Here is a 115,343-nt window from a genome sequence, read left to right as displayed (position 1 = left end):
GGGAAAAAGGCTACGGCAGTTACCTATCTTGAAAAAGCCTTAAAAGAATACCCAAAATCACCATGGATTTCGAATGCAGTTAATTTAATGAAGGAAATCAGGAAGGCTTCCATTACCTTAAATTACAAGAAAACGGCACCGACTGAAGAATATGTACCAGTCCAAATCTACCACACAAATGTAGATAGCATTTATATCCGGGTGTATAATACAAGCCTGATGCCGAAGCGTTCAAAGGACTATACGGTAAAATATGATTCTGTAAGTTATCGGACTACAGTAGATGCGGCGCTGATCTATGAGGAACAAGTGGCATTGAAAACGTTTGGTGATTATACAACGCACAATACAATTTATAAAATTAACCCGCTTAAAGCAGGTACTTATACCATTTTGGTCGGGAATAATATGTTTTTTCAAGATAATGGGCAGGAGCAGGATGTCGCTGTATCTCAGCTTATCATTTCAGATGCATTTGTACCCGGAAATATAGCTGTAAAATCTACCGATGAGTTTATATATTCGGGTTTGTTATTGAACAGAAAAACCGGAGCACCCTATACCAATCAAAGCGCAACATTGTACCATCTTGTAGATAATGCTCTTCCTAAATTGATTGCGCAATTGAAGACCAATGCTGTCGGCGAATTCAGCTTTAAGTCGACCTACCCACCCAAAAATGAGGGCTATCTACGCAATCATGCATTGTTGCTACCTGGGGAAAAGACATTAATTCCTTTGGATAACGAAAATCAAGTCTATTATCAAAACAACCTGAGCCAATCAGCCGAAAGCAATAATAAGCGAAATATGCGTGCCCTCAGCTTATTGGATAGAGCAATCTACCGACCAGGACAAATCGTTTATTTTAAGACAATTCTTTACGATGATCATGTACAGCAGGGCAAGGTCTTAGAAAAACAAACTATTAAAATCTATCTGCAGGATGCCAATCGTCAGAAGATCGACTCGATCAACTTGACTACGAATCTGTTTGGGTCTGCCAACGCGAGTTTCCAGCTGCCGTCAAAGGCATTGAATGGAAATTATAATCTCTTGGTATTTTACAACTCAAAACAGCTTGATCAACACTATTTCCGGGTCGAAGAATATAAGCGACCGACATTTGAAGTAATTTTGGAGCCGAATAAATTGACCTATACGGCCAAAGATACTGCGGTATTTGTTGGCAAAGCAGAGAGTCTGGCTGGCGTATCGCTGGTCGGTTCCACAGTCAAGTATAAAGTATCATTCTATCATGCGAGGGAGGGAAAGAATATTGTTTATAGCGATTCGACAACAACCGTTAATGAAAAAGGAAATTTTACCATTCGGGTACCCTTGATGGACCGTCAGTTTGCCGGACTGAAAGACTATGTATTGACGTATCAAGCTGAGGTGGTAAATCAGACAGGGGAGATGCAGGCGGCTTCTGGTGCTTATGTTTATTCGTCTCGTCCATGGCAGCTGCAGATTCAGGTTCCAGCTCTTATGGAAGAAAAGAAATGGCGCGATGTTACGATCTTAAAGCAAAATCAAAACGGGTTTCCGATGAAGTTCGACGGAAAGGTTACGATTTATAAGTTGGAAGATGCCAGCATTCCTTTGACAGCGGAATACCAAGGGAGTTTTGGACGGGTAGAATATCACCTGCTTTCAAAAGAGCTTTATAGTAAGTATTTCCCACTTTATTTTGATCCTGTTTCCCTCCAAAAAGAAGAGAAAAAGACCAAAATAGCCAGTTATGATTTTGATAACGCCGATACGAGTAAGATCATCCTGGATTCATTAAAATTCAACTGGGGGAGATACCAGATCGAAGCCATCAGTATACAGGAAGGCGATACCGTACGCACGGTTAGCTATACGAGTTTATATCGGTCAAAAGATAAGAAACTAAATGAGCAGGAGTTTTTCTCTTACCGGTTGGATAAAGATAAATACAAGATCGGTGATCGGGTCACCATCATGCTGCAGACTGATGTGAAAAATGCAAGTAAACTGTTGTTATTGCGCGAGAGAAACGCGCAGAAATTAGATACAAAAATCCTAAATTGGAAAAATGGGCGTATTGACTATCAATTTGTCTTGGATGAAAAAGATGTCATGGGACAACTACAGCTGAATGCACTTTTTGTGGTTAATAATCAGCTGGCGCTAGCACCAATTGTGATTCCTATTTATCAATCAAATAAGGAGTTAACGATCCAAACCAAGACATTTCGGGATAAAATAACGCCCGGTCAAAAAGAAAAATGGAGCTTTATGGTCAAGCAGGAGGATAAAACAATAGCTACAGAAGTGTTGGCTACGATGTATGATGCATCCTTGGACGCATTTGCTAGCAATGCTTTCGGTTCTTTTCAATTGCGTTATCCTTATTATCCAAGGACCAATTATTACTACATCAACAATGCTTTTAGACAGCAGATCAGTTCGAGAGATATGTTTGTCTCGTATTACTACGGCGCTAATGCCGATAACCAACGGAATCAGATTTATGACTATGGTTTGTTATCAAACCTAATGGATAACCAAGCCTACATGTCAACAGTGACCATGTATGACGAGTTGCGGGACCCGGGACTGCGTGCTGAAGTTGGCGCGATACGCATCCGCGGTGCAGCCCGTGTAACAAAGCAGTCGCGACCTTTAGCCGCTTCAGCAGTGCTCTATGAACCGGCAGTCGTAGGAAGTACGGTCAATGAGGAGCTTGCCGAATTTGGAATGGGTGCTATTGAAATGGATGCCCCTGCAGACAATCAGTTCAAGCGGATTAAGGCCCGGACCAATCTTCAGGAAACCGCTTTCTTCTATCCCAATTTATATACCGATGAAGCGGGTAATATCAACTTTGAATTTGACAGCCCCGAAGCATTGACAAAATGGAAGTTATTACTTTTTGCGCATACTCAGGAACTGGCGTCAGTTGGAGGCACCTATTTTACGCAAACACTAAAACAGCTGATGGTGCGCCCGAATATTCCACGCTATTTTAGAACCAGTGACCAGATCACGATCAAGGCGCAAATTCAAAATATGACGAAGGAGCGCATTCAGGGAAATTCGAAAATAGAACTTATTGATCCACGAAATAATCAGGTCGTTTCGGCGGCTTTCCAGATTGATTCCGTCCTAAAAAACTTTAGTGTAGCAGCATCCAATAACACAACCGTCGAATGGACTTTGCAAATCCCCGCTGAATATCCAACAATACAAATTCGCATCCTTGCGGCTGGCAATGAGTTTTCTGACGGTGAAATTATTGAAATTCCGGTATTACCAAATAAAATTCTGGTTGCTGATTCGGAGAAAATTATTCTAGAAGCAGGAGAATCCAAAAGATATCCGTTAAAAGGAAATACTAAGGATAACCTCATGGGAAGGATACAAGTGCAAAGCAATCCTATATTGGAAATACTCTCTGCACTGGACTATTTGAAAAACTATCCCTACGAATGTAATGAACAATTGAGCAGCAAATGGTTTGGTCTCAAGATGGCGCAATACATACAGCTACATTATCCTGCTGTGACAGACTATTTCAAGAAATTGGATGTCGGATCAAAAAAAGGACGATTAGAGGAGAATAGCAGTTTAGATGAGTTCAAAATGGAAGAAATGCCCTGGCTACGGGAAATGCAGGGAGATAAGGAACGGTTGAAAGCAATTGCAGCATTTTTTAACGCTGATATACAATCGGAAATCAGTACCGTTGAACAGAAGATAAAAAACAATCAATCCAAAGATGGTTCGTTTGCCTGGTTTGACGGTGGGCAAGCCAACACCGAAATTAGCATCCGTATGTTGGAAATCTTCGGGAAGGTACTCTATTTGGACAGAACCTTAATCAACAGTGATATGCGTGACCTTGCTTTGAGGCTTACACAATACCTTGATCGCGATCCGGTCATATTTTCGTCCAAAGCCAGTGTGGATGTTGGAATAGACTATTTGTTTGCGCGCCGGTACTGGACTGAATTCAATCTTTTACCGCAAGATTCACTCCGATCCCTTCAGCGCAAATTGCATAATTCCTCCTTAAGCAGTGCCGGTCGAAATGCGGGACTGGCGGCTAAAGCATGGATTGTTAACCAGCTTTTTGGGCAAGGTAAACAAAGTCTGGAAATTAAAAATAGACTTGATCAAGAGGCGATTGTAGATGTACAAAAGGGAATGTACTGGAAAAGTAATTTGAATCAATACAATAAGATTAGTTTACAATCTTATCTCGTCGAAGCGTACAAACTAAATAACCCGGCGAAGCTGAATCAAGTCACCCAATGGATCTATTATAACAAACAGGTCAATCATTGGTCTAGCACCTGGATGACAGTTGATGCCGTATATGCGCTATTATTAGCGGACAATCCGAAGGATTTTGTTACCGGAAACACCGTGCGTGTTTTGATCAATAGGGAAGAGGCTGAACTAAGTAACAATGTTTTGGGGGAAGTCAGTAAGCAATTTGATCAAGTAGAACTGCAAACTGATAAGGCTATTCAAATACAAAACAATAATAATAGAATTATTTCTGGAAGTATTGTCCATCAGTATTTTGCTGATCTTGATCTGGTGAAATCCAGTACAAATGGGCTTTCAGTTCAGAAAGTATATCTGGTCGAGCGAAAAGGCGAGTGGGTAGAATCTAAGGAGGCCAAATTGGGAGAACGGATCAAAGTTAGAATTACAGTAATCAATGATGACCCCATTCAATATGTTCATCTGAAAGATAGTCGCCCAGCTGGTGTTGAGCCTGTGTATAGCCCTTCTGGATACCAATGGCGTAAGGGGTATTATTTTAGTTCAAAAGATGCTTCGACAAATTACTTTATGGATCGCCTGCCAAAGGGGAGATCAATCTATGAGTATGAGGTTAAAGCCAATAATCCGGGCACATTTAATTCGGGAATTACTACGGTAGGATGTATGTATGATCCCGCCATTAATGCACGTAGTGCAAATGCCATATTGACAATTATTCCTTAGTTGCAATTGAACTAAAAGATCTACTTCCGAATCATTCGGAAGTAGATCTTTTTATGTGATCATTGCTCTACTGATTTAAAAAGAAATTCCCATACCTGAAACGCTACCACCGTAGTTGGATCAAAACCGACAACTACCTTTTTTTCTCCAATCGTTCCAATACGCTAATTACTGATGTTGAAATTGAAAAAGGGCATGTTTTACTTTATTTGCGTTAATAGTATTTAAATATATTGAATATAATAAAGTTTTTTACATTGTTTTTTTAGTGTTTTAAGAAATTATAAGATTATATGTGTATTTGTTTGATTGCATATTTTTTTTTAGTAAATATTGTGATCGAATGGAGAAATATATCAGATTGCGTCATTTTATAAGCTTGTTTTGAAATTTAAAAATATAGCCTACTTTTGCTTAGAATTTGTCTAAATAAAAGATTTAATAAAGTTTAAAAACCATCACAATTTTTATGAAAAGATCGATACTTTTTATCGTTTCAATCTTGCTGTTCTTCACAGCATTTGGCCAGAAGGCCGACCGTATATCCGGTAAGATCATGGTAGATCAATCCGTTGTTGCCAAAGATGCTATTGTACGACTGTTAAATACCTCTTATCAGGGGCGGACGAATGCTATGGGAGAATTCTATCTTGACCATGTTCCTCCAGGCGCCTATATTATGCAAGTCAGTCTAAATGATATTGAAATATTACGGGAGAATATTCATATCGATAACGGGACAACTGTACTCCCAACAATTTATGGGACTAAAAATAATTATTACTTAGATGGCGTTACTGTATACGGTTATCGACGAAATAAATTCTTGGAACGTGATAGCTCAAAAGTTGCAAAGGTACGGCTGGGCTATATGGAAAATCCACAATCCTATTCCAATGTCAATAAGGAATTGATGAAGGAGCAATTGACAACCGATCTGTCGGAGGCAGTTAAAAATGTCGTAGGTATGGTGAAAGTGCAGGGAAGTCCGGGCCGTGCGTCAGATGGTGCTATTTATTACAATCTGCGCGGATTCCCAACAAAAATAGGTTTGGTGGATGGTCTTCCCGCAAATACGAATGGTGAAATAGATCCTGCAGATGTAGAACGTATCGAGGTTATAAAAGGGCCTTCCGGTACTTTATATGGTGGAGCGGCAACTTCATTCGGTGGATTGGTCAATCTTGTGACCAAAAAGCCTAAGGATTATTACGGTGGCCAAGTATCTTACTTATTTGGTAGCTACAACTTAAATCGCCTTACAGCCGATGTATTTGGGCCCATCACCAACAATCGTAAGACCTTGTTCCGACTAAATACTGCTTATCAGTACCAAAATGGCTTTCGCGATTCGGAATTTAGAAAATCATTTTTCGTTGCGCCAACGTTTAGCTATGAGGTCAATGATCGCTTAACGTTTAATCTCGGTGCACAGATATACAACTACGAAGGTACCAACACCCCCATTATATTTCTAACAAGGACGCGTCCATTTATTGCGACAAGACCCGAAGATCTCGGATTTGACTGGAATAGATCCTATTCAAACAATGATATCACACTGAAAGCCCCATCCATTAATATCAAAGGTGAGGTTAACTACAAAATTTCGGATAATTGGACTTCGCAGACGTTGATTTCCAGAAATTTCAGAAAAACAGAAGGCATGTACCAATACCAATTTATTCGGGGGGATAAAAGTGATGCTTTGCTTGAACGAAATGTTCAATGGCAGAATACAGAGGGAAGTTCGACGAGTATCTAGCAGAATTTCAATGGAAGTTTCCAGATCGGAAATGTTAAAAATAAAATTTTGGTAGGCCTAGATTATCTTAATCAAACCTTACGGAATAATAACTCACCCATTGTTGTGTTTGATACGATCAATGGGCTGGATTTAGAAAAAGGTTATTTGTCTATTTCAAATCAGCTGGCTTCGCAAAAGATCCAGCTATCTACGAGACCGCTAATTCGAAATTACTCTTCCAGCAACATCTATGGCGCTTATCTATCTGACGTACTGTCGCTGACGGATCGCCTAACAACTATTTTGAGCTTGCGATTGGATCATTATAACAGCCGTGGCCAATTGAACTTAAGTACAAATATACGAGCAGGTAACTTTAAGCAAACGGCGCTTTCACCCAAATTTGGCGTGGTGTACCAAGTTCTTAAAGATAAATTGTCCGCTTATGGTAACTATATGAATAGCTTTAGCTATGTTGCTCCTGCAAGTAATGAGTTAAGTCAATATACCAATGAGATGAAACCGCAATTGGCCAACCAATGGGAAGCGGGGATCAAAACCAATTTCTGGAATAACCGTTTCAACTTTACCGCTTCCTATTACGATATTGTTGTCAATAATATGACCCGTATGGAAAGTGTTAAATTTGAGGGTAAAAACTACAACATAACAATTCAGGACGGCGAACAACGCAGCAAAGGTATTGAGCTCGAATTGATCACCAATCCGATCAAAGGGCTAAATATTCTTACGGGTTATACCTATAATGATAGCCGGTATCAACGGGCTGATTCTACGGTTGAGGGGCGTCGTCCGGCTTCTGCAGGTCCTTCACAGGTTTTTAACTCCTGGATCAGCTATGTGTTACAGGCTCCAAAATTACAGGGATTGGGTTTTGGTTTTGGTGTAAATCACGTAGGAAAACAGGTTTCTGCTGATAATTCTACAACAGGGAAATTTGTATTTCCCTCCTATACCTTGCTTAATGCTTCGATCTCTCTTGAACGTGATTTCTATCGTTTTGGTGTAAAGATGAACAACATCAGTAATGCACATTACTTTTCTGGACAGGGGGTCGTTGTCGCCCAAATGCCAAGGAATTTTGCAGCCGAGCTGAGTCTCAAATTCTAGCAAAAATGCAGTTAAAAAAATACTGAAAATAGCATGCTCCCAAGGCGATATACAGGCTTTGGGGGCATTTTATTGATAGCTGGGGTCGAAGGCATGATACAGTGTGTTCGCTATTTTATTTCAAATTCAGTATATAACGTCCTTTTAAATTCAAGCACCTCTGGAGCGATCTTAAAACCCTCGCCGCCATAAGCTTTATTAAATGTTTCCAAAGCCATTCCTGTTCTATATCCTGTAGATTCATTCGAGGCGCTGCCATCATTTGATAAAAATAGCAGCTTTCCAATCTTTACATCCGCTCTTGAGGCCAACTTTTGGGCTGATTTTAGTGCATCATCATATGCAATGAGGTCGGCTTCCCGAAGAATACTATCGGCTTTTGAATGGTCAAATGCAATTGAACCAATGCCGCTGATTTTTGTTTCGAGTAACCTACCCGTTAGTTCCGTGAATTTGGATAGATCGTGTAAAACAAAATCGATGGTCTGTTGCGCTTGATAACCGACAAATTTATTTGTATTTCCGATAAACTGATAGTCCTTGTTTGCCGAAACACTACTTGTTTTGATATCCTCCTTTTTATTCCCATATTTTCCAAGTATGGCGATGACACTGTCAACGGTATTTTGTGTTTCCCTTACAGCATCCACCATCCGTGGTTTTGTAAATGCCGTATTTATCGTAAGTGTAACCTGGTCAGGCATTATTCTAATTTTTCCCTCGCCGCTGACCCGTATCCGGTCTTTGTTGTCACTGGAAACAGATTGGCAGGATATCATCAATAACAAACCGCTGCTGACAATTAGCGATAATAACTTTATTTTATGTTTCATAGCATAACGATTATTAGGCTGAATTTTATGAGTAACTAACCTAATATACTAAATATTTGGAAAGCATCTGTGGCACCTCGCATTATAAAAGCGAAAAAAATGTACAAAAAAAGCAGACACAATAATTGCGTCTGCTTTTGTATAAAAGGTTGCTGTTTTTAATAAATACTTTTAGCATACGTTTTAAGTTGCTTCTGTAAAGACTTTCGAGCCATATGGATACGTGTTTTTACCGTCCCTTCCGGGATTTGCAAATGCTCGGCGATTTCATAATATTTAAAACCTTCCAAAAATAATGCAAACGCATTATAATAATCTTTTGGTAATTTATTGAGCGCATGCTGTATATCCGATGCAACAAAGTTATTTTCGCCACGATTAGTTGTGATCTCATTCACATAACCTGTACTTATGTACTCGTTGCGGTAATTTTCCAACCGTTTATTGCGAGTATACTGGTTAATATACGTATTCTTCATAATAATATATAACCAGGACATGAGCTTTGGATGTTTTAAAAACTTTTCTATGGAAGATAGTGATCTAACCATAGTTTCCTGCACTAAATCTTCTCTTTCATCTGGATCGCTTGTAAATTGCGCAGCCAAATATTTTAATGTAGGTCTCTTTTCCTTAAACAGTTGATCGATTGTTGTATTTTCCATATTATCAATTTTAAGTGTTTATTAGTGCCTAGACTACTACAATTAGGGTGCTAGAAAAAATGGGTAAAAGTGATGCTTTTAAAATTAAAATTCGGTTTACGTAATTTTGTTTCTGATACAATTGTCTGTTTTTCAGTGTATTTGTTTCGTTTTGCTACTGATAATCAGCTTTAGCGTTAAAGGGAAATTAAGGTGTTTTTTACTTTAACAACAAGTGTTTTCCTTGTGGAATTCCACCCTTTATCCCGTGGTACTACGTATTTATACGTAGTACTATAAACTATACAGGAATATTTAACGGAGTTATCAGATTTTAAAAACTGTTCAAGCTTGAAAATGGTTATTAGTCATATTACGAAAAGCGGCATACTATGGGGAACGATGACAAAAATATATATGTAGATCAATCACAGGAAAATGACGGGGGGCAGGATCTGAATCAGATGTGGGGAGGAAGTCAGGAAGATTTTTACAAATCCATAATCCGGAACCAACAGGAAGACTTGGGGCGTATAGGGCGTTACTTTAGGGATGACCTCGCTCAAGAATTATATGGAATGCGTATATCATTACAGAATTTTACAAATCGGCATGGTGACTTTGAAGAACTACGTTGCCTACGTGATTCTTTAACCTCGTTGGTGATTGAATTGCGAAACAAAGCCATTGTGCTTTACAATCCAATTTTAAATGATTTAGGAATTTTTCATGCAATTGATGAGGTCGTGGCCTCATATAAACAAAAGTTAGGTTTTAATATAGATATTATCCTTGATCCGGATTTAAAGGAGCTTCATCATCATATTCAGGTGCATCTTTTTAAATTGCTTACAGCACTATTTGAATATCTAAAAGACGAAATGCCTATTCAGTCAATTTCAATATCTGTACAGCTCATTGATTTCGCCGTATTTATAAAAGTTTTGCCTTATTTTAAAGCGGATAATATACTGCAAAAAACCAGAAGCGCAGATAGCCCAATGCGGTTAAAAAAAGTAATGGAGCTATACAGTGCTAAAATTATTAACGATACCACTGAAAAGGGTATGACACTTAAATTAAACATTTAAAAAGACGATATGACAAAAATCCTATTGGTAGAAGACCATATGGTGGTACGTAATGGTATAAAATTACTGCTGGAATCCCAGGATAGTTTTGAAGTTGTTGGAGAAGCGTCCAATGGTAAAGAAGCTTTGGATTATCTAGATTCGAATCCAGATTCCTTACCCGATATTGTATTAACGGATATTAGCATGGAGGAAATGGATGGGATTGCGCTTTTGCAGGTGTTACATCAACGCCATAAAAATATAAAAGTGGTTATTCTCTCAATGTTGAACCAGATTAATTATGTCATTGAAGCATTTGAATATGGTCTTAGAGGGTATTTGCTGAAAAACGTCGGTTATAATGAATTACTATTTGCGCTTAACCATATCGCCAATGGCGGTAGATATATGAGTGAAGAGATATCAATGCTACTGCTTGAACAGATACGATCTGGTCAACGCTACGCGCAGCATCCGATGGGGATACGTACTGATTTTGAGATTTCCGAAAGGGAACTTGAGGTTTTGGGGCTTATCGCCGAGGGCTATACCAATATTGAAATTGCAGATAAGATTTTTTTAAGTAAACGTACCGTGGAGGGGCACCGCCAAAATCTTATAGATAAAGCTGGCGTGAAAAATACCGCTCATTTGGTCAAGTTTGCCTTCGAGAATGGAATATTAAATTAGTATTCCATCCCAGATAGGACTGTGATTGGACAGTTGGTTTTATGTCGTGATACCTAGTCATAAAGGCGGATCTACCGCGCGTAATAAATAATTCGCTAAAAGTGAAAAACCGAAAAAAGATACAAATTGATCTTTTATTGATACGAAATCGCCTGTGATATAGCAATTAATTCTTCAATTTTAGGTTACACTCAATTTGTATCCGGTGAAACAGGTAAAATTTATTACATTGCTTTTTATGCTTTGCGCCATACTACCCCTAGACTACGTGATGGGAAGGGATAGTATTGTCTCATCTGTGCGTGGTTCTGACGAACAGGCACGGTCACACGAAAACGGAATTTTTCAGGCCGATCCCACGATATTCTTTCATGGTGGTTACTACTATTTATATGGTACTAATGGGGATGGTGACAAGCAACAGGGTTTTAAGGTGTACAAGTCCGAAGATTTGCAGCATTGGCAGGGACCGATAGGTGCAAATGCAGGGTTCGCTTTAATCGAAGATGACGTATTTGGAAGTAAGGGGTTCTGGGCCCCGCAGGTGTGGTCTGAGCAGGGGAAATTTTACATGGCATATACAGCTGATGAGAAAATTGCGATCGCTGTCAGCGATTCTCCTATAGGCCCTTTTAAACAAAGCCTACCTAAAACTCTTATGCAGGGCGGAAAGCAGATCGATCCCTATGTATTTAGGGATAATGATGGCAAAAAATATGTGTTTCATGTTAGGTTAATGGAAGGAAACCGCATCTTCGTCGCTGAATTGAAGGATGATTACTCGGGGATTAAGGAAGAAACATTAACAGAATGTCTACATGCATCGCTCCCTTGGGAGAATACCGCTGGATCCGCATGGCCAGTCAGTGAGGGACCTACTGTTTTGCGACAGGGTAAGTATTATTACATGTTCTATTCGGCCAATGATTTTAGAAATAAGGATTATGCGGTAGGTGTAGCTGTTGCTGACAATGTATTCGGCCCTTGGAAGAAAATAGAAACAAATCCACTATTAAGCCAAACCAACAGTAGGTTTGCGGGCACTGGCCATGGCGACCTATTCCAAAAAGGAAAACAGTGGTACTATGTTTGTCATACACATTTTTCTGAACAGCAAGTTGCTCCAAGACGTACAGCTATAGTACCTGTCGATCTTGTCTCCAAGGAAGGGAGTGGGAGGATAACACCTAAGTTTGATGCTACTAAATTTCAGTTACTTGAGATTGCGGACAACTCTGGTCCGTTCATTGATGTCAGTTTCGGCGATCCGTTCATTCTCTATGATAAACCCAGTGATCAATATTACCTGTATGGAACCGGGGGTACAGAAAATGGGTTTATAGCATACAGTTCCAAAGATCTCATCCATTGGAAGGAAGCCGGAAAGGTGTATGATGGAAAGCAGTCTAAAGGCTGGGGAATCAAAGACTTTTGGGCGCCAGAAGTGTATGTCGTCAATGATAAATACTATATGTATTACAGTGCGCACTGGAAAGAAAATCCTGAGAATAAGTTGGAGAACTATCGCATTGGTGTAGCGGTTGCAGATAATCCGGTGGGACCATTTATAGACCTGACGGGTAAGCCCCTATTTGACCCCGGCTATCCCATTATTGATGCCAATGTTTTTCGTGATACCGACGGCAAAAATTATTTGTTTTACTCCCGTTGTTGCTATGAACATCCCGTTGCTTCAGAAATTGCCGATTGGGCTAAATCTAAATGGGGGTATAAAGATATTGAGGAAAGCTGGGTCTATGGTGTTGAATTGGACAGCAGTATGCTACAGGTTATTGGGCAACCTGCGCTGTTAATACGTCCACCATTACAGATGAACGATCGGCAGTCGGAATGGGAAAGTCGTTCGGTATCCTCAGGCGAAATCAACAGAAGATGGACGGAAGGGTCATTTTTAGTAAAGGCAAAAGGCCAATATTATATCATGTACTCCGCTAATTATTTTGCTGGCGCAAATTACGCCGTCGGTTATGCTACTTCTAAGTCTCCTTTGGGAAATTACAGTAAATCGGAAACTAATCCAATTATACAAAAGAATACCGATCACGGCGGAATTATTTCAGGCACGGGGCACAATAGTATTTTTAAAGATCGCAATGGTAAACTACGTTGTGTTTATCATGGGCGGACAACAAAAACAGGAGATAAGCGGATGGTGTTTATCCGGGATATTAGCTTCAATAAAAATAATCAATTACAAATCCAGTCAGATTGATCTTGGAAGCTACGCTGTATCTTTGGATATTGCTGGATTTTTCACAGGCTCATTCCAGTTGGATTTTTCTTTACTTGATTGCTTTATCTCTTCGGTGCTGTTGTTCTCCTGTGTATGAACGCAAGTTGAATCTGCTTTCTTTTGTGGTCGAGTATGACCTAAATCTGGTTGGGTTACTTCCTCGGGATCGCTATTCGTTGAAACAGGAATGCTGCTCTCATTAAACAAGCACTTGCGATACCATCTGTTACTAAAATAGTAGGCAATAATCAAACCTTGTTTTACTATCGAATGCTGCAATATCTTTTCCATTGTTTTTAATGATTGAATGAGTAGGTATAGGTATACCTTTTATACCTATGCTTTAATGAGAGAACAATCCAATTACTCAATTGGTTTAAACTAATTTGATTCAAACCACATCCCGATGAAAATGGTTCTTTAAACGTGGAACCCAAGGATAAAATTGTTATGATGATATTAAACACTTTAAATATCGCATTTATTGCTCTGATAGTGCAACCGCAGGAACGGACAGAGGCATTAAATACCGGAAATTCGAATGAGTGGTACACAGAACCGGGTATTTGGCTCTTTATCCTTATTTTTATTTTTGTTATGGCACTCGTTATTTACCGAAAATTAGTGAAGAAAAATTAATCTATTTCCTATAATTTTATTTCCTTTGTCTTATCCGTCAAGATCGTATTGCATCAGTCATTTAGCATATGATCCGGAAAAGGCGCTATAATAGGGAAATAAAGGTGAACTGTTGTCCCGACACCAACCTTGGATTCGACTCTAATGCTTCCCCCAAGACGTTCCATGACACGCTTGACAAGTGATAAGCCAATCCCCGTTCCCGGAATCCCGCCGACATTATCTGCCCGGGTAAACATTTCATAGATATGTGGTAAATTTTCTTCAGGTATTCCTATACCGTTATCTTTGATGCAATAATAGGTCATATCATCCCGGCTGCTGCTCTCAATGTTGATTGTAGGTTTATTGGATTGAGAAGAATATTTAATAGCGTTTACAATGAGGTTTGTAAATATTTGATAAACAGCACTTTTTTCGCCCCATATCGGTAGTAATTTCCCAAAACGGGGTTCACAGTCAGCTGCATTATACAACGTTTTATTTTCCTGAAAGATACGTTGTAGGGTGTAAGCCATCGGAAGCGGTTCTTTATCCAGAACACTCGCCCGATGTTGGCTTAATTGTACCATATTGTTGATAATATCCTCAATATTGGTGACGCTTCTGCTGAAATTTTGATACCATTTGTTGGTTTTAGAAAGGTCAATGTTGTCGGAATGTTGTTGCAGAAATTGAATACCCATTTTCAGGATGGATAAGGGGTTTTTCAGGTCATGGGATAGCGTATAGGTAAACATTTCCAGTTCATTGTTCAGACTCAGAAGTTCCTCATTGAGCAATTGCCTTTCTTTAAGTTTTCTAAATATGGATTCTTTAATAATCTGATTGAGACGCAAGACAAAATTGATTTCGGCATCGTTCCAAGGTTTGGCGACATCATAACGGACATCCTCCCAAAATTCCAGTTTCGCGGATTTCTTAGAAGCTTTTACGCCCGGTCCAATTTGCATTACACGACTTTGGCTCGCTTTTCTAAACCATACAAGATAATAATCATTTTCCAAACCAACTTTGAGATACATTAGTCCTGCAAAATTTAATTTTTCCTTGAAATAATGCTGATGATTTAATCTGAAGTTGTAATCCTTAAACAGCGCTTTATCACTATGTTTTTGGAGAAATTGAATGATTTCATAAAACAGTGATTTATGTGGTGTATGGCCGTGATTGAAGACGTCGCCCTGATTAAAAATAGAAAGGCCGTCTGCATTGACCAGTTGGGTGAGCGTATCTATGTGCTGGACCAATGCGCAATTAACCATTTTATTCTCGGACAAACTTTTTTTAAGCTCTTCTTCTGCCGAATTAAGAAGCTCTGTTCTTTCGAGCAGGTTTTGCTTTACGTGGCTTTCATACTTATTGGTTGCCGCTTGGATAGCAAAAGTACAAAGTTTCCGTTGTTGTAGATCCACCTCTTTTTCGTGAGCATGTTGTGCAACGACAAGTCCCCAAAACCCATCATCTATACAAATACGGAAGAACAATGCGCTCTGGACGTCGATCTTTTCGAGAAAAAGCTGATGAAGTTGAGGAAGCGGACGCAAAAGACTGGAAAGTGTGTCTATGCTATCTTCCATATATACAAAACGCTGCTTATCTTTTTTGATATTGGGGATATAGCGATAGGAATAGCTGCTGTAATATTCCATTGCTTCTTGGGGCATGAAATCTCTGGAAAACTCTTTCCCCCTAAAATAAGGTTTGCCGTCAGCAGTATGTTCGGCGATCACCTCACTGTATCCGGTTTCCTGAATCTGCAGGACAAAAACACGATCATAATTTAGTAATCTATTGATTGCTAAACAAACCCTATCCCAATTGTTGGGTTGGATTGTGTCGAGTAAAAAGTTAAATTCATTTATTTTTTTTGCAGAAATATATTTTTTATGCTGTCGTTCCCATTCAATATAAAAATGACCTTGATATAGTTTGATCTTGAAATAGATACGATCCTGAAACACTTTTATGGGCAGGATATGACGTGACTGTCCGTTTTCACGTAATTCACTCAGGACATTTGCGATCTTTTGGATAGCATCACCAAAAGCTTTACCAAAACTTTCGAAAAAATTTGCGCGTAATAGAAGGGCAGTAGGCAGATTGGCCTTATCAGCCGCGAATTCGCTCAGAGCTACAATAGTATATTGTTCATCCAAAACAACAAGACTACCAAAATGCTGAAGTTTGATTGCATTTTGATTGTTAGATTGAAAATCAGTGTTCATAGTAACCCAAAAACTCCTTAAGATATAGGCTTAAATATACGAAAAAAATTAACACAAATGGATGACCTATCGTTGGTTAACAGGATATTTTTATTGATTAGGTTGCTTTATTTGATTTTATTTTCTTAAAAAACAATTATATTATACATGATACGCTTATTGCTGATTCAATTTATGATCTATTCAGGTCGTATTCGGTCGGCGAGGCCTTTAACGAGGAGTTTCCATTGCGGATAAGAGGCGCCAATTTTTGCAGCCAAGCCAATAATTAAGTTCCTGAGATTATCGGCCAGACGATGATTTTCTACGTTAATGATTTCGTTCCGTCCTGCATATTGAATTAGTATGCTGTTCCGTCGTTGTTCTACAAGAAAGGTAGAAGAGGAGACACCCTCAAAAAAATGAGCAGTATCTTTATTCTCGGGGTGTTTTGGATCAGGACATGGTTTTAGGGTCAACGAATAAAGTTTATATTCATTTGTTTCATCCTGGGTAATATTGACGACATTTACCCAGTCATAACCCGCACTGCTCGGCAGCCCCGGACCGGGAATATTTAGTCTGATGTAGTCATGTAACGCTAGCTGACGGTCAATCGGAAGACCGTTGCTGTCGGTCAACTGGAAAGTTGTGGCGGGGATTTTTGCAAGTTCATACCAGTAATTGACATCCAAAAGATAGGTGCATACAGTCTCAAAAGCCAAGTCGGCCATTGCAGCGCTCTCGAAATCGACTGACTCAAAGCAATCAAGCTTCTTTCCTTCTTTCTGTTCAGGAATAATATTTTTCATGCCTTTTTTGATTAAGAACAGTGCTCAGTCCAATATGGTTTGACAGAAAATAGCGAATCATTGGCGGGTAGCCTAAGGATAAGGAAAAAATAAACGAACAATGGTGCCTGTCTTTAACTGGCTTGAAAGATTGATGGAACCACCCAACCTTTCGATCAATTGTTTTACCAAGGATAAGCCAATGCCAGAGCCAGCCATATGACTACTGTTACTCGCACGTTCGTGGGCAAGAAATACCCGAGTTAGTTCATCTTCTGGGATACCAATGCCATTGTCCTCCAGAAAGTAGACATTCCCCTTTTCCGTCTGTTCACTATAGATATGTAAGGAATCAGATTTGGTTTTTTTAGCATATTTTACAGCGTTCGCAATTAAGTTCATAAAGATTTGATAGACTATTGTGCGATTGGCATGTAATGGATAGAGATGCCCTATGCGAAATGACACGGTCAATTGTGGATAAAGCAGTTTTACTTCAGCTAAGCAGTGATGTATCTTTCGATCCATGGCAATACACTCGGTTTGATGTGTATTCGTACGTGCTTTACTGACCTGTAGCGTTTGATTTATAATGGCCTCGATATTTTGAATTGAATTTGCAATATTGTGGTTCCATTTTTTGCTCACATTGGGATCTAGTTCTGGATTTCGCATTAAGAAATCATTGCCCATCTTAAGGACGGCTAAGGGATTTTTTAGATCATGTGATAAGGTATTGGCCAGTAAATCTAATTGATGGCTAAACGAGATTTCTTCTTCCTGCTTTTTTATCTGGTTATAGACCAGCTTACGTGCAGTGACATCATGCGCCGTATGTAAAATAGCATAGGTGCTACCGGTCCCATCCACAAGTGCTTTATATTCAAAATCGAAGTAACGGGTCGTTTTTGTACTACCATCGATAATATCCGCAGGCGTATCCGTTGCCTGATAGGTAAGCCCCGTATTCCATACTTTTTTGAGAATAGAAGAAAATCCCTCTGCTTTAAACCCTGGGAAGCAAGAGCAAAACGTTTCACCTAGAATTGTACGGTCTGTACACCACATATCCAACATTGCCTGATTTGCGTAGGCAATATGAAGGTGAGGGCTATTGTAAACCGCGGTAGCGAGAGGCGAGTGATCAAGAACAGCTAATAGGGAAACTTGTTCGTTAACTATCATATGAATGTGTGTAGCAATTGATTGGTGGAAATAACTCCGGTATGCTAAATTAAGATAATTTTATTTATCCAACAGCTAAGTTTTTTACTGATTGTATATTTTCTAGCTCCTTTTGTTGCAAACAAAACTGAACAAAAATATTATTTAGTATGCTTGAAATACTGTATTTCACGTTCATGTTTCTTAGCGGCCTCCAGACTATCAAAAGTGCCCAGGTTTTTACGCTTATTGGTTTCTTTATCTGGATGCTTGGAATAAATTCGGTATTTCCCCGATTTGAGTTTGCGTATCATGGAACAGCTTTTTTAAGTCTAACCCAAACTTGCTCGTAGTTTGGCGAGCAAGTCATCGGCTTTTGTATTTTCAACCTTTATCTTCCTTATCGTAGGCCGCTTACCTTTATCTTTTTGTTTGATGATCTTCAGCAGCTCGTCACTATATTCATTTTTATAGCTACTTAGATCGAAAGCCTGACTATGCTGTTTAATAAGTTGCGTGGCCATGTCCATTTCTGCTTTTTGTATTTTTACTTCAGCAGGCAGCTTTAATTCATCGAAGCTTCTTATTTCCTGTTGATACCGGATTTTGTTCAAAACCAAAACGTTATGATAGGGTTTTATGATTGCCAGGTGTTCTACATTACGCATCACAAAAGCGCCAAGTCCGGCTGTTTTAGTTTTATCCAGGGCTTTCAATAACAGCTGATAAGCTTTTTCACCACCTTTTTGGGGCTCAAGATAGTAGGGTGTCTCAAAATATATACTGTCGATATCGGCCAATTTGACAAATGCGTGTAAATTGACGAGTTTTGATTTCTCTGGACTGGCATCTTCAAAATCAGCATCTTCCAATACAACATAATGATCTTTTATAAAATATCCCTTGACAATATTATCCCATTTCACCTCTTTGCCCGTCTGTTCATTGACGCGTTTGAATTTAATGTTGGCTAAATCTTTTCGATCGAGCATGTCTAAATCAAGACTACTGCTTTCTGTTGCGCTATATAGTTTTATCGGGATGTTTACCAAACCAAATCCGATTGCTCCTGTCCAAATGGCTCGCATAATAAGTTCTTTTTATCGCTATCTGATAGCTAGATTGCTTTTATTAACGATTGTTCTCAAGTGATAACCGCTACAAAGTCGAAATAGTTTGGACTCTTCAAAAAAATGGAGCGTTTGTTCTTTCTACACCTGGCGAAGTAATCCAAACTTTTCTTTCTCGAATTGGTTATAAGGGCATGGCTTATCTCACAATATGGATTTAAAATCAAACGAACCTTTCTGGTTAATAAAAAATGGACTTCTGGCAACTTATCCCTCTCTGCGCGAGGACAAAGTCTGCGACGTTTTAATCGTTGGTGGCGGAATCACCGGCGCACTGATTGCCCACCAGTGTATATCAATGGGGAAAAAGTGTGTGCTGATAGATAAACGGGAAATCGTCAATGGGAGTTCGGCGGCGACGACATCCATGTTGCAATACGAGATCGACACGCCGCTTTATCAGTTGAAGGAATTGATAGGCGAGGAAGGTGCGATTGCCAGTTATGAAGCTTGTAGCAAAGCAATAGACAATATCGGAATACTTTCACGCAAGATCGGATCCAAAGCTGGTTTTCGGACAAAAGATTCATTATATTATGCTTCGCGCAAAAAGGATATTGCTTGGTTAAAACAAGAATTTAACGCCCGAAAAGCTGCCGGGTTTAAAGTAAAATGGCTTGGTGAAAATGAAATCAAAACCAGATACCATCTGGAGAAAGCCTACGGCGGAATACTTTCCGAACAAGGAGGGAGTATAGATGCCTTTTGCTTTGCGCATGAACTGTTGACTCACAATGTCAGGCATGGATTAGAAATTTTTGACAAGACGGAGCTTATTACTGTGAAAAGCAATCTACGGGGCCATGCGGCAAAAGTATCTACAGGTGCAATGATCCGCGCAAAAAAGATAATTTATTGCACTGGATATGAGACAGTAGGGGTAATCCCAGAAAAATTTGTAGACTTATTAAGTACTTTTGCCGTTGTATCCGAGGTAGACCCCGTTCTTTATCAACGGTATAAAAACGTATTGATCTGGAATACTTCCGATCCTTACCTTTACATGCGAGCGACTGATGATGGCCGATTTTTGATCGGTGGCGAAGATGAAGAATTTCGTAACCCGCAAAAACGTGATGCATTGATCGCTAAAAAAGCCGATAAGTTGGGGAGCTCTTTTCACAAGATTTTCAATAGACCTTTTTTTACAGATTTTAGCTGGGCTGGAACCTTTGGTGTCACCAAAGATGGTCTACCCTATATCGGTGAACATAACCAGTTTAAAAATACCTATTTTGTTTGTGGTTTTGGGGGGAATGGAATCACATTTTCGGTAACTGGAATGGAAATGGTTGCCTATTGGCTAGCACATAAAAAACATCCCCTCACCGAATGGTTTAGGTTTGGACGCTAGGGTTTAGCTATATTTTAACAGAAAGCGAAATAGTTTATATTCCAGCATACTACCAGTCAATTTTTCTTTGATGACAGGGAATTTATCCTCCAAATATACCTGTTGTATAACCGGATGGATATAATAATTTTGTGACACTGTTTTGGTATTGCCCAATTGCTTGGCGACTGTCTTTATCACCTCATTTAGTTGTTTTTTTCGCGCGTTTAAATTGTCGCTCTGTTTTGACTGGGAGAGTAGGTCGAACGCCGCTCTGCTGGCACCCCAAATACGGATATCTTTACAGCTGATTTGGCCCGGACAATGATGACGCAGGTAAGCGTTGAATGTACGTCCACAAAAACTGCCCTCACAGATTTTTTTATCAAGCTGAAATAGGTTTTTTCCTTTCAGTTGGAGCAGTTCGCCAAGTAGTTTTGCCAGTTGTTTGTTTCGCCAGGTCTTTTCCTGGAAAACCCCTTTTTTTCCTTTATAAGCAAATGTGATGGTATGATCCTTTATGTTGATATGCCGTTTTTCAAGAGTACTGAGACCATACGACTTGTTTTCCAGTGTATAACGCTTATTGCCAATTCGCATAAGCGTACTGTCCATTATTTTAAAAGCAATTGCGCATAATTTTTCCATATCCCAGTCCTTATTTCTCAAATGTCGAGAGCTTATTTTTCTAAGATCCTGCAGATACTGCCCCATGTAAAGGACATGTTTAAATTTCTCCGTTTGTTTTTGATGGACAAATTTTGGATGGTAGATATATTGTTTGCGGTTCTTCTGGTCGAAACCATAAGCCTGGAGATCATTTCTTGCGCTCTTTGCAATCCAGACATCTTTCCAGTTCGGTGGAATGACCAAATGATGTATCCGGTCCAATATCTTTGGATCGGTGATTTCTTTGCCTGAGTTATCAAAATATTTAAAGGTTTTTCCAATTTTCCGCCTCCTGTAGCCTTGTTTATTTTTGATCTTCATATAGCCGTTTTATTTAGTAACAACTGTTGAGATTATGCTGTTGAATAATAAAGAGATCCTCATTATCGATAAATAAGGATCTTCTATGGTGAAGTTGGATGGTACTTAATTATAATGCACTATCCCGTAATGTTTTGATGTATTCGTGTGCTTCCAATTGTATGGCCAGCTGTTTTTCGATCAGTAGGAGTAGGTCATGTGTGATTTCCCAATCTTGATTGTCAACAACATCTTTATAGGTCTTTGTAAAGGCATCTTCGCCCTGTTCACAACTTGAGAGCAGCGTCTTTTTGTCGTTGCCGGAGACGGCAGATTTAATTTCCATCCATATTCTGAAAAGCTTACCGCTGATCATTGTACCATCAGTAGCTGCCCTGGCCTGCTGCTCCAGATAAGGCTTTAGCTCTTCAATAAATAGTTCGGATTGATTCATATAATCAACGAAAATATCGTTTAAGGTATCAATATGAAGGCGACCTGCAATCTCGATTGCTTTCTTATACCCGGCAACGCGATCGTTGTTAATCTGTATAAGATCATTGATCAATGTGCTATCATTTATTGTTATCGTTTCCATTTATTTTAGCGTTTAAAATAGCTGATTGAATTTCACTGTTAGAACGAATGCTGGAGCTGTTCCGTTGGAAAAAATAGTAGTATGCGTATTTCTACCCTTTTGTAACTTTTTGATTGTCTTTAAAAAAATGAAACACGCTATTCTGGCGCTTGAAGGTAAATCGTCTGGCAAAAATAGAAGAGATATACGCCTCTTTTAACAGGCGTACATCTTATTTTGTTTTAGCTGGGTAGGAAGGTTTCTTTTCCTCTTCCACATTAGGCTTAGTTTGTTTTTTGTTTATTGAGCTGGCCGCGTCCGGTTGAACCATCGTTTTGTTATTTCCTTTACCAATAGGACCGCCACAAATGATCAGCAAAACCGGCAAATACCGCTGATCGAATGCTGTGATTTTAGATTTCATATAGCTATTTTTTTAATGTATTGTCAAATTAATGTGAGGAACTCTGCTATGTTAACATTCAAAAGAACATTTGGTTTTATTGTATTCGATATACTTTTAGCTGTTTTTGCAGCTTCTTGCGGGTCATATGTATTCTCGTCTTTATCGTCCCTTCCGGCATCCCAAAATAGGAGGCAATTTCATGATATTTGTAACCCTCCAGAAATAATTGAAAGATCTGATAGTTGTCTTCTGAGAGACTGCACATGGCCTTCTCAATATCATCCGACACAAATTTATTTTCACCTTTATTCGCTTCTGTCGTATTGTACGCCTCCAAACCAATATAGGTCTCGTGGATATCCGTGGTTCTTTTGGCTTTGCGGTATTGGTTAATATAAACATTCTTCATAATAACATACAGCCATGACATTAATTTGGGATGCTTAATAAAGTCATCGATCGACTTTAATGCACGAATAAGCGTTTCTTGAATCAAATCCTCCTTTTCATCAGGATCGGTGGTGAACTTTCCTGCGAAATGTTTTAATAGACTTCTTTTTTCTTCGACGAGTAAGTTTAAATTGGAATTGTTCATGATATCTATCGTTTATTTAAATTGATTGATTTTCTGAACATATTGGTGCAATTAGAGTGCTAATTTTTGCCAAAATTCGGATGTAAACCTTTGTTTAAACAGTTAAATGCGGAAAATACGTGTAGCGGAAGTTTTATACATTGTAGCTTATTAGCTACATAAAAAGACGGTTTATTCAAAAAAAAAAGTATATGAATAAATTGTTTCAGGCTCTTTTTATGGCTCTTCAATCGGGTATTTATTCCCCTAAGAAATGTTTTAATTACGGGTGTAGGTTACTGGTATTCCATACCCCGCAATGTCCAACTTTTGAGGCAGCACGGACAGTTTTTCAATTTTATTGAACTAAAGTTTCCTGAACAGGGTTCCTTTATTAAGAATGAGCACACAAAAATAAATTACATATGAAAGAGATAAAGAAATTAATAGCTATCATTGGAATCGCGCTACTCTGTAGCACAACATTGTTTTCCTGTAAAAACTCTTCGAAAAATGCGGAGGGAAACGGACAATCAGATAATATAGCCCCAAGTGATGCCGACGAAACAAGGTATAACTTAAGTGAGCAGCAGAAGATGAGTATGCAGAAAGATACAACCTTACTGGACACTGCTCAAAAAGATAGTTCAACGGGTGTCAAACGTTAAGATTGCTAACAGCAAACTGATAGAAAAGAATAATCAAAAAACTCCCGTCACATAGGGAGTTTTTTGATTAGGTGCGAATTACTTGGATCAGGCGCTCCTTAGTCATCTTATGACGGCCTTTTATTCCGATTTTCTTTGCTTCCGCAAGTAATTCTGTTTTACTTCTTTCCTCCAAATCTGTGCTATTTCCGCCTTTTTTTCCTGAGTCCGGTGTATTGGCGATGCGGGCAGATTTTTCTTTGCTATAACCCTCACGGCGCAAGGCCTCATATTTCGCGTCATCTTTGATCTGTTTACCATGATTTTTAGTCATAACGTCTTGTTTAGTTGTTGATTATAAGCCTTTCTCCTCAACGTCTTCCTCCTGATCTGAATCGGGAGGATAGATATCCTCTTCTTTATGATCCGGTTTCTCCGGATGTTTTTCGTGGTCCGGATCTATATGGTCCAGGTCATCTCTGTCGCGTTGTTCTTCCTCTGTCGGATCGGGGCCTTCGGCGTTTTCCGGATAGTATTTGTCAGGGGTTACTTCTTCCAAGTCAGGAACTCTAGGAGGCCTGCGGACTGGTGTACCTTCATCTGTACCCGGATTAGTGCCAATAGGATCTATTTCGTTCAAAAGCAAGAAAGCATCTTCGAACTTTAATGGCATACCACTACGAAATTGAATTGTTGTTCTCATATTTCTATTCTTTTTTTGAAAAGAACAATTCCCGGATTCGAATCGTTGTGATTATGTGAAATAGCTTCGCTATTGTCTGGACAAGATTGTTTCTACATCAAAAATGAAATTAATAATAAATACAAAACTTTTCAATCGTGTAGCTTGTTATTAAATTAAAGTAATTTATTAAAAAAGATACTATGAGAAAATTTGCACTACTTTTATTGGTTACAGGCGGCATTTGTCTACAGGCAAATGCACAGAAGATTGAAACCACACCACAGATGTCGTCGGATGTCGGTATTGAACCTATTCGCCAAGGTAATTGGATGGTAGGTGGATCAATCGGTAGTCTGGGCTATAGTTTCGAAGGAAAATCATTTAACGCTGCACTTCAGCCACGTGCTGGTTATTTTGTGTCTGACGGGCTTGCGATAGGTGCTCAGGCAAACCTTGGATTACACACTAAAAAGGACGAAGATAACGAATGGACCTACGGTATAGCGCCGTTTGTTCGTTATTATTTCCCGAACGCAGGATCGTCTACCGGCCGTTTTTTCGGACAAGGTGATATTGGTATCTCCGGGAGTTCCATTGGCAAAAGTGCATCCTTGGCCGTGGGAGCAAATGTTGGTTATGCCCATTTTATCACGCGGACAGTGGCTTTGGAAGCAACTTTTGGTTATAACTATAGCAAAGCAAGTATCAATACCGGCAGTGGAGCCAGTGGCCTTGGTGTAGGCGTGGGCTTCCAGATCTATTTGCCGGGAAAAAGATAACATCAGTATAACTGGCAACCTTAACAGTACGTTTCCACCCCAGCTGGGGTGGAAACTTTTTTTTGTGGGTCATACGAATATATAAGACGTATAAATACTTGTCCCTGGCATAAAACACTTGTTTTGATAGTAAACGTTGAAATTGTGAAACATTTAATCGCTGACTACTGTTCTATAATCAGATCAGAAAGGTTGACAACAATGGCTAGAACAAAAGATATCGGATTGATCCTTAAGGATCGAATGGGGAAATGGTCTTCGTATACTATTCCTCTGCTAAAAGAGTGTCATCTGAAAGATAAGATTGTCAGGAGCAATGAACTTGAAGGTATATTCGTTATCGGGAGTATTGCCACAGGTTTGTATATATTTTCCCTCTATAAGAATCGTTTTATTGATTTAATGGGAAAGAGTATTGGGATGGATGAAATTTGTGAACATTTCAATGAATATAAAGAAAACTTAATATAAAATATATCAATTCATTTTTAAACTAAAAAGTAAGTATTATGAGTAATTTAACATGGAAAGGTCGTTGGAACGAATTAAAAGGTAAAGTAAAGCAACAATATGCTGATTTGACGGATGACGATTTGTTATATGCGGAGGGCAAGGAAGATGAGTTGTTAGGTAAGTTGCAACAGAAAACAGGAAAGACAAAAGAAGAAGTGGAAGATTGGTTAGATAAAATGTAAGTGTTCGATTTGAGTTTTAAACTTACATATGAGAAAAAATGCGGTCAATTAATTATTGACCGCATTTTTGTGTTTTATAAGGAGAAGATTGGTTTGTCTAACTTAATGGCGAGTCGATACACTGCATTCATTAAGCCCACATGACTATAGGCCTGTGGGAAATTTCCCCATTGGCTGCCGTTATCTTCGGTGGCATCCTCGCTAAATAGTCCCAGATGATTACTATAAGTAAGCAATTTTTCCAATATTTCTTTTGCTTCTTCAACTCTTCCTACGCAAGCCAGCGCTTCTACATACCAGAATGCGCAAACCAAAAATGTAGACTTGGGTTTACCAAAATCATCTTGATGTTTGTAACGGTAAAAGAGTCCATTTTCGCCTTTAAGTTCTTTCTCCAGCGCTTCAAGATGTTGCCGTGCGCGTTCAGATTTAGGGTTTAAGTAATCCATTACAATTAACTGCAGGGTGCTGGCATCTAAATTTTGGCTATCCAAGGCATTTTGGTAGACCTTTCTTTCTTCGTCGTAACAAGCTTCGATATATGCGGACGCTTTTTCGAGGAGTACTGCGGCGCGTTGTTCCATATCCTGATAGCCGTTTTGACGGGCGATAAGTAGCGCCGCCTTACAGCCTACCCATTGGAAGAGGTTGGAATAGCAGTGATGGTTGGCAAAATTTCTGAACTCCCATATTCCGGCATCTTTCTCATCTATGGTCGCCTCAATTTTTTCTAGAATAAAATTTACCCAACCCAAGACATTTTTGTTCTCGTGGATTTTAAAGCGTTGATCTGTAAAGAGGGGGAGCAGGGCAATCATAGCCTGACCATAAACATCATTTTGGATATGCTCAAATGCTTGATTTCCAATGCGGACAGGGCCGCTGTCACGGTATCCCTTTAAATAGGGAAGAATATGCTCGGTAAGTTCCGAATTTCCGAGTATGCCATATAACGGTTGCAGCCTTCCTGGATTATGATGTGTAATACCAGCGATATAATTAGCAAAACTTTCCATCTCCTCAAATTGACCAATATGTGTCAATGCGGTCAAGACATAGTAGCTGTCGCGTACCCAGCAGTAACGGTAATCCCAATTTCTCCCGGAGCCTGGAAATTCAGGTAAACTTGTGGTTGAGGCGGCAATAATTGCACCTGTATCTTCATATTGATGCAATTTGAGCACCAGGGCCGAACGGATCACTTCCTTTTGGTAAATATTTGGAATACTGCAGTGCTTTATCCAGCGCTGCCAATAGCCCAATGTTTTTTGAAGGAAATCCTCACAAGTACTTGCAATAGCAGATTCGAAAGCTGCATCATAAGTCAAAACAAGATATTTATTTTCGCTGATAATTGTCAAGTTGTCATCCTGAAAAAAATGGGAGATGGGAACATCAGTCGTTAAACGGATGCGCTCACCAATTTCAGCGCTACTATATAAAATATGGTTGCTTCCCCGTGTAGCCTTTAACATATTACGACCATAGTTTCCCGTTGGCTGGCATTGGATATTAACACTTGGGGCACCTCTTAGCGGTTCTATTTTACGGATTAACATCAGGGGTTTAAAATAGCGGCCAAATTGTTCAAATCGTGGCGCAAAATCGGTGATGCGGTACGCGAAAGATTCAGTATGGATTTCTGTGCAAAGAATATTGGAGTTTTTGATATAATATTGTTTTGTCTCTAAAATTTCTTCCTCCGGGGTTATGGCAAAACGTCCGCCCTGGTTTTTATCTATTAGACCGCCAAATACAAAACTATCTTCGAAGGAAGGCCAACATAACCAAGAAATGTTACTGTCAATGCCTACATGGGCAATATAGGAGCAATTGCCGATGATACCGGTTTCATAAATGTGTCTGTCTGCTGTTGTGTTTTCCTTCATTATTTTATAATAAGTTGATTTAAAAATTGAAGTACATCTTCCTGTTGATCCAAATAATATTTTGCTGCTGATTTATTACTGCCCACTTTGATACTTATGGTTGACTGGGGTAAGTATTTGAAAAGATCTTCGTCCGTAATGTCATCTCCAATCGCCAAGAGGAAATCCGCTTTAATATGCCCGGCAATTTCTAAAGCCGCTTTTCCCTTGTTGACCTCGGTATTTTTCACTTCAATAACAGCGTTGCCATCAAGAAGCTGCAGTCCATAGTCATTTAACATCGGATTTAAAATTTCTTTCAATTCTGCAGCTTTAAGTTCACCAAGTCCAAGTTCCACTTTACGGTAATGCCAGGCTAAGGAGTAGGGTTTGGCTTCTATATAGGCACCGGGAGTCTGATCGGCCAGTTTTTCCATGAGTTTTTTGACTTCAGGCATCCAATGGAGCGCCAGGCCTTTTTTGTAAGCCCAGTTGAAGTTAGGAAAATTGGACCAGATACCATGTTCCGCAACCAGATAATAGGAACGCCCATCAAACCAGGTGGATAGACTTTCTTGTGCACGGCCACTAATGATGACCAGTGTATTGAGCGGGTCTGCAATAATACTGTCCAGGAGATTGTACAGCAGGACCGTTGGACTGGCCTTCTGGGCATGATTTTGAAATTTGACTAGCGTACCGTCGTAATCTAAAAAAAACAGTCTGTTGCGGCTTTTTCGGTAACGTTCGGCAATACTGCTAAACACCTTGTCGGAAATTCGTCGTGCCCATTCATCACGTTGTATCGCTTTTGTTTCCGCCAGGCGGCTGATAAACAAACGAACCCAATGCTGCACGTTAAATTTCTGTATAATCTGACGGTTGGCTTCTGAGCGCTCGCGAACCTCCTCAGGGGACATTTTAAGAGCCTGATAGATGCTTTCCGCAGTTTCTGTCCGATTATAAGGATTGACGATGAGCGCATCGACCAACTCCTTTGAAGCGCCTGCAAATTCGCTGAGGATCAATACACCGTCACTGTTGGTGTTGCTGGCAATATATTCCTTACTCACGAGATTCATGCCATCCCGCGTGGAGGTAACCATACAGATGTCTGATGCCAAATACAGCCCTATAAGTTCTTCAAATGGGAGAGATTTATAAAAATAGAGTACCGGAGTCCAGCTTAGATTACCATAGATGGAATTTATCTCACTTACTTTTCGATTGATTTCATCTTTTAGTTTTTTATACTGTGATACTTTATCCCTTGATGGAACAATAAGCATATACAACACAACTTTAGAATGCCATTCCGGATACCTTTCCAAGAAAGTGAGAAAAGCCCGTAATCGTTCTAATATTCCCTTACTATAATCCAGCCGATCGACCGAAATAATTATTTTCTGATCGGGAAAATGACTGCGAAATTGCGTCGCAATGGCATTTACCTCCGGAAGTGAGCTGGCATGGACAAATTTATCATAGTCGATCCCCATCGGAAAAGACTCGATGAATATATGTCTGTCTTTGTGTTTGAGCTGATTGTGACTACAGGGAACGTTTAATATTTTCTTGCAGGAGTTAAGAAAGTTTTGACTATCTGCGAATGTATGGAAACCAACAAGATCAGCTCCCAAGAGGCCCTCAATCAGTTCCCTCCGTTGTGGAATATTCATAAAAAGCTCTTCCGAGGGGAAGGGGATATGATGGAAATAGCCAATATTAAGTTCTTTGTTTTCCTGACGTAAAAGTTGTGGGAGCAGCATGAGTTGGTAATCCTGTACCCAAATACAATCCGGAGATTGTTGTATAGATAGAGCAGTCTCGCAAAATTTTTTATTGACCGCTACATAAGTAGACCAGTATTCCCGATCAAAGTGTATATAACTCGGTTGGTAGTGGCAGATCGGCCAGAGGACCTCATTGGAGTAACCCTCATAAAAATTTCGAATTTCTTCTTTTGAAAGGAAAACTGGCAGCAGGTTCATCGGTTTGAGCAATTCGGTGATTTTTTCCTTTTCAGCATCATCTTTGGGAACTATCCCCGGCCAGCCTACCCAGAGGATTTCGCTGGAATCAAATGCTGAATTCAAGCCGGTGGCCAAACCTCCAGTACTTGGTTTGATGATAAGTTTGTCTTTTTTTCGTTCTATTTGTATCGGCAGCCTATTTGAAATTATTATTTTCTTTTTATTCTTCATAAAAGTATTAGATCGATTTATTTGCAGTGTAGAAGAGTTATAATAAATATAACGATGGGTACGTAATCTATGTATGTAAACAAGTCGCGGCTGGAAATAGTTTAGAATAAATCAAATAATCGCGATTTTAATTTTTTAGGTTGACGCCGAGTTTGTGTAGCGAAGATAGTTTACCTATTTTGATCTTTCGATAGGGCGCGGAGGAAAAAAAAGAAAGACCTAAAGTGAACACTTTAGGTCTTTTTTCGACATATTCAGTATTATGATATACTGGCTATGCTTATTTTTTCTTTGTGGAGTCGATCATTCACAAATTCATCCAATATTTGTCCCAATCGACCGGAAATTTCACCAAGAATGCTTTCCCAATCTTTTACAGTGCCATCGCAGTTGTCAGAAACAATTTTGACACTATGAAAAGACAGATTTTTGAGAAAACAAAAACTTGCAAGTGCATAAGCTTCCATATCAAAAGCCAAAGGATTCAGGTGCTTAATATCTTGATAAAATGCTGAATTTACATTGATGAAACGATCTGATGTCAATAGGGCGTTTTCATAATCAAATTCTTTCAGGGAAACAGATTCGATTGAACCTTGGCCTTTTAGGAAAAACGTGTTCTCCATAAAGAATCCGTCGGTATAAGCGTCGCCTTGGGCATAGTAATTTGGGTACAGTACGTGACCGATTGGGTATCGTGTACATCCAACCGTGCCTACATTGACTAGAACCGGGCTGATGCCCAGTGCCTTGATCTCCTCATATAGCGTTGCCACAGATAAGAGTGCGTTCACTTTCCCAACACCTATTTCATAGATGATGGTCGATTTATTGTCGGTAGTAAAAGATAATTCATTTTTATTTGCTACCAGAATGATTGTTTCAATCTCTTTGTTAAGGATCATTTAGTTTTCTTCAATATAAGGGTATTCGAAAGCGAGTTCTCCAGCATTAATCAAATGTAAGAAATTGACACAGGCCTGTTTTGAGGAATCGAAATCCATAAACGTGTAGTTTCCGCAACTGATTGGATTTTGAAAAGGTACCTCATAACCCTCGGTCAAAATCGTTTCGAGTACTTCTTTCATTAATTCGGCAACAGCTTGCGGGCTTCTGTCTGTGCCAGCTAAGACGACATAAAATCCCGTACAACAGCCCATTGGCCCAACGTAGATCACTTCGTCGCCTAAGATTGTTCTAATTTCTGTAGCAAAACAGTGCTCCAAGGTGTGCATCACCTCTGGAGATAACATGCGCTCCGGAGAATTCGGTCTGATCATGCGGATATCGTATGTCGTATAGCTTTCAATGGTGCTGTTATTGGTATTGGAAGCTTTGGCATATATCCCTTGTTTCAATTTGGTGTGGTCTACCGTGAAACTATTTACTTTTGCTTTTTCTTTTGTATACATCTTATTCTGTGTATTACTGTAAAGCTTTGGGCTTCACAGGGGTTAAAAGTTGAATTTAGAATTTCTACAAAGGTAGTAGATATTATTGAAAAAGGTGGATAAAAAAGCTATTTTAACACTTCATAATGTTCTACGGTTGGGAAAGGATCATAATAGTGATGTAATAGTTTTTCCCATTCCTTAAATAAGTCAGATTCTCTGAAGCCAACAGTGTGGTCTTCTAATGTCTCCCATTCAACCAATAAAATGTATTGATTATCCTTTTCGATGCATTTGCGTAGCGAATGTGTGATATACCCTTTGCTTGCGCTGATATACTGGCAGGCAGTTTTGTAATCACGTTCGAAATTAGACTGTTGTCCCTCGATAATTTGCAGTACGGCTACTTCTAAAATCATAATTTGTTTTTTTAAATATATAGTCAAGTAAATATATCAAATATTTCCGCGATAAAAAAAGGCTAAGTTTCAGCAATAATGCCTTTCCGGCTTTCGGAAGCAAGAATATCCAAAACGAAAGGTATTCCAGGGTTACGGTTTTCGGCATTCCAGACCAAGGAAAGCGTCGTTCGTTGGGGCAAGCTGTCCAGTTCAAGGAAGCAGACATCAACCCGATAGCCATTCTTTAATGAAGCGGGGACAATGGCGACACCCAACCCCTGGGCTACCATATTAAATATTGTTAACGCGTTTACGGTACGCAAGGTGACTTTCGGTGTAAACTGATGGTCCCGGAAAATACTCATGACCAGATCGTAATAGGAATGACTGTAATTTTTAGAAAATAAGATAAACGATTCATTCTTTAATTCGTACAGATTTGGTTTTTTCTGCTTTAATAATGGATGGTTTTTAGGCAGCACCAGGCTAAAATGTTCCGTATAAATAGGAAGACTACGTAGTCCTATGGGCGTATCGGAAAGACGGACAAAGCCAAAATCAAGTTCCTTCTTTTGAATCAGGTCCAATTGGGTTTCATTGGCAAGTTCATGTAGCGATAGCTCAATATCCGGTTGTTTTTGTTTGAGGTTAATCAATAATTGAGGTAATATTGTCTGTACTGCCGAGCCGATGAACCCTAGTTTTAGTGTACTGATCTTGCCATTGGCCAAGCTCTGGAGCTGGGTTTCAATCTGATCTAGATGCCTAAACAGATCTTTAACCTCATCAAAAAGATAATTGCCTGCCTCGGTGAGAGATACCTGTCGTTTATTCCGCTCCAATAGCTTCACGCGGTAGTTCTCTTCCAGCTGCTTGATCTGCCGGCTCAGCCCGGGCTGGGCGATAAATAACCTTTCAGCAGCTTTTCTGAAATGCAGCTCCTCGGCTAACACTTTGAAGTAAAGAAGGTGTCTGAGTTCTATCTGATAATTCATGGTTATCAATTGATGATAAAAATGGTATTTCTAATTATTAAATATAGCGGCTAAATTTGATAAAAGCTTTATAACGATGGAAAAATTTTTATACGGCAGTGGACATTTGACTTGCTCCATTGCCTTAGCAATAGCAAAAGGAAATATTAAAGGGGAAATTTCGGCACAAGTAAAAGCAAATATCGATAAGAGTGCGGCCTATGTGCGCAAGATTGTCGAACGTGGACAGGTTGTGTATGGTATCAATACCGGCTTTGGTCCACTCTGCACGACTTTAATTGATGCGGATCAAACGCAGTTATTGCAAGAAAATATTCTGAAAAGTCATGCTGTGGGAATGGGGGAGCCGATCGCTAATGATCTGGCTAAAGTAATGCTTATATTGAAGGTGCACGCATTGGCGAAGGGCTTTTCAGGGGTTCAGTACAGTACCATAGAACGCATTATCTGGCATATCGAACAGGATGTCATTCCTGTTGTTCCCAAGCAGGGTTCAGTTGGTGCCTCGGGTGATCTGGCACCGTTGTCCCATCTTTTTTTGCCTTTGATTGGTCTGGGGAAAGTCAATGTCAATGGGGAGATTTATGCAACGGAGACAATTTTGGCGAAGCATGACCTTAAGCCGGTTCATTTGAGCGCTAAAGAAGGGCTAGCATTGATTAATGGAACACAATTTATGGCCGCTCATGGTGTAAAAGCTGTCAGTGAGTTCAATCGGGTGCTTCAGAACGCGGATATTATCGCAGCATTGATGATTGAAGGGCTGAATGGCTCTATTAAACCATTCTTTTCCGAACTACATGAACTGCGGCCACATGCAGGTAACCGTTATGTTGCTTCAAATATCCATGCTTTACTTTATGGGTCGGCTATTTTAGAAAGTCATAAAGATTGTTCGCGCGTTCAGGATCCGTATTCTTTACGTTGTATTCCACAAGTGCATGGCGCTTCGCGTAATGCTTGGCTTCATTTAAAGGAGACGATCGAATTAGAAATCAATTCGGTAACGGACAATCCAGTTATTATAAACGATGAATTAACGATAAGTGGCGGTAGTTTTCATGGGCAGTCCATTGCCTTACCTTTGGATTACGCCACGCTCGCAGTTTCTGAAATTGGCAATATATCGGATCGCCGGGTTTATTTATCCTTAGAGGGGCAAACCAATGGGGTTCCAAAATTGTTGATGAAATCGACAGGACTCAATTCTGGTTTTATGATTCTTCAGTACAGTACAGCTGCTATTGCAAGTGAAAATAAAGGCTTGTGTTTTCCTGCTAGCGCAGACAGTATTCCGACATCGCTGGGACAGGAAGATCATGTGAGTATGGGCTCTATCTCCGGTAGAAAGCTGCTTCAAGTCATAGATAACGTGGATAAAATTCTGAGCATCGAACTATTGTGCGCGGCGCAGGCGAAGGATTATCATCACCCGCTGCGGTCTACTCCGGCATTGGAAGCGGTTCATGAACGCATACGAAAGTTTATTCCACATATTGAATCTGATCAGCCAATGGAAGCTTTGTTGAGCAGTGCATTGGCATTGGTCAAATCGGGCGAGCTAATTAGCTTACGTCGTCAAAGCAATCCACAGCAAGCTGTAACGATGGAACTGATAGAACGTTTTGATACATTTTAAAGCTACGTGACAATGGAAAAAGATTTAAAACTGATAGGTCCGTTCAGGCAAATATTGACAATGGACGGTATTCCATTAAAAGGCGCTGTAAAGGATGCGAAACTGCAGGTGATTGAGCAGGCGGGAATTTTAATCGAAGGTGAGCTTGTCCAAGAGATAGGTGATTTTGATTTTCTGTACCAAAAATGGCATGATAAGGCAATTCTTGTTCGTCTTGAAGGTGATCAGGTTGCATTACCCGGTTTTGTTGATTGTCATACCCATATCTGTTATGCGGGACAGCGGGCAAATGATTTCGCACTTCGAAATGCAGGTTCTTCGTATCTTGAAATTGCAAAAGCTGGTGGCGGAATTTGGAGCACTGTTGCCCATACAAGGGGTTGCACGGAGGAGGATCTGGTACAGCTTACTATCGACCGGGGCGCATTTTTATTGGCTCAGGGAGTTACAACTATTGAAGTTAAAAGTGGTTATGGGCTTCAGGTTGAAGAAGAGCTTAAGGTACTACGTGCGATAAAAAGAGCAAATGAACTCGCTGTGGCGGATCTGGTACCCACTTGTCTGGCTGCCCATATGCTGCCCCGAGACTACAATGGATCTGCAAAAGATTATCTTGATCTGATGGAAACAAACCTTTTTCCTAAATTGAAAGCACAGCAATTGTCCAATCGCGTGGATGCTTTTATTGAAAAAACAGCATTTGATGCGGAAACGATCAGGCCATATTTGCAACGGGCCAAAGAAATGGGCTTTGATCTGACGGTCCATGCGGATCAGTTCAGTACTTCAGGAAGTCAGATCGCCGTGGAATTAGGGGCGCGATCCGCCGATCACCTGGAGGCGTCCACAGCGATTGAAATTGAGCTTTTGGCGCAGTCTGATACAGTTGCCGTGGCTTTACCTGCGGCATCAATTGGTATCGGTTGTGCCTTCGCCCCAGCACGAAAACTGCTGGATGCAGGCGCATGCCTGGCCATCGCCAGCGACTGGAATCCAGGCTCTGCACCAATGGGCCAATTGCTGACCAGCGCCTGCATATTGGCTACGATGGAAAAACTAAGCAATGCGGAAGTTTTATCAGCGTTGACTTTTCGTGCTGCACAAGCCCTGAATCTACATGATCGTGGCAAGCTGCTGAAGGGAATGCGTGCGGATTTTATTTTATTTCAGACCGATAATTATCAAAATATTACGTATTACCAGGGAAGTATGGGGCCTTCTGCCGTGTGGAAAAATGGTAAGGAAGTATTTTCAATTGAACGATGATGGACAATACATTTAGTCGTGTAGTTGCGGAGGGCATTCCTTCGCAGCTGCCACCTGCAACAGAACGTGACTCGACAGTAAGTCATGCGCCACGACGTAAGGATATTCTTTCGAAAAAAGAAGAAAAACTGGCCTTGAGAAATGCGCTCCGTTATTTTCCGAAATCATGGCATGCTGAACTGGCATCGGAGTTTTTGGCAGAATTAAAGGAGTATGGCCGGATCTACATGTATCGTTTTAGACCTGAATATGCGATGTATGCGCGGCCAATAGACGTGTATCCTGCAAAAAGTAAACAGGCGGCTGCCATTATGCTGATGATTCAGAACAATTTGGATCCAGCTGTTGCCCAACATCCCCATGAGCTGATTACCTATGGCGGCAATGGTGCTGTTTTTCAGAACTGGGCACAATATAGGCTTACGATGCAATATTTGTCCCAAATGACGGATGAACAGACTTTACACATGTACAGTGGGCATCCTATGGGCTTATTCCCATCATCCGAACATGCTCCCCGTGTGGTGGTGAGTAATGGGATGATGATCCCGAATTACTCCAAGCCGGATGACTGGGAGCGCTATAATGCGCTTGGCGTTACGCAATATGGACAGATGACGGCTGGTTCTTACATGTATATTGGGCCGCAGGGGATTGTTCACGGGACCACAATTACTGTCATGAATGCTTTCCGTCGGCAGTTGCCTGCAGGAGAGTCCATTCAAGGAAAGGTATTTTTAACCTCGGGGCTGGGCGGGATGAGTGGTGCCCAACCTAAGGCAGGTAATATTGCGGGCTGTATAACTGTATGCGCGGAGGTTAACCCTGCGGCTGCAATAAAACGGCATCAGCAGGGATGGGTAGATGTGCTGGTTGAAAATATTACCCAATTGGTGGAGCAAGTTCGGACAGCAATGATTCAAAAACAGACAATATCCTTTGCTTACATTGGCAATGTCGTAGAAGTCTGGGAGGCGTTTGACCGGGAGCATATTTTTGTGACTGTCGGATCGGATCAGACATCGCTCCACAACCCTTGGTCAGGCGGGTATTATCCGATGGGATTATCTTTTGCCGAATCCAATACCCTGATGACTACTGATCCTGATAAATTCAAACAATTTGTACAGGCAACATTGGTTCGCCATGTAGATGCGATCAATAAGCATGTCGCTAAAGGAACATATTTCTTTGACTATGGCAATGCATTCCTGCTGGAAAGTAGCCGTGCCGGAGCTGCCATATTGGACACTGAAGGGGATGGGTTCCGCTATCCTTCTTATGTTCAGGATATTTTGGGGCCGATGTGCTTTGATTATGGATTTGGACCATTTCGTTGGGTCTGTACCTCTGGCGGGGCCAATGATCTGGAAAAGACAGATCAGCTCGCAATGGACGTATTGACATCCCTTCAGGCCATTGCTCCGAAGGAGATTCAGCAGCAAATGTTGGATAATATCCAATGGATCAAGGAGGCAGGTAAAAATAAATTGGTTGTCGGATCGCAGGCACGTATTCTGTATGCCGATTCCAACGGACGTATCGCGATTGCCAAAGCATTTAACGAAGCCGTCAGAAAAGGCGACCTGGCAGGCCCAGTCGTTTTGGGGCGTGACCACCACGACGTCAGCGGGACGGATTCCCCTTATCGGGAGACAAGCAATATCTATGATGGTAGCCAGTTTACAGCTGATATGGCTATCCATAATGTAATAGGTGATAGTTTTCGAGGTGCAACTTGGGTGTCTATCCATAATGGCGGCGGTGTCGGATGGGGCGAAGTCATTAATGGTGGCTTTGGCATGCTGCTTGATGGTTCCACTGCTGCTGAGGTTAAACTGGAGAAAATGTTGTATTTTGATGTAAATAATGGTATTGCAAGGCGTGCATGGGCGCGGAACAGGGAGGCAAATCAAGCCTTGGACAATGCAATGGCGAGCAATAGCGCGCTGTTGGTTACCCGTGCGCAGCTGGTGGACGATGCTATTATCGATGAATTGTTTAATGAAGATTGATGAATCCTTTACTTAATCACAAAGAATTATATACCCGTGGAGACCGGGCCGTATGGAAAGGACGGGTTGACGGCCAGGAAAGAGATTGGATGCGTTGGCACCAGTTGATGGAGTGTATAGACTTGTCCGCTGACTTCAGTTTGAGTCATTCGTTGGTTTTTTTGGGATTTTGTAGTGATGAGGGGGTTGGTAGGAACCAGGGGCGGGTAGGTGCGAAGGATGGGCCAAGCGCAATAAGGAATGTACTTACTAACTTACCGGCTCATTTTTCAGCTGAACTTAAACTTAAAGATGCTGGTGATATTGTGCTAAAAGATAATGATTTGGAATCTTCGCAATCTGCTCTTGGAAAGGCGATATCCTCCATTCTTAAAGGCGGGGGATTTCCCATTGTTTTGGGCGGGGGACATGAGGTAACCTATGGCCATTATCTTGGGATCAAACACTTTTTGAACGATCCGAAATGCCAGATCGGCATTATTAACATCGATGCGCATCTGGATATGCGTGAAATTTCTGCAGAGCAGGGGAATTCAGGTACAGGATTTTTTCAGATTGAAAAAGACCTTAGCAACATAGGTCAATCATTTCACTATTTGGCCATAGGTGTACAGGAAATCAGCAATACGAAAGGTCTTATGGCTTACGCAAAATCTAAACATACCCAGATTATTGAACGGAAGGATTTGGTCGCGGACAGACTCACTGCGCTTCGGAGACAGATACAGGATTTTGCCAGTCAGGTGGACTATGTATATCTGACTATTGACCTGGATGCATTTGCAGCGCCTTATGCACCGGGAGTAAGTGCACTAGCATTCAATGGTATAGTTCCTGATGAATTATTTTTCGATTTGTATAGTGCTATCATCGAACTTCCCAATTTGAGGTCGATGGACATTGCTGAGTTAAACCCTTATTTTGATATTGATTCCCGTACAGCCAAATTAGCAGCAGATCTTGTTTTTAAGTTTTTAGATAGGTTTTAATCTATTGTATCCCCAGATAGCTGCCAGTGAAATGGAGCTTGTCTTAAATAATAAAAGCAGGTTAGCTCTTTTAATCCTAGATTTAACCTGCTTTTTATGTGCTCTCTTTGGATTAAAAAAGTACATCCGCCAATTCCGGTTCTTTGTCAAAGACAGATTTTGCATAAGGACATAAGGGAAGGATTTTGAGATGTTCTTTTCGGGCAAAAGCAACTGCAGCCATTAACATTTGCTTGCCTAATCCCTTACCTGTGTAGTTTTCGCTGACCTCGGTATGGTCAATGATAAACTTTGTTGGACCAGCCCAGGTGTATGTCATTTGCGCGACTGATTTTTCCTGATCTACTACCTCAAAACTGCCATGTTTTTCGTCGTTTTTATGTATTACTTCCATTGATTATAATTTAATGTGTTATCTAAAAGTAGCCACAAAATAAGCAAAATCAAATCAACAGCCTTCCTGTACTGTTGATTCTGTTGAATATTGCGTAAAATTGACCAAACGATCATAAATGGTGGTTGAACCAACAATTTTTGGAACCCCAATTACTCCTTTTGTTAATAAACTTTAGAAAAAATACACTTATACTAAAAATGTTAGTATATTTGTTTTAGGAATGACTATGAATCGAAGCAAAAGACAAGAGTTTGCCATTGTGGATATCGAGACCACTGGCGGTAATGCAAAATCCAGTCGGATTACTGAAATTGCGATCGTTATACACGACGGTAATCGAGTGTTGCATCGTTGGGAAACTTTGGTAAATCCAGGGGTGGAAATTCCGAATTCTATTTTTGCGTTGACCGGCATCGACAATGACATGGTTAAAGATGCACCGATGTTTGAGGATGTGGCCTCAGATCTTCACGCTTTATTGAAAGATCGGGTGTTCGTTGCGCACAATGTCAATTTTGATTATTCTTTTATTCGCTTTCAGCTTCAGGAAGTAGGAATAGAGTGGTCTTCAATTAAATTATGTACGGTGCGTTATGCCCGTAAGATCAAGCCTGGACTGTTATCTTATAGTTTGGGCCGTTTGTGTGATTATCTGGATATACCGATTGAAAATCGGCATCGTGCAGGCGGTGACGCGGATGCCACGGCGATCCTTTTTGCGTACCTTCGCGCATTGGATACAACGCAGGTCTTTCAGGAAATGATCAAACATAAGGCTATTGATCAGCGTTTTCCACCTCATTTAAATCTTAGTGAGTTTGAGCAGCTCCCAGACACCCCCGGTGTGTATTATTTTCACGATAGAAATGGAAAAGTAATCTATGTGGGAAAAGCAGTCAACATCAAGAAGCGGGTATCATCACATTTTACAGGTAACAATATTCAGGCACAACGGCAAAATTTTTTAAAAGAGATCTATCACATCAGTTATGAATGTTGTGGAACGGAACTGATGTCCCTATTGCTGGAATGCGCTGAAATTAAACGGCTATGGCCTAAATACAATCGGGCACTCAAACGTTACGAGCCGAAATTTGCCTTATTTTGTTATGAGGACCAAAATGGTTATCTCCATTTGGCCATTGGTAAAATGAATCGCATTCAGGATTGTATTCAGTTATTTCAGCGGGAATATGACGCTATTCAATTGCTGCAATCCTTTATGAAAGAAGGCGAAATTAATGTCCAGTTTTGTCATTTTGGCACTGCCAGTTTGGCAATTAAATCCACAAGCCGGGGTGATTTGCCCGATCGTGAGCTACATAATACGCGGGTTGAACGCTGTATAGATGAATGGTTAAAGCGGAGGCCTTCTTATGTATTTATAGATCAGGGACGAAATGTGGAAGAAAAGAGCTGTATCGTTATTGAAAATGGCCGATTTTATGGCATGGGCTATATTGACCAATATAGCCAGTATGCCAGTCTTGATGATATCAGAGCAGCAGTTAAGGTTTATCCTAGCAATCATTATATGCTGGAGCTGGTACGACAGATGGCCGAGCGATATCCAAATAAGGTACATTTCATGAATAATAATCCTATGATGGGGCTTGTCGCTGCGGAACCTGTCAGCAACTATGACAAAATTACTTCTGACAGGCTCTTCCATTAGTCGGATCAGACGTTATAATTTGCAAAACTGAATTGTGGCAGCGGGTTTCGTCATATTAATCTCAGTTATTAGTTAAAAAAATGTGAAATAAGAGCCAGCGTTTTCTTTTGGTCTAATAGTTGAAATATTCCTTGTGTAGAATAATAAAAAAGACTTTTCATAATTTAGGTTAATAATTGGTTAGTTAAGACCTGGGGCTCCCAACCTCAGGTCTTCTTTTTTGCATTTAAAAAGCTAATTTTCTGTAGTGTTCTTACAGAAATACAGTACCCGTGACGCTAGTCCAGATCCAATGATAAGTCGAAAGACACTTTTTTAACATGTTTTCGGATGATATTAATTGCTTGTTTTTCAGTTTTTTGTGATTTGTCCCCCCTTTTGTCCCCCCTTGTTTTTTTCTCTATAGAGTTAATTTGTTCTATTTTAGCCTGAGCATACTGTAATGGCGGAATTAGTAAACAAAGATGGGGCGTTTTCTAAAAGTAGCTGCGGTATATCTTATCCATATCTTTATATATAAAAGGGCCTCGGCCCTTTTTTCACCTTATTATTGCGATGAGTTATTTTTCAAAGACAATCAAAAGAATCCCATTTTCTATTAAATAGCGTGTTATAGCTAAATTTTTACATAGATGTTATTCTTCCTTAGCAAGAACGCGATCAACCAATTAAGAAAGACAAATAATAGCGCGAATAGTGCCGATCCCAGTGCCTGATTTGTCCAATTTCCGAATGCTGCCTGATAAGTAAAATCCCAAAGATTTTGTCTTGTATCTGGTATCAAAATAAAATTGCATATCGTTGGGATAATCCCACTTAAGCAATAGATGAAAAGCGTGTTCTTCCCAAAGCCGTCAAATAAGCTGTAGAGTGGTCCCTTTATCTTTAGAAACTCAATAAGATAAATCAATAAGGTTAAGAAAGATAAAGCTATTCCTGTTGTAAATATGCAATAGCTGCTGGTCCAGATTTTCTTATTGATCGGAAATACAAAGGACCATAGGTATCCGGCGACAATTAGAGCTACTCCCCAGACGAGCAAGTAGATCAGTTCTTTTTTTCCGGCTAATTTTTGGATGATATATTTTCCGGTAATATAACCAAAAATAGTTTGGCTGATTGCGGCGGAAGCACTCCAAAGATCTTCCGGATCAAATGCTGTTCCTTCACCATGATAGAGATGGGATGCACCAAAAAACTTAATATCCAGTGATGTTCCGAACCATCCTTCCAGACTATAGGGATCATTAGGGTTGCCTATATAGCAAAATAACCAGTAGAGCAATAACAGAAGGATGCTTACCATGACAGCTCCCTTATCTCTGAGGTAATAGATGAGCAGCGCGCTACAAAAATAACACAAAGCGATACGTTGTAATACACCAAAATAACGGTGTTTTTCCACTGGAAGCCACTCCAATTGATGCTGACTGTTCCATTCAACAAATGGGAAGATATTTAAAATAAAACCAATCAGGAACAACAATAGGAACCTTTTGGTGACTTTCTTGAGAAATACCGGCGATGGAGTTTCATCTATTTTTTTCAGGGAGAACGCCATGGAATTTCCTACGGCAAATAGAAAAAATGGGAAAATAAGATCTGTAAAAGTACAGCCATGCCAGGAAGAATGTTCCAGTTGCGTATATACATGGTGATAATTCCCCGGATTATTGACTAGTATCATAGCTGCTACTGTAAACCCACGGAATATGTCTAGCGATTTAAAGCGATTCATAGATTGAGTTTAAAAAAGGCCGCTTTAAGTAGTTTTCAACTTAACTAAAGCGGCCTTGGGGTTGGTCATTAATAGCCAGGGTTTTGAACCAGACTAGGATTTGCCTGCATTTCCAATAATGGTATTGGTAATAACAGGCTATTTTGGTTAAAATTATATTTTATTGAAGTAGGGGGGCTTACTGTTCCGTCGTTACAGGTATACTTAAGCTCGTTCAGGTTGTTCATGACGTCCACGGTAACACCATAACGATTTAAATCATCCCAGCGTTGTCCCTCAAAAGCGAGTTCCAAACGGCGTTCATTGAGTATAATTGACTTCAGCTGATTTGCATTGCTTGTTGTGATATTGGGTAATCCTGCACGATGGCGGATTAAGTTAATGGTGTTAATCGCATCATTGCTGTTGCCCAGTGCATTTAGGGCTTCTGCCTTTAGCAAAACGATGTCTCCGAGGCGGAGTAGATAGAAGTGGTCTCCACTCTGAAAACTATTCGCATGCTTTTGTTTGACATTGAATGGAATCTTGGTACTGGCATCACCACATGGATTCCAGAATTCGTCGGCCCAGGGGACGGAAAAGAACCAAATATTGGCATTTTTTCGTTTTGTATCACCAGCCTTATCATAAGCATCTACGAGATCCTTGGAGGGCGTTCCATATCGGCGCCATTCGTTTTCATTGATCAGGCCATTATCGTCCAGATCAGGAAAGAAGAAGGCTCCGCCCCAACAGCTTAAGTTGGGACTCCCCGCTACATAAGGGATTTCTATGATTGACTCATTGTTATAGTTGTGCGCTCCGTCAAAGAGGTCAGCATAATTTTGAAGCAATTGGTAACCGCCTTTACCGTTGATGACAGCATTTGCGTATTGAAGTACTTTGTTGTAGTCGCGGTCGGGCCGCTGTGCCCATATCTTAGTTAAAAGGGCATTTGCAGCACCTTTTGTCGCACGTACTTTGTTTATGGATGGCTGTCCAAATCCATCAGGCAGATTATTTACTGCAACCTGGAGGTCCGAGTCTATAAAGTCGTAGACCTCTTCTGTGGTCGATCTTTTGATACGGAGGACTTCCGGGTCTGTGCTGTTTGAGTGCTTCTCAATAGGAACTCCACCATATATTTTGACCAATTGGTAATAATGGAATGCTCTCAAAAAAGAAGCCTCGCCCAGGATTTGCTTACGTCGCTCTTCAGAGAAAGTAGGGTCAGTGACTTTTCCTACATTGTCAATGACAATATTACATTTTGAAATGGCCCCATATAATTCTTCCCAGTCTCTTCGTACCATGTCATTCGTATTAGTGATGGTATTGAAATCAATTTGCGCAAAATCAATCTCACCACCACCTGCGGCATGTGCATTATCAGAGCGGATATCCGTCTGTAAAATCATTTCCCATTGGTAGTAATTTGCGTTACTACCCGGTCGGGTACCATTTCCAATGAAAGAATTGTATGCACCATTTAATGCTTTTTCAATATTGTCACCCGTGAGATAAGCATTTTCACTGGTTACGGTGGATGTCGGTTGTACGTCCAGAAATTTCTTACAGGAAGTAAAGAATAAGGATGCCATTAAGGCTATTGTGAGGGATGTATATAAATTTGATCTCATGTTATTCAGATTAAATGGTTAAAAGGTTAAGTTTAAACCAACGATAAAGGTGCGTGCCTGGGGTGAGGTGCCGAAATCGATACCCGGAGACATATTGGAACTTACCGTATATTGATTGGTCGCACTGTACATACTGACCTCGGGATCTAATCCAGAGTACTTCGTAAAGGTCAATAAGTTCTCACCGGTCACATAAAAACGCAACTTGTTCATTTTCCATTTTTCCAGGACTTGTTTGGGTATTGTATAGCCAAGTGTCAGGGATTTTAATCGTAGATAGGATCCTTTCTCAACAAATCGGGACGAGATCTTGGTATTGTAATTATCCTCCGTGTTGTTAAGATCAGGACGTGGCATCGTACTGTTTTTGTTTGTTGGACTCCAACGATCGAGGACGGTTGCACTTTGATTTCGGGGCTCCCACATACCCTCGGTATAAATACGTGTCGCATTGAGGATATCATTCCCCTGTACACCCTGTAAGAAAAAAGATAAATTAAAGTTCCTGTAACTGAAATCGTTTGTCATACCGTAGGAAAACTTAGGTGTGGCATTACCAATGACATTCATATCACTCGTCTGAAGACCGGCATCAGGATCAGCCATCTGATAAATCATGTCGCCAGTTTCCGGGTTGACACCTTTGGCTACGTAACCCCAAAACGAACCTAAAGCAAGCCCCTCTTTAGCAATGGTACTGTTTCCACGGCCGTCAATGTTACCATCATAATATGTTCCGCCATCAATATTCAGGACTTTGTTGCGATTGAGGCCAAAGGTTAGCGTTGTATTCCATTTAAAGTCATGGACAAAATTCCGGCTACTTAATTCCAATTCAAATCCTTTGTTCTGTAGATCGCCAAGGTTCCTAAGGACTTTGGCATATCCTGAGCTATAAGGGACCCGCGAATCAAGTAAAAGCCCTATCGTTTTTTTTGCATAATAGTCGGCGGCGACAGTCAATCTCGAATTTAAAAAGCTAGCATCAATACCAATATCCGTCTGGTTGGTCGTTTCCCATTTTAGGTTGGGATTATCCAATGTGATTGGGGTGTAGCCGGGCACAACTTGATCACCAATGACATAGGATCCCGTGACATCTATTAAGCCTAGGTAAGCGAATGCCGGTATCTGGCTATTTCCGACTTTACCCCAGCTTGCTCTTAGCTTCAAGTCGTTGACCGTGTTTTTCCAGGCTTCAAAGAAGCCTTCATTTGATATGCGCCAGCCTGCCGAGAAGGAGGGGAAACAACCCCAGCGGTTATTGGGGCCAAATACCGAAGATGCATCTGCCCTTAAATTGGCCGTTAATAAATACGTGCCATTATAATCATAACCTATCTTTGCTATTCCGGAAACAGTTGTCACTGCTGCATCCTTTGCGCTTGGCATTTCGGTAATCATAGATCCGCCGTTAACGGTACGGATCGCTGGATTGGCGAAATTCTGCGTGCTAATACTTGAACCTGTGGTTTGTGTTTTGGTCGTAATATACCCTAATAAACCGGTGAAGTGATGTTTTTCACTAAACGTCTTGTCGTAGTTTAATGTGTTTTCAGACATCCAATACTGATTGTCCTGTTGATCAAGCTGTGCTCTCCCTTTGTATTTCCGGCCTTCGGTGGTGCGAAACGGGTCCACAAAACTGCGGTATTGGTTGTTGTATTTCTCGTAGCCAAATAAGCTTTTGAACTTGAGTTCAGGAAAGATATTCGCCTCCACAAAAAAGTTTCCGGTGAATCTATTATTGACATAATAATGTTCATTCCCCGTTGCCAGTGCAACAGGGTTATCAAGATCGGTATAGAAAGGGTCCACCGTGAATGCTCCTTTGTCTCCGTATATTCCAATTACGGGCGAACCTAGGTAGGCATTCATAATGACCCCGTTTCTGGCGTTTTCAGGAATATCCACATCATACCATCTGTTATAGGACAAACTTGTTCCTACCTTAAATATCTTATTGATCTGGTGATCGAGGTTGACTTTAAAATTGACTTTGTTGACGGTATTTGTAATAACTGTACCATTATCCTTTTGATAGGATCCCGAGATATAAAATCCAGTTTTTTCATCTCCGCCACGTACTGAAGCCTGATATTTTTGGCTATGTCCGGTACGGAACAGTTGGTCGGGCCAATTGGTGTCTGCTGAATATTTCGACCAATCGGCTGCTTCTCCAACTTCGGTCATCAACTCTTTGTATTGTGCCGCATTCAGTACCTTTGGTCTTTTCCAGATAGTAGAAAAGCCCTGATAGGTTTCGAAGTTTACCAGCGTTTTGCCGTTATTTCCACGTTTGGTCGTAATTAAAACAACGCCGTTGGCTCCGGATGAACCGTAGACTGCCGCGGATGCCGCATCTTTCAAGACCGAGATACTCTGTATATCGGATGGATTGAGTTCCGAGATGTTCTCTGTAGGGACCCCGTCCAGAATATATAAGGGGTTGCTGCCTGCAGTGATTGTTGAGGTTCCACGGACACGGATAGAGAAACCTGCTTGTGGTTGACCAGAGGACTTGACGATTTCTACCCCGGCCATTTTTCCCTCCATAGCGCTGGCTAGTTGAGTTACAGGTCTGTCTTCAATATCCTTTGTGCTCATGGTGGCAATAGCGCCAGTAATATCCTTTTTCTTCTGTGTCCCAAAGCCTACGACAACTATCTGTTCCAATTGGTTATTGGCTGTTTTCAGCTGGACTGTTAGAAAAGCATTGCCGCTGATGGAATTGTTCACCGTTTCATAACCCACCGAGCTAAAGCTTAGTTGTTGTGCCGGTGCCGCCTCGATAGTAAATTCCCCCTGACTGTTGGTTTCCGCCTGACGGCCATTGTTCGTATTTCGGACGGTGACTCCGCTCAGGGGGGTTCCATCCATATCCACCACTTTTCCTTTGATATACTGTTGGACAGTTTGTTGATTTGCCTGCGGCCTATCTATTTTTCTTTTTAATACGATGGTGTTGTTGACAATCTTGTAAGAATAAGACAGTTCTTTTAGGTTATCATCCAAAATTTCTTCAATGGATCCATCCTTATGATGGATCAGAATCTTCTGGTTGTCATTGATCTGTGAGTTGTCGTAAAGAAATACATAGGAACTCTGGCGTTCGATTTCCCGCGCAAACTTCGCAAGCGTATATTCTTTATCATGTAACTTAATTTTGGATTGGCTCACAAAGGCGATAGCCGTGTTATTTACAGTTGCCATGCACTGGATAGCCAGTAAGGCACCAAAGAGTTTTGCCCGTTTATGTGCAAAATGATCAGATGGAAGTTTATACATAATTTAGTAAGGTAAATGTGTGCTATATTTAGATACTTTAAAGTTCTACTTCGATTTTGTTATTTTTCAATTGGCATTTTATATCCAGAAAATTGAGCGTTTCGATTAATTGTTGTGCTGTGGAGTTGCGCTTTATTTTTCCGGTCAATTCACGTTTTTCATTGGTTCCTTTGTAAATTATATCTACATTATACCAACGTTTAATGGCAGAAAGTGCCTGTTTTACTGGTGTGGATTCAAAATAGAAGAACCCATTTTTCCAGGCGATAGCTTCTTCTGTGTTTACATCAGCAATAACTAAGTTATTATTGGTACTGAATGCGGCCTGACCGGGTCTAAGCATTTTAGATCTCCCAGCTTGGGTGACCTGGACTGAACCTTCGATTAAGGTCGTCCGGTTGTCCTCATTTGGATAAGACTTTACATTAAAATGCGTCCCAAATACTCGAATGACCTGTTGATCAGCTTTGACATAGAAGGGTCTTTTCTTATCTGCTGTCACTTCAAAATAAGCTTCGCCAGACAGTTTTACCTCACGGTTATCAGCTGTGAAAGATTCAGGAAAGGTTAGCGTAGACCCCGCATTTAACCAAACCTTGCTGCCATCTGCGAGGATGATGTTGTATTCCGTGCCAATGGGTGTTTCTATCGTATTGGTTTTATTGCTAAGCTTACTTTTGTCAGGAGTAAATTGATATTGAACGGTACCTTCGGCTGTCGTTGTGATTTTTATCTTTCCATCTTGATGCAGCACATGTTGTCTATTATTGGAAAGGTCAATTTTTGTACCGTCAGCAAGTGTTAATATGGCAGTTTTTGTGCCCGGATGGACTTCTTTTTGGACCCGTGTGATTTGCCCTGTTTGCTCATAGTTTGTTAGCCTTACAAGATATAAAGGCAGCCCAAACAGGAGTACTAATGCAGCGGCAATTCCAGCCAATTTGTACCATCTTGGGATCCGTTTGATTTTGGAGTTTTCTATTTCCCGTTTGATATTGGACAATAACAGTTCCCTGAGTTGTTGCTCACTCGTTGCTATATCTGCCGGGATGGGTAAAGGGTTTTCGTTATTTTCCTGATACCACTGTTGTAAATATGCTTCTTCTTCTTTGGTACATGTACCCTGAAGCCATTTGTATGCTAATTGCTCAATTCGAAAACGATTGTTGTCAACCATATTTAGGGGTTATTTCTATATAGTTCCCGAAATAGGAAAATACCCTGACAGAAAGGTGAAAAAAATTACAATGTGATCAGAAAACGTTGAATACCAGTACGTATTTTTTTTAGCGCACGACCTAATTGGGTTTCCACAGTCTTCACGGAGATGTCTAATTCATCCGCAATCTGTTTGTAGGTCATTCCTTGTTCACGGGACAATTTGAATATCAGTTGACATTTCTCTGGGAGCGCAGCGACGAGCTGGTCCAGCCGCGTCCGTAATTCTTCAAATTGAATCCAGTCTTCGGTAGAATTATCGAAATCTACCCAATCGTTGCCATGATTAAAGGCCTCCCGTTTATAACGTTGGGCCATATATTTAAAAATCTTGTATTTAACGGCTACAGCGAGATAAGATGAAACATTACTTTCTATATGTAAATGCTGTCTTCGTAGCCAAATGGAGGTGAAGATATTCTGTACGATTTCCTGTGCATCTTCAAGTGAATCTGTTTTTCGGGCAGCCTGATAGTAGAGCTGCTTCCAGTAGCGCTCATATAATGCTTCGAAAGCTACATTATCATCCTGTTGAATCAATATGATCAACTCTTCATCCGAGTGGCTCCCAATATCTTTCATCTGAGACAATAATCTGTTTTTCTTCGGTTATATTATGTGACCATGCAATTTGTGCTGTAAATGTAGCTACTAATATTCCAATTTTAAAAATTAATATTGTAAACCTAGTTCAGGCTAACCTACTATCTAATTTGATCGCTCCGACAGACGTTCGTTTTTCGGTAAATATGAAATGCGTGTGAATCGGTTCGAAGATCGCGCTTTATCTACTTTAAAGATTGTCTAGTAGTTAAAATAATCAAGGGTACCTATTTTTGCTTTTTGCTGCTTTTTAGCAGTCAAATAGCTTGCTTAAAGCACTGTTAAAGTACATTGCGCTTTGTATGAAAATAGTACTTTATCTGTGCTTAACAAGTGCTATATCTGTACAGGGAACTGGGAGTCTCAAAGTATGCATCGAAAAAAATAGATAAAGTTTTCTATTGTTAATTTATAGTTTTTAAATATTTCTTTCTATTTAAGGCTAATATTTCCCTTAATTATGTGCAACAAAAACTATTGAAACGGCGATATCAATTCTTATTTACGGCGGATATTTGGCTGAGCGGTCGTGGTCATATTGCCTGGATATAATAGCACAAAAAGAGTATCTGATCTGATCGGATACTCTTTTTTGTGCTTTATCTGCTATTATAGCGATTAGAAGTTTGGTTTCAGCAAATATTTATCATAGAAGCGGAAAATATGATCGGCTGCTTCTTCAGCTGTATCCACGATGCGAAAAAGCTTGAGATCCTCTTCACTGATATACTTATTTGACAGCATGGTATTTTGCACCCAGTCCATTAGCCCTTTCCAGTACTCCGAACCGACTAATACAATTGGGAAACGGGCAATCTTACCTGTTTGGATCAAGGTAATCGCTTCAAAGAGTTCGTCCATTGTTCCAAAGCCCCCTGGCATAACGATATAACCTTGGGAGTATTTCATAAACATTACCTTTCGCACAAAAAAGTATTTGAACTCAAGTAATTTATCCCGATCAATATATTTGTTGTGAAACTGTTCAAATGGCAATTCAATATTCAAGCCCACAGATTTTCCGCCAGACTCATAGGCACCTTTATTCGCTGCTTCCATAATCCCGGGCCCACCACCAGATATTATACCATAACCGCGTTCAGTGAGTAGAGCAGCGATATCTACAGCCATCTGATAATATTTGTGTTCACGCGGAGTACGAGCCGAACCAAATATGGATACACAGGGGCCAATTTTAGCTAATTTTTCAAACCCGTCCACAAACTCTGACATGACTTTAAAAATCTGCCATGAATCTTTAACTTTAATTTCCTGCCATGTTTTGTTCTCAAAAGCGCGGATAATTTTATCTTCTTTTGTAATGTCCATATATAACGTTATACATTTAATTTCTAAAACCCATTTTTTTTCAAAAAGGAATACAATATAGCTATTTTTTTAATACTAGCTACTTTTTGCGATTATTCTTACATTTGCATTATGAATTTTTCTTCTAAACTTCTTGAGAACGCGGTTGCGGAATTTGGTAAATTACCGGGTGTGGGACAAAAGACAGCGCTAAGGCTAGTCTTGCATTTATTGAAGCAATCCGATCCTGAAGTGGCCCGTTTTACCGCCTCTATTGACCGATTGAAGGAAGATATTCAGTACTGCCAGGAATGCTTTAATATTTCGGACCATACGACCTGTGAAATATGCAATTCTTTCAAGCGGGATAAAAGCATCGTTTGTGTCGTGGAGGATACACGTGATGTCATGGCCATTGAAAATACGAATTCTTATCAAGGCGTTTATCATGTGCTGGGCGGACTGATTTCGCCCATGGATGGTATCGGTCCAGCTGATCTTAAAATTGAAGGTTTACTTAATCGTATTCAACGTAGTGGTGTAGAGGAGGTTATTTTGGCGTTGTCAGCGACAATGGAGGGGGATACAACGATCTTTTATCTGTACCGGAAGTTGCGTGAATTTGATATTAAGATTACCACAATCGCACGCGGTATTGCATTTGGAGGTGAGCTGGAATATGTCGATGAGCTCACATTGGGCAGATCGATTGCCACGAGAGTACCCTATGAACGAAATGTAGGTTAGTTGTAGGTCAAATAGATCTGTTTGACTCCCTCATGAACTTTTCGGCCTTTCCGTATCTGTTGCTGCCTTACTTCATCCTTTAGGATTTGACTGTTTTCCTTCTTGTTTTTAAGGATGTTGAAATAGGCGATTTTGCCTATAGTCGTTTTTTCAAGTCCCAATAATGCGCAGGAATAGGCTCCTAAAAGGTAGTTGTTATAATACAAGTGCACTTCCCGCATGAGTTTTCTGCCAAACTTGCTTCTTGGATATGCCGCGTTTACCGGTTCTTCCATGAGGGCTTGTGCGAGCGCGACACTATCCTGATCGCCTTCTTTTTGGGTCATTGTCCAATAATACAGTGATTTTATGGCGTCTTCTTCCGAATCTGTAAGAAAATTCAATGGAATGCCCAATAAAGTTCCCACATATTTCCAAAGATGAAATAAGCCTTCAATTTCAGGTTTTAAAATATTGAATTTCATTTGTTTGAGTCCAATTAAGTAAACTAATGAAAAGCCCAGGTTTGTCGCCAGCATATCCCAGGTGTTTAAAGGAATGCCCCATTTGTCAGAATCCCAGTCACCATGTTTTAATATATTCAATCGAGCAAATGAATGGATGCATCGGGTCAATAGAATGGCCTCAATACCGATACCGCCTTTTTTCAATGCGTCATTGGCTGTAATATCAACCCAAAATGTGACGGTTTCTGTTAAACGTTTTACCGCACCTTTTTTCAGTGCCCCGGTAAAAATTAGTGGTTTATTGATCGCACTGGATTCGTAGCCGCCCATAAGACAGTAATCCCGTAAGACAATGAGTCCGGTTAGTCCCGAGCGTTGACTGAGTTCGACCCCCTGCTGTATTTTTTGCCAATCGAGCCATTCGGGTTCCAGGATTACTGTATCCATGAAATCCGAAATCAATCCAACATAATCGGCTTCAATAGTTTTACCACACATATAGTCCCGAATCAGTTGCTGTCCCTTTGCGAAACCAATTTTCAGATGCAAATGTTCCACCAGTTGATCACAGGCTTTGTCATATTGGTATAGCAACGGTATAAATTGTGCTGCCTGCGCTAGGTCAGGAGTGGTCGGCAATTTAGCCAGTAAGCTAGCTCCAATACCTTTTGTCCAGTAAAAGTGAAAAGAGGTTGTGTTAATTTTAAAGCGCTCGGGAATTTTCATTTTTGATAAAATATATATGACTTGAATTCACTCGTTCTGAATTCAAGATGTAACTTATTGGATTGTCCATAATACATAGGAGCCCATTATATCAAGTTTTTGCCCCCTTTTTGTGCATGTGAAGTCTATATAATCTGTCTGACAGGAAATAATGTCACTACAACAGAATTGTCTGGAAATTTTGAAATGAACGCGAAAAGAGCCTTTTGAGGTGATGGAATCAAAGGAAATGTTGCCGATGCTAAAATCGGTCAAGTTCGGAGCACCATCTTTATCTTCCAGCTGATTAACGACATGATCATCAATCTGACGACGTTGTTCAGGGCTTAATAGCTCCCAAAACTGGACGGGATCATCAATCAGTGCGTCAAAATTACCGTCTACTGCGACGGTGAATTGTACTGCGGTTTCTGCCATGTTTTAGTATACATTAAACTCCCTCCAATTGGGGATGTACAAGTTATAAATAGCTTCGGATTCTTTCTTCGTTTTTTTAGAAAATTTACAAAATGCTGCTAAAACAATCAAATTCAACTGTTCTTTATCAAGTTCAATCAATCGCGAAGAAAAACAGATCTCGTTGCCTTGAATTTTATAATTCGAGTTCGATCGCTTGCTTAAACGAATAGCACTGATCGCATAGTTATCCAGTTGTTCTTCCCAAAAAGATACTATTTTGATCAATTCATTGTATAAAAGATTTATACTCCATGCTTTGAGTAACTTTAAGGTGTTTACATTTTTTCGTTGATGAATCCAGATGCTGCTTGACTTAAGTTCAATGGATGCAGCAGATACCGTCGAAAAAACCTTAACAAGGTAAGGCTTCTTGAATAGATAATAAGGGTTTTCAAGATAAGAATAGGATTGATCTTCTCCCTGGTCTACTGGCGGATTGAGCTTGATATATTGCTTCAAAGAGTTAATATCGTAATAAGGCGGGGCATAGATACGATAGGGAGTATGTGTTCCCTGAATCTGAATATAATCTTTGTTCCAGCTGACGATTTCATAAAAATTATGATCAATTTCAATCTGCATATAAAAACTTTTTTTTAAAGTTATTTGAAAACCCGTCGGGCTGTTTTTCGTTCTAAACTGGATTTTTAGTCCTGCGCAACTTCCGATTTTCTATAAACTGAAATCAAAGTAACTATATTTTTGCATTAAACCCATTAATTGGGCGAAAATTCCTTCATTGGCTAAATTGCCATTTTTGTTTTCCAGGATTTATGATTTATCTTTGAATCTGTTTATGCATCATCCCACTGACCATTTCCCAATATTAAATCTGCAGAAATTCTACGATGGAATAATGTCCGACCGTGATTTACTTTTTCATGAATTAAGCGGAAAGCGGGAGATTGAAGAACCTCACAAGCACGATTTTTTTATTTTACTGCTCTTCGAAAAAGGGACCGGTACGCATAGCGTAGACTTTGAGACTTTTAATTTAGGGGAGCGTCAATTGCACCTTGTATTTCCAGGACAGGTACATCAATGGTCGATGACAGACCCTACACATGGGTTGCAATTGATGATCAGCAGGTCGTGGTTTGAAAGCCTTTTACCTGCATTGCGCTTTCCAGTATCCTATTATTTGCGGCATTTGGTGATTGCTTTATCCAAATCAGGTTATCAGGCTCTGGAACAGGAATTTCGGGCGATTTCCAAAGACTTGAAAGAAAAAGAAATTCTATGGGAACTCATCTACGCCAGGGTCAAAGTAATTGCATTGCTGATCAGTAAATTTGTCGCTGACAATTTTAACGATTATGACCAATATCAGGATAACCCAATCATTGCGAAATTTGTGCAATTGATAGATTGTTGGTATAAAACTGAACGATCTGTTGCGTTTTATGCGGAGAAATTAAACATTTCTGCCAATTATCTGAATGTACTTAGCAATAAAATTTTTCAGGTATCGGCTTCTGCTTTGATTCAGGAGCGGATATTGCTGGAAGCCAAAAGATTGCTGAAAATATCGAATAAATCCGTTAAGGATATTGTTTTTGACCTGGGCTTTTATGACAATGCTAGTTTTAGTAAGTTTTTCAAGAGCCATACCGATATGACGCCTAGCCAATTTAGGACCCAACCATAATATTTACAAATGATGTGATAATATCTACAAAGCGGAAAGCTCCAAATAGCCTAGTTTTGAAAAAAAATGATATTGTCATGAACGAATTAATTCAGCGCAGTGAGCAGTATACACTGGAAAATGTACGATTGGAAACGGGTTTTCTATACCGGGAAGGACAAGTTATTGGAACTGATACCGCGCTTTTTTCCATAACGGTAACGGATGGAAAAATACAGGAAATTCGGCCGGCCCAAACCGGCGATGGAAAAGGACCATTCAATGCCAATGGAAAGTTGGCATTACCTGCATTTAGGGATATGCACATTCACTTGGATAAAACGTTATACGGTCTTCCTTGGAAAGCTGTATTTCCTAAAAACAGGACGGTGAAGGATATGATCGCACGCGAGCAGGAAATTATTCCTGAACTACTCAATACATCCGTAGAAAGAGCCGAAAAACTAATTATGTTGTTACAAGGCTATGGAACTCATTTTGCGAGGACACATTTTAACGTTGACCCAACCTCGGGGACTAAATCATTGGAACATCTGCTCAGGGCACTCGAGCATGTGAAAGCGTCTTTTGGTGCGGAATTGGTTGCCTTCCCACAACATGGATTGTATTACACGGATTCAACCGGACTGATGCGTGAAATTGCCGCTTGGGACAAGGTTGATTTTATAGGCGGTTTAGATCCTTATAGTATAGACGGAAGTATTGAAAAACCGATTGACTTTACTGTTCAGTTAGCCTTGGACAACAAAAAAGGAATTGATATTCACTTGCATGAGGGGGGAGAATCAGGTGCTAAAACCATTCATTATTTAATAGATAAAGTGCTTGAGAATCCCGAGCTACAGGGGCGTACATTTATCAGTCATGCCTTTGCATTGGGGTATATGGCTCCAAAGGATCTGCAATACACCGCCGAACGTTTGGCCGCAGCCAAAGTCGGCATTGCCAGTTCGGTTCCTTTACGAAATATGCTCATGCCATTACCGCAACTACGCAAGGCTGGAGTGGAGGTACTTATAGGAAATGATAATGTACAGGATCATTGGGGCACTTTCGGCAGTGGAAATATGCTGCAAAAAGCCAATCTTGCAGCACAATTGTATGGTTACGAAACGGAATTTGACCTATCCCGAAGTTTGTATTATGCTACAAATGGGAAATTACCTTTGGATGATAAGGGCAATAGGACATGGCCAAAGGTAGGTGATGAGGCAAGTTTCTTACTGGTGGATGCAAGCTGCTCCGCGGAAGCGGTATCGCGAATTTCTGCTGTAGACGGACTGTTGCATAAGGGCAATATCGTAAAATGGCGTAATTCGCCACCTATTCAATTTGCTTAAACGCCCCATTTATAGTACTATGTAGCCACTTTTTATCCTCAAAAATAGAAAGTGGTTTTTTTCAGATCAACTGTTTTCTAACGCCGTTATTCTACAAAGACTGTCTTGCAATAATCAATCTTATAGTTATTCTTTTCGACAGCCAGTTGTACCTCGTTTTGTGTCTTTATATCATCGCCGTAATCTATAAATATGCTGTATTTATTTGTGCCTAACTTTTTGATAAGTACATTGTTGATCCTTAGGGCATCATCATTGCCTCGGCCAAATAACCACATTTCCTGTGTTTGTAGAGGATAAATCTTTTCCCATTTGGTTTTGTATCGTGCTTTTGCGACGGGTAATTCAGCATCTGTCAGGTTAGAAGGACCATAGATTTCATTGGCATCTTGCAGGAATTCCATAAAACGTGCCGTACAGACGGTCTCTTCTTTGTCTAAATAATAACAATACTTTCCAGAATTGCCACCTTCGCAGCGAAAAATGGCCTCCAGCCATTCTTTGGCCGGATCTGCAGCTGCTTTTGACGTAACTTGATCATTGTTTTTTGTGCTGTCCGATAGCAAGATCCTTTTTTCGTTTTTACGCATTTCCCTGGCCGGATTATTCGTCTTGTCCGAGCCTTTACAGCCTGCGCTAGCAAGCAATACAGCCAATATGGCCGAAAATATTTTTACACTCATTTTAGGATGATTTCATGTTGTTTATGCAGACGTAAAATTAGTATTTATATCGGAAGCCGTTATCATGGATTTCAGTGATATTTTTTGCTTTCGAATGGTTCGTGTACGTCAACTACGCTATGGTTTTTTCTCGTGTACGCATTCTAATTGCGCATTAATTTTTTTTACTCTTATGTGTGGTCAGATTTTAAATTTTTTATATTTTATAATCAGTGTGTTGTGTTTTTGTTTGCTATTTTTTTGTGGTTTAATTATACTGCGCAACTTGCCTGCATACTCGCCGTGCGATCTTTGTCATGTCAGCAATGATAAACGTTCTTTGATGAAAATAATAGCAAAATGCTTTTAAGATATGTGCCTCTCTGTGAAGGGAGCACGAAAATACTCTCAGGCTTTGACTTGCATCCCAGTCTCCTGTTTCTGTATAGCAGGATAGTGTTGTTCCCGATGGGATTCAATATACTGATAAGATGAAAAGCATGAGAGAAGATTGCCAGGGATGAAGGTTCGAATCCTTCCCTCGAAAGGGGTAGCTCAAGGGTAGAGCATGGCCTTTGTTTGTATCGTGTGGGTTCGAATCCCACTTCCATTTTCGGATGGAATAGCATAAGGGTATTGCACAGAATTTAGGTTCTGGATTTGAAAGTTAACCTTCTTTAGAAAGGTCAGTTAATTAAAGCTTGCTATAATTTGTCTGGTCTTGGAGAGCGCTTTGTTTCTCTTCGGGACAGTTGGTGAAGGGCCTGCGATCGGGAACATCTCAAACAGAGCCGATACAGGAAGAGGGGATAGCAGCTCGCGGTGCTAGCTGTCTTGAAGTTTCTAAGTGTAAAGGTCTGTATGGGCTCTTTTTGATTCCGCCCTGCATTGATGGACAAATAATAGCAGGTTTTTCATTAGATAATAGTATAAAACAAAAGATAGTATGAAAAGAGTACAAGTAAATGGCAATGAAATTGGATTGGTGGTTAAGAATAACCAAGTCATCCGCGTATTGGAAACCGGTAAATACTGGTTGGGTTTCGGCGAAAAACTGGAGCTATACAATAGGGCACATTCATTTCCGTCCAACCACAACATTGATGTGCTCTTACTGCTGGAGGGCTTTCGTGAATTGGTTGACATTGTTGAAGTGGAGGATACCGCCATTGCGCTCGTTTTCTTAAACAATAATTTTGAGAAGACCTTGGCGGCAGGTAGACATGTATTCTGGAAAGGTCTACAGTTGCGTAAATTTCAATTGGAGGATATTTCGGAAATCGAAATACCGGCTTCTGTCAACCGTCAATTGTTTGAAAAGCAAACTTTGGCTTACTATATCCGCCAATATAAAGTGGAACCAAATGAGAAAGGCTTACTTTTTGTTGATGGTGTGTTTACGGAAATTTTAAATCCAGGAACATATTTTTGGTGGAAGAATGCAAAAACAATCGCAGTTTCAAAAGCGGATATACGTGTGTTGACCTTGGATGTGGTCGGACAGGAGATTCTATCGCGGGACAAAGCACAGATACGAGTCAATTTCACTTTACAATATCAAATCGTGGATATCGTGAAAGCGCTGTTGGATCATAGAGAATACGAGAAGCAATTGTATGCGGTGATGCAGTTAAATCTGCGTACCTATATCGGGCAGATGACTTTGGACGAACTGATGGAGAAGAAGACCGAGATCAGCAGCTATATTTTAGAAAATACCACTGCTTATATCGCCGGACTGGGACTACGCTTATTAACTTGCGGTGTCAAAGACATTATTCTTCCCGGAGATGTCCGTGATATTATGAATCAGGTGCTGATCGCAGAAAAACGGGCACAGGCAAATATTATTATGCGGCGTGAAGAAACCGCTTCCACAAGAAGTTTGCTCAACACGGCGAAACTTATGGAGGAGAACAACATGTTGTTTAAATTGAAAGAAATGGAATATGTAGAAAAAATCGCCGAAAAGATCAATAGCATATCTGTTTCAGGAAATGGACAGATTGTCGATCAGTTAAAGCAATTGTTTGTGAAATAACGAGCATAGAAAGGATATAAAATTGGAAAAAAGAGGTGCAGGTGGCAATTGTAAAGAGGTATTGCCACCTGTTTGGAATTCGGTTAATTCCCCTCAATAACAAAAAGATAAAAAATGGAAAATAAAAGAATCAACGGCAATGATCTGATTGCATTGGGATATAAAGAAAATCATACATTGGGTGCTGCGTTGAAAATCAATAGCAAGCGACACGGTTTGACCAAAACGGAAATGTTGGACAAATTTAAAGCTGTGCTGGAAAATCCATCCGCATATGTGGAGGATACGGTGTTCAGTGTACTGGCGCATGCCATATTAGGCCAGGATACAGTAGATGCCTTCCTGATTGCCCTAAATGAAAATCCCATGGGATATACCATTTATGGGGAGTCTGAAATTGAAGCGGGGGCCAAGGAGCAGATGAACGTGGCGATGAAGCTTCCTGTGACCGTTGCCGGTGCATTAATGCCGGATGCGCATCAAGGTTATGGCCTTCCGATAGGCGGTGTACTGGCGACCAATAATGCGGTGATCCCGTATGGCGTAGGGGTTGATATTGGTTGTCGAATGGCTTTGTCCATATTTGATCTGCCAGCATCCCTTTTGGACACACATACCGATACATTAAAGGAAACTATCCTGAAACATACGCGATTTGGCGCCGGTAATGGGTATCTGAAACACGAACGCGTGGAGCACGCAGTGTTGGAAAACTCCTTGTTTTCGGAGAATAATCTGCTTGCATCGTTAAAAGATAAAGCATGGACGCAGTTAGGTTCTTCGGGGGGCGGCAACCACTTTGTGGAATTTGGGATGGTGGAATTCAATGAAAAGGATGAAGTACTGGATATTGAGAAAGGAATTTACTTGGGCTTGCTAACACATTCTGGATCCCGAGGATTGGGGGCCACCGTGGCTGCTCACTATACCAAATTGGCTAAGTCTTTATGTAAGCTGCCTTATCAAGCGCAGCATCTGGCTTATCTGGACTTAGATACAATGGAAGGACAGGAGTATTGGTTGGCAATGAATTTAGCGGGTGATTACGCTTCTGCCTGTCACGAAGTTATCCATGAAAAGATAAAAACTGCTTTGGGTGCCGAGCTGCTGGCGAAAATTGAAAACCATCATAATTTTGCTTGGAAAGAACGCTGGAATGACCGAGAGGTTATAGTACACCGAAAAGGCGCTACTCCTGCGGCCAAAGGAGTCTTGGGGATTATTCCGGGCTCCATGGCGACTCCGGGTTTTTTGGTTCGCGGAAAGGGTGAGATGGCGGCGATTCAATCGGCTTCCCATGGTGCGGGGCGTTTAATGAGCCGTACGCAGGCGATCAAAACGCTTTCGTCCGTTGAACTGAAAAATATACTGACTGATCAGGGAATTACGTTGTTAGGGGCGGGAATGGATGAAGCGCCTATGGCATACAAAGACATTCATACTGTCATGGCCTCCCAAGAGGAATTGGTGGATATTGTGGCTAAGTTCTCACCAAAGATTGTTCGCATGGCAGACGATGGTAGCCGTGAGGACTAACATGGAACTGCTTTTTTGTTTTTTTAATTGTGTGATCCATTCTGGCCTTTCAGACAGGTCTTATGAATTCCTCGTGTTGGCAGCTTGTATAAAAGCAAACAAGCTGTTAACTATGGGCGACTTCTTTATAGGTGTACACATTATAAGGGTAGATCTTTTTGGCAAGCAATTTAGAGACAAGACTGGACAGCAGCAACGGTGCGAATAGTATATAACCTGAAGGAACGATACTTGCAACGATAAAAATTGCTGTAAAAGGAGCATGGATGGCTGCCGAAAGCATAGCAGCTGCGCCAAATAACGCGAAATTAATGACAATGAGCTGGGTGCCGAGATAATGGTTGCAAATCTGTGCAAAAAACACGCCGAAGAGTGCACCCGTTACAATACTTGGTGCGAAGACGCCACCATCACCGCCAGCGCCCAAGGTAAGCGCCGCCGCCAAAGGTTTTAACAGCACCAACAAAAGCAATGGGAGTACATATAGCCAATTGACCGATCCATGCAAACTACTTTCCAGGATTTCTCCAAGACCATGATAACTATCACCATACAATAGCGGTAGAAAGAATATCAGCAGGCCCACACTGAGCGCTCCCAAATTGACCCGAATAAAATTATTCTTTATTCCAGCAAAGAACGATTTTGCATAGATCACAATTTTAGTGAAATACAGCGCCAATAAACCGGCTATTAATGCCAGGATAATAATATAAGGAATTGCCTGCCATTGCCATTGCTTTGCCGCGAAGTGAAACAAGGGAGCCGCATCCATACAGTAAACAAATAAAGAAGCAACAAGCATTGAACTGATACCACTTATCATTAGTGTTTTGTTGTATTTTCTGGAAATAACTTCAAAGGCAAATAATAGGCCGCCCAATGCGCTGCCAAACAATAAGGTCACTCCGGCGATAACACCGGCGCAGATCAGTTCGGTCTTATAGGCCCAGGCGGGATGGAGGCGTTTATAGGCCTGATTACCTACCGTTGCTGTTGCGACCACCGTTGAGACTTCAATCCCTGTTGATCCACCGAAAATAACGGTCAAAAAGCCATTGATATAATGGGATGGAATTTTAAAAAAAGGTAAATGATCTTTTCGTGTCTCGAGTGTCGTGTAAATCTCCTTGATCCCTTTATTTTTTCTATTTTGAAAAGCATATTTCCGGAGGAAATATATTGCTGTGATGCCTATGCTGGGCAAGATGATAAATAGTCGGCGATCTAGGTGTACAACGCGCTCCGCTATACTTTCCTGAATGTAGCCCGTGATATGTTTGAGGCTATAGGCCAACAAGCAACAGATCACGCTCACAATAACTGAGCTTCCAGTTAATTTAAGGTAGCTATATCGAACAATTTTCCTGCGATGTGTGGTGGTGCCCTGCATATTGTTTTGCTTTAAATCGGCACAAAGGTAAAAGATATTTTGGCGAAAATAAAAGCAAGGCGGCTCCGACATACCTATTGTTACATTGGCTGACAGAGCCGTTCATGTTGTCAGGGTTTAACAAATTGAGCTGTTATCGCCCCGATGGGTGCTATTCAGTTATTTTGCTTATTGGAGCGCGATGAAAATATCGACTTTAGCTTGTTCGGGATTTTGTGCCTTTTCTCCATAAACTTCAAAATCTGCTGAAAATGCGCGCGGGAGATCGGCTTCCCAAATGTTCAGCCATGCGTCGTAAACAATGCCCGCTTCCAGATTCCCTTTAGCTTCGACATGATAGTAGACATTTTCCTCAATGCGTATGCCGTCCATGTCATCCGGAACATCATCGAGGTGGGCAACCTTGCAGCCCAGCAAAGTGGTGTAGGGTAGGGTGTGATCCTTTTCATACTCGGTATAAACACAATAGAGCTCATTGGAAACTTTGTTTGGAATCCGGTTCATGATATCATTTTCAAAAAATCGAGCCCAGAGATCCGGAATATCTTTGGCGGCCTGACTGTTCTGATTGCTTGTGCGTATCGCAATTCCAATAATATTAAAAGAAGGAATAGATCTGTTTTTCATGCGTTTTATATTTTCTCCAAAAATAGATCCGCCAACTGACAACTGTCTGTCATTAGGAATCACTGAAATAAAAAATTATTGTTCCTGAAGCTTTAAGTCAATGTGATTCATGTATTACTTTATGTAAATCAAAAGTATGTCCTTGTCCGGATTTTCCCTCAACTGAGATGTGCAGACGATCACCTTCAAGTCGGGTATAGCGTATGTGTTTGGGAAAATCGTGGGCAATATTGCTAAACGAATACGTGCTGTCCTGATAGCTTAATTCGAAATCTATTTCTTTTCCATTGTTTTGACCGATCACTAGTGCCGAATAGATAATTTTATTGCCCTGTTTTCTAATTTTCAGGTACTCACTTATTATTTTCTGACCATTTTTTATCGCATAGGACATGCCCTTTAATTCACTGTCGCTGATCTGGTCCCAGTGCTCGTAACTGTCTTTACCAACTACTTTCCAGGTGCCTTGTAGAAAGGTCGGAAAGGGGCTTTGTGCGGATACTGACTTGGACAAAACGATACAGAAAAGACTAAGCCACACGATTATTGATTTTTTCATTTCTATATTAATTTAGTTTATAACAGGCTGTTGGTTTTTGTTACCTAAATGTATAGTATAGTTCTAAATCCACGTGCGGCATAATAGGAGATCGCGCCATTGTGGTAGGTGAAAACATGATTATAGCGCCGATCACAAAATAGAGCACCTCCGAGTTGGCGGATGGCTGCAGGTGTTTGTATCCAGCTTGATGTTTTCAGATCAAATTCTCCCAAAGTTTGCAGCTGTCGATATTGTTCTTCTGTCAGTAGTTCGACACCCATTTGTTTGGCTATTTCTACTGCACTGCCCGCAGGTTTATTTTCTTTTCTGGAATCCAGTGCAGCTTGATCAAAGCACAGACTCCTTCTTCCTTTTGGGCTTTCTGTTGCGCAATCGACAAATAGATAAGTATTGCTGACTGGATCGAGGCCGATAACATCAGGTTCGCCACCGCTCAATTCCATTTGCTGCAAACTCCAGGCCTTGGCCGGGTTTGCTTCGATTCTTTGCTGTATCGGTTCCCAAACGAGTTGCTGATGTCTTTGCATGTTAGCCTCAAATCTGGCCATAAGCACATTTAACAATGCAGTTTGCTCGGTCGCTGAAAGTGATTTTTTCATATTTGGTATAATTTGTATCTAAAATACACAATTAAAATAGATCTGTTTATTACTGCTTCTTGTGATTCAGCTAAATTACATAGTTGCGAATTGAATTAAATTTATATTTTTACGTTCAAATTTTAATAAAATATGGCTTCAGGAATATTTGCAATCTTAGATGATATTGCAGCTTTAATGGATGATGTTGCCGTTGCTAGTAAGATCGCAACCAAGAAAACAGTAGGAATTTTGGGTGATGATTTGGCCGTGAATGCGGAAAAGGCAACTGGTTTTTTGGCATCGAGGGAATTGCCTGTTCTGTGGGCGATTACCAAAGGTTCACTCATCAATAAACTGATTATCGTTCCGATAGCTTTGGTATTGAATGTCTTTTTTCCGATCGCGATCAAATACATTTTGATTTTAGGTGGATTTTATCTGGCTTTTGAAGGGGTTGAAAAGATTATCGAATATTTATTTCACCGTAAACATAAGGCAGGTGAGACCAAGGTTGAAGAGGTGATCGAAGAAAACAATATGGAAGCCGAAAAGTCCAAAGTTAAAGCAGCGATCACAACGGATTTCATCCTTTCTGTGGAAATCGTGATTATTGCTTTGGGAACAGTATTGGATAAAAGTCTAACCTTACAGATTATTACCGTTTGTGTAGTCGCTCTTCTTGCTACTGTAGGGGTCTACGGTATCGTTGCATTAATTGTTCGGATGGATGATGCGGGTTATAAATTGATCAGGAATGCAAAAGAAAAAGGACCACTGGCCAGTTTGGGCAAATTGCTGGTGCGTGCCCTCCCTGTTATTATCAAATTGCTGGCCGTGGTGGGTACCATTGCCTTAATTTTGGTTTCGGGTGGTATTTTTACCCATTATATAGATTTCCTACATCACGCCTTGCCGGATTTTCCGGGTATAGTTAAGGAGCTTTTGTTTGGACTTGGGGGAGGCATTATTGCGGTGTTACTTTTTACCATAGGAAAGAAAATTTTTGGCAAAAAGAAGACCGCAAGCGCGATATAATTACTGAATAAATAGTTTATAAAATAAAAGCTAGTAAGTGATTACTAGCTTTTATTTTATAAAAAATTTGTATGAATTAGATTTCCTCCGCGACAGCTTCGGCAGCAGCGTCCAATTCGACCGGTTCACCTTTTGTATTGATTAGTATAACATCATCAGATCCTTCTTTTGTGACGGATGCAACACCATCGCTGAAAGAGGTTGCGCCGCTGTAGATAAAAGGAATTGCAATTTTTCCCAGACCATTCAAATAACCGTATTTGCCGTCTTTACTCGAAAGGAAAAGATTCGGTTCTTCGGTTATTGAAATAAAATCATAGGCTGGCGTGAGGATCTTATTTGTTTTTATGTCAACCAGACTGTATTTGTCATTTTCGACACAAATGAAATGTGTGCCATTATTCTCCGAGATGAAGCTATAGCTTGCCGGTACAACGGTTTTTCCGGCCTGATTCAAGATCCCGTATTTTTCATTCTGCTGGAAAACGGCGTAAGCGCCATTGATAAATGAAATCATATCATAATTGGCCGGGATAAGTACTTTACCTGCTTTGTCCAGTATACCATATTTTTCATTTGTTCCAAATAGAAACTGCTCCGAATTATCGTCATAGCTTAAATAATCGTATTGAAAAGGGATCACGGTTTTTCCCGTAAGATTGATTGCACCATATTTCTCGTTTTTAAACTGAACAACGCTTACTTCACCGACAAATGGCGTAATGTAATGGTATTGTGCTGGTACAACGATTTGTTGGGCATCATCCTGGAGTCCCATAAGACCAGAAGTACTATCTTCAAATAAGTATAGATTTTCGGCCATTTGATTATTTTCTTCACCCTCCTGTTCTTCGCTGTAGATGGAATCTACTTGGTCATAGTCTTCGGGAACGATAAAATCGATGTCATTCAGCTGGCTGTTCGCTACACTTTGGGCCACAATATCTACGCCCAGCGGTGTGGTTACCTGTAAAACGCCGCCCGGAATTTTTTTGAAAATATCAAAACCTTCCCAATAGATAACTGGCAGTTTCTCACTATACCAGATGGATAAGGCGGTATTTCCTTCGATATCTTCTATATTAGGGAGTTCGATCTGCGCTAATTTGCAAGGGTAACCGGCGATATTTTTAGTTTGGCCCGGAACCAATTTGATCGAGAAGGAAGTTGCTTCTTCTTCGTGTACCGTGTATTTCGATAAGGACGGATAGAGTATGGTCGACTTATCTTCATTCTTTTTAGCCAGAAAAATAGATTCCTGTCCATCGGCTGAGGAGACTACTTTTATCTTGTCATTACTGACATAGGCTTCATACAGGGAGACCGGAGCTCCCTGCTCGGTGCCCTGATTAGCGTTTGTAAAAACAATGGCGTAATCGATTTTAAACGCTTTATTGATCTGTGCGAGAGATACCGTGCTGGCAGCCATCAAAACTGCGAATGATAAGAATGTTTTTTTCATCAGAATAATTTGCTTTTAGCGGTGAGGAAACGATCAAGAGCTTATATGGATAAGGTATATTTGCCATTATAAGTGCATGATAGGTTCATCTACCTAAAATTGATAGGCAAATATGATGATTTAGGATAAGCTCTTTTATCCCTGAAATCCGTTATTTAGTCGATTGTTGATTAAAAACCATTGCCGTGCGCGATGCTGAAAATTCTGCTCAGTCGATCAGCAATTGATATTTAGCCAATAAGCCTGGTAATTGTTCCGGTTCGAATTTACTCTTTTTCATCCGATTGGCTTCGGGATCCATTTGAATATGAACCGAAGTCCGAAAGTCACAGCCTTCCAGATTGCATTGCTCAAACCGTGCGTTTAGGAAGTTACAATTTTTGAAGATAGCCTGTTGGAGGTTGGCTTTTTCAAAATCAACATGTTGCAATGAACACTGTTCAAATTTAAATTTCTTCATATTACGTTCAAAAAAAGAAGCGTAATCCAATGTGGTATTCTTCATTTCGATATGAAAAGAGAATGAACTACATTCATTGAACAGGATACCCAACATCTTGCAGTCCTGAAAAATAATATGATCCAATTGTGTTCCTTTTAATTTTATATTGGATAAATTACAGGATTTAAATTCACAATTTGTAAATATCAAATCAGCCATTGCGGCGTTTTGGAAATCGCAATATTCAAATGTGCATTTATAAAATTCTGTAATCTGCTGTAATTCTTTGTTGAAGTTTACATTCGAAATAGTCTGCTCTACCAGTTCTTCCATGATTTGTCTATCTACGTAATTATCGGGATTGATTGCAGACGAAAATACAGTTTTATCATTGATAATGGAAGGATAACTGATTTAATCCCTTACATTGCCCGGAAGACAAAAATGGCTGACTTCAGGGAGAAAAATCCCTTGTTATCGGATGTAACTTTGGCAAGTCGCCAAACATCTTGGTGTGTTGGCCGGAAATATTGTCCAAATAGAACTCTGGTAGGTTTTTATATAGGTTGTGAAAGGGGCGCGATATATCGTGCCCCCTTTTATTTGCTATCGGTCAATAAGGCTCTGAATTAATTATTTTTTAAATATTGCCTTAATACATACTGTAAAATACCGTCATTTTTGAAATATTCGATTTCGATAGCTGAATCCAGTCTTGCTCTGACCTGAAACGTGATTGTTTTCCCATTGTCGTGAACAGCTTTTACATCTAGCAGTTTATGCGGTGTTAGCTCATTTGCCAAGCCAGTGATGGTATAGGTTTCAGTGCCATCAAGTCCCAACTTTTCGGCATTCTCACCGTTGATAAAGACAAGCGGTGCTACTCCCATCCCCACGAGATTGCTTCGATGGATACGTTCAAAGCTTTCGGCAATGACCGCCCTTACGCCAAGGAGAAAAGTTCCTTTGGCTGCCCAATCCCGGGACGATCCTGAACCGTAATCTTTTCCGGCCAAAACGATCAGTGGCGTATCGGTTTTTCGATATTCCATTGCCGTATCATAGACTGTTTTCACTTCATTTGTTGGAAAATACCGGCTGAAACCACCTTCCTGATCGATAATTTTGTTTTTAATGCGCACATTGGCAAAGGTTCCACGCATCATCACCTCATGATTACCACGTCTAGAGCCATAGGAGTTGAAATCTTCGCTATTCACCCGATGTGCTTTTAAGTATTTCCCGGCTGCGGTATCTTCCTTAAAAGAACCTGCAGGAGATATATGGTCTGTTGTGACAGAGTCCCCTAAATAAAGCAATACCCTAGCATTTTGGATGTCTTCGATAGGCTGCGGAACTGCCTGTAGGTTCTCAAAAAACGGGGATTCTTTAATATAGGTTGAGCTGTTGTCCCATTGGTAATTTTGGTCAAGGTTGACTTCCAGATCCTGCCAGTCCGTAGATCCGTCGAAAATAACGTCATATACTTCCTGGAAATCAGATTGTTTGACACATTCGTTAACGGTTTTGGTGATTTCTTCGCGACTTGGCCAGATATCTTTTAAATAAACCGGTTGGCCATTTGGATCATAGTCCAATGGTTCCTCCATTAGATTGATATCCACTCGACCTACCAAGGCATAGGCAACAACCAGCATTGGAGACATCAAAAAGTTCATTTTAACCTGCGGATGGACACGTGCTTCAAAGTTTCTATTTCCTGACAGTACCGAGGCAACGATTAATTCTCCTTTCTCGACTGCTTCAGCAATTTGGGGTGGGAGTGGTCCGGAGTTTCCAATACAGGAAGTGCAGCCATAACCTACGGTGTGAAATCTTAGCGCATCAAGATCTGCATTCAGACCAGATCTTTCGAGGTATTGTGTTACTACTTTTGAGCCCGGGGCCAGTGAGGTCTTTACCCATGATTTTGTGCGCAAACCACGTTCAATCGCATTTCTGGCTAATAGACCTGCACCGATCATCACAGTCGGATTAGAGGTATTGGTACAACTGGTTATCGCAGCAATAGCAATACTACCGTCGCTGACGATATATTCCTTGTGATTGTGTTTGATGCGTACGGCATGTATGGACTCTGAAATAACTTCATGGGGAGAAGCATGCTCAACGGGAACTTTTCCAAAAGTAAATTCGGTACCCGACCCACCATCGGCCAACCAGGCTGATTCTGAACGCTGTGGCATTGGAATATATTGCCTATGGTGTTCGCTATCTAATAGCTGTGAAAACTTATTATTTAGATCCTTGACCAAAATTTTGTCTTGTGGGCGTTTGGGGCCTGAGACAGTTGGTTCTAGTGTGCTTAGGTCAAATTCCACTACCGAAGAGTATGAGATCTGTTCCTTTCCCGTGCGCCAGAGTAAATTGCGTTTACAGTATTCTTCGACAATTTTGATTTCCTGTTCGGTTCGATTGGTACTGTGCATGTATTCCAGCGTACGGTCATCTATTGGAAAATAGGTGACTGTACAACCAAACTCGGGCGACATATTGGATATGGTGGCGCGGTCTGTCACCGATAATGTATCCAATCCATCTCCAAAGACCTCGACAAATTTTCCGACAACACCCTTGTCGCGTAAGATCTTTGTAATCGAAAGAACCATATCGGTTGCGGTGCAGATATCCGGAATTTTGCCTGTAAGTTTGAGCCCGATTACTTCCGGACAGGTGAAGAAGATGGGTTGTCCCAGCATGGCGGCTTCGGCTTCGATACCACCAACACCCCAGCCCAGAACACCGATTCCATTCACCATTGGCGTATGCGAATCGGTACCCACCAAGGTGTCTGGAAAAAGCCAATTATCACGGGCAATAACACCTTTGGCAAGGTATTCTAAGTTTACCTGATGGCAGATTCCCATTCCTGGCGGAACGACAGTGAAATTTTTTAAACCTTTTTGCGCCCATTTTAAAAGCTCATAACGTTCCCGGTTGCGCTCATATTCCAATTCGACGTTTTTGTCATAAGAATACTCTGTCCCAAAATAATCCACCTGCACCGAATGGTCAATCACCAGATCCACCGGAATTGCCGGATTGATTTTCTGGCCATCCTTACCATGTCGAATAAATTCAGCCCTTAAGGAAGCCATGTCGACAACAGCAGGAACGCCCGTAAAATCCTGCATCAGAATGCGTGCCGGCTTAAATGGAATATCCTTATCAACGGGCTGCGGAGACCAACCGATCAAGGTGCTGACATGTTCATCCGTTATACTAAATCCATCATGATTACGTAATACATTTTCCAGGAGAATTCGGATACTAAAAGGGAGGTGCTCAATATTACTTTCTGGTAGATCCCTTAGGGAGCTATACTGATACACTCTTCCATCGATTTCGATTTCCTGAATTGATTTTTCCTTGCTCATATTGATTTACTTATTATATAGTATATAATAAGCATATCCGTAAATTTGTTTGTAATAACTTTTAGACAAATCATTTCTTTCAGTTGTTGAACTGCACAAAATCAGCCGTTTCAGATCAGGAATAAATTTGGGCTACGTTTTATTCGAACTAAATACCTGTTTATTCCTATATTATGTTTGATAGTTTCAAGATTTAAATCTTTTAATCAGACGGTTTAAATCGGTTGATATCCGTACAATCATTTGCTAGATCAGACGTTTAAGTTAATGTCCTTTTATTGGAGAAAACAAGATGGAAATAAAAAATACATTCAGATTGATTACCGCTAGCTTATTGCTTTCTATACTATTCGTCGATACAACATTCAGTTATGCCCATCCCGGAGAACAGAAAGAAAGGACAGTTATGTTAAGCAAGAATGAGGAGGTTAGCTTTAAAGACAACAAAGGAAATGTTGTTTCATTAAATCAGCTCAAAGGTAAGGTTGTCCTGATCAATCTTTGGGCGACATGGTGTTCACCCTGTCTGGCGGAAATGCCTTCTCTGGACAAGCTGTATAAGGATTTTCTGGAGAATAGCCAGATCGTGTTTTTGTCCGTGGACGTTGACGGTAACCTAAAATCTTCAGCGAAATTTCTAAAAAAGCGGAAGTATAGTCTTCCGCTCTATCAACTAAATTCAGCATTGCCAAAAGAATGGAGTACGACAAGTATACCGACCACCATTATACTGGATAAGGTGGGCAAATTGGTCAACAAGCATGTTGGAGGGATGAATTTCGGATCAGTGAAGTTTAGAGAGGCCTTAAAACAATTAACTGAAGAATAAGTTGGAAGGTAATTGAATCTGCTCATTCGGTGCAAACTTAAATTTGCGGATTCATTTAGTATTCTGCCATTTTCTTGCTAATTTTGCATGCTAATTGTATAAGGAGAATTTATATATGCCCGTCAAACTTCCTAATAACCTTCCTGCGATAGAACTTTTAAAAAAGGAGAATATCTTTGTCATGAGTGACTTAAGAGCAAATGAGCAGGATATTAGACCATTACGTGTTTTGGTCCTTAATCTCATGCCGCTTAAGATCACAACAGAGACCGATTTTATTCGTTTACTTTCCAATAATCCTTTGCAAGTGGAGATGGAGTTTCTTCGACTGGAAACCCACGTGTCCAAAAATACACCCGAGGAACACTTGGAGATGTTTTATAAAAGCCTGAGTGAAGTGAAAGAGAACTTTTACGACGGTATGATCATCACGGGCGCACCTGTGGAAATGGTTCGGTTTGAAGAGGTGACTTATTGGAATGAGATCCAGACAATCTTTGACTGGGCGAGAACGCATGTCACTTCGAGCTTATATATCTGTTGGGCTTCACAGGCTGCTTTATACCATTTCTATTCGGTGGAGAAGAAACCTTTGGAAGAGAAACTTTTTGGCGTATTCAAACATACTGCGCTCGACAAAAGACATCCATTATTCCGTGGATTTGACGATGAGTTTTTTATTCCGCATAGCCGGCATACAACTATTGAAAAAGAGGATTTGCTTACCAAAAGCGGCGTAGAAATTCTTTCTGAATCGTCCGAGGCTGGCATTGCAATTGCGTCTTCGCGTGGCGGACGTGAGTTTTATCTAACTGGTCATTCCGAGTATGCGCCTTTTACATTGGATGAAGAATATAAAAGAGATTTAGAAAAAGGCCAAACTATACGTATGCCAGCGAACTATTATCGCGATGACAATCCTGACAATCAACCTTTGGTACGATGGACGAGTCATGCAAATCTATTATTTAATAATTGGCTTAACTACTTTGTTTACCAGGAAACACCTTTTGATTTAAAAGATGTCGTTCATCTGGGGGAAATCAGACAGAAGGACTGAACACAAATTTTATACTAAGCAAACTAAATAGGCCGGCGGAGCATTCTATCTATATAAAGTAGGTCGTATGAAAAGAATGTCTGTACTATTTTGTTTGCTCTCTTCCTTTGTTGCATTATATGCGGACGTACCCATTGAGGAAAATCAAAAACTCAGAGAGGCAAACGGCACCCTATGGTATGCCAATCCATGGATTTGGCTGGCGGGTGTGGCGCTATTTCTGATTGTCTTCTTCCTTCTTCTCCGTAAATCGACGAGAAACAAGACGCAGACATAATAATATATATATATTATTTTTGTTGTCAGCAAAACTATGTTTTGTGTTAAGAACAATAGCAAAACTTTTCTTAAGTTTGTGTGGATAGATAACAAACTAAAATATTATATGAAGAGAAATATACTGTTAGCAGCTTTGTTGGCTTGCGGTTCTTTGGCCGGTTATGCCCAAAATAATGCGATCAATGTAAACTACATGGATAAAACCGTTCGTCCGCAGGATGATTTCTACAATTTTGTAAATGGTCAGTGGATGAAGACTGTTAAGATACCATCGGATAAAGCGCGTTGGGGATCTTTTGATGAGTTGCGTGAGAATACAGATATTGCCACGCTGAAGGTGTTGCAAGAATCATTGTCTGGCCAGTTCGAAAAGGGGACGGATAACCAGAAGATTGGTGATCTGTACAGATCTTTTGTCGACATGAAGACACGCGACAAGCTTGGCTTGGGACCTGTTCAACCCTATTTGACAAAAATAAATGCGATCAAGAATTTTGATGATCTTTATAAATATTTGGTAGAGGTGGCACCCATAGGAGGTAACCCTTTTTTTGGTGGATATGTTTATGCACATCTCAAAAATTCGAATGTCAATACGGTTTATTTGGGTGGGGGAAGCTTAGGCTTAGGCCGTTCCTATTATCAGGTAAAGGATCAAAAAAATGAAGAGACCTTAAAGGACTATTCAAATTATATTTCAGCGCTTTATTCCAAGGCGGGTCAACGTACGAAAGATCTTAAAGGTCCTAAAATTGTCGCTTTTGAAAAAGAATTAGCCGCTAATCTAAAAACTGTTGAACAGTCGCGAGACGCAAACGGCCGCTACAATCCGGTAGCAGTTGCTGATTTGAAGAAGATGGTAAAAAACGTCGATATTGCTAAATATCTACGTGATGTTGGCTTCAAAGCAGATACCGTTATTGTACCTGAACTGAAATACTATGAAAATTTAGATAAGATCTTCAACCCTGCGAATCTCCCGATCATTAAGGATATATTAACATTTCATCTATTAAATACCGCAGCCTCGTATACAACACAGGAATTAAATGACCTTTCTTTTGATTTCTGGGGTCGTAAGCTGAAAGGGCAGAAGCAGCAACGAGCGCTGGATAAACGGGGGGTAGAGTTCGTTAATTCTATTGCCGGAGAGCTCTTAGGAAAACTCTATGTGAAAGAGAGTTTTCCACCACAGGCGAAGGCTGACGCGGAAGAACTGGTAAGCTATCTTGTAAAAGCATTTGGGCAACATATCAATGGTTTAACATGGATGTCCGCAGACACAAAAGTAAAGGCGCTCGAAAAACTGTCGAAATTTAAAGTAAAGATTGGCTATCCGGACAAATGGAAAGATTATAGCAAACTGGATGTTGGAACTTCGCTTTACGATAATGTCTTATCATCCAGTAAATGGTCTTTTTATGAGAACCTTGCGAAACAGGACAAGCCAGTTGATAAATCTGAATGGGGAATGACGCCACAGACAGTCAATGCCTATTACAGTCCGTTGTTTAACGAAATTGTATTCCCAGCAGCAATTCTTCAGCCTCCGTTCTATGATTACAAAGCGGATGCAGCCGTCAATTTTGGAGGCATAGGAGCCGTTATAGGGCATGAACTATCGCATGGCTTTGATGACCAAGGAGCAAAATATGATGGAAACGGAAATTTGAATAACTGGTGGACGGATGGCGACAAAGCTAAATTTGAAGCCGCGGCAGATGCCTTGGTGAAACAATTTGAAGCCTATGAACCAGTTCCAGGAGTTTTTGTAAATGGTCGTTTTACTTTAGGTGAGAATATTGGTGATTTGGGCGGTTCTTCTGTTGCATTCGATGCATTACAGCTTTATTTAAAAGATAAAGGAAATCCCGGTCTAATCGATGGATTTACACAAAACCAGCGTTTTTTCCTTTCTTGGGCTACTATTTGGAGAACCAAGACAACCGATGAATTTGTTGTGAATCAGGTAAAAACAGATCCACATTCTCCTGCGCAATATCGGGCTTTTGCTCCGATTATCAATTTAGATGCGTTTCATGCCGCGTGGGAAACGAAGGATGGCGACAAGATGTTTGTACCGATGGATAAACGTATTAAGATCTGGTAGGGAAATCTCCGGATCTTATTGAACGACAAAGGGGGTATTTCAACTGAAATGCCCCCTTTGTTGTCTATCGCATCCATTTTAGGACGAGGTAAAAACCAAGTCCCGTGAAGAAAAGTGTCAGCGCTGTTGCCCACCAAAGTGTGGTGAAACCAAAGGAGTCAACAATAGATGTTCCGAGCAGAGGCGAAAAAATATTTGCTGCAGAGAATGCCAGGGAATTGAAGCCCATATAGGCACCTTGCGTTTTTGGGCTAGAGCGGTTAACCGATACAGTAGCCATAAATGGCAATGTCAGCATCTCACCAAGACCAAAAATAAAGAAGGTGAAATATAGCCAGCCGAGTCCGCCCATATAATTCAGCATGGCATACGAACTAGCACATAGAAACGTCCCAAAGACCAAGGTGCTGACCAGTGAAAATCTCTTTTCCGCAAGATGGACAACAAACATCTCCAATAAAACAATTACAAAACCACTCCAGCCCAATAGGAATCCAATCTGATGGTCATCCAAGTGATGCACTTCGCGGTAAAATATCGGCAAGGTCGTAATTAACTGGAAAAAGCAAAATGAAAAAATACAGCAGAAGATATTAAATAACACAAATGGAATATCTGTATAGGGGTTGCGGCTTTGGTTTGCTACCTCGCTGTGTACTAAAGCGTCTTTTTTTGCTTTAACATCAGTTCTTTTTTGTCTTTTGTTAAAAAAGATAAAGAAAATTACCGCTGCGCACATCACGGCAAAGGAGTTTCCATAGAAAATCCAGTTAAATGAAATAGTGGCAAGGAAACCGGCAACAGCGGGACCAATTGAAAAGCCCAGGTTGATAGCCAGTCTGTTTAGTGAAAATGCGCGGGTTATATTTTCGGGCTTGGCATAGCTGGCCACAGAAACAGAATTCGCTGGTCTAAACGCATCAAAAATCAGACTTAGCGTAAAGATCATGATGGACAGGGATTGAACTTCTTTAAAATAGGGGATTAATAGAAATAAGGGGGAAGCCAACACCAGGCTCCCGAATTGCACCTTAAAACTGCCTATCCGATCTGTTAGCCATCCGCCGATATAGGAACCGCATACAGAACCTATACCGTAGCTCATCAGGACAATTCCGACTTGCTTAATATCGAAATGAAGTACTTGCGTCATATAAAGTCCCAAAAAGGGGATGACCATACTACCCATTCTATTGATCAACATTACAATGGCCAAAAGCCAGGCTGCCTGCGAGAGGCCTTTAAAAGAATCTAGGTATATGGATATAATTTTTTTCATGCAAATAATTTGCTTTTTAGACCGTGTTGATTTTATCAGCGCTTTATTGTCATCCCGATAGAGGGGGTGGCTCAGGCTTATAAAAGCGACAACTCATTTTGATAAAAAAATGCCAAATTGATTATGGTCAATTTGGCATCTATTTTAAATTGATAACATTTATGCCAATAATGACTCTTCGATTGACGGGTCAATCTCATAGGTACTTGCTACCATTTGTTTTTTACCAGAGCCGGGTTCCATAATGAAATCAATTCGGCCGAGGTTAATGCCTGCAAAACCCACTTGGTTGATTACTGTCTGCGCTCCTTTTAAATTTGTGACCAAGGTCGGTTCGTTTAAAAAAGTATGGGTATGACCGCCGATGATCAGATCAATATCTGATGTTTTGGAGGCAAGTACCAGATCTGAAACCTTATCATTCTCATATTGATATCCAAGGTGTGAAAGACAGATAATAAGATCGCACTTATGCTTTTCTTTTAGGATTTTAACAATTTTGTTAGCGATTTCGATCGGATCCAGATAGCTCATGCCTTTATAATTATTGGGATCTACCAAACCTTCGATATCAACACCAAGTCCGAATACACCTATTTTAATACCGCCTTTATGAAATATCGTATAATCCTGCGTTTTCCCTTCAAGTACAGTACCTTTAAAATCATAGTTGGCCGTCAGAAATGGAAATTTGGCGTGATCCAGATATTTTACGAGGCCGTCTAGACCATTGTCAAACTCGTGATTACCGAAAGTCCCGGCATCATATCTCAATTTCGTCATGAGGTCCAATTCCAATTTACCTCCAAAAAGGTTAAAATAGGGTGTTCCCTGAAACATATCGCCTGCATCCAATAATAAGAGGTTCCTTTCCTCCTTACGGATTTTATTGATTAATGTGCTACGGCGGGCCACGCCTCCCAATCCCTGATATTTACCACCGTCCATTGGAAAGGGCTCAATGCGACTATGCACATCGTTTGTATGTAAAATGGTCAATTTGATCTTTTTATTTTCGGCAACCGCCTGAAAAGGTAATGAACCCAAAGCAAGTGCTGCGGAAAATCCACCGGCTTGCTTGATAAACGTTCTCCGATTAATTGATTTTAATTCTTCCATCTAATTCCGCATTTACTTGTTTACCTGCTTTTGTTAATTCACTTACATATTCTATTAAACCTTCACGCATCCGTTGGGGGTAGTTGGTTCTGGAGACCGATTGCGTTAATAACACGAGGTTATCACCACCATTGGCAAGATAATCATAGGTGACCAGTTTGTATAATTTGTTGTCATCGATTGCTTGTCCTTTTATTTTTATATCCTGAACTATATTGCCTGTTATCGTTAAGGTCATACCAGCAATGGGCTGGCCATGTGTGATGGCGATATAATCAGCAAGCTGACGTACTTGACTGCCTTTTAGTTCGATAATCGTCAATGTATTTTCAAATGGCATTACTTCAAAAATATGCCCCACGGTGATATCTCCTGCCTTGAGATCGTTACGAATTCCTCCTTTGGTTGCAAAGGCCAGGTCTGCGGGATTATGGGCATAATGCTCGCTCATCCATAATAGCGCTTCACAGAAAAAATTTCCCATTAGCGTCTCGGCGGTCTTCTCTTTCGTGAGGGCCTTGTCGGCATGTCCGATAACACGGTTCATTTCAGCTTCCATCTTTTGCTTAAACGGCTCATAAATGGAAACGACAGTAGGATCTGCTTGTACATCCTTATTCATATGATATTGCTGGAAATCCTTCTGCGTAGGGTGGAGTTGCTTTGAGCAACCTGTGACCATCAAAAGCGAAGCGACTCCAAGACTACCAATAAAGGCAATTTGCTTTGATAAATTCATTATAGTTAGTTTAACCAAATATTGGGGCAAAGTTAGCCAATTAAATATGAAGAAATCTTATTCCTTAAGTGCTAATTTTGACAAAAACATAAAAACAATAAAAGCTTAACATAGATTTACGTTAAGCTTTATCATATAATTAGAAAAATAACAACCTAGTGAACCAATTCGGCCTCTGGAAGATCATCTAAGGGCGTTTGACGATCCTTATTTTTCGTCAATGTATCCAATGTGCTTCCTTGAAGGATCTTTTTGTTTTTATTTTTAGCTGATAGTTTGGTGCGGTAAGCTTTCCAATTCATCAATAAAACAGAGAACAAAATAACTGCCAAACCTACAATTTGTAGAGAAGTCACTGCATGTGAAGTGAAAAAATGACTTAATATCAACGCAATGATCGGATTTACATAGGCATAAGTACTTACTTCCATCGCTGGGCGTACTTGTAAAAGCCAAATGTAAGAGCTAAATGCGAGGATAGAACCAAATGTGATCAAATAGCCTAGATTGAACCAATCGACAGGAGCAACGCTGCTTAATTCAAATGATGCATACTCGCCTGTAAAAAGTGCAGTGATATTAAAAAGGACACCTGCAGTGACCATCTGCCAGGCCGTTTTAACCATCACATGTAAGTCTTCTTTTTCTTGCGTTTCTGATTTTTTGAAATATTTAGATGCCAATGAGCCTACTGTCCAGGCGATGGAGCCCAATACCAAAATACATAAAGCAATGATCTTCAAATTTCCATTTGCATTGTCGTTGGATGCCATAATCTGTTCGGCAAATAGCATAACGACTCCAACGAATCCAAGCACAACGCCTGCTACTGTTGTAATGCTGCTAAAATTCTCCTTCCATTTGGGTTTGTCGAGTAAAATAAACCAGATTGCTGCTGCTGCCGCGATAATTGCCGCCACTCCGCCCGAAACATATTGCTCGGCCCAGATGACTCCAGCCATATCGATAAAGAGGAGTAGAAACCCGACGAAGGCAGCTTCTAATATGGAACGTTTATTAAAAAGTTTATAACCTTTTATGGCACAATAACTCATCAAGATTGCACTTGCGGTGACAAACCGAAATGATCCTAATATAAACGGTGGAAAGCTATGCAACGCTTTTTCTATAAAGAAAAAGGTTGATCCCCATACCACGTAAATTATAAAATAAGCAACAACAACCATAAGTGGGCTTGCAGCTTTTTTGTGTCCTTGTAACATAATGAAACCTCCTTTCTATTATTCAGGTATAACAACCTGTTGATCTTCTTTTACCGTCTGAAGTACGATTGTGGTCCGGGTGGAAATTATTCCTTCAACTTTACTTAACGTATTGCGCATTAAATCCACTAAACCTGTCGAATCAGCGGTTCTCACTTTGATAAGATAACCATCATCTCCAGCGATGTCGTGTACTTCCTGTACTTCTGGGATTTCAGCGAGGGCTAAGCCAACGCGCTGTTCACCAATAATGTCATTCGCTTTGATGAAAATAAATGATAAAAGTTTTTGATCAACAGCAGCTGGATTGATTTTAGCACTGTATTTTAAGATCACGTCTTTTTGTTCGAGCTTTTTAACCCGCTCCAGAATTGCTGAAGGAGCCATGCCTAGTTCCCTGGCAATATCCGCATTATTGATACGTCCGTTATCCTGCATCAAACGAAGGATTTTGTAATCTACTTGATCTAAATTATATTCTACTTTTGTCATTTCGACTGCAAAGGTAAGTAAAAAAGTAGAATATTCAAAATGTTAACAATAATTATGAATAATATTCTGTGTTTATCGTTCTTCTTGTGAATTTTATTCGATGAAAAGGTGGGTGTTACCGGAGTTTAAATCTAATTTATTGAGTAAAAAGGAATTGCGACATTGTTGTGGCTTACTGTATTCAACAATTATACCGATTTCTTAAATTAATAATTATATTTCGGGTGGATAGAATGACGCCCAATCCAATCAAACATCCTACGCATACGCAGCCAAAGCGGTCCAGTGCTGCAAAATAGGAACGGCTTTCTTGCTCATGCAAATAGACTATAATTAACGCGACCATTGAGGTGCGGGCCACAGCCATAATATTCAGTGCCTTACAAATAACCAGTGAAGCAAGCATACCAATAATCATCGCATAGAGTTGCGGGATAGGGACAAAGTACAGACTAAGCCCGATAGCTGAACCGATAAAATTTGATTTAGCACGATCGATAGCAATTTTTTTTGATTCATTTTCCTGTGGAGATATGACCAGGATAATAGATATAAGCGTCCAGGAGACAGAGTATTCCGGAAAGGATACAAATAGAATATAGCCCAATAAAAATCCGGCAAGTACCCGTATTGTATATATAATAAAATCTGAATGTAATGTGTATCGAAGGATAAGATTACGCATATAACAAAGAAGATGTTAATTCATTAAACCGTGTTGCTGTTGCAAAAATACGAGCAAATGATGAAGGCACGAAATAAAATTCAGGATTGTTGCATTTTGTGTATGCGTTTTTATGCGTTTTGTTTTAACGAATTGTGTGTTTTCTTGCAATTGTTCCTTTTTCCAAAAGAGAAATTTAACTAAATTTGTTTTCTACATTTAAAAAGCAAATTCAGTGAAAGATCAGAATCAATTAGCCTTATTGGCAACTCAACTGAAAGGGGAGTTGTACTATACAGAAGAAGCATCACATCAAACCATGTTGTTTGCGTATTCAACGGACGCTTCGGTATACCAGGAAAAGCCGTTGGCAGTGGCTATTCCATCTGATATAAATGATATAAAAAACCTGATTGATTTTGCGGGAGCAAATCGGACAACCTTAATTCCACGTACCGCTGGCACATCGTTGGCAGGACAGGTTGTTGGAAATGGTATCATCATGGATATGTCCCGTCATTTTAACCGCATCCTCGAATTGAATGTGGAAGAGAAATGGGTGCGTGTGGAACCGGGTGTCATTCGTGATGATCTGAACAGTTACCTTAAACCATTTGGGTTGATGTTTGGTCCCGAAACCTCTACCGCCAGCCGGGCCATGGTCGGTGGAATGATCGGTAATAATTCTTCTGGTCTTCATTCTATTGTCTGGGGTGATACGCGCCATAACCTGATTGCTGCAAATGTACTTTTAGATGATAAATCCGAGGTAAGCTTTGCTGCGCTGGACGAGAAAAGTTACTTTAAAAAACTGTTACAGACAGATCGTGAGGGGGATATCTATCGTCACATGAATGACTTGTTGACTGACCCTCAAAACCTGGCAGATATTGAAGCGGGTTATCCCAAGCGTTCAATTACCCGACGAAATACAGGTTATGCGCTGGATATGCTAAGTGATCGGAGTCAGCCATTTAATATGTGTAATCTCCTGGCCGGCTCTGAGGGTACCTTGGCGATTGTCACGGCGGCAAAGCTACGCTTGATGGATTTACCACCTAAAGAATTAGGCTTGCTATGTGTTCATTTCTCTGATATGGTTGAATGTATGCATGGCAATGTGATCGCATTAAACCATAGACCTGAGGCTTCGGAGCTGGTAGATAAGTATATTCTGGATTTTACGGTTGGTCATCCTACTTATAAGTATAATCGTTTTTTTATAGAAGGCGATCCGCAGGCATTGTTAATCGTTGAATTTAGAGGCGATACAGAGGCCGAGACCGAGGCTAAAGCAATGGCTTTAAAGGCTGAGCTGATGGAAAGGGGCTTGGGTTACGCGTATCCTTATATTACTGGAATTGAGCAGACAAATCTCGTCTGGGATGTTAGAAAAGCTGGGCTCGGCCTTATCCGAAATCTCCCTGGGGACAGTCAGCCAGTAAATTTAATCGAAGACTGTGCTGTTTCTCCGGAAGATCTGCCGGAATATGTCAGCGACATTCAAAAATTATTGATTGCTGAAGGTGTACATGCGTCTTACTACGCGCATGCCGGAGCCGGTGAATTGCATATTGAACCCTTTGTCAATCTGAAAACAGATGAAGGTAAGCGCACTTTTCGCTCCATACTGGAAAAAACAAGTGACCTCGTTTTAAAGTACAATGGGTCATTAAGCGGAGAACATGGTGATGGGCGCTTAAGAGGTGAGTTTATCGGCAAGGTACTTGGCCAAAAGGTCTATAAGCTTTTGGAAGAGGTCAAGGTCATTTTTGATCCACTGGGAATTTTTAATGCCAATAAAATTGTTAACACACCGCCAATGGATGCCCATCTGCGCTACGATAATGACAAGAATAGAACGGCTATAAAAACATATTTCGATTTTTCCAAAGATGAATCCATTCTCCGCTTGGCGGAAAAATGCTCGGGATCGGGCGATTGTCGAAAAACGGAAATTACTGGTGGTACCATGTGTCCTTCTTTTATGGCGACTCGTGATGAGAAGGATACAACACGTGCCAGAGCAAATATGTTACGTCAATTTTTGACCAATTCCACCAAGAAAAATCGCTTTGATCATGAGGAAATCAAAGAAGTTATGGACTTATGTTTGAGCTGCAAGGGTTGTAAAACAGAATGTCCGTCAAGTGTGGACGTCGCTAAAATGAAAGCAGAATTCTTACAACATTATTACGATGAACACGGCGCTGGCTTCCGAACAAAATTGATTGCTAATTTTACTGACTCTCAAAAACTGGGTTCGCTGGTCGCCCCACTTTATAATTTTGTTGTGAAGAACGAATTCCTATCCGGTTTGGTTAAAAAAACGGTCGGATTTGCTCCAAAGCGTTCACTTCCTACAGTGAATGGCACGACATTAAGCCAATGGGTCAAGAAACAAAAGGTCGAACCACAGGTGAAACGCCGTGTCTATCTATTCTCCGATGAGTTCACCGAATACAATGATGCTGAGATTGGTATCACTGCCTATAAACTGCTAACGGCCTTGGGTTATGAGGTAGTTATTCCAAAACATGTGCAGAGTGGCCGGACTTTTCTTTCCAAAGGATTTGTCAAAGAAGCAAAAAAAATTGCTAACCAGAACATTAGTTTTCTAAAGGATCTGATCACAGATGACACGCCGTTGTTGGGTATCGAGCCTTCTGGAATAATTACATTCAGGGACGAATACCTAAGTTTAGTTGACGAAAATCTGCATGGCGATGCACTTCGGGTAGCAAAAAATGCACTAATGATTGACGAGTTTCTTTTAGCGGAAATTGAGGCCGGTCGTATTCACCAGGAGCAGTTTACTGCCCTTGACAGAAAAATCAAATTGCACGGACATTGCTACCAAAAAGCTTTTCATTTGGTGGGTATTACCCAGCAAGTATTGTCCTTCCCGTTAAATTATTCCGTTGAAATCATTCCATCGGGATGCTGTGGTATGGCGGGGTCTTTTGGCTATGAGGCCGAACATTATGACGTTTCGATGAAAGTGGCGGAATTGGTATTATTGCCCGCTGTACGCAAAACGGATAGCACAACTTTAATCGCAGCAGCGGGTACCTCATGTCGGCATCAGATCAAGGATGGTGTGGGAAGAAAATCCTTTCATCCTGTTGAAATTTTGTACGATGCTTTATTGAAATAAAATAAAAACATTGCCAATAGTTGTTTGTTATCAGTAATAATAGTAATATTATAAGAGCAATATTTCAATGATTACTGATAATAAACAATTCACCATGTACAAAATCCAATCTATAGCCCTTCTTGCAACAGCTACAATGATGATGGCTGCTTGTGGAAATTCCAATCAGAAGAAAACTGATGGAAGTGATACTGTGACGGCAAATACAATCGAGCGGGTAAGCATCGAAAAATTAACAAATAGCGCTCCGGGGCCTGAAAAGAAAAACTTCTTTCTGCGCATTACCGACGAAGTTAAAACAGATTCAAGCCGTATCTATACAACGAAATCGATTTACAATCAGGATACTGTAGGTGCTAAATTTGAAATTATTGATTTTATTCCCGCTGGTATTATTGATGGTCAACCAAGCGATGACGTAGGATTCACCAAAGGAAAAATCAAAATATCTTCTATAGGAACGCAATCCGATAATTTGGTCAAAGCGCTGGGTGAATTGTTTCAGCTGCCAACCAAGGATGGTTTTACAAAAGATGTTATCCTACCAAACGTATTCTCATCTAATAAAGTGAATGTTGACTTATCAAAGAAAACCGCATACAGCTTTAAGCTCTTTTTAGAGAATAAAAAAGCGGAGCCAGCGGAATTGTTTTTTAATGTGGACACGTATAAACATTCTATTGAATTTTCCGAAAAAGATCCGTCTTTCCGTGCTGGATTTTTATCCGCATTGACGGGAAAATAGGGTTAATGAATTGACAGTAGGTAACCGCTTTTGCCTGCGTTATTCGTTCAATATTGAAATACGAAACGGCTGAATAATTTGATAATTGTCCGGCCGTTTCGTATTATTTATGTCATGTATTTACGCCTGTATTGAATCAGATTGTGTTTAAATGAAAGTTTTCATGAAATGATGAAGGTTATTTTCTTGTTCTTCCTAGCGCATCGTACTCACGAGTGCTGTATTCATCATGTAGTCAACCGGGGAGATCTTCCAAAGATCTTGTTTAACAAATAAAAAGAGTTACCTTTGTGCTAATAAATTTAGTTTTTATTTATGAAACATTCAGGGACAGCAGACTTACCGCTGCACTATGGAAAGGTGCCGGCTTGGCTTTATGAGCGAATGAGCGCATTGGGCAAGTCCATTGTAGAGGTCATCCTGATGGATTATGGGCAAGATGAGGTGCTCAGGAGATTGGCCGATCCGTTTTGGTTCCAGAGCTTTGGTGCCGTATTAGGTATGGACTGGCATTCCTCTGGTATTACGACATCGGTTATGGGCGCATTGAAACGTGCTATTAATCCCTGTGCGGATGCATTTGGCCTCTATATATGTGGCGGTAAAGGTAAATTCTCCAAAGACACACCACAGGAATTACTTTACCTGGCCGATAAAACTGGCTTGGACGGCAACAGCTTGGTTCGAACGAGTAAGTTAGTCGCAAAAGTAGATAATACTGCGATACAAGATGGTTATCAGTTGTATCTTCATAATTTTATTGTCGCTAAGAACGGTCATTGGGCTGTGGTACAACAAGGTATGCATGATCATGATGGAACTGCTCGTCGCTATCACTGGCATTCGGAAAAAATCCGTTCGTTCATTGAGGAACCGCATACGGGTATCAAAGGTTGTTCACAGGGAATCATTTTAAATTTGACTGCATCTGCTGCGGCTCCGAATAGAACGGGCATCATGACGCTCGTTAACGCTTCTTCTGATGTCTTTGTGGACTTTAAAAGATTGCTGATGCCTTCTCATCATGATGTCAGGGCTTCGGATGTCGATCTCAAAAGGTTAGGAGCAATGTTGTATGTTGCACGGGAAAATCAGCCGAAAAATTTTGAGGATCTTTTGTTGTTAAAAGGCATGGGCCCCCGCACCTTACAGTCGCTGGCACTTGTCAGTGAGGTGATCCATGGAGCTCCTGCACGCTTTAATGATCCCGCACGCTTTTCTTTTGCTCACGGTGGAAAGGACGGTCATCCCTTTCCTGTTCCCTTGGATATTTATGATCAAAGTATTCAGATCTTACAAAAAGGTATTGAAAAGTCAAAGCTAGGCAATAGCGATAAATTGAAATCCATGAATAAACTGCATCGGATCATACGGGAAGCGGAGGGGGATTTTACGCCACAATTTGATATTCAGCAGGTAATAGAGGAAGAACGCAGAAATTCCTGGAAATACAATGGCCGGACAGTCTTTGGTCGCGCAAAACCTCCAAAGGCTGATGAAACAGGAAAACAGCTTTCACTTTTTTGAGTATTATTGCCGGATTGTAATCATTTTGTTAAATTGTGTTAAACCTTATTAAAATAATTTCTACGCTAGTATATTTGCCCACAAATGAAAGCGGTTATTACAATTCTGTGTTTTATAGCCTTCCTATTAATTAGGAGCGGTAATAGCCATGCTGTGCTGAACGAGTCTGATCGTCCTGCGATCAGTTTCATGTACCAGCACAATGAGGCAAATTTAAAGGACAAGATTACTTCACTGACCTCACACATTGACCCCCTTATTGCGGGATGTGTACACGATGAAAATCCCGTTATTGAAGAATTTAACAGTGAGAATTTTCAATTAACCAGAGATCTCCATACGGCTTCTGATTTTGTCGCATTATTGCTTTGTGCAGTTGTACTTTTCATTTTTGTATTTCGATTTGCAAAGAAAATCCCTTTTTGCAATTTTGTCGCTTATTTATATCTCCAAAGATATGTCCTCCAACAAAACTGGAGAATTTAATAGCCAATCCCCCGAAATAGCTTAGCCTTACTCTTTTTTATTCCTGTATCAATCGGATTTTCATTTCCCCGTGCATGATTTTACCGTTTTGGCATCTTATAACAAGTTAAGGGTGAGTTATTTCAATTCCCATATCAAACAAACAATCAAACTTATTTTTAATTAGACGCTTACAAATGAAAAGAGTATTTATGCTCGTTAATTTGGCTATTGTATTATGCCAAATTGGGTGTACTTCCAAAAAGGAAGAGAAAGAAGAGAAAGAAAAATTCAATGTGACTTCTCCGGTACAAATGGACACGACTATCCGTAAAGATTTTGTGTCTCAGATCAAGTCTTTCCGTAATATCGAATTACGCGCACAGGAAAAGGGATATCTGGAACAAATTTTTGTGGACGAAGGACAATTTGTACACAAAGGACAACTGCTGTTTCGCATTATGCCCAAAATGTATGAAGCAGAGTTTAGAAAATCCATGGCCGAGGTGAATGTTGCCGAGATCGAAGTACAGAATACCAAGAGCCTGTCGGATAAAAATGTAGTATCCCCGAATGAACTGGCCATGGCCAAAGCTAAATTGGAACAGGCCAAAGCCGCTGCAGCTATTGCCAAACTGCACCTATCTTTTACAGAGATCAGAGCACCGTTCGATGGTACAATTGACCGAATTCCATTAAAATTAGGAAGTCTGGTGGACGAAGGGGAGTTATTGACGAGCCTTTCTGACAATAGCCAGATGCTTGTCTATTTCAATGTTTCGGAACCAGAGTATCTTAGTTATCAGACGAATGTCAGTAAACGTGGGGATACTCATGTCGGATTGTTGCTTGCCAATAATGAATTGTTGCCAGAGCACGGTGTGGTAGAAACCATAGAGAGTGAATTTGACAGTGAAACAGGTAACATTGCGTTTAGAGCCCGCTTCCCAAATCCCAACCGATTACTAAAGCATGGCGAAAGCGGTAAGGTCGTGATGAATTTTCCATTGAAGCAGGCATTGATTATACCACAAAAGGCAACATATGAATTGCAGGATCGTAAATATGTGTATGTTGTGGACAAAGAAGGCAAGCTAAAAGCCCGTCATATCACCATAGGTAATTCCCTTCCTGATCTTTATGTGGTCGCAAGTGGACTTCAAAAAGACGACAAATTCTTATTGGATGGCATACAGAAAGTGAAAGAGGATGAAAAAATCAGCTATAGTTTCGTTCAGCCAAAAGAGGCCATTTCTAATTTGAAGTTAAAAACAGAATAAATCCCCATACTCTTAAATTATTATGTTTAGTCGTTTTATAAATAGACCTGTACTTTCGATAGTCATATCACTGATCATTGTGTTTCTGGGGATTCTTTCGATGGTACAACTTCCAGTAACTCAGTTTCCGTCCATATCGCCACCTAAAGTAAATATTACAGCGGAATATCCGGGGGCGAATGGGGAATTGATGATCAAATCAGTAATCATTCCGCTTGAACGTGCCATAAATGGTGTTCCCGGAATGAAATATATGGCTTCAGATGCCGGTAACGACGGTGAAGCTAGCATACAGGTGGTGTTCAATCTGGGCACGGATCCAAATCAAGCTTCCTTGAACGTGCAGAACCGTGTGGCTTCAGTTGTTAATAAGCTTCCGCCCATTGTTGTCCGTGAGGGCGTAAAGATTACACGAGAAGAATCCAATATGTTGATGTATATCAATCTCTATAGTAAGGATAAAGAACTCGACGGAAATTTTATGTACAACTATGCGGATATGAATATCGTTTCGGAACTTCGTCGTGTAGATGGTGTTGGTGTGGCAAATATTCTTGGAACTCGGGAATTGGCCATGCGGATCTGGTTGAAGCCCGATCGCATGACAGCGTATAAAATTTCAGCGGAAGAGGTGATGAAAGCCCTCTCAGAGCAAAGTTTGGAGGCATCTCCGGGTAAAGCCGGGGAATCATCCGGTATTACTTCGCAATCTTTTGAATATGTGCTGAAATATCCTGGACGTTTTACGACGACAGAAGGCTATGGCAATATCGTATTGCGTACAAACGCCAACGGTGAAATGTTACGCCTGAGGGATGTGGCGGACATCAAATTCGGTTCGGCAATGTATGATATCTATTCCACCTTAAATGGAAAACCGTCTGCTGCAATTGTGCTGAAACAATCTTATGGTAGTAATGCTTCTCAGGTCATCCAGGATGTTAAAGACAAAATGAAAGAACTGAAAAGCTCATTTCCAAAGGGACTGGATTATGAGATCAGTTATGATGTCTCCAAATTTTTGGACGCTTCTATGGAAAAGGTTATTCATACCTTAGTTGAAGCCTTTATTTTGGTAGCAATCGTTGTCTTCTTATTCTTGGGGGATTGGCGTTCGACATTGATTCCCACCATTGCGGTGCCGGTTTCTTTAGTAGGGTCGTTTCTTTTTATGCAATTCTTTGGCATCACAATCAACCTAATCACCTTGTTTGCTCTTGTATTGGCCATTGGTGTTGTGGTTGATGACGCCATTGTCGTCATCGAGGCGGTGCATGCCAAGATGGAGGAATTGCATATTTCTGCTTATAAGGCGACGAAGAAAGCGATGCACGAAATCAGTGGGGCGATCATTGCGATAACTTTCTTAATGGCAGCGGTATTTATACCTGTTGCCTTTATGTCGGGACCTGTCGGTATATTTTATCGTCAGTTCTCCATTACAATGGCGACCTCTATCATCTTATCGGGGGTAGTGGCCTTGACATTGACGCCGGCGCTCTGTGCCATTATGTTAAAGAACAATCATGGAAAGGCACGCAAGAAATCCGTTGTGGACAAATTTTTAGATGCCTTCAATCGCCTGTTCGATAAAATGTCAAACAAATATGTTTTCTTGCTAAAAGGCATTGTTAACAAGCGTCTCTTTACTTTTGTGGTGTTGATCGGATTCTGTATTGGGGCTTACTTTTTAAATAATGCCGTACCGGCAGGTTTTATTCCAAATGAAGACCAGGGGATGATTTACGCTATTATCCAAACGCCGCCGGGATCGACTTTAGAGCGGACAAATCTGGCCGCTCAAACCTTACAAAAGGAAGCGGAGGATATTGATGGCGTACAATCCGTTTCTTCGCTGGCGGGTTATGAGATATTAACGGAGGGAACCGGAGCCAATACCGGAACTTGCCTGATCAATTTAAAAAGTTGGGAGGAGCGTAAGGAATCTTCACAGGAAATTATCGAACAGCTGGAAAAAGCAGCAAAAAATATTCCTGGAGCTTCCATCGAATTTTTTCAGCCACCAGCGGTACCGGGCTATGGTGCGGCCGGAGGATTTGAATTGCGGCTTTTGGATAAAGCCGGCTCGGGCGACTACAAAAAAATGGAGACTGTAAGTAAGGATTTTGTCCGGGAATTGAATAAACGGCCTGAGCTATCCTCTGTTTTTACCTTTTATAGTGCGAGCTTTCCACAATATATGCTCCATATCGACAACGATATGGCTCAATTAAAAGGTGTTACCATTGACAACGCTCTGAATACACTCTCAACCTTGGTGGGTAGTAACTACGAAACCAATTTTATTAAGTATGACCGACAATATAAGGTTATGGTGCAGGCATTGCCACAGTATAGAGCTCTTCCTGAGGATATCTTGAAGTTATATGTGAAAAATGACAAGGATGAGATGGTACCTTTCTCAGCGTTTATGCATATGGAAAAAGTATATGGACTTTCTGAGATCACACGGCATAATATGTACATGGCTTCGGAGATTTCGGGGTCTGCTGCCCCAGGATATAGCAGTGGTGAAGCGATTCAGGTAATCAACGAAGTCGCCGCTAAAACCTTACCACAGGGCTATGGCATAGATTGGGCCGGTATCTCTAAAGACCAAGTAGGGCGCGGTAACCAGGCCATTTATATCTTCTTGATCTGTCTGGGCTTTGTCTACCTTATTTTATCGGCACAGTATGAAAGCTTTATTATGCCCTTTGCGGTATTGCTTTCCTTGCCCATTGGTATTTTCGGTGCATTTTTCTTATTGAAGGTCCTTGGACTGGAAAATAATATTTACGCTCAGGTGGCCTTGGTTATGCTTATTGGCTTGCTCGGTAAGAATGCCGTCTTAATTGTTGAATTTGCCACACAGCGGCATGCGCAGGGACTAAGTATTATCGAAGCAGCGCTGGAGGGCGCCAAAGTGCGGTTTAGACCTATCTTAATGACATCATTTGCATTTATTGCAGGTTTGATTCCATTGGTGTTAGCCTCAGGACCGGGTGCGATTGGTAACCGGACAATCGGTACGGCAGCTGCAGGGGGTATGCTATTTGGAACTGTGTTTGGTATCCTTGTCATACCGGGTCTTTACTTTATTTTTGGAACAATTGCTTCCAAACGCAAGCTCATTAAACATGAAGATGAAAATCCATTAACAGAAGAAATTGATAACAATGGCTAGTCAAAAATATAAACACTGGGTAATAGGAATTCTGTTGTCAGCGGCAATGACCGGCTGTAAAGTTCCTAAAGCGACGCAGATTCAAGAAAATAAGCAGGTGCCGCAGCAATTTGACGAGGCATTAGCACAAGATACAACGAATTCGGCGAGCGTGAAGTGGCGCGACTTTTTTAGCGACCCCAATTTAGTCTCGTTAATTGACACCGCATTAAAAAATAATCAGGAATTAAATGTGACCTTGCAGGAATTGGCAATCGCAAAAAACGATATCTTATTGCGAAAAGGGGCATTGAAACCAAGCGTAGGATTACGAGCCGGTGGCGGTGTGGAAAAAGTCGGAAGATATACCAGCCAAGGTGCGGGTGACGCCAGCACAGACATCGCGCCTGGCAAAGAAATGCCCGATCCGCTGGGTGATTTGACGATAGGGGCGTATGCCAGCTGGGAAATTGATGTCTGGAAAAAACTAAAAGATTCCGAACAGGCAGCATTGAACCGTTATCTTGCTACAATCGAAGGTAAAAACTTTGTTTTGAGCAGCCTTATTGCGGAGGTTGCCCGTTCTTACTATGAACTGTTGGCATTAGACAACCAATTGTCGATCATCAAACAAAATATCGAATTGCAGGACAATGCGCTGGAAGTAATCAAACTACAGAAGCAGGCGGCACGTGTGACGGAACTTGCTGTTCAGAAATTTCAGGCCGAGGTACTGAAAACTAAGGGCATGGAATTCGAGACACGGCAACAGATTAAAGAAACGGAAAACCGTATCAATTTTCTTTTAGGTCGTTTTCCACAGGAGATAAAGCGCGATAAAAGCAGTTTCGTGGATATGATACCCGCAAAAGTACAAACAGGTATACCAAGTCAATTGTTGAGCAATAGACCCGATATCCGTGAGGCAGAATACGAATTGGCGGCTGCTAAATTGGATGTACAGATTGCAAGAAAAGAGTTTTACCCGTCTTTAGAGATATCGGCTGCTCTTGGCTTGCAAGCTTTTAAACCGTCCTACCTGTTTAAAATGCCTGAATCCATGTTGTACAATATTATAGGTGAGCTGGCAGCGCCGCTGTTGAACAAAAATGGGCTGAAAGCAGAATTCAATACAGCAAATTCAAAGCAGATACAGGCGGTCTATAACTACGAGAAGACGATTCTAAATGCTTATCTCGAAGTATCTACGCAGCTCTCCAATATCGAAAATCTTGGAAAGAGTTATGATTTTAAAACCAAAGAAGTTGAAGTGCTCAATAATTCGGTGACCGTCTCTGGTGATCTATTTAAGTCGGCACGTGCCGATTATATGGAAGTGCTGATGACACAACGTGATGTACTGAATTCAAAACTTGAATTAATAGAAACTAAGAAGCAACAGCTGAATGCTGTTGTCAATATTTACAAAGATTTGGGAGGAGGCTGGAAATAAGTTGTTTGTTTGAATGGACCCCGCTAGGCGGGGTTCTTTTTTGCCCTCACCACTAAATTATTTCTTGCGAAAATAGAATTAATGCTTATTTTTAATCTATATTAATATATTTTATTATCTGTTTTATGGAATCACAAGAATATTTACTTATTAACGATGAGGCTGAAAGGGGAGTTTTCTACAAGAAAACATATCTTCATGTTGCTCTTTCCATTTTGGCATTTATCGTTTTAGAAAGTCTGTTGATAAAATTAGTGCCTTATGATTTTATCGTATGGATGGTCAGCGGAAAGTTTATCTGGTTATTTCTTCTCGGTTGCTTCTGGTTAGGAGCATCGCTTTCTTCCAAATGGACCTTAGCCCAAAGCCGACAGACTCAGTATATGGGCCTGGCTTTCTATATCGTATTGGAGGCCGTTATTTTCCTACCGATGATTTTTATTGCTGCAGCGATGACTGATGGAGCGAGTATGCTTTATCAGGCAAGTATCATGACTGTTGCCCTATTTACAGCGCTGACAGCAGTTGCATTTATGTCAAATAGGGATTTTTCTTTTCTGAAAAATATCCTTGTTATCGGCGGCTTCCTGGCCTTAGGTGCAATTGTCGCTGGTGCAATATTTGGATTTCAACTGGGCTTGTGGTTTTCTGTAGTCATGGTTTTGATTGCTTCCTGCAGTATCTTATACCAGACACAAAATCTTAAATATAATTATGGCAATGAGCAATATGTCGGAGCAGCATTGCAGCTGTTTTCTTCGATTATGTTGCTGTTTTGGTATATCTTACGTATTCTAATGAGCCGCCGTTAATTCGGTTTGTTTCATGGAAAGGGGAAAAAGTATTTAGCGCACATTCAAATGTGCGCTAAATACTTTTTTTTGTGCCAAGGTTTTCTAGTTACTTTAAAACATTTTTCAGGTTGTTTAGCCCCTGATCAAAATCTTTATTCATATTCATAAATAGGTTCATTAAATTCCATGGATAAGGTGATTTGCCCGTGATACCCCAGGTTACAGCCGTTTGATTGGGGGATATTTCCTTCAAGATAAAATATCCTTTGGACGGTTCACCAAATCCAAAATCTAGCGATGTTTCGATGGTCTCGCCTTCAACAATTCGCGTAATGGTCTGCGAACCTTTTCCAACTTTTTCCCCATCCCAGCTGTACTTAAATCCAACCTGACCGTCAACACCTTTTTCGGATTTTTTCATCTGTGGGTCGGAAAGTTGCCATACGCCGAAGTGATCTTGATTACGTATGATTTTTACATAGTTGAAAACTTCCTGCTTTGGCTTATCAATCGTTATCTCACTTTGAGCGGCAAAATCCTTGGGAACAAAAAGTGCCACTATCAATGGAATAGCTATAAGAATAGCCAGTACAATTAAAATTTTTTTAACGACTTTCATTTTTCTATATTTAATTGGTTAATAAACTGTTTACGAATTAAAGATAGTCGATAAATATGAATTTGGAAAGAGGGGAAGTAAAGGGGCTGACCAACTTGGATCAGCCCCTTTGTTTACGATGGCACCTTCTCGTTATACTGCATGCATAGACAATTTACAAGCTGCCTATATATACAGGACATCATACGTTTATACCGGATATGTTAGGAGGTTTTATCTGCTATTTCAATAATTCTAAATGTGTGCTTATTCCGATTCTATTCCAGGCATTGATCGTAATAATAGCGATGATAATCTGTGCAATTTGTTTTTCATCAAAAAGATTCTTTGCTTTTTGGTAGGTTTCTTCTGTCAGGCCCTGTTGGTGAATTAAAGTGATCTCCTCTGTCATCTCCAATAAAATCTGTTCTTCGGTATTAAACAATTGAGTTTCGCGCCAAGCATTCAGTAAAAATATCCTTTGTGGAGTTTCACCATATTTTAATGCGTCCTTTGTATGCATATCCAGGCAAAAAGCACATCCATTAATTTGAGATGCTCTTATCTTAATGAGCTCTTTTTGGATAGGAGTTAAAAAAGTTTCAGCAAGATAGGTTTCTAAACCCATCATTGCTTTGTACGCTGTTGCGTCTACTTTTGCAATATTTAATCGTGCTGTCATTGTGTTATATTTTTATACGACAAAGTTCAAGGAAAGATTGAATAATAAACTTAAACTGGTTTAAGAATGTTCATAGAAGCCGTATTTACTATTCTAGTCCATAGGAATGATTCATGGGCGAATTTTCTTATTCAGATATCATCAGGTAATAGTTGTCCGGATCCCGAAGAATAAATTGATTTTTTAGCGAGTTTTCATTGTAATGAATTTCCTTTTCGAAAGTTGCATCGAGTTGGGTCGCATTTTCAAATACTTCTTGGAGATTATCTACCCGAAAGAATAAGATAAGACCATTTCCGGCATTCTTAGGCTGAAGTAGCGTAGGATGCGCGTGTTCTCCCCATTTGTGAAGGCATAAAATGACATTGTTATCGGCTGTTAGTATTTCAAAAGTATCGCCACCATGTGCGCTGCTGCATCCCAGTAGTTTCTGATAAAACGATGAGCTTGCTGGAACATTTTCTACAGCGATTATTGTTTCTGTTCTGACCATTGGTTTAATTTTTGGTATTTAATGATTCCTTAGCCTTCATACAGCTATGTCGGCCAAGGAATAAACAAGTGAAATAGGAATTCGGTTTTATAAAGGGTTAATTAACAGGAGTTAATCTGTTAATCAAAAAGACTGAGCTTTCTGGCTTTGACCAGATCAAGGATCATGCGGTAACCTGCAAGCGAATTGCCATGCTGGTCTAAAGCGGGACTAAAGGCACCTATGCCCATTTTACCGGGGATACTGACCGTGATTCCACCACCGACACCAGATTTACTAGGTAAACCAACGGTACGGGCGTATTCACCACTGAATTCATACATACCGGCAATCAACATCTGTGACTGAATTAGCTGTGATAGATTTGGATCCTGATATTTTTTGTTTCCATCGTAACGGACGCAATGGTGGGCAAAAAAATAACCTATTTTAGCCAAATCCTCGACCGTAATTTCAATCGAACATTGTTTAAAATAATTATTGAGTTTTTCTTCTCCTTCGCCATCAATTAAGCCATTGTTTCGCATGATATAGAACATACCCCGATTTCGATGCCCTGTTTCCCTTTCTGAATTATAAACCGCATGGCTATAATCAATATGTTCATTTTTTGTGATGAAACGGATCATCTTGAGGAGTTTAACAAATGGTTCCTCACCTTTTCCTTTAATAAGTGATGTGGTCAGTATAGCACCCGCATTCATCATTGGATTAAGTGGTTTTCCCATCGTCTCTAGATTGCCAAAATGATTGAAAGGTTTATCTGTACCAAAATAGCCCATTTTATCAAAAACATTTTCTTCTCCATTTTCCTGGACCGCGATCATCAGTGCAATGATCTTTGATATACTCTGGATTGTAAATTTCTGTTGGATATTCCCAGCGCTGACGACAGTACCATTGCTATTGACAACCGCAAGTGCAAGGGATTTTGCATTTGCTTTGCCAAGTTCAGGTATATAATCCGCTACTTTTCCTTGTTTATAATATTGACGGTTCTTTTCAAGAATATTATTTAAAGTTGTTTGATCTAAGGTTGTTGTGTCCCATACCGTCGATGCGGTCGCAGTCCGTTGCGCAAAGCATGGGGCTATTGCTCCCGTATTGTTTAGGAAAAACAGCGTTGCTATCAAACTAAAAGTTTTATTCATTTCTTTAATCTTTTTATGAAACTTCAAAGATAGGAAAGTATGCCTATTTTAGCTATTCGAGGGTACGGGATCAACATTCCAACCTGAAAGAATGTCACCATAAAAGAAGAATGTAACATAGAAACTCTTTTTACTGACCTTATCTTTCACAAGATATTTTTTTGTTACATCGTAGCCGTCGACCTTTTTATATTTTGACAATGCGACGGGACTGGCAGTCGGATTTTCAGCCTTAACCATGTCCTGAATTTTTTGCGTGATCAATTTCATGATACCTACTTTTTTGAAGGGATCGTTTTCTACTTTATGGCCTGAGATTCGAGATAAAGTTCCATTGTTTTTTTCTTTTTTTAATTTCGCAGCTGCTGTATAGGCTCTGAAACGGTCCTTAATTTTTGGATCCTGAAGACTATGTATGGTGAAGATAGAAATACCCTGAGCACCATTGTTCAATGCCTCATCCATATCGACAAACATTTCATCATTGTTCTTGGCCATTAAACCACAATAAAGTGTGGTATGGCTTGCTTTATCACGGACATTTTCTAGGGTACAATCTTTTATAAAGCTTGGATCTTCGGTGTAAAAGTTACTATAGACCATAGGAAATACAAGATCCAGATTCCATTTCCCCCAATCCTGCCGAACCATTCGCGAAGCCATTTTGGGCGTAGGGAAAGGGGAGGCTGCCATTGTCTTTCCGTGAGCGTGCACAACATCCGCAATCATATTAGCTATTTCAGTAATCTGATCACAACGAAATTGTCTCCATTTTAAATCTTTTGAAGGATCTTTTTGTGCTCTAGGGTCATAACCGAATTGTTTTTTGAATTTTTCTATTGCAATTGGATGGTATCCATAGTCCCATGCGGCGTATTCGCGATCTTGGACGATATTATACTTTGGCCATAGCGTCGTCGGCAATACAACATCGACATAACGGTTATAGTCTATGGATATCCCCGCTAGACCTTCGACTTCACAATAAGACTGAATCTTTTGTTTAATGTAATCTTTAACTTCCGGTACGACGGGTGAAAGGAATTTATAGTAGCCCACGTACGCGGTGGTATCAGCCAAGCTCTTTCCATTTCTGTTGACACTAAACCAGTCAGGGTGTTCCTTTAGAATTTTATCGCGATCATGTTCCAGGTTCATAGTCCACAACCAAGCAATCACCTGTATGCCATATTTCTTTGCAATAGGAATTGCAATGCGGTATTCATCAGGACTTGCTGCATTTAGCATAACCCCATCTATTCCCAAATAATTCATCTCCTGACAGATGGAATCAAAATTTGTGGTTGGATTATAATCAAGCCAAGTCCAAAACATGGCCGGTTTCTCGCGCTCTGCAGCTTTGGAAATGGGAACGAAAAATCCGTAAATAATTAATAATAGACAGATACAGCATTTTCTGATTAATTGTTCTTTCATGTGATTTATTGATTATAAAATTTATCTACAATGTATTCTATTGGATGTCTACAGTTCACGAAGATCTTCAAGGTTATATTGACCGTGGTTTAGAATTTAGCATTTCATTTTACATCCAACCGTGAAAATACACAAAAACAGCGAATTTACTCAACTTCAAATATATTTGGTTAGCATTTTCTTTGAGTTATAATTTTTATTAAAAAATTAAAACCAATCATCCATTTATATGTTAATAGAGCAAGAATAGATTAATACACATTATTGACATTGAAAAGTGCGCTGGGCTACCAGTGAATAAATAATTAATTTAGATATGAGGAAACTTTACATTCCAATTTCTGTCTTATGCTTATTGCTGTATACGACTGTCAAAGGGCAGGAGCCGGGGTCGGTTGAGCCAGCAAAAAAAGATTCGGTACGGCAAAACAAAGAAGACGTAGCCTATCCTAAACTACAGGTCAAAGGACTTTTTCAGGCACGGTATCTTGTGAGCACAACGAAAGATGTTGATGTCAATGGCCTTCATCACAGTGACGGCTCAGGGACAGATAATAATTTTATGGTGAAGTACATGCGAGTGCAGATGCGTGCGCAGATCAGTAAACGAACAGAAGTGGCTGTGCTTGCCAACTTAGCGGATTTTAAAAGCGACCCAAAAACTAAGGTACTCGAAAATGCCTACCTAAAATATACTTTTAGCCCTAAGCTGGCCATTACAGTTGGTCAATTCCGACCTTGGTTTGGCATTGAAGAAACCTATCCGATAGATATTATTAAATCCTTGGATTGGTCAAATCAATATCTTGAATTTGGGAAGTTGGGCTGGGCGAGCTTTCAGATCGGGATGGCTGCAACAGGGGAAGTTAACTTAGGAGATATACCCTTCAGTTATTCCCTTTCCGTTGTTAATGGGAATGGTAAAAATCAAGTCGTTGATAATGACAATGGAAAACAATATTCAACACGCCTGGTATTCGGGCTTTCAAAAAAATATGGTGTCAATCTGGGGTTAAATGGGGGGATTGGTGAGGTCATGAAAAAGCAAGTTCATGCACTGGGAGTCGACCTGAGTGGGAATGTGGATTTTGGAAAGCGATGGAACCTGGATATGCAACTGGAAGCGAAACAGGCTATAAATCATAACTTATATTATGCGCTAGATGAGGAATCGCGCACTTCAAAGCTAAGTGATTATCTCGTTCGAGGGGTCTATTTTCTTCCAAACTTGAGATATGAAGTAAACTATTACAATCTCAGTGCATTTGAGCTCTCCTGTCGTTACGAGTATATTGACCCAAATTATAAGCTAAATGCAAACGCAAGGCAAACGTTTACACCCATGTTTGGCCTGGAGTTTTTGAAGAATTATGGCGCCCGGATACAGCTCGGACTCCAGCTCGATCGATATAAAAAGCAGACTCAGAATACCAATGAATACAATAAAAATTTATTTATCGTACAAGTACAAAGTAGATTCTAATCTTTTAAATCCCAATTCTTATGAAAGAAATTAGTATCAGAAATGTTGCCATCACCTTTATTGTTGCGCTCATTTTGTGGTTTATTCCCGTCCCTAAAGGCGTTAGTCCTGAGGCTTGGCACCTGTTTGCCATATTTGCTGCTACGATACTCGGTATCATTCTAAAGGCTGCGCCAATGGGTACCATGTGTATGATGGCAATCGCTTTCACGGCACTCACACAAGTACTCGCGCCGGGAGATGCCGGCAAATCGATTACCAAGGCACTGACCGGTTTTGGAGACAAAGTTATCTGGCTGATCGGAATTTCCTTTTTCATCGCGAGAGGTTTTATCAAAACGGGTTTGGGGAATCGTATTGCATTTCTTTTTATTCGTGTATTTGGAAAAAGTTCGCTCGGATTGGCTTATGGTTTAGGGTTGGCAGATGTATGTTTGGCTCCTGCAATACCCAGCAATACAGCTAGAGGTGGTGGTATCATCTATCCGATTATGAAATCCATGGCCATCAGCTTCGATTCTGTACCTGATAAGCCTGAGACGCATCGAAAATTAGGTTCCTATCTAACATTGAACAGCTACTACATGAATTTGATTGCATCCTCCATGTTTTTAACCGGAACAGCGAGCAATCCGATGTGTCAAAAGTTCGCCGCCAATCTTGGAATTGACATTACTTGGATGTCCTGGGCTGTTGCTGGATTTATTCCCGGAATCGTAGCCTTTTTTGTTGTTCCACTGGTACTCTATAAACTTTATCCACCGGAACTAAAAAAGACGGGCGATGCGCCTAAAATGGCCGCGGAAAAATTAAAGGAAATGGGACCAATATCCAGAAATGAATGGCTGATGTTATTGGCATTTTTTATTCTTCTGGCACTTTGGATTTTCGGGGGCTCTCTGTCTATTGACGCGACCACAACTGCATTTATCGGCCTGACCTTGCTTTTGCTGACTTCGGTACTGACTTGGGAGGATGTAAAGACGGAGAAAGGCGCCTGGGATACAATTGTCTGGTTTGCCGTTTTGGTGATGATGGCCAGTTCGCTGAATGAACTTGGGTTTATCGGCTGGTTTAGTGACTTGATCAAGGTACAGATTGGGGGACTGAGCTGGCAAATCGCTTTTCCAGTAATTATTTTGGTGTACTTCTTTAGCCATTACATCTTTGCAAGTGCTACAGCCCATGTCGCTGCAATGTACGCTGCTTTGTTAGGCGTTGGAGTATCATTAGGTATTCCGCCCATGTTATTGGCTATGATGCTTGGGTTCCTCGGCTCCATATACGGTGTATTGACACATTATGGGCATGGGCCAGCGCCAGTTTTTTTTGGTAGCGGTTATGTTGATCTCAAGTCCTGGTGGTTACGCGGTCTGGAAATCGGGATTGTCCTCCTTATTATTTATATGGGTGTAGGAGGGTTATGGATGAAAGTTATTGGTTATTATTAAAGAAAAAGCTTATGCTATCGACCTTATCAAAGAAGATGCTCATGTGTTTAACAGGGTTATTTCTCGCTTTCTTTTTGCTGATTCATTTTTTGGGAAATCTGCAATTATTTTTACCCCGGGAGCAGGCGCATTTACAATTTAATGCGTATTCACATTTTTTGTCTGGAAATATCCTGATAAAAATAGTTTCCTATGTGCTTTATTTGAGTATCATCCTGCACGCTATTGATGGATTGGTCATTACGATAAAGAATAAAAAAACGGGCGGAGCGTATCAGTCAGACCGTCGTGGACGAGCAAGTAAATGGTATTCGCGAAACATGGGAATTTTGGGTACGCTTATCCTTATTTTTTTGGTGATCCATTTCCAGAACTTCTGGTATGTATATAAGTTTGGCGCTCCACCACTGGATGCAAAAGGAAATAAGGATCTCTATATATTGGTTATTGCGGTGTTTCAACAATGGTGGTATGTACTTATCTACGTTTTGTCAATGGTGGCATTATGTTATCATCTTGTTCATGGAATTCATAGCGCGGTGCGGACCTTGGGCCTGTATCATCCAAAATTTGTCCGTTGGTTTAAAGCAATTGGGATTACTTATTCGATTATTATTAGCATTGGTTTTGCATTGATGCCAATTTATATATTTTTTACTGTTAACTAAAGGCGAAGACATGACTTTAAACTCAAAAATACCAGCGGGACCTTTGGAGGAAAAATGGACACGCTATAAAAAAACGGCAAAGCTTGTAAACCCGGCGAATCGAAAAAAATTGGATGTCATTGTTGTGGGAACGGGATTAGCGGGAAGTTCGATCGCTGCATCCCTTGGCGAAATGGGCTACCAGGTCAAGTCCTTCTGTTTTCAAGATAGTCCCCGAAGAGCCCATTCCGTGGCAGCCCAGGGTGGAGTCAACGCCGCAAAAAATTATAAGAATGACGGCGACAGTGTCTATCGAATGTTTGTGGACACGTTAAAAGGGGGAGATTTTCGTGCCCGTGAAGCTAACGTCTACCGAATGGCAGAATGTTCCTTGAATTTGATAGACCAAGCCGTGGCGCAGGGGGTCCCTTTTGGACGTGAATATGGCGGCTATCTGAACAACCGTTCTTTTGGTGGGGTTCAAGTGAGTCGTACGTTCTATGCCCGGGGGCAGACCGGGCAGCAGCTGCTATTAGGAGCTTATCAGGCGTTGATGCGTCAGGTCGGCAAAAAAACTGTTCAGCTCTTTTCCCGCCATGAAATGCTAGATGTTGTCGTCATCGACGGCAAGGCACGCGGTATTATTGTTCGTGATTTAGATACCGGGGTGATTGAACGACATGCTGCACATGCCGTTATACTCGCTACAGGGGGATACGGTAAAATCTATTATTTATCCACACTGGCAATGGGCTGCAATGGATCTGCAATTTGGCGAGCACATAAAAAGGGCGCATTGATGGCATCCCCTAGCTGGATCCAGGTTCACCCAACTTCTTTGCCACAATCGGGGGATTATCAATCCAAGTTGACTTTGATGTCAGAATCTTTACGTAATGATGGACGTATCTGGGTACCGTTAAAGGTGGATGAAAAAAGAGAACCAAATGATATACCCGAAAAAGATAGAGATTATTACCTGGAACGTAGATACCCTGCATTTGGTAATCTCGCACCCAGGGATATATCATCGAGAGCTGCCAAGGAACGGATAGATGCGGGCTTTGGAATAGGTCCTTTAAAAAACGCGGTTTACCTTGACTTTGCTAAGGCAATCAAGGAACAGGGGAAGCATAAAATTGCGGAGAAATACGGTAATCTGTTTGATATGTATCATAAAATAACAGGTTATGATGCGTATTCCGAACCGATGATGATATCACCCTCGGCTCATTTTTCGATGGGTGGACTCTGGGTTGACTATGAACTAATGACAACTTTGCCGGGCCTATTTGCGCTGGGTGAAGCTAATTTTGCCGATCATGGTGCTAATCGTCTAGGGGCAAATTCGTTGCTTCAAGCGTCGGTGGACGGTTATTTTATTGCGCCATATACGATCGCCAATTATTTGTCGAATGAAATTCACGCCGGAAAGATTTCTACAGATCATATAGAATTTGAAAAGGCGGAATTAGCCGTTAAAAAGCAAATTGAAGATCTGTTGCAGATTAATGGGAATAAGACTGTCGATCATTTTCATAAGATACTTGGCAAGCTATTATATGACTATTGTGGTCTGGCCCGAAATGAAGAAGGCCTTACATATGCAATAGCAGAAATTAGGAAGCTTAAACAGGAATTTTATGACAATGTCATGGTAAGTGGCCAGTCGGACTCTTTAAATACTGAATTGGAGAAAGCTGGACGTGTTGCAGACTATTTTGAAATAGGTGAATTAATGTGTTATGATGCGTTGACTCGTAAGGAATCCTGTGGTGCCCATTTTAGAGAGGAATATCAAACAGCAGATGGCGAAGCTTTACGAAATGATGCTGACTTTCAATTTATATCCGCCTGGGCGTGGAAAGGAAACGGGGAGGAGCCGGAACTAATCAAAGAACCATTGACTTTTGAAGAAATACAACCTACAGTAAGAAGCTACAAATAAAATAAACAATTATGGATTTACATCTTAAAATTTGGCGGCAGAAAGATAATCAATCAACAGGGAAACTAGTAGCCTATGATCTACAAGGACTTAACCCCCATATGTCTTTTCTAGAAATGTTGGATACATTGAATGAGAAGCTTATTGTCAATGGGGAGGAGCCCGTCGAATTCGACCATGACTGCAGAGAAGGGATCTGTGGTCAATGTGGCGTAATGATTAACGGTATCGCACACGGTCCGTTGAAACATACAACAACCTGTCAGTTACACATGCGTTCGTTCAAGGATAATGACACCATTGTGATTGAGCCCTTTCGCTCGTCAGCATTTCCGGTAAAAAAAGACTTGAAAGTGGATAGATCCGCTTTTGACCGAATTATTTCTCTTGGTGGGTTTGTATCTATCAATACGGGGCAGGCACCAGATGCTACGGTTATTCCTATTTCACATGAACTGGCAGAAGAAGCTTTCGATTCAGCGGCATGTATCGGATGTGGTGCATGTGTCGCAACTTGCAAAAATGGGAGTGCAGCCCTGTTTACCTCAGCAAAGATTACACATATGGCTTTGCTCCCGCAGGGAAAGGAAGAGAGAAATCAACGTGTACTGAATATGGTCAGACAAATGGATGCCGAATCTTTTGGTCACTGTTCAAATACAGAAGCCTGTGAGGTTGAATGTCCGCAAGGGATATCTGTGCTAAACATTGCCCGAATGAATTTCGAATATAACCGGGCTTTAATTTTTAAGAAGAAATAACGCTTTGCTAATTCAAAGCTGAGCGAGCCATTCTAACCGTGTCATTATAGGGGTAATAAACCCTTAAGACAAATAATTTTGTCGTTTTTGTAGCTGATTATCACGGAAAACAGGGATTTATGAAATATTATACTTTTAGCGTGGGTTTTTATGGTATTTTTGAAACGTAAAAAATCACTCAAGTTATTACGATAGATATGAAGTGTAGAAGGTTGTTGATTGCATTGTTCACTGGTAGTGTGATCTTAGGTTCAATGTCATGTAAAGATTTCTCAAATAAAGTATTGGGCAGTGGCAAAGAAGGCGATAGGGATACGCTAAATGAAAAGTTGACCCATAAGGAGAAGGTGCCCGTTCTGTTGAACAAATGGGATTCTCTCCAAAGAAATCAGCTACATTTTACAGTCGATAGTTTGCACCCTATCCCTGTAAAGCAACAAAAACGTAATTTAAAGGATTCGTTGCGGAGAGCCTTTGATGCTCATCCGAAACATATTTATCTGACATTTGATGATGGTCCCTTGATCGGAAGTGCCGCCATTGATTCGTTGGCAAAAGAGAAAAATATAAAAGTAAGTGTATTTTTAATTGGCAAACATGCCAATATGAGTAAAGGTAGAAAACGGGATCTTGAAAAATATGAAAATAATCCCTTGATTGCTTGTTATAACCACAGCTATACACATGCTAATAATCAATATTCAAGATTTTATAACAATCCGGAAAAGGCTTTTGCTGATTTTGAAAAAAATGAAAAGGATCTTAATCTTAAGCATAAAATAGTTAGACTCCCGGGTAGAAATATATGGATGTACGATGATATCCGCAAGATAGATTTGAAAAATGGCTCTATGACAGCTGATATGCTCCACAAAAATGGTTATCGTATTTTTGGTTGGGATGTAGAATGGCGTTTAAACAGTATTACGGGAGTTCCTGTTCAACCTCAGGAAGCCACGTTATCCCATATCCATAACTTTATGAACAATAAGAGTTCAATGGTTCCGAATAATGTGGTGTTTTTAATGCATGATGATATGTTCCAGACGAAAAAGGGACAGCAGGAGTTGTCGACCTTAATAGATGCACTTAAAAAAGATGGATATCAATTTGAATTTATGCAAGATTATCCCATTAAATATTAAAATAAATGGTCGGCCGGATATGTTACCAATAGTCGACCATTTTTAGGTTATTCCGAATTCTTGTGGATACACAACTGTTCCTTGTACTCCGGTCAAAGCCCGTTGACAGAGTTCAATGATCATACAATTTTCATCTGCCACCTCAAAAGGCATGTTAATACCATATTCCGCCATTGTCACATAGCCAAACTTTGGATAATAATTGGCATGGCCTAATAAAATAATTGATCCAAAATCAAGTTGCGCAGCGATTCGATGCGCTTCTGCAATCAATTTACTGCCAATTCCCTTCCTTTGAAACTCAGGCAACACCGCAATCGGTGCCAAAGCAAGAGAAGGATAATCCCGTTTTCTTGCTTTGTTGCGAATTTAAATTTTTGTAAGCAAGATGTAGCCAACAATTTCACCGCCGATTTCTGCTACTAAGGCAAGCTCTGGAATAAATCCGCTTGAAAGGCGTAATTTTTCAACGAGAAATTGTTCTTGATGGTCACTATATTTTTCATGTTCAAAAGCTTTCCGAATGAGTTCAAAAACTGACTGATGATCGACTGTGCTTTCCTGTCTGATGTGAATATTCATTATTAGTGTGTTTTTTTTTGGAAACGCATATTTCTATATTACTGCTACTATTAATGTCGAAATTATGAAATAAAAAACCGTTTATCGTAAAATTACGTATCCCCATATAATTCTATTACCATAATAATTAAAATCCACAATCCGGTCTTTTCAGAATATAACAGTTCTATTTTTAGTAAAAGATTGTCATAACATGTATTAAGACGATATTTTGTTAAGACTTCCGGATATGACTTGTTAGTGTATATTGTACGTTTAAGACTGTCTTGATATGATCAGATTTAAATGAAAAAAAACGATATCTTAAGGCGTTTATTTTGTATTAATTTAATGATAGTCAGATGTTTATATTTATTTTTTCGAATAGTGTGAAAATAACACTTGCTTTGTTTATTTATTTTTGTATTTTCATATAATCAAAAATTCAATTATAAACCGCCTTTGATAAGATGCTAAACCGGGTGTCTTGTGGAAGCAAATAAATAACTAATAAACATACAATTTAAACCATTAAACAGTTTTTATGATTAATTGCCATTATTTCTCAAATCAATGGAAGAGAGCGTTTTGGACTGGATCGTTGTGCTCTTTAGTCGCACTAAATCCCCAATCTGTAGACGCCGCGAGCTTTGCCCATTACGGAAATCTCTTTCAACAGGAATTAAGTGTTACTGGTGTCGTGAGGGATGAAGCTGGAATGCCAATTTCAGGTGTTACTGTCTCAGTCAATGGAACTAATTTAGTAACTAAAACAGACAATGAAGGTCGTTACAAATTGGACAAAGTTCCTGCCAATAGCACGGTCAATTTTAGAATGGTCGGTAAACAGACGATGGACGAAGTAGTCAATGGACGGAGGGCCATAGATGTAACACTTTTAAATTCTCAGTCAAGTCTTGATGAAGTCGTTGTGGTTGGTTACGGAAAACAACGGAAGGAAACAGTAACGGGAGCTGTGGCTACGGTGAAAGGGAGTGATCTCGCTCAATCACCAGCACTAAACATTTCCAATGCAATGACCGGAAGGATACCGGGGGTTATTGCTACCAACGGTAGTGCTGAGCCTGGAAACGATGGATCCACGATCAAGATCCGGGGGACAAACACTTTGGGGAATAGTAGCCCGCTAATAGTTATAGATGGTGTACCAGCCCGTGAAGGAGGGATTGAACGACTTAACCCCCGGGATATCGAGAATATCTCCGTCCTAAAAGATGCTTCTGCGGCGATTTATGGTGCAAGAGCGGCCAATGGTGTTATCCTTGTGACGACACGTCGGGGGAAAACCGGTAAACCACAGTTCTCTTATACCTTTAACCAAGGGTATTCTCAGCCAACAGTAATTCCTAAATTGACGGACGCAACACAATTTGCTGAAATCCGTAACGAACTTGAAATCTACAATCTTCCTGTGGATGAGTGGTCAGCAGCATTGACGGCTCTAAATGGTACAGGATCCTATACAAAAAAGGATGGAACTACTCTGGGAGCACCTTTTAAACCTGACGATATTCAAAAATTTAAAGATGGTTCAGATCCTTGGGGACATCCGAATACAGACTGGTATAAATCCACATTGAAGGATTGGTCCCCCCAACAACGCCATAACCTCCAGGTCAATGGTGGTACTGAGGATGTAAAATACCTTTTGTCATTGGGGTATCAAAATCAAGATGCTTATTATAAAAATTCTGCAACCGGTTACAAACAGTATGATTTACGGATTAACCTGGACGCCAATATCAGTCAGTATATCAAAACCCAATTCGGTGTATTAGGCCGGCAGGAAAACCGTAATTATCCAACTAAAAGTGCAGGTACAATCTTTCGGATGTTGATGCGCGGAAATCCGACCCAACCTGCAATTTGGCCAAATGGTAAACCCGGTCCTGATATCGAGAATGGCGAAAATCCTGTTGTTATCACGACAAATGCCACTGGGTACGATCACGACAAACGCTATTATTTCCAGACAAATGGACAGGTAGATATTACAAATCCGTGGGTTGAAGGCCTGAAGTTAACTTTAAACGCCTCTGTGGACAAATATGTGAAAAATCAAAAAACATGGGTGACACCCTGGACTTTATATTCCTGGCCGGGAGGTTATGAAGCCGACGGTAAAACACCTTTGTTACAGGCCGGTCGGCGTGGTCCCGCGGATCCGAACCTCAACCAAAGTAACGAAGATCAACTCAATATTCTGTTAGGCGGTATTTTAAGTTTTGACAGAAAATTTGGAGATCATCAAGTGAATGCGATTGCAGGGGTAAACAGAGAGACTATTGACAACGACAAATTTAGTGCCTATAGACGTTACTTTTTATCGAACAGCATAGATTACCTTTTTGCGGGTGGAGAGCAAGAGAAAAATAACGATGGGACAGCATGGAAGCGTGCGCGTCTGAATTATTTTGGTCGTTTTGGGTACAATTACAAAAGTAAGTATATTGCTGAGTTTCTGTGGCGCTATGATGGCTCTTATATGTTCCCGGAGCGTGAACGTTTTGGATTTTTCCCTGGAGCAATGGCCGGGTGGGTTGTCTCTGAAGAGAACTTCTGGAAAGAAAACATTCCTGTTATCAATTACTTCAAAATTCGTGCATCCTATGGTCAAATGGGGAACGATAATATTTATTGGGAAGATAAATTACAAGAATATCAATATTTTTCAACCTATTCATTCGGGACCTATATTGTGGATGATAAACTGGCCAAAACACTCTTTGAAAGCCGGGTACCAAACGAAATGGTCACATGGGAGGTCGCTAATAATTATAACTTAGGTTTCGACTTCCAATTCTTGCAAGGCAAAATAAATCTGGAGTTTGATATTTTCAAAAACCGCAGGAACTCCATTTTATGGCGAAAAAATGCGTCCGTCCCACAGAGTACAGGCATGACTCTTCCAGCAGAAAATATTGGTAAAGTGGATAACAAGGGATGGGAATTTAACCTAGGTTACAAAGGAAAGGTCGGCGAGCTTGGATATACGGTCGGTGTTAATGGGGGTTATGCGAAGAACAAAATTATATTTTGGGATGAAGCACCCGGTGCTCCAGCATGGCAACAAAGCACAGGAAAACCGATTAAAACAGATATCTACTATATCTATGATGGCGTATTTAAAGATGTAAATGATATCAACAATGATAAATTGGACTATAGCGCTATTGTTGGAGCCGAAACGCGAAAAAATGGTGATTTGCGTCCCGGTGATATGAAATATAAGGATGTCAATGGTGATGGGAAAATTACACCGGATGATAAGGTAAGGCGAGACAAAAATAGTGACCCAACATTTCAGGGAGGATTCAATTTTAGCTTGAGTTACAAAGATTTTGATTTGTCCGTTTTATTCCAGGGCGCAACAGGTGGAGAAATCCGTGTCGGTACAGATGAATCCGGCTCTATCGGTAATTTTCTTGAGGATTTTTACGATAAGCGTTGGAGCATAACTAATCCGAGCAGTGTATATCCACGACTAACGGATCGCAGTAACCAATATTACTCGTATAACAATACCTATTGGATGCGGAGTACAGATTACCTACGTCTAAAAAATGTGGAATTGGGTTACAATCTTCCATCGACGATCTGCGATAAAATCGGTATTGGATCATTGCGTGTTTATGCAAATGGTATGAATCTAATCACGTGGAGCAAGATCAAGATGTACGATCCAGAAGCGGTAAACGCGTTAGGACAGTATTATCCACAGGCAAGATTAATTAATGCTGGCGTGTTGTTATCCTTTTAAGTGCTAAAGATAATAAAGATAAACAAGGGTCCTATTAAAACTTATTCTCAGAAATATAAATCAGATAAGAAAATGAAAAAAATTGCGAATATATCTCTGCTTTTGCTTGTGTTATCGGCTGGTTTCCAGTCTTGTAATGACGATTTTGTGAATACAAAGCCACTTAGTGAGGTGCCGAATGAGTTGGTCTGGTCGGATGCCGGCCTGTCCGAAGCTTTCGTGGTCGAAATATACAATGGCTTTGGTGTTGGTGGTTTCTATGAACAAGAAATGGCATCCATGACAGATGAGGCACTATTCACTCACCCTAATCGCGGTATTAATACAGTCACAGAGTCACGTTCCAACCCAGCTGATCAAGGTTATATTATGGATACCTATGAATATGGCCGTATGTATGTGCGTATTCGCGCCACGAATATTGCAATCTCAAATTTGAAACAGGCCAAATTTGATCAGGAAAAAGCAAATAAATTATTGGGAGAAGCGTATTTCCTACGTGGATACTATTATCAGCAGCTCTTACGTTTCTATGGCGGTATACCGATAGATAATAAGATCTATACGCTGAATGACAAAGATTTTATGGTGCCCAGAAATAGTTACGCCGATTGTGTCACTGCCATTGTCCGCGATCTGGATAGCGCGAGTTTGCTGCTCAAAGATTTGCGGGCAGCAAAGGGGCGTGCAAGCGAAACTGCTGCATTAGCACTTAAATCGCGAGTACTCCTATATGCTGCAAGTGATTTGCATGACGCTAATAAGGCGGGTGCCAAATCTGCGCTCTTAAAAGCTTACACAAAACCAGAATATTTGATGTATACTACTGGCAGCCAAACTGAACGATGGACAAAAGCAAAGGAAGCAGCAAAAGCTGTTTTGAACCGAGCAGATTTTGCCTATAAACTGGATTTGACGTCTGCAGCCTCTGCTGAGGAAGGTACCGCAAACTATATGGCTTTATCTCTTGGTGGTGGAAGTAAAATGGTAGATGCCGGAGCTGCCAGGGACATGATCTTAGGGCGTTACTTTGTTGATGAAAAAGACGAACGCGGCGGTTGGGTTGGACGTGACAATGGTCCCAATGGTTATCATAACTGGGCGGGAAACACGCCGATACAATTACTTGTTGACGATTATGAAACGGTGGAAGGGCAAAAGTTTGACTGGTCAAATGCGACCATGGCCGCGGCTCCTTATCAAAAGCGTGATCCGAGATTGAAGGCGACAATTTTATATGATGGCGCCGACTGGAAGCCAAGGACAGCAGATGTAACAAAAAGAGATCCCAATAACCAAATTCAAAGCGGTCAATATGAAATTATTAATGCGGAAGGGAATAAAGTTACCCATTTTGGCTTAGACACCCGAAAAAGTCCTGTCGAAGATTGGAATGGCTCAAGAACGGGATATTACATGCGTAAGTTTGTTGATCCCGATCCTGCTCAGGAAGATCAGAATACAAGACAGCGCATTCCTTGGCCAATGTTACGTTATACCGAAGCTGTATTAAACTACGTAGAGGCTTGTCTTGAATTGGGGGAAGAGGCAGAAGCAAAAGTTTGGTTAAATAAAATCCGGTTCAGAGCAGGAATGCCCGCAATTGAAGAAACTGGAACGGCATTAAAAAACCGCTATCGTAATGAACGTAGGATAGAGTTGGCTTATGAAGAACATCGCTTTTTTGATGCAAGACGTTGGATGATAGCTGCCGAAACGATTGGACGTAAAGCCAATATCATCAATATCACCGGTACGCTAAAAGACAATAAGAAAGTAACCCTGTATAAATACGATCCAAGCAATTATACGTACAAATACGTTGTGAGTAATATCGACCCCGGAATTGAAAATAGAAGTTGGAACGATAAGATGTATTTTACCTCTCTACATCGTGACGAAATAAACAGAAACACAAAACTTATCCAGAATCCCGGATACTAAACGTCATTAAAAACAGCTCTCAAGGAACTTTGGAGAGCTGTTTTTTTATTATGCCTTTTTCTGACGTTCAATGTTGGGTAATAGCCCTGTTGCAATACCGATCAAGGGTAAATATGCACAGATGTTGAATACATGTTCAATGGAAGTTTTATCGGCCAGCCATCCCAGAAGGGCAGAACCAATTCCACCCATTCCAAAAGCAAGTCCAAAGAAGAGCCCTGCAATCATACCTACTTTGCCCGGAATCAATTCTGTTGCATACACCAAGATAGCGGAAAAAGCGGAGGATATAATCAGTCCGATCAGAACAGACAGTATCATGGTTAAAGTTAGCCCCACATGTGGTAAAAGCAACGTAAAAGGCGCTGCACCGAGTATTGAAACCCAAATAATGAGTTTGCGTCCATAGCGATCGCCAAGGGGCCCACCAAGTATTGTTCCGACCGCCACCGATGCCAGAAAAACAAAAAGGTAAATTTGAGATTCCTGTACACTAATGCCAAACTTATCGATCAAATAAAATGTAAAGTAGCTGGTCATGGATGCCATGTAGAAATACTTTGAAAATATCAGAATCAGCAAGATAACCAGCGCAAAGATAATTTTAGATTTCGAAAAGTTCGACTTTATCTGTGCAGAGCTATGTGCTGCGGCAGTAGATTTCGGCCTAAGGTGCAATTGATACCAATTTCCCACATAGGTAAGGATTAAGATGGCTAAAATTGCCAATACACCAAAGACACCGATATATTGTTGACCAAAGGGGATAACAATCAGTGCGGCAAGAAGCGGCCCGATCGCACCACCTGCATTTCCACCCACCTGAAAAATTGACTGCGCCAATCCTTTTTTTCCGCCAGAAGCCAAATGGGCAACACGAGAGGCCTCGGGATGGAAAATAGAAGACCCCATGCCAATCAGGCTCACTGAAAGTAAGATATAAATAAAGCTGGAAGCAAAGGCGATGCACAGTAAACCAGCTAACGAAAACAACATACCAACTGCCAGGGACCTCGGCGTGGGGTTTTTGTCGGTATAAAGTCCAACAAAGGGCTGAAGAATGGAAGCTGTCAGCTGAAATACTAGGGTAATAATACCGATTTGGGTAAAACTAAGTGCATAATTAGCCTTCAGTAGCGGATAAACAGCCGGAATAACCGATTGAATAAGGTCATTCAACAAATGGGAAATGCTAATTGCAAATAAGATAGGGTAGACTGTCTGGGAACTATTCCAAGAACCATCAGCTTTTAAAGATTCTGTTTTCATAAATTAATACATCAGGTCATCTGATGTCTTGTTTCGTGATCTACTATTAATTGATTGTCGGGGTCGTAAAGGAAAAATGGGTAAGACAATTATTTATGCAGGATAATTTGATTCGCTACTGCAACAGCCTGCTGGATATTTTTATCTTTAATTGCTTGCATTAGATCCTCATGCTGCTGCTGTGAGTCAAGGAAAGGCGTGGTGTCTTTATATATTTCCATGAAAAATTTATTAACGTGAACGGATAAGGTATCATATAAAGCTGTTAGAATGTTATTTCCGCAAGATTCGGCAATAGCACTATGGAAGGCAATATCTGCTTCCACGCAAGCGATAAGATTTTCAGCGGCGGCATATTTTGCTCTATTTTTAAGTGCAAGAGCCATATCTTTTAGTCCTTTTGCTGTTCGATTTACTGCTGCTTTTTCAATAATTTTCAATTCCAGGACCTGTCTTACCTCAAAAATATCGTTAAAATTACCTTTCTCAATTTTTGCATCAAGCGCATGATGGCCGGTCACACTTTTGATAAAAGTTCCCAGTCCCTGTTGTACATGCAAATAACCGGATTGACTTAGATACTTAACGGCTTCGCGAATTGTTGATCTTCCTACTGCGAACTGTTTCATTAATTCCGGTTCAGTAGGGAGTTTTGAATCTATCGGGAAATTGCCCAGTTTGATTTTTTCTTCAATCGCGGCAGCAACCTCCTCAGCCAAAGATCTTCTAACGATGTGTTCAGTCTTCATATAGTCATATCATCTGATGATTGCAAAGATAAGAGAATATTTAGTTGGGGCACAAATATTTTTTCAATTTTATTACCCTGCCCATCGCGGTAGCTCTTTAGCGACCTCAATAGTGGCTGAAGACTGTTGATAATGAAAGATGATTTCAGGTTCTATAGCGTTTTCTCTTACGTCTACACCTTTTAGCGTATCAAAAATATCCAGATTCCGTTTGAGCAATGGGAGTGTCCGAATGTATAAATCTTCGATAGTTTCCATACTACGGTGGGCTCGGCTATCTTTTCGTCCCTGTGCCCGGGCCAAACAAATATCGATATCATCCGTGTAGAAGAATAATATTTCTATTCTATTATCGGAACGAAAAGATTTTACCATTCTCAACATGTCGAAATGTTTTCTCAATCCTAAATTCACTTCTATTGCGAAGTCCCGGTTGGCGGAAAGTTCATGCTGTAGCATTTTTTCAAATCGCTTGTACCCACTCCTGATGCCGAGCTCGCGGTAACGCTGCACGATAAGATCTGGATCAAGTATTTTTATGCCCTCAGGAACAAATTCTGGTCCGAAAGTACTTTTACCTATGTTAGGTGGGCCAGCTATGATATATATTGTTGCCATCTTCAGATGCTTTGAATTGTTCCATCTCGATATTCAGCAACCATCTGTCCATTTTTCCGGTAGATCAAAGGTTGCTGCCGGGCAAAGAGGTAACTACGGATTTTCTGTTGTAACTCTTTTTTCCAAGCTGTTTTTTCTTCCATTGCCATAATAAAAGGATCTTTTTGCATCCTTCCGACCGTGATTAGTTCCCCTTCTTGAATTATTTTTTTCATTTAGTATTTAATTAATTATTGTCGCGATTGTCAGCTAAATATAAACAGATATTGTTAAATACTAAAATTATTTTAATATAAAATAATCAAATCGCCGGGTATTTCTTTCTATAAAATGTCCTTGGGTTTAAAATTGAAATAACTAAAAAGCAAGTGTCGTAATCAAGGGGAAGTTGTTCACTAGCGATGTAGGCTAATATTTTTCCGAAATACGAGGCCAATGCGAGTGGGGGATATTTAGCCGCAAAAAATGCTTTTTGTTTTCTGATGAACCAATGAGAAGTAGTCAAAAGAAAACAAAATACCAAAAATATTCTTTTAGTAAATAACTAAACTTAAATAAATGATTAATTCACGTAGAGATTTTATAAAAAAAGCGGGGCTGCTAACTGCTGGTATGTATACAGGAACACGTGCATTCAGTGCTTCAAGTTATCGACGGATTATTGGAGCGAATGACCGTATTAATATTGGGGTGGTTGGGTTTTCAGATCGACATAAAGGAGCACATGCGCCTTCATTTCTTGCGGCCTATAAAGATTTGAATTTTGACATTATTGCTGTAAGCGATATCTGGAAGCTTCGTCGGGAGGAGGGTGTGGATTTCTGGAAGCAAAAGCTGGGACATGCCATTAAGCCCTGCCTAAATAATGAAGCCCTGTACGATATCAAGGATGTCGACGCGGTATTTGTTTCAACCTCCGATTTTCAGCATGCGCTACATGCGATTGAAGCAGTACGTGCCGGTAAGGATGCTTATGTCGAAAAGCCACTGGCCGAAACGATGGAAGATGCCCGTGCGGTATTAAAGGCGGTGAAAGATAGTAAGCAGATCGTGCAGATCGGTTCACAACGTCGGAGCGGCTTAAATTACTTTGCTGCAAATGATTTTATTAAAAGAGGAAAATTTGGTGATATCGTCATGGTGGAGCTCACTTGGAACGTCAATCAGCCGGGGCGATGGCGTAGACCAGATCTCGTGGCCAAATTAAGAGAAGAAGAAACCGACTGGAAGAGATTTTTGCTTAATCGCCCGTATGAGCCTTTCAATGCCAGACATTATCTGGAATATCGATTATTCTGGCCCTATTCATCTGGTATTCCCGGACAATGGTTATGCCATCAGATTGATACCGTGCATTGGTTTACGGGGCTTCCACACCCACGTAGTGTAGCCGTAAATGGAGGGAATTACCTTTGGAAAGATGGTAGGGAAAATGCGGACACCTTTACTGCCGTATTTGATTACGGTCCATTGGATGATTTGACTAAAGGATTTCAGGTACTGTTTAAGTCCAGGCAGACAAATTCGGGCGTTCTGAACGGCGAGGAGGTGAAGGAAATTTATTACAGCAATGGTGGAACGCTCAATTTGGATACCAATAAAATATCAGCTACGGGTGGTCTGACTGACGAGTACGCTAGGGCAATGGGAATGAAGGCAAATTTATTGCCGGATATCAATTTGAATAATATCCGGGTTAGTACAGCGGCGAATACCGGTGGGGACCTTGTCACAATGGCACATATACGCAATTGGATGGAATGTGTCCGCAATCGTAAAGAACCCAATGCGCCAGTTGAAGCGGGATACAATCATTCAATTGCAGTTATTATGGCAAATGCAGCCTATAGGACAGGAGAAAAGGTTATTTTCAATGATAAGCAACAAGAAGTGATTGCAGGAGGTAAAGCATTCAAATATTAATCAAGTTTAATTCAGATCAATTCGAAAAATGAAAAAACTACTCTTATTTACCCTATCGCTAGCGGTCATTATACCCATGGTGTCTGCCCAAAAAAAACAGTTTATAGCTGTTCAGCAAGACAAAGCACGTAAGGAAATTATTATTACAGCAAATGATAGCGCCTTCACCGCATTTATCTATCCAGATAATTTGGAAAAACCGACATTGTATCCGATTTTTGCGGCCAATGGCGAAGTTATTACCCGAGGGTTTCCACTGGCTCCACGTCCCGGTGAACCTACAGATCATCCACATCATATCGGCTTGTGGATGAACTATGAAAGTGTGAATGGCCTTGATTTTTGGAATAACTCGTCTGCCATACCAGAAATTAAGAAAAACAAATATGGTTGGATCAAAACAACGGTCATTTCCGAAACTAAAAGTGGTACATCCGGTGTCATAAAATACACGGCAGACTGGTGCGACATCAAAAAACATGTGCTACTGAAAGAACATACCACATTCACTTTTACAGCAACAACGAATCTGCGAATCATCGACCGGACGACAACATTTACTGCTATGGAACCTGTTTCATTTGCCGACGTTAAGGATGGGCTATTAGGCTTGCGCGTGGCACATGAACTGGAATTGCCTTCCAA

General features: G+C 40.5%; 100 protein-coding genes and 1 tRNA gene (2 of these 101 cut by a window edge). 46 read left to right on the top strand and 55 right to left on the bottom strand.

Translation table 11 applies throughout. The annotated features are described in order from the left end of the window. The 3 genes from HMAT_RS07030 to HMAT_RS27390 form a co-directional block, all read left to right on the top strand. Positions 1 to 4,989: the 3' portion of an MG2 domain-containing protein gene (locus tag HMAT_RS07030; protein ID WP_158655650.1), read on the top strand. The gene continues 810 nt to the left of window position 1, outside the view; the window shows 4,989 of its 5,799 coding nt (coding positions 811-5,799); the start codon falls outside the window, past its left edge; its stop codon occupies positions 4,987 to 4,989. A 469-nt stretch (positions 4,990 to 5,458) separates the two neighbouring features. Then, a complete protein-coding gene (locus tag HMAT_RS27395; RefSeq protein WP_233789134.1) occupies positions 5,459 to 6,754 on the top strand; it encodes a TonB-dependent siderophore receptor in 1,296 nt (431 codons plus the stop codon). Between the two features lie 24 nt (positions 6,755 to 6,778). Then, positions 6,779 to 7,867 carry a TonB-dependent siderophore receptor gene (locus HMAT_RS27390; protein ID WP_371412039.1) on the top strand — a complete coding sequence of 363 codons (1,089 nt, stop codon included), beginning with the start codon at positions 6,779 to 6,781 and terminating at the stop codon, positions 7,865 to 7,867. Positions 7,868 to 7,977: 110 nt separating this feature from the next. Here HMAT_RS27390 and HMAT_RS07020 read toward each other — a convergent pair whose 3' ends face one another. Both HMAT_RS07020 and HMAT_RS07015 read right to left on the bottom strand, forming a co-directional pair. After that, the gene (locus HMAT_RS07020) at positions 7,978 to 8,700 is read right to left on the bottom strand and encodes an SIMPL domain-containing protein (protein ID WP_104382042.1); all 723 of its coding nucleotides are present in this window, start codon (positions 8,698 to 8,700) and stop codon (positions 7,978 to 7,980) included. A gap of 158 nt (positions 8,701 to 8,858) precedes the next feature. Then, positions 8,859 to 9,365: an RNA polymerase sigma factor gene (locus HMAT_RS07015; RefSeq protein ID WP_104382041.1), complete on the bottom strand. Its 507-nt coding sequence runs from the start codon at positions 9,363 to 9,365 to the stop codon at positions 8,859 to 8,861. Positions 9,366 to 9,736: 371 nt separating this feature from the next. On the opposite strand from HMAT_RS07015, the gene HMAT_RS07010 reads away from it, so the two are divergent. From HMAT_RS07010 to HMAT_RS27235, 3 genes are all read left to right on the top strand, one after another. After that, entirely contained in the window at positions 9,737 to 10,435 is a 699-nt protein-coding gene (locus HMAT_RS07010; protein ID WP_104382040.1) for a hypothetical protein, read from the top strand. Positions 10,436 to 10,444: 9 nt separating this feature from the next. Next, positions 10,445 to 11,107, top strand: coding sequence for a response regulator transcription factor (locus HMAT_RS07005; RefSeq protein WP_104382039.1), 663 nt, complete (start codon positions 10,445 to 10,447; stop codon positions 11,105 to 11,107). Between the two features lie 205 nt (positions 11,108 to 11,312). Continuing rightward, complete coding sequence (locus HMAT_RS27235; protein WP_199768565.1) at positions 11,313 to 13,340, top strand: glycoside hydrolase family 43 protein; 2,028 nt, start codon at positions 11,313 to 11,315, stop codon at positions 13,338 to 13,340. A gap of 9 nt (positions 13,341 to 13,349) precedes the next feature. Here HMAT_RS27235 and HMAT_RS06990 read toward each other — a convergent pair whose 3' ends face one another. Next, positions 13,350 to 13,652, bottom strand: coding sequence for a hypothetical protein (locus tag HMAT_RS06990; RefSeq protein WP_104382038.1), 303 nt, complete (start codon positions 13,650 to 13,652; stop codon positions 13,350 to 13,352). 159 nt (positions 13,653 to 13,811) lie between these two features. Between HMAT_RS06990 and HMAT_RS06985 the strand changes: the two genes are divergently transcribed. Next, a complete protein-coding gene (locus HMAT_RS06985; protein ID WP_158655649.1) occupies positions 13,812 to 14,000 on the top strand; it encodes a hypothetical protein in 189 nt (62 codons plus the stop codon). A 53-nt stretch (positions 14,001 to 14,053) separates the two neighbouring features. Here the strand turns inward: HMAT_RS06985 and HMAT_RS06980 are convergent, their stop codons facing one another. From HMAT_RS06980 to HMAT_RS06965, 5 genes are all read right to left on the bottom strand, one after another. Next, the gene (locus HMAT_RS06980; protein ID WP_104382036.1) at positions 14,054 to 16,228 is read right to left on the bottom strand and encodes an ATP-binding protein; all 2,175 of its coding nucleotides are present in this window, start codon (positions 16,226 to 16,228) and stop codon (positions 14,054 to 14,056) included. A gap of 179 nt (positions 16,229 to 16,407) precedes the next feature. Continuing rightward, the gene (locus HMAT_RS06975) at positions 16,408 to 17,019 is read right to left on the bottom strand and encodes a hypothetical protein (protein WP_104382035.1); all 612 of its coding nucleotides are present in this window, start codon (positions 17,017 to 17,019) and stop codon (positions 16,408 to 16,410) included. Positions 17,020 to 17,091: 72 nt separating this feature from the next. Continuing rightward, positions 17,092 to 18,183 carry a PAS domain-containing sensor histidine kinase gene (locus HMAT_RS06970; protein ID WP_104382034.1) on the bottom strand — a complete coding sequence of 364 codons (1,092 nt, stop codon included), beginning with the start codon at positions 18,181 to 18,183 and terminating at the stop codon, positions 17,092 to 17,094. Between the two features lie 140 nt (positions 18,184 to 18,323). Continuing rightward, positions 18,324 to 18,476: a hypothetical protein gene (locus tag HMAT_RS27230; protein ID WP_199768564.1), complete on the bottom strand. Its 153-nt coding sequence runs from the start codon at positions 18,474 to 18,476 to the stop codon at positions 18,324 to 18,326. 18 nt (positions 18,477 to 18,494) lie between these two features. Next, positions 18,495 to 19,250 carry a Ku protein gene (locus tag HMAT_RS06965; protein ID WP_104382033.1) on the bottom strand — a complete coding sequence of 252 codons (756 nt, stop codon included), beginning with the start codon at positions 19,248 to 19,250 and terminating at the stop codon, positions 18,495 to 18,497. A 193-nt stretch (positions 19,251 to 19,443) separates the two neighbouring features. Between HMAT_RS06965 and HMAT_RS06960 the strand changes: the two genes are divergently transcribed. Continuing rightward, positions 19,444 to 20,646, top strand: coding sequence for an FAD-binding oxidoreductase (locus HMAT_RS06960; protein WP_104382032.1), 1,203 nt, complete (start codon positions 19,444 to 19,446; stop codon positions 20,644 to 20,646). A gap of 3 nt (positions 20,647 to 20,649) precedes the next feature. On the opposite strand, the gene HMAT_RS06955 is transcribed toward HMAT_RS06960, so the two are convergent. From HMAT_RS06955 to HMAT_RS06940, 4 genes are all read right to left on the bottom strand, one after another. After that, on the bottom strand, positions 20,650 to 21,615 hold the full coding sequence (locus HMAT_RS06955; protein WP_104382031.1) for a DNA topoisomerase IB: 966 nt from the start codon (positions 21,613 to 21,615) through the stop codon (positions 20,650 to 20,652). Between the two features lie 109 nt (positions 21,616 to 21,724). Beyond that, positions 21,725 to 22,192, bottom strand: coding sequence for a PA2169 family four-helix-bundle protein (locus tag HMAT_RS06950; protein WP_104382030.1), 468 nt, complete (start codon positions 22,190 to 22,192; stop codon positions 21,725 to 21,727). A gap of 211 nt (positions 22,193 to 22,403) precedes the next feature. Next, on the bottom strand, positions 22,404 to 22,595 hold the full coding sequence (locus HMAT_RS06945) for a hypothetical protein (protein WP_104382029.1): 192 nt from the start codon (positions 22,593 to 22,595) through the stop codon (positions 22,404 to 22,406). Positions 22,596 to 22,671: 76 nt separating this feature from the next. Further along, a complete protein-coding gene (locus HMAT_RS06940; protein WP_104382028.1) occupies positions 22,672 to 23,172 on the bottom strand; it encodes an RNA polymerase sigma factor in 501 nt (166 codons plus the stop codon). Positions 23,173 to 23,576: 404 nt separating this feature from the next. Here HMAT_RS06940 and HMAT_RS06935 point away from each other — a divergent pair, with 404 nt between their 5' ends. Further along, the gene (locus tag HMAT_RS06935; RefSeq protein WP_104382027.1) at positions 23,577 to 23,819 is read left to right on the top strand and encodes a hypothetical protein; all 243 of its coding nucleotides are present in this window, start codon (positions 23,577 to 23,579) and stop codon (positions 23,817 to 23,819) included. A gap of 67 nt (positions 23,820 to 23,886) precedes the next feature. On the opposite strand, the gene HMAT_RS06930 is transcribed toward HMAT_RS06935, so the two are convergent. Together HMAT_RS06930 and HMAT_RS06925 are read right to left on the bottom strand one after the other, a co-directional pair. Continuing rightward, positions 23,887 to 24,132, bottom strand: coding sequence for a Rho termination factor (locus tag HMAT_RS06930; RefSeq protein WP_104382026.1), 246 nt, complete (start codon positions 24,130 to 24,132; stop codon positions 23,887 to 23,889). Between the two features lie 21 nt (positions 24,133 to 24,153). After that, entirely contained in the window at positions 24,154 to 24,501 is a 348-nt protein-coding gene (locus HMAT_RS06925; RefSeq protein WP_104382025.1) for a hypothetical protein, read from the bottom strand. A gap of 182 nt (positions 24,502 to 24,683) precedes the next feature. Between HMAT_RS06925 and HMAT_RS06920 the strand changes: the two genes are divergently transcribed. From HMAT_RS06920 to HMAT_RS06910, 3 genes are all read left to right on the top strand, one after another. Continuing rightward, on the top strand, positions 24,684 to 25,262 hold the full coding sequence (locus HMAT_RS06920) for a hypothetical protein (protein WP_104382024.1): 579 nt from the start codon (positions 24,684 to 24,686) through the stop codon (positions 25,260 to 25,262). A 201-nt stretch (positions 25,263 to 25,463) separates the two neighbouring features. After that, positions 25,464 to 25,733, top strand: a complete 270-nt coding sequence (locus tag HMAT_RS06915; RefSeq protein ID WP_104382023.1) for a hypothetical protein — start codon at positions 25,464 to 25,466, stop codon at positions 25,731 to 25,733. 38 nt (positions 25,734 to 25,771) lie between these two features. After that, the gene (locus tag HMAT_RS06910) at positions 25,772 to 25,957 is read left to right on the top strand and encodes a CsbD family protein (protein ID WP_104382022.1); all 186 of its coding nucleotides are present in this window, start codon (positions 25,772 to 25,774) and stop codon (positions 25,955 to 25,957) included. A gap of 74 nt (positions 25,958 to 26,031) precedes the next feature. Here HMAT_RS06910 and HMAT_RS06905 read toward each other — a convergent pair whose 3' ends face one another. The 6 genes from HMAT_RS06905 to HMAT_RS06880 all read right to left on the bottom strand — a co-directional run bounded on the left by HMAT_RS06905 (position 26,032) and on the right by HMAT_RS06880 (position 32,816). Beyond that, positions 26,032 to 27,846, bottom strand: coding sequence for a glycoside hydrolase family 15 protein (locus HMAT_RS06905; RefSeq protein WP_104382021.1), 1,815 nt, complete (start codon positions 27,844 to 27,846; stop codon positions 26,032 to 26,034). After that, a complete protein-coding gene (locus tag HMAT_RS06900) occupies positions 27,846 to 30,029 on the bottom strand; it encodes a bifunctional alpha,alpha-trehalose-phosphate synthase (UDP-forming)/trehalose-phosphatase (RefSeq protein ID WP_104382020.1) in 2,184 nt (727 codons plus the stop codon). Before HMAT_RS06900 ends, HMAT_RS06905 begins: the two co-directional genes overlap by 1 nt. 260 nt (positions 30,030 to 30,289) lie before the next feature. Then, positions 30,290 to 30,934, bottom strand: coding sequence for a hypothetical protein (locus tag HMAT_RS06895; RefSeq protein ID WP_104382019.1), 645 nt, complete (start codon positions 30,932 to 30,934; stop codon positions 30,290 to 30,292). Then, the gene (locus tag HMAT_RS06890; RefSeq protein ID WP_104382018.1) at positions 30,935 to 31,441 is read right to left on the bottom strand and encodes an S-ribosylhomocysteine lyase; all 507 of its coding nucleotides are present in this window, start codon (positions 31,439 to 31,441) and stop codon (positions 30,935 to 30,937) included. Positions 31,442 to 31,548: 107 nt separating this feature from the next. Next, on the bottom strand, positions 31,549 to 31,839 hold the full coding sequence (locus HMAT_RS06885) for an antibiotic biosynthesis monooxygenase (RefSeq protein ID WP_104382017.1): 291 nt from the start codon (positions 31,837 to 31,839) through the stop codon (positions 31,549 to 31,551). 62 nt (positions 31,840 to 31,901) lie between these two features. Next, positions 31,902 to 32,816 carry a LysR family transcriptional regulator gene (locus tag HMAT_RS06880; protein WP_104382016.1) on the bottom strand — a complete coding sequence of 305 codons (915 nt, stop codon included), beginning with the start codon at positions 32,814 to 32,816 and terminating at the stop codon, positions 31,902 to 31,904. Between the two features lie 76 nt (positions 32,817 to 32,892). Between HMAT_RS06880 and hutH the strand changes: the two genes are divergently transcribed. Genes hutH through hutG form a run of 4 tightly spaced genes read left to right on the top strand, consistent with a single transcriptional unit; the run spans position 32,893 to position 38,725 of the window. Continuing rightward, positions 32,893 to 34,455, top strand: a complete 1,563-nt coding sequence (gene hutH, locus HMAT_RS06875; protein WP_104382015.1) for a histidine ammonia-lyase — start codon at positions 32,893 to 32,895, stop codon at positions 34,453 to 34,455. Positions 34,456 to 34,467: 12 nt separating this feature from the next. Next, positions 34,468 to 35,721, top strand: coding sequence for an imidazolonepropionase (gene hutI, locus HMAT_RS06870; RefSeq protein WP_104382014.1), 1,254 nt, complete (start codon positions 34,468 to 34,470; stop codon positions 35,719 to 35,721). Then, the gene (locus tag HMAT_RS06865) at positions 35,718 to 37,736 is read left to right on the top strand and encodes a urocanate hydratase (protein WP_104382013.1); all 2,019 of its coding nucleotides are present in this window, start codon (positions 35,718 to 35,720) and stop codon (positions 37,734 to 37,736) included. The genes hutI and HMAT_RS06865 overlap by 4 nt, the downstream gene beginning before the upstream one ends. Next, positions 37,736 to 38,725 carry a formimidoylglutamase gene (hutG, locus tag HMAT_RS06860; RefSeq protein WP_104382012.1) on the top strand — a complete coding sequence of 330 codons (990 nt, stop codon included), beginning with the start codon at positions 37,736 to 37,738 and terminating at the stop codon, positions 38,723 to 38,725. The genes HMAT_RS06865 and hutG overlap by 1 nt, the downstream gene beginning before the upstream one ends. A gap of 112 nt (positions 38,726 to 38,837) precedes the next feature. Here the strand turns inward: hutG and HMAT_RS06855 are convergent, their stop codons facing one another. After that, positions 38,838 to 39,119 (bottom strand): GNAT family N-acetyltransferase, encoded by a 282-nt coding sequence (locus HMAT_RS06855; protein ID WP_104382011.1) that lies wholly within the window; start codon positions 39,117 to 39,119, stop codon positions 38,838 to 38,840. A gap of 229 nt (positions 39,120 to 39,348) precedes the next feature. On the opposite strand from HMAT_RS06855, the gene HMAT_RS06850 reads away from it, so the two are divergent. Then, the gene (locus tag HMAT_RS06850) at positions 39,349 to 40,797 is read left to right on the top strand and encodes an exonuclease domain-containing protein (protein ID WP_104382010.1); all 1,449 of its coding nucleotides are present in this window, start codon (positions 39,349 to 39,351) and stop codon (positions 40,795 to 40,797) included. Positions 40,798 to 41,413: 616 nt separating this feature from the next. On the opposite strand, the gene HMAT_RS06845 is transcribed toward HMAT_RS06850, so the two are convergent. The 6 genes from HMAT_RS06845 to HMAT_RS06820 all read right to left on the bottom strand — a co-directional run bounded on the left by HMAT_RS06845 (position 41,414) and on the right by HMAT_RS06820 (position 50,586). Beyond that, positions 41,414 to 42,535, bottom strand: a complete 1,122-nt coding sequence (locus HMAT_RS06845; RefSeq protein ID WP_104382009.1) for an acyltransferase family protein — start codon at positions 42,533 to 42,535, stop codon at positions 41,414 to 41,416. 68 nt (positions 42,536 to 42,603) lie between these two features. Next, positions 42,604 to 44,154 carry a RagB/SusD family nutrient uptake outer membrane protein gene (locus HMAT_RS06840; RefSeq protein ID WP_104382008.1) on the bottom strand — a complete coding sequence of 517 codons (1,551 nt, stop codon included), beginning with the start codon at positions 44,152 to 44,154 and terminating at the stop codon, positions 42,604 to 42,606. An 18-nt stretch (positions 44,155 to 44,172) separates the two neighbouring features. Next, a complete protein-coding gene (locus HMAT_RS06835; RefSeq protein WP_104382007.1) occupies positions 44,173 to 47,442 on the bottom strand; it encodes a TonB-dependent receptor in 3,270 nt (1,089 codons plus the stop codon). Positions 47,443 to 47,479: 37 nt separating this feature from the next. Further along, positions 47,480 to 48,619, bottom strand: a complete 1,140-nt coding sequence (locus tag HMAT_RS06830) for a FecR family protein (RefSeq protein ID WP_104382006.1) — start codon at positions 48,617 to 48,619, stop codon at positions 47,480 to 47,482. Positions 48,620 to 48,684: 65 nt separating this feature from the next. Continuing rightward, a complete protein-coding gene (locus HMAT_RS06825; RefSeq protein WP_104382005.1) occupies positions 48,685 to 49,242 on the bottom strand; it encodes an RNA polymerase sigma-70 factor in 558 nt (185 codons plus the stop codon). Positions 49,243 to 49,881: 639 nt separating this feature from the next. Then, positions 49,882 to 50,586 carry a TIGR00730 family Rossman fold protein gene (locus HMAT_RS06820; RefSeq protein WP_199768646.1) on the bottom strand — a complete coding sequence of 235 codons (705 nt, stop codon included), beginning with the start codon at positions 50,584 to 50,586 and terminating at the stop codon, positions 49,882 to 49,884. 117 nt (positions 50,587 to 50,703) lie between these two features. On the opposite strand from HMAT_RS06820, the gene recR reads away from it, so the two are divergent. Next, positions 50,704 to 51,318, top strand: a complete 615-nt coding sequence (gene recR, locus HMAT_RS06815; protein ID WP_104382003.1) for a recombination mediator RecR — start codon at positions 50,704 to 50,706, stop codon at positions 51,316 to 51,318. Here recR and HMAT_RS06810 read toward each other — a convergent pair. Genes HMAT_RS06810 through HMAT_RS06800 form a run of 3 tightly spaced genes read right to left on the bottom strand, consistent with a single transcriptional unit; the run spans position 51,315 to position 53,531 of the window. Further along, a complete protein-coding gene (locus HMAT_RS06810; protein WP_104382002.1) occupies positions 51,315 to 52,490 on the bottom strand; it encodes an oxygenase MpaB family protein in 1,176 nt (391 codons plus the stop codon). The two genes, recR and HMAT_RS06810, sit on opposite strands and share 4 nt — an antisense overlap. 54 nt (positions 52,491 to 52,544) lie before the next feature. Beyond that, the gene (locus HMAT_RS06805) at positions 52,545 to 52,907 is read right to left on the bottom strand and encodes a hypothetical protein (protein ID WP_104382001.1); all 363 of its coding nucleotides are present in this window, start codon (positions 52,905 to 52,907) and stop codon (positions 52,545 to 52,547) included. A 3-nt stretch (positions 52,908 to 52,910) separates the two neighbouring features. Beyond that, positions 52,911 to 53,531, bottom strand: coding sequence for a hypothetical protein (locus HMAT_RS06800; RefSeq protein ID WP_104382000.1), 621 nt, complete (start codon positions 53,529 to 53,531; stop codon positions 52,911 to 52,913). A gap of 214 nt (positions 53,532 to 53,745) precedes the next feature. On the opposite strand from HMAT_RS06800, the gene HMAT_RS06795 reads away from it, so the two are divergent. Beyond that, positions 53,746 to 54,597: an AraC family transcriptional regulator gene (locus HMAT_RS06795; protein WP_104383333.1), complete on the top strand. Its 852-nt coding sequence runs from the start codon at positions 53,746 to 53,748 to the stop codon at positions 54,595 to 54,597. A gap of 77 nt (positions 54,598 to 54,674) precedes the next feature. After that, positions 54,675 to 55,937, top strand: coding sequence for an amidohydrolase (locus HMAT_RS06790; RefSeq protein WP_104381999.1), 1,263 nt, complete (start codon positions 54,675 to 54,677; stop codon positions 55,935 to 55,937). An 86-nt stretch (positions 55,938 to 56,023) separates the two neighbouring features. On the opposite strand, the gene HMAT_RS06785 is transcribed toward HMAT_RS06790, so the two are convergent. Next, on the bottom strand, positions 56,024 to 56,620 hold the full coding sequence (locus tag HMAT_RS06785; protein WP_104381998.1) for a hypothetical protein: 597 nt from the start codon (positions 56,618 to 56,620) through the stop codon (positions 56,024 to 56,026). Between the two features lie 523 nt (positions 56,621 to 57,143). On the opposite strand from HMAT_RS06785, the gene HMAT_RS26985 reads away from it, so the two are divergent. From HMAT_RS26985 to HMAT_RS06770, 3 genes are all read left to right on the top strand, one after another. Beyond that, positions 57,144 to 57,208: transfer RNA gene (locus HMAT_RS26985), tRNA-OTHER, on the top strand. Positions 57,209 to 57,545: 337 nt separating this feature from the next. Continuing rightward, positions 57,546 to 58,640: a slipin family protein gene (locus tag HMAT_RS06775; protein ID WP_104381996.1), complete on the top strand. Its 1,095-nt coding sequence runs from the start codon at positions 57,546 to 57,548 to the stop codon at positions 58,638 to 58,640. 114 nt (positions 58,641 to 58,754) lie between these two features. Next, the gene (locus HMAT_RS06770; RefSeq protein WP_104381995.1) at positions 58,755 to 60,176 is read left to right on the top strand and encodes an RtcB family protein; all 1,422 of its coding nucleotides are present in this window, start codon (positions 58,755 to 58,757) and stop codon (positions 60,174 to 60,176) included. A gap of 106 nt (positions 60,177 to 60,282) precedes the next feature. Here HMAT_RS06770 and HMAT_RS06765 read toward each other — a convergent pair whose 3' ends face one another. The 4 genes from HMAT_RS06765 to HMAT_RS06750 form a co-directional block, all read right to left on the bottom strand. After that, positions 60,283 to 61,569: a chloride channel protein gene (locus tag HMAT_RS06765; RefSeq protein WP_104381994.1), complete on the bottom strand. Its 1,287-nt coding sequence runs from the start codon at positions 61,567 to 61,569 to the stop codon at positions 60,283 to 60,285. 168 nt (positions 61,570 to 61,737) lie between these two features. Next, positions 61,738 to 62,196, bottom strand: coding sequence for a GyrI-like domain-containing protein (locus HMAT_RS06760; protein WP_104381993.1), 459 nt, complete (start codon positions 62,194 to 62,196; stop codon positions 61,738 to 61,740). A 97-nt stretch (positions 62,197 to 62,293) separates the two neighbouring features. Beyond that, complete coding sequence (locus HMAT_RS06755; protein ID WP_104381992.1) at positions 62,294 to 62,755, bottom strand: DUF6265 family protein; 462 nt, start codon at positions 62,753 to 62,755, stop codon at positions 62,294 to 62,296. Between the two features lie 44 nt (positions 62,756 to 62,799). Next, positions 62,800 to 63,357, bottom strand: a complete 558-nt coding sequence (locus tag HMAT_RS06750) for a DUF4256 domain-containing protein (RefSeq protein ID WP_104381991.1) — start codon at positions 63,355 to 63,357, stop codon at positions 62,800 to 62,802. A 132-nt stretch (positions 63,358 to 63,489) separates the two neighbouring features. Between HMAT_RS06750 and HMAT_RS06745 the strand changes: the two genes are divergently transcribed. Next, a complete protein-coding gene (locus tag HMAT_RS06745; protein WP_104381990.1) occupies positions 63,490 to 64,374 on the top strand; it encodes a DUF808 domain-containing protein in 885 nt (294 codons plus the stop codon). 76 nt (positions 64,375 to 64,450) lie between these two features. Here the strand turns inward: HMAT_RS06745 and HMAT_RS06740 are convergent, their stop codons facing one another. The 3 genes from HMAT_RS06740 to acnA all read right to left on the bottom strand — a co-directional run bounded on the left by HMAT_RS06740 (position 64,451) and on the right by acnA (position 69,676). Beyond that, complete coding sequence (locus HMAT_RS06740; RefSeq protein WP_104381989.1) at positions 64,451 to 65,836, bottom strand: WG repeat-containing protein; 1,386 nt, start codon at positions 65,834 to 65,836, stop codon at positions 64,451 to 64,453. A 208-nt stretch (positions 65,837 to 66,044) separates the two neighbouring features. Next, the gene (locus tag HMAT_RS06735) at positions 66,045 to 66,611 is read right to left on the bottom strand and encodes a pentapeptide repeat-containing protein (protein ID WP_104381988.1); all 567 of its coding nucleotides are present in this window, start codon (positions 66,609 to 66,611) and stop codon (positions 66,045 to 66,047) included. A 296-nt stretch (positions 66,612 to 66,907) separates the two neighbouring features. Next, positions 66,908 to 69,676 carry an aconitate hydratase AcnA gene (acnA, locus tag HMAT_RS06730; RefSeq protein ID WP_233789131.1) on the bottom strand — a complete coding sequence of 923 codons (2,769 nt, stop codon included), beginning with the start codon at positions 69,674 to 69,676 and terminating at the stop codon, positions 66,908 to 66,910. A 292-nt stretch (positions 69,677 to 69,968) separates the two neighbouring features. On the opposite strand from acnA, the gene HMAT_RS06725 reads away from it, so the two are divergent. From HMAT_RS06725 to HMAT_RS06710, 4 genes are all read left to right on the top strand, one after another. After that, positions 69,969 to 70,505, top strand: a complete 537-nt coding sequence (locus tag HMAT_RS06725) for a TlpA disulfide reductase family protein (RefSeq protein WP_104381986.1) — start codon at positions 69,969 to 69,971, stop codon at positions 70,503 to 70,505. Between the two features lie 115 nt (positions 70,506 to 70,620). Further along, complete coding sequence (gene metA / locus HMAT_RS06720; protein ID WP_104381985.1) at positions 70,621 to 71,565, top strand: homoserine O-succinyltransferase; 945 nt, start codon at positions 70,621 to 70,623, stop codon at positions 71,563 to 71,565. A gap of 67 nt (positions 71,566 to 71,632) precedes the next feature. After that, positions 71,633 to 71,842 (top strand): hypothetical protein, encoded by a 210-nt coding sequence (locus HMAT_RS06715; RefSeq protein WP_104381984.1) that lies wholly within the window; start codon positions 71,633 to 71,635, stop codon positions 71,840 to 71,842. 108 nt (positions 71,843 to 71,950) lie between these two features. Next, a complete protein-coding gene (locus tag HMAT_RS06710; RefSeq protein WP_104383332.1) occupies positions 71,951 to 73,954 on the top strand; it encodes a M13 family metallopeptidase in 2,004 nt (667 codons plus the stop codon). A gap of 64 nt (positions 73,955 to 74,018) precedes the next feature. Here HMAT_RS06710 and HMAT_RS06705 read toward each other — a convergent pair whose 3' ends face one another. From HMAT_RS06705 to HMAT_RS06680, 6 genes are all read right to left on the bottom strand, one after another. Next, positions 74,019 to 75,233 (bottom strand): MFS transporter, encoded by a 1,215-nt coding sequence (locus HMAT_RS06705; protein WP_104381983.1) that lies wholly within the window; start codon positions 75,231 to 75,233, stop codon positions 74,019 to 74,021. A gap of 159 nt (positions 75,234 to 75,392) precedes the next feature. Continuing rightward, positions 75,393 to 76,352, bottom strand: a complete 960-nt coding sequence (locus tag HMAT_RS06700) for a bifunctional UDP-sugar hydrolase/5'-nucleotidase (protein WP_104381982.1) — start codon at positions 76,350 to 76,352, stop codon at positions 75,393 to 75,395. Next, on the bottom strand, positions 76,330 to 77,091 hold the full coding sequence (locus tag HMAT_RS06695) for a 5'-nucleotidase C-terminal domain-containing protein (RefSeq protein WP_233789130.1): 762 nt from the start codon (positions 77,089 to 77,091) through the stop codon (positions 76,330 to 76,332). The genes HMAT_RS06700 and HMAT_RS06695 overlap by 23 nt, the downstream gene beginning before the upstream one ends. 155 nt (positions 77,092 to 77,246) lie before the next feature. Continuing rightward, a complete protein-coding gene (locus HMAT_RS06690; protein WP_104381981.1) occupies positions 77,247 to 78,314 on the bottom strand; it encodes an EamA family transporter in 1,068 nt (355 codons plus the stop codon). An 18-nt stretch (positions 78,315 to 78,332) separates the two neighbouring features. Next, on the bottom strand, positions 78,333 to 78,806 hold the full coding sequence (locus HMAT_RS06685; RefSeq protein ID WP_104381980.1) for an Lrp/AsnC family transcriptional regulator: 474 nt from the start codon (positions 78,804 to 78,806) through the stop codon (positions 78,333 to 78,335). A gap of 181 nt (positions 78,807 to 78,987) precedes the next feature. Beyond that, positions 78,988 to 79,491 (bottom strand): FUSC family protein, encoded by a 504-nt coding sequence (locus HMAT_RS06680; protein ID WP_104381979.1) that lies wholly within the window; start codon positions 79,489 to 79,491, stop codon positions 78,988 to 78,990. A gap of 214 nt (positions 79,492 to 79,705) precedes the next feature. Here HMAT_RS06680 and HMAT_RS06675 point away from each other — a divergent pair, with 214 nt between their 5' ends. The 8 genes from HMAT_RS06675 (at position 79,706) to HMAT_RS06640 (ending at position 92,075) form a co-directional block, all read left to right on the top strand. Further along, the gene (locus tag HMAT_RS06675; protein ID WP_233789129.1) at positions 79,706 to 82,627 is read left to right on the top strand and encodes an FAD-binding and (Fe-S)-binding domain-containing protein; all 2,922 of its coding nucleotides are present in this window, start codon (positions 79,706 to 79,708) and stop codon (positions 82,625 to 82,627) included. 94 nt (positions 82,628 to 82,721) lie between these two features. Beyond that, positions 82,722 to 83,372: a hypothetical protein gene (locus HMAT_RS06670; protein ID WP_158655648.1), complete on the top strand. Its 651-nt coding sequence runs from the start codon at positions 82,722 to 82,724 to the stop codon at positions 83,370 to 83,372. 315 nt (positions 83,373 to 83,687) lie between these two features. Then, entirely contained in the window at positions 83,688 to 84,899 is a 1,212-nt protein-coding gene (locus tag HMAT_RS06665) for a DUF763 domain-containing protein (protein ID WP_104381977.1), read from the top strand. An 84-nt stretch (positions 84,900 to 84,983) separates the two neighbouring features. Beyond that, positions 84,984 to 85,385: a hypothetical protein gene (locus HMAT_RS06660; RefSeq protein WP_104381976.1), complete on the top strand. Its 402-nt coding sequence runs from the start codon at positions 84,984 to 84,986 to the stop codon at positions 85,383 to 85,385. Between the two features lie 176 nt (positions 85,386 to 85,561). Further along, positions 85,562 to 86,644 carry an efflux RND transporter periplasmic adaptor subunit gene (locus tag HMAT_RS06655; RefSeq protein ID WP_104381975.1) on the top strand — a complete coding sequence of 361 codons (1,083 nt, stop codon included), beginning with the start codon at positions 85,562 to 85,564 and terminating at the stop codon, positions 86,642 to 86,644. A 22-nt stretch (positions 86,645 to 86,666) separates the two neighbouring features. After that, a complete protein-coding gene (locus tag HMAT_RS06650; RefSeq protein WP_104381974.1) occupies positions 86,667 to 89,831 on the top strand; it encodes an efflux RND transporter permease subunit in 3,165 nt (1,054 codons plus the stop codon). Further along, entirely contained in the window at positions 89,824 to 91,263 is a 1,440-nt protein-coding gene (locus HMAT_RS06645; RefSeq protein WP_104381973.1) for a TolC family protein, read from the top strand. The genes HMAT_RS06650 and HMAT_RS06645 overlap by 8 nt, the downstream gene beginning before the upstream one ends. 125 nt (positions 91,264 to 91,388) lie before the next feature. Then, positions 91,389 to 92,075 (top strand): Bax inhibitor-1 family protein, encoded by a 687-nt coding sequence (locus HMAT_RS06640; RefSeq protein ID WP_104381972.1) that lies wholly within the window; start codon positions 91,389 to 91,391, stop codon positions 92,073 to 92,075. An 88-nt stretch (positions 92,076 to 92,163) separates the two neighbouring features. On the opposite strand, the gene HMAT_RS06635 is transcribed toward HMAT_RS06640, so the two are convergent. From HMAT_RS06635 to HMAT_RS06615, 5 genes are all read right to left on the bottom strand, one after another. Continuing rightward, positions 92,164 to 92,676, bottom strand: a complete 513-nt coding sequence (locus tag HMAT_RS06635) for an SRPBCC family protein (RefSeq protein WP_104381971.1) — start codon at positions 92,674 to 92,676, stop codon at positions 92,164 to 92,166. Between the two features lie 220 nt (positions 92,677 to 92,896). Then, complete coding sequence (locus HMAT_RS06630; RefSeq protein WP_104381970.1) at positions 92,897 to 93,337, bottom strand: carboxymuconolactone decarboxylase family protein; 441 nt, start codon at positions 93,335 to 93,337, stop codon at positions 92,897 to 92,899. Positions 93,338 to 93,464: 127 nt separating this feature from the next. Then, on the bottom strand, positions 93,465 to 93,830 hold the full coding sequence (locus HMAT_RS06625) for a VOC family protein (protein ID WP_104381969.1): 366 nt from the start codon (positions 93,828 to 93,830) through the stop codon (positions 93,465 to 93,467). Positions 93,831 to 93,949: 119 nt separating this feature from the next. Beyond that, positions 93,950 to 94,981 carry a glutaminase A gene (glsA, locus tag HMAT_RS06620; protein WP_104381968.1) on the bottom strand — a complete coding sequence of 344 codons (1,032 nt, stop codon included), beginning with the start codon at positions 94,979 to 94,981 and terminating at the stop codon, positions 93,950 to 93,952. A 48-nt stretch (positions 94,982 to 95,029) separates the two neighbouring features. Beyond that, positions 95,030 to 96,418: a family 10 glycosylhydrolase gene (locus HMAT_RS06615; protein WP_158655647.1), complete on the bottom strand. Its 1,389-nt coding sequence runs from the start codon at positions 96,416 to 96,418 to the stop codon at positions 95,030 to 95,032. Between the two features lie 316 nt (positions 96,419 to 96,734). Here HMAT_RS06615 and HMAT_RS06610 point away from each other — a divergent pair, with 316 nt between their 5' ends. The 6 genes from HMAT_RS06610 (at position 96,735) to HMAT_RS06585 (ending at position 103,853) form a co-directional block, all read left to right on the top strand. Further along, positions 96,735 to 97,901: a porin gene (locus tag HMAT_RS06610; RefSeq protein WP_104381967.1), complete on the top strand. Its 1,167-nt coding sequence runs from the start codon at positions 96,735 to 96,737 to the stop codon at positions 97,899 to 97,901. 20 nt (positions 97,902 to 97,921) lie between these two features. Further along, positions 97,922 to 99,352, top strand: coding sequence for an anion permease (locus tag HMAT_RS06605; RefSeq protein WP_104381966.1), 1,431 nt, complete (start codon positions 97,922 to 97,924; stop codon positions 99,350 to 99,352). Between the two features lie 11 nt (positions 99,353 to 99,363). Continuing rightward, the gene (locus HMAT_RS06600; RefSeq protein ID WP_104383328.1) at positions 99,364 to 100,020 is read left to right on the top strand and encodes a succinate dehydrogenase cytochrome b subunit; all 657 of its coding nucleotides are present in this window, start codon (positions 99,364 to 99,366) and stop codon (positions 100,018 to 100,020) included. A 10-nt stretch (positions 100,021 to 100,030) separates the two neighbouring features. Next, on the top strand, positions 100,031 to 101,947 hold the full coding sequence (locus HMAT_RS06595; RefSeq protein ID WP_104381965.1) for a fumarate reductase/succinate dehydrogenase flavoprotein subunit: 1,917 nt from the start codon (positions 100,031 to 100,033) through the stop codon (positions 101,945 to 101,947). Between the two features lie 11 nt (positions 101,948 to 101,958). Then, positions 101,959 to 102,708, top strand: a complete 750-nt coding sequence (locus HMAT_RS06590) for a succinate dehydrogenase/fumarate reductase iron-sulfur subunit (protein ID WP_104381964.1) — start codon at positions 101,959 to 101,961, stop codon at positions 102,706 to 102,708. A 197-nt stretch (positions 102,709 to 102,905) separates the two neighbouring features. After that, positions 102,906 to 103,853 carry a polysaccharide deacetylase family protein gene (locus HMAT_RS06585; RefSeq protein ID WP_233789128.1) on the top strand — a complete coding sequence of 316 codons (948 nt, stop codon included), beginning with the start codon at positions 102,906 to 102,908 and terminating at the stop codon, positions 103,851 to 103,853. Between the two features lie 42 nt (positions 103,854 to 103,895). Here HMAT_RS06585 and HMAT_RS27385 read toward each other — a convergent pair whose 3' ends face one another. Beyond that, complete coding sequence (locus tag HMAT_RS27385) at positions 103,896 to 104,222, bottom strand: GNAT family N-acetyltransferase (RefSeq protein WP_371412038.1); 327 nt, start codon at positions 104,220 to 104,222, stop codon at positions 103,896 to 103,898. Further along, positions 104,223 to 104,435, bottom strand: coding sequence for a GNAT family N-acetyltransferase (locus tag HMAT_RS27380; protein ID WP_233789126.1), 213 nt, complete (start codon positions 104,433 to 104,435; stop codon positions 104,223 to 104,225). Positions 104,436 to 104,958: 523 nt separating this feature from the next. Between HMAT_RS27380 and HMAT_RS06575 the strand changes: the two genes are divergently transcribed. After that, positions 104,959 to 108,195, top strand: a complete 3,237-nt coding sequence (locus HMAT_RS06575) for a TonB-dependent receptor (protein WP_104381962.1) — start codon at positions 104,959 to 104,961, stop codon at positions 108,193 to 108,195. Between the two features lie 72 nt (positions 108,196 to 108,267). Further along, a complete protein-coding gene (locus HMAT_RS06570; protein ID WP_104381961.1) occupies positions 108,268 to 110,139 on the top strand; it encodes a RagB/SusD family nutrient uptake outer membrane protein in 1,872 nt (623 codons plus the stop codon). A gap of 48 nt (positions 110,140 to 110,187) precedes the next feature. On the opposite strand, the gene HMAT_RS06565 is transcribed toward HMAT_RS06570, so the two are convergent. From HMAT_RS06565 to HMAT_RS06550, 4 genes are all read right to left on the bottom strand, one after another. After that, positions 110,188 to 111,408, bottom strand: a complete 1,221-nt coding sequence (locus tag HMAT_RS06565) for an MFS transporter (RefSeq protein ID WP_104381960.1) — start codon at positions 111,406 to 111,408, stop codon at positions 110,188 to 110,190. An 89-nt stretch (positions 111,409 to 111,497) separates the two neighbouring features. Beyond that, entirely contained in the window at positions 111,498 to 112,157 is a 660-nt protein-coding gene (locus tag HMAT_RS06560) for a FadR/GntR family transcriptional regulator (protein WP_104381959.1), read from the bottom strand. 72 nt (positions 112,158 to 112,229) lie between these two features. Further along, on the bottom strand, positions 112,230 to 112,775 hold the full coding sequence (locus HMAT_RS06555; protein WP_104381958.1) for a hypothetical protein: 546 nt from the start codon (positions 112,773 to 112,775) through the stop codon (positions 112,230 to 112,232). Positions 112,776 to 112,777: 2 nt separating this feature from the next. Further along, positions 112,778 to 112,990: a hypothetical protein gene (locus tag HMAT_RS06550; RefSeq protein WP_104381957.1), complete on the bottom strand. Its 213-nt coding sequence runs from the start codon at positions 112,988 to 112,990 to the stop codon at positions 112,778 to 112,780. Between the two features lie 343 nt (positions 112,991 to 113,333). On the opposite strand from HMAT_RS06550, the gene HMAT_RS06545 reads away from it, so the two are divergent. Continuing rightward, the gene (locus HMAT_RS06545; RefSeq protein ID WP_104381956.1) at positions 113,334 to 114,698 is read left to right on the top strand and encodes a Gfo/Idh/MocA family protein; all 1,365 of its coding nucleotides are present in this window, start codon (positions 113,334 to 113,336) and stop codon (positions 114,696 to 114,698) included. Between the two features lie 28 nt (positions 114,699 to 114,726). Next, a protein-coding gene (locus tag HMAT_RS06540; protein WP_104381955.1) for a PmoA family protein crosses the window boundary here: on the top strand, positions 114,727 to 115,343 show its 5' portion. 439 nt of this gene lie beyond the right edge of the window; 617 of the gene's 1,056 nt are visible here — the first part of the coding sequence; the start codon lies at positions 114,727 to 114,729; its stop codon lies beyond the right edge, outside the window.

The organism is Sphingobacterium sp. HMA12 (assembly GCF_002933815.1).
Lineage (GTDB): Bacteria > Bacteroidota > Bacteroidia > Sphingobacteriales > Sphingobacteriaceae > Sphingobacterium.
Note: the sequence above shows the minus strand (reverse complement) of the source record. Positions and strands in the feature narration are given on the sequence as shown.

Coding starts and splice junctions, on each gene's coding strand:
- HMAT_RS06595 (WP_104381965.1), top strand. CDS start 100,031: ATGACTTTAAACTCAAAAATACCAGCGGGACCTTTGGAGGAAAAATGG.
- HMAT_RS06965 (WP_104382033.1), bottom strand. CDS start 19,250: ATGCGAGCCATTTGGACAGGAGCAATCGGATTTGGTTTGGTAAACATC.
- HMAT_RS06570 (WP_104381961.1), top strand. CDS start 108,268: ATGAAAAAAATTGCGAATATATCTCTGCTTTTGCTTGTGTTATCGGCT.
- HMAT_RS06740 (WP_104381989.1), bottom strand. CDS start 65,836: ATGAAAAAAACATTCTTATCATTCGCAGTTTTGATGGCTGCCAGCACG.
- HMAT_RS06765 (WP_104381994.1), bottom strand. CDS start 61,569: ATGCAGGGCACCACCACACATCGCAGGAAAATTGTTCGATATAGCTAC.
- HMAT_RS06900 (WP_104382020.1), bottom strand. CDS start 30,029: ATGAAGAATAAAAAGAAAATAATAATTTCAAATAGGCTGCCGATACAA.
- HMAT_RS06855 (WP_104382011.1), bottom strand. CDS start 39,119: ATGGAAGTAATACATAAAAACGACGAAAAACATGGCAGTTTTGAGGTA.
- HMAT_RS06770 (WP_104381995.1), top strand. CDS start 58,755: ATGGAAAATAAAAGAATCAACGGCAATGATCTGATTGCATTGGGATAT.
- HMAT_RS07020 (WP_104382042.1), bottom strand. CDS start 8,700: ATGAAACATAAAATAAAGTTATTATCGCTAATTGTCAGCAGCGGTTTG.
- recR (WP_104382003.1), top strand. CDS start 50,704: ATGAATTTTTCTTCTAAACTTCTTGAGAACGCGGTTGCGGAATTTGGT.
- HMAT_RS06930 (WP_104382026.1), bottom strand. CDS start 24,132: ATGACTAAAAATCATGGTAAACAGATCAAAGATGACGCGAAATATGAG.
- HMAT_RS06640 (WP_104381972.1), top strand. CDS start 91,389: ATGGAATCACAAGAATATTTACTTATTAACGATGAGGCTGAAAGGGGA.
- HMAT_RS06885 (WP_104382017.1), bottom strand. CDS start 31,839: ATGATTTTAGAAGTAGCCGTACTGCAAATTATCGAGGGACAACAGTCT.
- HMAT_RS06935 (WP_104382027.1), top strand. CDS start 23,577: ATGAAAGAGATAAAGAAATTAATAGCTATCATTGGAATCGCGCTACTC.
- HMAT_RS27380 (WP_233789126.1), bottom strand. CDS start 104,435: ATGAATATTCACATCAGACAGGAAAGCACAGTCGATCATCAGTCAGTT.
- HMAT_RS06545 (WP_104381956.1), top strand. CDS start 113,334: ATGATTAATTCACGTAGAGATTTTATAAAAAAAGCGGGGCTGCTAACT.
- HMAT_RS07015 (WP_104382041.1), bottom strand. CDS start 9,365: ATGGAAAATACAACAATCGATCAACTGTTTAAGGAAAAGAGACCTACA.
- HMAT_RS06750 (WP_104381991.1), bottom strand. CDS start 63,357: ATGAAAAAATCACTTTCAGCGACCGAGCAAACTGCATTGTTAAATGTG.
- HMAT_RS27230 (WP_199768564.1), bottom strand. CDS start 18,476: ATGATACGCAAACTCAAATCGGGGAAATACCGAATTTATTCCAAGCAT.
- HMAT_RS06690 (WP_104381981.1), bottom strand. CDS start 78,314: ATGTTACAAGGACACAAAAAAGCTGCAAGCCCACTTATGGTTGTTGTT.
- HMAT_RS06590 (WP_104381964.1), top strand. CDS start 101,959: ATGGATTTACATCTTAAAATTTGGCGGCAGAAAGATAATCAATCAACA.
- HMAT_RS06635 (WP_104381971.1), bottom strand. CDS start 92,676: ATGAAAGTCGTTAAAAAAATTTTAATTGTACTGGCTATTCTTATAGCT.
- HMAT_RS06560 (WP_104381959.1), bottom strand. CDS start 112,157: ATGAAGACTGAACACATCGTTAGAAGATCTTTGGCTGAGGAGGTTGCT.
- HMAT_RS06555 (WP_104381958.1), bottom strand. CDS start 112,775: ATGGCAACAATATATATCATAGCTGGCCCACCTAACATAGGTAAAAGT.
- HMAT_RS06915 (WP_104382023.1), top strand. CDS start 25,464: ATGGCTAGAACAAAAGATATCGGATTGATCCTTAAGGATCGAATGGGG.
- HMAT_RS06835 (WP_104382007.1), bottom strand. CDS start 47,442: ATGTATAAACTTCCATCTGATCATTTTGCACATAAACGGGCAAAACTC.
- HMAT_RS06685 (WP_104381980.1), bottom strand. CDS start 78,806: ATGACAAAAGTAGAATATAATTTAGATCAAGTAGATTACAAAATCCTT.
- HMAT_RS06650 (WP_104381974.1), top strand. CDS start 86,667: ATGTTTAGTCGTTTTATAAATAGACCTGTACTTTCGATAGTCATATCA.
- HMAT_RS06895 (WP_104382019.1), bottom strand. CDS start 30,934: ATGATCCTTAACAAAGAGATTGAAACAATCATTCTGGTAGCAAATAAA.
- HMAT_RS06890 (WP_104382018.1), bottom strand. CDS start 31,441: ATGTATACAAAAGAAAAAGCAAAAGTAAATAGTTTCACGGTAGACCAC.
- HMAT_RS06700 (WP_104381982.1), bottom strand. CDS start 76,352: ATGGAAGAATTAAAATCAATTAATCGGAGAACGTTTATCAAGCAAGCC.
- HMAT_RS06825 (WP_104382005.1), bottom strand. CDS start 49,242: ATGAAAGATATTGGGAGCCACTCGGATGAAGAGTTGATCATATTGATT.
- HMAT_RS06880 (WP_104382016.1), bottom strand. CDS start 32,816: ATGAATTATCAGATAGAACTCAGACACCTTCTTTACTTCAAAGTGTTA.
- HMAT_RS06795 (WP_104383333.1), top strand. CDS start 53,746: ATGCATCATCCCACTGACCATTTCCCAATATTAAATCTGCAGAAATTC.
- glsA (WP_104381968.1), bottom strand. CDS start 94,981: ATGAATAAAACTTTTAGTTTGATAGCAACGCTGTTTTTCCTAAACAAT.
- HMAT_RS06985 (WP_158655649.1), top strand. CDS start 13,812: ATGATGATATTAAACACTTTAAATATCGCATTTATTGCTCTGATAGTG.
- HMAT_RS06980 (WP_104382036.1), bottom strand. CDS start 16,228: ATGAACACTGATTTTCAATCTAACAATCAAAATGCAATCAAACTTCAG.
- HMAT_RS06810 (WP_104382002.1), bottom strand. CDS start 52,490: ATGAAAATTCCCGAGCGCTTTAAAATTAACACAACCTCTTTTCACTTT.
- HMAT_RS06955 (WP_104382031.1), bottom strand. CDS start 21,615: ATGAAGATCAAAAATAAACAAGGCTACAGGAGGCGGAAAATTGGAAAA.
- HMAT_RS06715 (WP_104381984.1), top strand. CDS start 71,633: ATGAAAAGAATGTCTGTACTATTTTGTTTGCTCTCTTCCTTTGTTGCA.
- HMAT_RS06585 (WP_233789128.1), top strand. CDS start 102,906: ATGAAGTGTAGAAGGTTGTTGATTGCATTGTTCACTGGTAGTGTGATC.
- HMAT_RS06940 (WP_104382028.1), bottom strand. CDS start 23,172: ATGAACAATTCCAATTTAAACTTACTCGTCGAAGAAAAAAGAAGTCTA.
- HMAT_RS06925 (WP_104382025.1), bottom strand. CDS start 24,501: ATGAGAACAACAATTCAATTTCGTAGTGGTATGCCATTAAAGTTCGAA.
- HMAT_RS06705 (WP_104381983.1), bottom strand. CDS start 75,233: ATGAAAAAAATTATATCCATATACCTAGATTCTTTTAAAGGCCTCTCG.
- acnA (WP_233789131.1), bottom strand. CDS start 69,676: ATGAGCAAGGAAAAATCAATTCAGGAAATCGAAATCGATGGAAGAGTG.
- HMAT_RS06670 (WP_158655648.1), top strand. CDS start 82,722: ATGTACAAAATCCAATCTATAGCCCTTCTTGCAACAGCTACAATGATG.
- HMAT_RS06775 (WP_104381996.1), top strand. CDS start 57,546: ATGAAAAGAGTACAAGTAAATGGCAATGAAATTGGATTGGTGGTTAAG.
- HMAT_RS06680 (WP_104381979.1), bottom strand. CDS start 79,491: ATGCGTAATCTTATCCTTCGATACACATTACATTCAGATTTTATTATA.
- HMAT_RS06830 (WP_104382006.1), bottom strand. CDS start 48,619: ATGGTTGACAACAATCGTTTTCGAATTGAGCAATTAGCATACAAATGG.
- HMAT_RS06845 (WP_104382009.1), bottom strand. CDS start 42,535: ATGAATCGCTTTAAATCGCTAGACATATTCCGTGGGTTTACAGTAGCA.
- HMAT_RS06630 (WP_104381970.1), bottom strand. CDS start 93,337: ATGACAGCACGATTAAATATTGCAAAAGTAGACGCAACAGCGTACAAA.
- HMAT_RS06655 (WP_104381975.1), top strand. CDS start 85,562: ATGAAAAGAGTATTTATGCTCGTTAATTTGGCTATTGTATTATGCCAA.
- HMAT_RS06910 (WP_104382022.1), top strand. CDS start 25,772: ATGAGTAATTTAACATGGAAAGGTCGTTGGAACGAATTAAAAGGTAAA.
- HMAT_RS06975 (WP_104382035.1), bottom strand. CDS start 17,019: ATGAAAAATATTATTCCTGAACAGAAAGAAGGAAAGAAGCTTGATTGC.
- HMAT_RS06990 (WP_104382038.1), bottom strand. CDS start 13,652: ATGGAAAAGATATTGCAGCATTCGATAGTAAAACAAGGTTTGATTATT.
- HMAT_RS06970 (WP_104382034.1), bottom strand. CDS start 18,183: ATGATAGTTAACGAACAAGTTTCCCTATTAGCTGTTCTTGATCACTCG.
- hutG (WP_104382012.1), top strand. CDS start 37,736: ATGAATCCTTTACTTAATCACAAAGAATTATATACCCGTGGAGACCGG.
- HMAT_RS06755 (WP_104381992.1), bottom strand. CDS start 62,755: ATGAAAAAATCAATAATCGTGTGGCTTAGTCTTTTCTGTATCGTTTTG.
- HMAT_RS06725 (WP_104381986.1), top strand. CDS start 69,969: ATGGAAATAAAAAATACATTCAGATTGATTACCGCTAGCTTATTGCTT.
- metA (WP_104381985.1), top strand. CDS start 70,621: ATGCCCGTCAAACTTCCTAATAACCTTCCTGCGATAGAACTTTTAAAA.
- HMAT_RS06575 (WP_104381962.1), top strand. CDS start 104,959: ATGATTAATTGCCATTATTTCTCAAATCAATGGAAGAGAGCGTTTTGG.
- HMAT_RS07010 (WP_104382040.1), top strand. CDS start 9,737: ATGGGGAACGATGACAAAAATATATATGTAGATCAATCACAGGAAAAT.
- HMAT_RS06950 (WP_104382030.1), bottom strand. CDS start 22,192: ATGGAAACGATAACAATAAATGATAGCACATTGATCAATGATCTTATA.
- HMAT_RS06745 (WP_104381990.1), top strand. CDS start 63,490: ATGGCTTCAGGAATATTTGCAATCTTAGATGATATTGCAGCTTTAATG.
- HMAT_RS06945 (WP_104382029.1), bottom strand. CDS start 22,595: ATGAAATCTAAAATCACAGCATTCGATCAGCGGTATTTGCCGGTTTTG.
- HMAT_RS07005 (WP_104382039.1), top strand. CDS start 10,445: ATGACAAAAATCCTATTGGTAGAAGACCATATGGTGGTACGTAATGGT.
- HMAT_RS06760 (WP_104381993.1), bottom strand. CDS start 62,196: ATGAAAAACAGATCTATTCCTTCTTTTAATATTATTGGAATTGCGATA.
- HMAT_RS06905 (WP_104382021.1), bottom strand. CDS start 27,846: ATGAAGGAAAACACAACAGCAGACAGACACATTTATGAAACCGGTATC.
- hutH (WP_104382015.1), top strand. CDS start 32,893: ATGGAAAAATTTTTATACGGCAGTGGACATTTGACTTGCTCCATTGCC.
- HMAT_RS06695 (WP_233789130.1), bottom strand. CDS start 77,091: ATGAATTTATCAAAGCAAATTGCCTTTATTGGTAGTCTTGGAGTCGCT.
- HMAT_RS06710 (WP_104383332.1), top strand. CDS start 71,951: ATGAAGAGAAATATACTGTTAGCAGCTTTGTTGGCTTGCGGTTCTTTG.
- HMAT_RS06800 (WP_104382000.1), bottom strand. CDS start 53,531: ATGCAGATTGAAATTGATCATAATTTTTATGAAATCGTCAGCTGGAAC.
- HMAT_RS06865 (WP_104382013.1), top strand. CDS start 35,718: ATGATGGACAATACATTTAGTCGTGTAGTTGCGGAGGGCATTCCTTCG.
- HMAT_RS06665 (WP_104381977.1), top strand. CDS start 83,688: ATGAAACATTCAGGGACAGCAGACTTACCGCTGCACTATGGAAAGGTG.
- HMAT_RS06645 (WP_104381973.1), top strand. CDS start 89,824: ATGGCTAGTCAAAAATATAAACACTGGGTAATAGGAATTCTGTTGTCA.
- HMAT_RS06735 (WP_104381988.1), bottom strand. CDS start 66,611: ATGGAAGAACTGGTAGAGCAGACTATTTCGAATGTAAACTTCAACAAA.
- HMAT_RS06600 (WP_104383328.1), top strand. CDS start 99,364: ATGCTATCGACCTTATCAAAGAAGATGCTCATGTGTTTAACAGGGTTA.
- HMAT_RS06610 (WP_104381967.1), top strand. CDS start 96,735: ATGAGGAAACTTTACATTCCAATTTCTGTCTTATGCTTATTGCTGTAT.
- HMAT_RS06550 (WP_104381957.1), bottom strand. CDS start 112,990: ATGAAAAAAATAATTCAAGAAGGGGAACTAATCACGGTCGGAAGGATG.
- HMAT_RS06960 (WP_104382032.1), top strand. CDS start 19,444: ATGGATTTAAAATCAAACGAACCTTTCTGGTTAATAAAAAATGGACTT.
- HMAT_RS06850 (WP_104382010.1), top strand. CDS start 39,349: ATGAATCGAAGCAAAAGACAAGAGTTTGCCATTGTGGATATCGAGACC.
- HMAT_RS06615 (WP_158655647.1), bottom strand. CDS start 96,418: ATGAAAGAACAATTAATCAGAAAATGCTGTATCTGTCTATTATTAATT.
- HMAT_RS06605 (WP_104381966.1), top strand. CDS start 97,922: ATGAAAGAAATTAGTATCAGAAATGTTGCCATCACCTTTATTGTTGCG.
- HMAT_RS06840 (WP_104382008.1), bottom strand. CDS start 44,154: ATGAGATCAAATTTATATACATCCCTCACAATAGCCTTAATGGCATCC.
- HMAT_RS27395 (WP_233789134.1), top strand. CDS start 5,459: ATGAAAAGATCGATACTTTTTATCGTTTCAATCTTGCTGTTCTTCACA.
- HMAT_RS06660 (WP_104381976.1), top strand. CDS start 84,984: ATGAAAGCGGTTATTACAATTCTGTGTTTTATAGCCTTCCTATTAATT.
- HMAT_RS06920 (WP_104382024.1), top strand. CDS start 24,684: ATGAGAAAATTTGCACTACTTTTATTGGTTACAGGCGGCATTTGTCTA.
- HMAT_RS06625 (WP_104381969.1), bottom strand. CDS start 93,830: ATGGTCAGAACAGAAACAATAATCGCTGTAGAAAATGTTCCAGCAAGC.
- HMAT_RS06565 (WP_104381960.1), bottom strand. CDS start 111,408: ATGAAAACAGAATCTTTAAAAGCTGATGGTTCTTGGAATAGTTCCCAG.
- hutI (WP_104382014.1), top strand. CDS start 34,468: ATGGAAAAAGATTTAAAACTGATAGGTCCGTTCAGGCAAATATTGACA.
- HMAT_RS06790 (WP_104381999.1), top strand. CDS start 54,675: ATGAACGAATTAATTCAGCGCAGTGAGCAGTATACACTGGAAAATGTA.
- HMAT_RS06805 (WP_104382001.1), bottom strand. CDS start 52,907: ATGGCAGAAACCGCAGTACAATTCACCGTCGCAGTAGACGGTAATTTT.
- HMAT_RS06785 (WP_104381998.1), bottom strand. CDS start 56,620: ATGAGTGTAAAAATATTTTCGGCCATATTGGCTGTATTGCTTGCTAGC.